This is a genomic window from Streptomyces sp. NPDC029296, from assembly GCF_055569255.1.
Genome location: NZ_JBVHXT010000009.1, coordinates 1 through 93,835, shown reverse-complemented (window position 1 = coordinate 93,835; position 93,835 = coordinate 1). Strand labels below are relative to the sequence as shown.

The window sequence follows — 93,835 nt, the reverse complement described above, 5'->3', positions numbered from 1 at the left end:
TCTCCCCCCTCCCCCCCCCCCCCCCCCCCACCCACCCCCCCCCCCCCCCCCCCCCCCCCCCCCCCCCCCCCGCGGCAGCAGCGCGAGCAACGGCTCCCGGACCAGCAGCCACAGGCCCGCGAGCGCCCAGGCGAGCGGCACATCGACCGTGACGACCCCGGAGAACGCGTGCGTGACCGCGCCGGTCTCCATCCCGCCCGGCAGGACATCGGCCGCGTAGTAGGGCATGTCCGGCGCGCAGGAGCCCGCGACGAGCACCACGGGCACCAGCCGGCCCCGGCCGCTCCCGTCCCGGCGGACCGCGGGCAGCACGGCCGCCGCATGGCTGAGCGTGAACGGCACCAGAAGCCTCCGGGGCGTACGACGGCACCCGCTTCGGACGCCGGGGTGCGGATCCGGCCAGTATGCGGGACGCCGTCCGAGGTCACGCGGGGCGGCGACAGATGGCCGACCGGTGAATTCCGGGCGTCAACGGGTGCCCGCTCACAGCAAGTTGCCGTAGGGTCACCTGGGTCCCCTTGCCGGGCGCACGGTGACACACGCGGCGCTCGGACCTATTCGGGGAACAGGGGCAACCAGAGCACCGGGTCGATCGTCACACCAGAGCGAGGCGGACAGCGACGGAGACGGACGCGCGGGCGTCCACGGGAGGGGTTCACTCTATGGCGGCGCATTTCGGCAGGCGGCTGCGCAAGGGGGCGGCGAGCACCGCCGTGGCCGCGGCGGCGGTCGCGGCTCTCTCCGCGTCCCAGGCTCCGGGAGTGGCCGGCGAGGACAACAGACCCACGACGGCCGGCGCCACGGCCTCCGTACCGGACGGCGGCGCCGACGGCGGCGCCAACGCCACCGGCAACTCGCCGTACTACACGGACCTCCCGCCGCTGAAGAGCCCCGCGCCCAGTCCCTCGGCGCCGGTCGGCACGCCGGTCGCCCGGGGCGACGGGGAGGCGGGCATCCCGGCGACGGTCCTGGACGCCTACAAGAAGGCCGCGGCCGAACTGCGCACCTCCAAGCCCGGCTGCAACATGCCCTGGCAACTGCTGGCCGCCATCGGCAACGTCGAGTCCGGGCATGCCCGCGGCGGGCGGGTCGACGCCGACGGGACCACGCTCCAGCGCATCCTGGGCCCGCAGCTCGACGGCAGGGGCTTCGCGAACATCCCGGACACCGACGGCGGCGCGTACGACGGCAACAGCGCCTACGACCACGCCGTCGGGCCGATGCAGTTCATCCCGTCCACCTGGGCCTGGGCCGGCCGCGACGGCAACGGCGACGGCGAGAAGGACCCGAACAACGTCTACGACGCCGCGCTCGCCGCGGGCCACTACCTGTGCCGCAACGACTGGGACCTGTCCCGCGAGGCGGACCTGCACAGCGCGGTCCTCAGCTACAACAACTCCCAGGACTACCTGAACCTGGTCCTGAACTGGATGGAGTACTACCGCGAGGGCACGCACTCCGTCCCCGACGGCACCGGCGGCGTACCGGACAACCGCAGCGACGGCGGCTCCCCGGACACGGCGTCCCCGCGGCCGACGGACCCACCGACCACCAAGCCCGCCCCGAAGCCCCACGGGCCCGGCGGCGGCCACGGGCACAAGGGCGGGAACGGCGACGGCGGCAAGGAGACGCCCGGCCCCAAGCCCACCGAGCCCGCGCCGAAGCCGCCCGTCCCGCCGACGTCCCCGGGGACGCCCACCGACCTCGTGGACCACCTGACGGGCACGGGCACGGGGAAGCTCACCGCGATGGCCGGCGACACCTTCGCCGAGCGGATCGGCGTGCGCGCCGAGACCAAGGTCGGCAAGTCCGTCGCCAAGGTCAGGGTCAGGTTCACCCTCACCGGTGAGACCGACGCCACCTTCGCCGGCGGCGAGACCGTCGCGACGGTCGCCACCGACGCCAAGGGCGTCGCGATCGCCCCGCCGCTCCAGGCCGGCGAGAAGACCGGCGACTTCAAGGTCACCGCGGCCGTCGTGGGCCGTCAGGTCAAGGGCGTCGACTACACGGCGACCGTCACCGCGCGCGCCGCCGACACCCTGGCCCGCACCAGTGACACCCCGCTGACCTGCACCGCGGGCGGTGAGTTCGCCCAGCAGGTCCAGGTGAAGGCGACGTATCACGGCGCCGTCGCGGACAAGGTCGCGGCCACCGCCACCCTGGTCGGGTCGGCCACCGACGCCACGGCGAACGACAAGGGCCCCTACTTCAAGGACGCCGCGGGCAAGCCCGTGCGCACCCTCGCCGGCCTCCAGACGGACGCCAAGGGCCTGCTCACGCTGCCCAAGCTGTACGCCGACGGCACCACCGGCACCTTCCTGCTCCGCATCACCACCACGGGCGGCGCCACGCTCACCGTGGAGTTGAAGGTCGAGGCCGCCGCCGGCATCCCGGGCATTCCCACGCCGGACCCGGCCGCCACCTCGCACAGCCCCGCCCCGGACCCGGCCGCCACCTCGCACAGCCCCGCCCCGGACCCGACCGCCTCCTCCTGAGACGCGGCGGCACGGCACCCTCCCCGCCCACCGGGGAGGGCGCCCTCGTCCGTGCGCGCGTTGCCGGGTGCCGGACCTGACGAGCCGTCAACAGCCGGGCGCCCGGCCGGGACACCGGCCGTCCGCCGGGAGGTCCCGCATGCGCGCCCCGGTCGCCGCGCCCGGTCCCGCCCGCACCCTCGTGCCGGCGCTCACCTCGTACACCCCGCAGGGCACCCTCGGCCTCGCCCCGCTGTTCCCCGCCCCCCTCCGGCCGGAGGAGGGCGCCCGGCAGCCCCGCCGCCCGGCACCCGCCCGGCCCGGGGAGCCCGCGCCGGTCAGCGCCCGAGCCGGGCGTTGGTGTGCCGGGTGGGCGCGGCGGCCGCCGGGTCCTCGGGCCACGGGTGCTTGGGGTAGCGGCCGCGCAGCTCCGCCCGTACGGCCCGGTAGCCGTCCCGCCAGAAGGAGGCGAGGTCGGCCGTGACGGCGGCGGGCCGTCCGGCGGGGGAGAGCAGGTGCACCAGCAGCGGCACGCCCGCCACGGACGGCGTCTCCCGCAGCCCGAACATCTCCTGGAGCTTCACGGCGAGCACGGGCCGCTCCGGATCCCGGTAGTCGATCCGGATCCTGGACCCGCTCGGCACCGCGATCCGCTCGGGCGCCAGCTCCTCCAGCCGGGCCGCCTCCCCGCTCGCCCAGGGCAGCAGCCGCGCGAGCGCCCGGCCGGCGTCGATCCGGGCGAGGTCGGCCCGCCGCCGGGCCCGGCCCAGCTCCGGCTCCAGCCACTCGTCCACGCGCGCGTGCAGCGCGTCGTCCGACACGTCCGGCCAGGGCTCCCCGAGGCGCGCCCGCAGGAACGCCAGCCGCTGCCGCAGCCCCCGCGCCTCCGGCGACCAGCGCAGCAGCCCGAACCCGTCCTCCCGGAGCCCGTCGAGCAGGGCGGCGCGCACGAGGGCCGGGCCGGCGTCCCTCAGGGGGCGTACGGCCAGCTCGACCGCCCCCAGCCGTTCGACGTGCCGGGCCACGACGTCCCCGCCGGCCCAGCACACCTCGTCCCGCTCGCCGAGCAGCGCCCCGGCGGCGGCCCGCGCCACGTCCTCGTCCACGGCCGCTCCGAGCCGCACGCGCGCGTGCCCCGTCCCGGTCGGCCGGTCGGCGACGGCCACGACGATCCACGGCGCACCGCGCAGCGCCGACCCCTCGGCCGGCTCCGCCCGCGTCCCGGACACCGTCAGGTACGACCCGCCGTCGAGCCTGGCGACCCGTTCGGGAAACGCCAGCGCGGCGACGATCCCGGCGAGCCGGTCGTCGCGGGTGTCCGGCCCGACCCGGACGGCCCCGTCGCGCGCGGGCGGGCGGGCGGAGCCGGCCGAGACCGCGCGCAGCCGCCGTACCTCCGCGGCCCACCGCGCGCCGTACGCGTCACCGCCGGCCCGGGCCCGCCGCAGCGCCCCCGCCAGGTCGTCGCCGTACTCCCGCGGCACCTCCTCGGACAGCAGCGCGACGACCGGGGCACCGTCCCCGCCCGTGTCCAGCAGCGCCCGCCCCAGCCGCGGGTGCACGCCCAGCCGGGCCAGCCGTACGCCGGTCTCCGTGGCCCGCCCGGCCGGTTCCACCGCCCCCACCGCCGCCAGCGCGGAGCGCGCCGCCGCCATCGCCCCGCCCGGCGGCGGATCCAGCAACGCCAGCCCGGAGGCGTCCGGATCGCCCCAGCAGGCCGCCTGGAGGGCGAACGAGGTCAGATCGGCCACCTTGATCTCGGGCGCCGGAAAAGCCGGCAGCCGGCCGTCCTCGGCCTCCGCCCAGCACCGGTACACCGCTCCCGGCGCCTCGCGCCCGGCCCGCCCCGCCCGCTGCCGCCCGGCCGCCCGCGACGCCCGCACGGTGGTCAGCCCGCTCAGCCCGCGCGCGTGATCCACCCGCGGCTCCCGGGCCAGCCCCGAGTCGACCACCACCCGCACCCCGGGCACGGTCAGCGACGACTCGGCCACGGACGTGGCCAGCACCACCCGGCGCCGCTCCCCGGCCGACAGCACCGCGTCCTGCACCGCGGCCGGCGCCCGCCCGTGCACCTGGAGCACCTCGACCCCGCCCAGGTCCCCCAGCAGCCCCGCCACCCGCGCGATCTCGCCCACGCCGGGCAGGAAGCACAGCACGTCCCCGTCCCGCTCCGACAGCGCCCGCCGCACCACCGACGCCACGTGCGCCAGCTGCGCCGGATCCACCCGCATCCCGTGCGGCGGCCGCACCGGACGCGCCGGCGGGGCCCACACCACCTCCACCGGATGCGCCACACCCGCCGCCTCGACCACCGGCGCCCCGCCGAGCAGCCGCGCCCACCCCTCGGCGTCCGTGGTCGCGGACGCGGCCACCAGCCGCAGCTCCGGCCGCAGCGCCTGCCGCACGTCCCACAGGAACGCGGCCACCGTGTCCGCGTCCAGATGCCGCTCATGACACTCGTCCAGCACGACGACGTCCACCCCGGCCAGCTCCTGGTCCCGCTGGAGCCGCTGGAGCAGGACACCGGTCGTCACGACCTCCACGCGCGTGTGCCGCCCCACGGCCCGCTCGCCGCGCACCGTGAAGCCGACGCTCTCGCCGGGCCGCTCGCCCAGCAGCCACGCCATCCGGCGGGCCGCCGCCCGCGCCGCGATCCGCCGCGGCTCGGCCACCACGACCCGCCGCGCCGGACCGTCCCCGACCAGCCCCGCGAGCACGAGCGGCACCAGCGTCGTCTTGCCGGCGCCGGGCGGCGCCACGAGGACGGCGGTCCCCGCGCCCTCCAGGGCGTCGGTCAGGGCGGGCAGGGCGGAGCGCACGGGCAGCGCGTCCAGAGCGTCGTAACGGATCACGCCCCCAGTGTCGTACGACCGGAGACCAAGGCCGTACGACGGGGAGAGGGGGCCGTACGACGGGAAAACGGGCCCTCGTGCGCGCGAGCGTCCGCTCCGGCCCCGGCCGGACCGCGGACGGTTTTCGGACGGTTTCAGTCCCGATCGCACACGAAGATCGCCGTACCCGGGATCAGGTTCCCGCGCAGCGGCGACCAGCCGCCCCACTCCGCGGTGTTCCAGGCCGGCCACTCCGGCTCCACCAGGTCCACCAGCCGGAAGCCGGACGCCGTGATGTCCCGCACCCGGTCGCCGAGCGTCCTGTGGTGCTCCACGTACACCGCGTGACCCCGCTCGTCCTGCTCCACGTAGGGCGTGCGGTCGAAGTAGGACGCCGCCACCGACAGGCCCTCCGGGCCCGGCTCGTCCGGGAACGCCCAGCGGACCGGATGCGTCACCGAGAACACGAACCGCCCGCCCGGCCGCAGCACCCGGCGCACCTCGCGCAGCACCAGCCGCGGGTCGGCCACGAACGGCAGCGCCCCGTACGCGGAGCACGCCAGGTCGAAGGAGCCGTCCGCGAAGGGCAGCGCGCCGGCGTCGGCGCAGACCAGCGGGAAGGCCCCGCCGATCCGCAGCGCGTGCTGGAGCTGGCGGTGCGAGAGGTCCAGGGCCACCGGCCGCGCGCCCTGGGCGGCCAGCCAGCGCGCGCACTGGGCCGCGCCCGCGCCGATCTCCAGGATCTCCTTGCCCTTCAGGTCCGCCGGCGGGCCCAGCAGTCCGGCCTCCGCCTCGTCCAGCCCCTCCGGGCCCCACACGAAGCGGTCGTCGCCGAGGAACGTGCCGTGCTCGCTCTGGTACTCGTCCGCGTTCCGGTCCCACCAGCCCCGGTTCGCCCGGCTGCTCTCCGTGGCGCTCGTGTCACGCCGGGTGGCTTCCGGCTCGAACCCTTCGGACCGCTCGGGGTCGTACGCTTCCGGCTCTTGGATGATCGGCTCCCTCGTCGTACTCTTCCGTCCAACCCGCCGGAGGGGTCCGCGTGGGAGGGGTCCCACGGGGTCCGTGCGGGCTGTGGAGGTATTTCTTCTGCCGGGTTTGCGGCGATCCGCCCGGGGTGTCCGCCGTCGCGCATTGACCCTGTCCGGCTGCCCCCGTATGCTACAAGTTGCGCTGCGGGCCTGCGCACCTCAGACGTAGCAGGCTGCGCTCGCATCTGTTGTATGTCCCCTCGGTTGTCGAGGCGCCATCACCAGTAATGGTGGGGCGCTTCCTTGGCTGTCCGGCTTCTGCAGAGCGAAACGGGCTCCCGGCGTAAGCAGTACCTACGACTTCAATGTCCGTACCGGAGCCCTTTCCCACATGACGAGCAGCACCGAGACCACCGCCACCACCCCGCAGGTAGCGGTCAACGACATCGGTAACGAGGAAGCATTCCTCGCAGCGATCGACGAGACGATCAAGTACTTCAACGACGGCGACATCGTCGACGGCGTCATCGTGAAGGTCGACCGGGACGAGGTCCTGCTCGACATCGGTTACAAGACCGAAGGTGTCATCCCGAGCCGCGAGCTCTCGATCAAGCACGACGTCGACCCGAACGAGGTCGTGGCCGTCGGCGACGAGATCGAGGCCCTGGTCCTCCAGAAGGAGGACAAGGAAGGCCGCCTGATCCTCTCGAAGAAGCGCGCCCAGTACGAGCGTGCCTGGGGCACCATCGAGAAGATCAAGGAAGAGGACGGCATCGTCACCGGTACCGTCATCGAGGTCGTCAAGGGTGGTCTCATCCTCGACATCGGCCTCCGTGGCTTCCTGCCGGCCTCCCTGGTCGAGATGCGCCGTGTCCGCGACCTCCAGCCGTACGTCGGCAAGGAGCTCGAGGCCAAGATCATCGAGCTGGACAAGAACCGCAACAACGTGGTCCTGTCCCGCCGTGCCTGGCTGGAGCAGACCCAGTCCGAGGTCCGCCAGACGTTCCTCACGACCCTCCAGAAGGGTCAGGTCCGCTCCGGTGTGGTCTCCTCGATCGTCAACTTCGGTGCCTTCGTGGACCTGGGTGGCGTCGACGGTCTGGTCCACGTCTCCGAGCTGTCCTGGAAGCACATCGACCACCCCTCCGAGGTCGTCGAGGTCGGCCAGGAGGTCACCGTCGAGGTCCTCGACGTCGACATGGACCGCGAGCGCGTCTCCCTGTCGCTGAAGGCGACCCAGGAAGACCCGTGGCAGCAGTTCGCCCGCACCCACCAGATCGGCCAGGTCGTGCCCGGCAAGGTCACGAAGCTGGTGCCGTTCGGTGCGTTCGTCCGCGTGGACGAGGGCATCGAGGGTCTGGTCCACATCTCCGAGCTGGCCGAGCGCCACGTGGAGATCCCGGAGCAGGTCGTCCAGGTCAACGACGAGATCTTCGTCAAGGTCATCGACATCGACCTCGAGCGTCGCCGCATCAGCCTCTCGCTGAAGCAGGCCAACGAGTCCTTCGGTGCCGACCCGTCGGCGGTCGAGTTCGACCCGACCCTGTACGGCATGGCCGCGTCCTACGACGACCAGGGCAACTACATCTACCCCGAGGGCTTCGACCCCGAGACCAACGACTGGCTCGAGGGCTACGAGAAGCAGCGCGAGGAGTGGGAGCGCCAGTACGCCGAGGCGCAGTCCCGCTTCGAGCAGCACCAGCAGCAGGTCATCAAGTCCCGCGAGGCCGACGCCGCTGCCGCGGCCGAGGGCGGCGAGGCTGCGGCTCCGGCCGCGACCGGCGGTGGCTCGTACTCCTCCGAGGGCGCCGACACCTCCGGTGCGCTGGCCTCGGACGAGGCGCTGGCCGCGCTGCGCGAGAAGCTGGCCGGCGGCCAGAGCTGATCGCTGCCGCTGAGGCTTAGCCGATAGTCGCCACTGAGGGGCCGTACCTTTCGAGGTGCGGTCCCTCAGGGTTTTCCGCCCCTCAGGGCGTCACCGGGACGTTGGTCAGGCCCTTGCCGCCCGTGACCGTGTTGGTGCTGGAGACCGTGGTCACGCAGGCGGCGCCGTAGTTGGTGACGTCGATCGCCAGGCGGGTCGCACCGGTCGCGCCCGTAAGTGTCGACTTGTTTCCTTTGAAGACCGTGCCGCAGCCCCAGCCGGGCTGCTGGGTGTGGGTCTGGTAGCCGTCATTGGTGGTGGCGGTGCCGGTGTTGTCCTGGACGAGCACGTCGTTGCCCTTCACGTCGACCCACGAGTCGTCGTAGTTGGCGCCGGTCAGACCGCTGCCGTCGAAGGTGTTGCCGATGATCCGCGCACCGGTCGTGCCCTCCTTGATGTCGACGTTCTCACCGCCCACGTCCGGGCCGATCGTGTTGTTCAGGATCCGCACGCGGTCGCTCCGGTCGGACAGCGTGTTCGCGGTGCCCACGTACACGCCCTCGCCCATGCCCCGGCCGTCGTTCCCGGTGTCGTAGATCCTCGAGTTCTCGATCACGCCGTCCGTGCTGGAGTCGCGGAAGTGCACGCCCTCCATGTCCACTCCGTGCACCGTGACGCCGTCCACGACGACGTCCCGGGCCGCGTCGATCATGATGCCCTTCTGGCCGCCGGTCACGGTCAGGCCGCTGACCGTCCAGTAGGAGGCGCCGTCCAGGTGCAGCCCGTAGCCGCCGCCGGTGGTGAGCACGGCGTCCCGGGAGCCGGTCAGGGTGACGCGGGCGGCGGCCGTGGCCGGGACGGTCGCCTTGAAGTTGCCGGTGTACGTGCCGTCCGCCAGGTGGATCGTGTCGCCAGGCCGGGCGGCGGCGAGCGCGGCCTTCAGCTGGGCGGCGGTCGTGACCTCGACGGTCGCGGCGGTCGTGACCGCGGCGGTGGCCGAGGCCGGTCCGGTGGCGGTCAGAGCCAGACCGGCGGCGAGGGCGGTGGCGAGCAGAGAGGTGAGCGGCGTGCGTATGCGCATCAACGTGCCTTCCCGTCTTCCCATACATGAACGGCGATCGTCACTGTGAACTCGACGTCCGAGAAGGTACGGACCAGGTGACGGGTCGTCAAGACACCCCGCAAGGGATCGCCGGCGAGCGGCGCGTGGCGGGAATTCCGCTGTTCCGGAGCGCGTTGTCCACGAGGAACACGAGGAGGAGCGGTCACAGTGCTTGATCCGCAGGGTTTGTACGCATGGGAGCCGAAGGGCCTCGCCGTGGTGGACATGGCGCTCGCCCAGGAGTCGGCCGGCCTTGTCATGCTCTACCACTTCGACGGATACATCGACGCGGGCGAGACCGGCGACCAGATCGTCGACCGGTTGCTCGACTCACTGCCCCACCAGGTCGTGGCCCGGTTCGACCACGACCGGCTCGTGGACTACCGGGCCCGCAGGCCCCTGCTGACCTTCAAGCGGGACCGCTGGACCGACTACGAGACCCCGGCCATCGAGGTCCACCTCGTCCAGGACACCACCGGCGCCCCGTTCCTGCTGCTGTCCGGCCCCGAGCCGGACGTGGAGTGGGAGCGGTTCGCGGCGGCGGTGCGGCAGATCGTGGAACGGCTCGGCGTGCGCCTGTCCGTGAACTTCCACGGCATCCCCATGGGCGTCCCGCACACCCGCCCGGTGGGCCTGACCCCGCACGGCAACCGCACCGACCTCGTCCCCGGCCACCGCAGCCCCTTCGACGAGGCACAGGTGCCCGGCAGCGCCGAGTCCCTGGTCGAGTACCGCCTCATGGAGGCCGGTCACGACGTCCTGGGCGTCGCCGCGCACGTCCCGCACTACATCGCCCGCTCCCCGTACCCGGACGCCGCGCTGACCGTCCTGGAGGCCGTCACGGCCGCCACCGGGCTGGTCCTGCCCGGCGTGGCCCACGCGCTGCGCACCGACGCCCATCGCACCCAGACCGAGATCGACCGGCAGATCCGGGAGGGCGACGAGGAACTGACCGCGCTCGTCCAAGGTCTGGAGCACCAGTACGACGCGGCGGCGGGCGCCGAGACCCGGGGCAACATGCTGGCCGAGCCGGTGGACATCCCGTCGGCGGACGAGATCGGGCGGGAGTTCGAGCGGTTCCTGGCGGAGCGGGAGGGCGACACCTGAGGCGGGGGAGCGGGCGCCGCCGGCCCGCACCTGCCGTACCGGCCCCCGGGGGGAGCGTCTAGGCTTCCGCTCATGCTGACAGTGGGCCTGACCGGCGGGATCGGCGCCGGCAAGAGCGAGGTGTCGCGGCTGCTCGTGGAGCACGGGGCCGTCCTGATCGACTCGGACCGCATCGCCCGCGAGGTCGTGGCGCCCGGCACCCCCGGCCTCGCCGCCGTGGCCGACGCCTTCGGCCCGGACGTCCTGGCCGCCGACGGCAGCCTGGACCGGCCCCGGCTCGGCTCCCTCGTCTTCGCCGACCCCGAGAAGCTCGCCGTCCTCAACTCGATCGTGCACCCTCTGGTGCGCGACCGCTCCCGTCAGCTGGAGAGCGCCGTGCCCGAGGACGCCGTGGTGGTCCACGACGTGCCCCTGCTCACCGAGAACGGTCTCGCACCGCTCTACGACGTCGTGATCGTCGTGGACGCGAGCCCCGGGACCCAGCTCGACCGGCTGGTGCGGCTGCGCGGGATGACCGAGGCGGACGCACGCGCGCGCATGGCCGCGCAGGCGACACGCGAGCAGCGCCGGGAGATCGCGGACATCGTCATCGACAACGACGTGCCCCTGGACGCGCTGCGCGATCGGGTCGCCGAGGTGTGGGACGGCCTCGCCCGCCGGGCACGGCGGCGGGCCGCCGGCGCGGAATAGCCGGCCGCTTCGGGGCGTTGAACCGCTGGAGCGAGGGAAGGACTCAGCCGTGCCCGAGACCAGCGGTTCCACCGGACGTACTCCGGAAACGCACGTCATCGACTTCCGCGCCGCCGAGCAGCTGCTCAACGCGCGGGACCCGCGGGGCGCGGTGAAGCTGCTCGACGGAGTCATCGCCGCGCACCCCGAGAACACCGCGGCCCGCCTGCTGCGTGCGCGGGCCTTCTTCGCCGCCGCGCAACTGCGCCCGGCCGAACTCGAGTTCACCATCGTGCTGGAACGCGAACCGGACAACGCGTTCGCGCACTTCGCCCTGGCCCGCACCTATGAGCGCCAGAACCGCCCCGACCAGGCCAAGCGTCACTTCCGGCTGGCGGCAGCGCTGGACCCCAACCCGCAGTACCTGAAGGCGGCGCGCTTCGACGCGTGACGGGGGGCGCCGCGGCGGTCCGGCGAGCGGGGAGGGTGCCGGTGAGCGTCCGGCCGGGGGGACGGTGGCGCCCCGCTCATGGATGGCGGTGCCTGGGCGGTCGTGGGCAGGGCGGTCCGTCCTCCGGCGGCGGGTACGGCGGTATGTCGCGGCCCGGCTGGTAGTGCGGGCCCTGCCGGATGTGCCGCAGGACCACGGCCAGGTCCACGGCGCCCACCAGCCACAGCGCCGCGCACGCCGCCGCCCAGCCCGGCCGCCCGGCCAGCGCGAAGGCGGCCGTGCCGAGGGCGGCCCAGCCCAGTCCCCACACGCACAGCCAGAACCGTGCCCGCAGGGCACTGCGCGCGGTCGCCGGTTCACTGCCCGTACGCATCGGCACATCACTTCCTCCCTGCAACGTACTCTTCGCCGGCGCCGGACGGCAACGCTCCGCGGGCAGGCCCGCGAGGAGCCCCGTGCGGGCCCGCCGGCTCCCTCCCCGGCCGCTGGGCACGGAACATTGCGGGCGCCAAAGTTCCCGTCCTGGCCAAGATGCCTCGAACGAGTGAATCCGAAGAGGAGGGGAACGGGCGTGCGGGCGTGGGCCGTTGTCCGGGCATGAGGATCGAGATGCGTGAGGGTCACGAGGGCACGGGGCCGGGGACGATCACCCCGGACGGCTGCGCGGTCGAGCTGTACGCACGGCTGCCGGTGGGAGACGAGCCGGACGTCATCGCCGCCGCGGTGCCCGCCGGGGCGCACATCCTGGAGCTGGGCAGCGGGGCCGGCCGGGTCACCCACCCCCTGCTGGAACGCGGCTTCACGGTCACGGCCGTGGACGAGTCCCCCGCCATGCTGGCCCGGGTCCGCGGGGCCCGCACGATATGCGGTCCCATCGAAACCCTGGACCTGGGCGAGAGGTTCGACGTGGTGATGCTTGCGTCGTTCCTGGTGCACGCCGGGGACGAGAAGGTGCGCAGGGGCCTGCTGCGCACCTGCGCCCGGCATGTGGCGGAGGACGGCTGCGTACTCGTCCAGCGGGAGGGCGCGGACTACCACACCAACGTCCCCCGGGAGCGGGTCGATCCGAGCGGCTTCACCGTCCGGATCACCTCCGTGGAGCCGGCCGGGGACGGGGTGAACTCGGTCCACGCGGAGTATGTGTTCCCCGACGCCGTGTGGACCCAGACGTTCCTGTCCAGGCCCCTGACGAAGGAGCGGTTCGAGTCGGCGCTGGCGGAGGCGGGACTGGAGGTGGACGCCTATCTGACACCGGACGGGATGTGGGCGCGGGCGGTGCCGGCGGGGTGACGGGCAACCCGGCCCGTCGTTCGTGCCGCGGAGCGATGAGTTCGGGCCCCCTGGCCGGTCTGCCTGGTGAAAGCAATCAGAACCGCTTCCCCAGGAGACCTCCATGTCCCGCGCCACCGCCCCCGCCGGCTCCCGCTCCACGACGTCCACCGCGTCCTTCGCCCGCTCCCGTACGGGCCGTGCGCGCGGGGCCCTGGTCGCCCTGCGGGTCGTGCGAGTGCTGCTGGCCCTGTTCTTCGGCCTCGCGAGCGCCCTGCCCAAGCTCGTGGCGCACCCGACGGCCGTCGAGTCCTTCGACACGATCGGCTGGGGCGACGGGGCCATGTACACCATCGGCGCGCTCGAACTGGCCGGGGCGGTCGCGCTGTTGATCCCGGCACTGCGGTCCCTGGCGGCGATCGCCCTCGGCGCGCTCATGGTGGGAGCGTTCATCGTGCAGCTCACCGCGTTCGACGGCCGGAACGCGGCGACCCCGCTGATCCTGCTCGTCCCCCTCGCCCTGATCGCCTGGACCCACCGCTCCGACACGACGGACCTGCCGCGCCTGCTGAACCTCCGGTGACCCGACCGTGGCCGGGCTGCCACCTAGGCGCACCGGGCGACCGGGGCCGTCGGCCCGCCGGCCGTAACGGGTGGGCGGCCGTCGGCGCGCCGGTCACTGGAGGTGCTCAGTCGCCGCCGGGTCCGGTGCCGGTGCCGCGTTCCGCGCCCCGGCTCCCCGATCCGCCCCTGCCCCTGCGACCGCCCGGTCCTCCGGTACCCCTGCCTCCGCCCGTGCCCGAGCCGCCCGGGTTGCCGAAGCCGGGGGAGGGGCCGGAGCCGGCGAGGCCGGCGTAGCCGCCGGAGCTGCCGAGGGCGAGGCCGCGGAGGCGTTCGAGTTCGCGGCGGTCGCGCTTGGTGGGGCGGCCGGTGCCCCGGTCGCGGAGGCCGGCGGGGGCGACGGCCTGGCGGGGCGGAGGCGGAGGGGAGTTGTCGACGTAACACTGCACGGCCACGGGCGCCCCGACCCGCTTGCGGATCAGGCGCTTGACGATCACGACCCGTTCCCGGCCCTCGTGCCGCAGCCGCACCTCGTCGCCGACGCGCACGGAATACGCGGGCTTCACCCGCTCGCCGTTCACCTGCACATGCCCGCCCCGGCAGGCGGCGGCGCCGAGGGAGCGGGTCTTGATCAGACGGACGGCCCAGATCCAGCTGTCGATGCGGACGGTCTCGCCGCCTGCCGGCCCGGCGGCCTCGGCGGCGGCCACCGCGGCGGCGATCTTCGGGTCGAGCGGCTGTCCGGCGGGGGCGGACCCCGTCACGGCCGGCCCGCCCGTCCCCTCACCGGTCCCACGGTCCACGTTCTCGTCCGCATCCTCGGAAGCCATGCCCCGACCTTAACGCGCCGAGGGCACGGAGCCGGAGGCGTTTTCCCGGCACCCGCCCGGGCACCCGCGCACCCCGGCCCACCCCGTGCCCCCGCCCCCGACTTACGGTGACCGTATGGACAACACCAGTGCCCTCGCCCGGCTGGACGCACGTGTCGCCGGGTGCCGGGCCTGCCCCCGGCTGGTCGAGTGGCGGGAGGAGGTGGCCCGCACGAAACGGGCCGCGTTCGCCGGCTGGACGTACTGGGGGCGCCCGGTGCCCGGGTTCGGTCCCGCCGACGCCCGGCTGGCGATCATCGGGCTGGCCCCCGCCGCGCACGGCGGCAACCGCACCGGCCGGATGTTCACCGGCGACCGCTCCGGAGACGTGCTCTACCAGGCCCTGTACGACGTGGGGCTCGCCTCCCAGCCCACCTCCGTCAGCGCCGACGACGGCCTGGAGCTGTACGGAGTGCGGGTCACCGCGCCCGTGCACTGCGCCCCGCCCGCCAACAAGCCGACCCCCGGGGAGCGGGACACCTGCCGGCCCTGGCTGGTCCAGGAGCTGACGCTGCTGCGGCCGACGCTGAAGGCCGCCGTCGTCCTCGGCGCCTTCGGCTGGCAGGCCGCGCTGCCCGCGTTCGCACAGGCCGGCTGGACGGTGCCGCGACCCCGCCCGGCCTTCGCGCACGGCACCCGGGTCGCGCTGGACGGCCTGGACCTCTTCGGCTGCTTCCATGTCAGCCAGCGCAACACCTTCACCGGGCGGCTCACCGCCGAGATGCTGCGGGAGGTCCTGCGCACGGCGGCGGACGCGGCCCAACTGCCGTAGGGATGCGGCCCGGCCCCGCGCACCCCGCGACGCCGGACCCCGCTGGTCATCCCCTTCAGGGACGCCAGTCGTAACGGACGTCCGGTTCCCGCTCCTCGTTGCGGCTGCCGTCGGTGAAGTCCACGGCCGTGAAGCCGTGCCGTTCGTAGAAGCGGTGGGCCGGCCTGTTCGCCTGGAACGTCCACAGGGTGAGCCCGCCCGGGCTGCGCTCCTTGGCCAGGGCGACGAACCGGTCCCCGATGCCCCGCCCCCGCCAGGCGGGGTCCAGGTACAGCTGGTCCAGCGTCTCCCCGTCCAGCACCATCAGGCCGACCACACCGGTCCCGGCCGCCTCCGCCACCCAGGTCTCCCGCGCCGGCACCACGACCTCCCGGAAGTAGTACCGCACCTCGTCGTCGGTGTGCGGGCGCACGACGTCCGGCAGCGCGGCGCGGAAGGACCGCAGATAGACGTCGGCGACGGCACGGGCGTCGGCCGCCACCGCGCGGCGCAGCACCACCGGGTCCTCCGCCGGCTCCGGCACCACGGCCGTGGCCGTGATCTCCACGAGCTGGCCGGGGTACCCGAGGCAGGACACGCCGAGCAGCGTGGAGGAGTGCGGGCCCGCGCTCAGCCCCGAGGACTCCACGACCCGCCACACCGCGGACAGCGCCGCGGTGTCGCCGACCACGTACACGTCGGTCGCCACGACATGCTCCGGATCGCTGCCGACGGCCCGCAGCTGCTCGCGCAGATTGGCGAGCACCTGCCCGGCCTGGCGCACGGGATCCCCCGGGCCCACCAGCTCCCCGTCGGCGGTCAGCGGCACCGCCCCGGCGAGGAACGCGAGTTTCGTCCCGGCCTCGACGACCGAGGCGTGCGCGTAGGCGGGCGGAGGGAACAGGGCGGGGACGGTCACACGCCGGATCACGGAAGCGGCTCCTACAGGGAGGTGGGCGGCCGGGCTTCCCGATGATCCGGTCCGCCCGGTGCCGCCCGCACCCCAATTACGGGCGCCGAGGAGACCGCCGGGCGTTGCGTTCATAAAGAAAACGGCCGTCGAGACAGGTTTCACACGGGCGAAACGTGAGCGTTCCGTTCGCGAGGGGAACGCGATCTACCCTGGAACCACCTCCACCGGCCACCGTCGTCCGAAGGCCCACCCCTGCCCTCGTATGAACAGGAGCCCCGTGTCCCGGCCCGCAGTGCCCGCCGTACCCCCCTGGCTCGCCCACGCCTTCCGCGCCCAGCGCGAACCCGTTCCCTGGAGCGCGGTGTGCCGGGGCGCCCTCGCCGCCGGGCCCGCGCTGCTCGCCGGGATGCTCCTCGGCCGGACGGCCCTCGGGGTGCTCGCCGCCATCGCCGCGATGCTCGTCGGCATCAACGACCGGCCGGGCAGCCGGCGCGCCTCGGTGCGCCGGCTCGGCGTGCCCGCGCTGGCCGGAGCGGCCGGACTGCTCGTGGGGACGTACGCCGGGCACGGACTGCCCGCCGTACCGCTGACCCTGGTGCTCACCGCGCTGGGCCTGGCCGCCGGCGCGGTCAGCGCCGTCGGACCCGTGGCCTCCGCCGCCGGGACCCAGCTGCTCGTCGCCGCGGCGGTCGGCGCGGGGACGCCGGCGGCCGACCCCGGCTGGCAGGGCGCCCTCGCCTTCCTCGCCGGGGCCGGCTGGCTGCTCGTGCTGCGGCTCGTCCTGCCCACCCCCGGCTCGCTCGCCGGGGACTTCCGCTTCGACGGGGAGCGGGCCGCGGTCGCCGGCGTGTACGACGCGATCGCCGCGCTCGTCGAGGCCGCGGGCGGCGAGCACGCCACCGCCCGGCGGGCCGCGCTGACCGCCGCGCTCGACCACGCCCAGGACGCCCTCGCCGGACCCCGGCTGCGCGGGTACGCGGGCTCCGCGGCCGAACGCCGGCTGCACGCGCGGTTCGCGGCGGCGCTGCCCCTCGCCGAGGCCGCCACCGCCCTGTGCTGGGCCGGGGAGCCGGTACCGGCGCGGGCGGCGCAGGGCCCCCGGCGGCTCGCCGAGGCCGTGCGCCGCGACGGCGGCCCCGGCCCGCTGCCCGCCCCGCACCCGACCCGCGCCCGGCTCCGCGCCGGCGAGGAGGCCCCCGTGCTCCCCGCCCTGCGTGCCCTGGACGACGCCCTGCTGCGCGCCGCCGAAGCCTTCGACCGGGGCGACGGCGCCCACCGCGGGCTGCTCGGGCGGCGCCGCGGCCCTCGGCACGCGCTGCGGGCGGCGCTCGGTGCCGGCGGGCGCGAGTACGGCCTGCGCGTCGCCCTGTGCTTCGGAGCCAGCGTGGGCATCGCCCAGGCCCTGCACCACGCCCGCTGGTACGGGCAGCACGCGCACTGGTACTGGCTCCCCGCCACCGCCGTCTTCCTCGTCAAGCCCGACCTCGGTCCGCTCGCCTCACGGGTGCTGTGCCGGGCCGCCGGGACCGTGTTCGGCGCGCTGGTCTTCGCCGGCCTCGCCGCGCTGCTGCCCCGCCCGGCCGGGCTGATCGCGCTGGTGGCGGTGTGCGGTGCGCTCATACCGGTCGCCACCCGGCACTTCGCGGCGCTGACCGCCGTCGCGACCGTCCTCGTCCTCGCCCTCGTCATGGCCGGCGGCGAACCACAGGCCTCGGCCGGCCGGCTCGGCGAGACCCTGCTGGCCTGCGCGCTCGTCCTGGTCGTGGGGCACCTGCCGATGCCGGGCAAGCGGGGCGGCGGCGTACGCGACCGGCTCGCGACGGCCGGCGGCGCGGCCCACGCCTACCTGCGGCACGTCCTGGGCGGCCCCGGGGACGGGCACGCCGCCGAGCCGGGAGTACGTGCCGAGCGGTGGGCGCTGCCCGGGGAGAGCGGACAGGCGCGGTGGGCGCTGCCGGGGGAGCCCGGGGCCGAGGCCCGGCGGCGCACGCCGTGCGACGAGCCCGGGGACCGCGCCGAGCGGTGGGCGCTGCGCCGGGAGGCCTACCGGGCCCTCGCCGAGGCTCGTACCGCCATCGCGGTCGCCGGCGCCGAACTGCCCGCCCTCGCCCGGCACACCGAGGGCACGGACGCCGTCGCCGAGGCGCTGGAACGGCTGGTGGACACCACCACGGCCTGCGCCGTGCACCTCGACGACACCGGCCGGCTCACCCCCCGGCACATCCGCCGGCTGCGCGAGGCACTGGGGGAGCTGGAGCGGCTGGAGCGGCGGGGTGTACGGCCGCCGCTGCCGGCCGCCGCGTAGCCGTACCAAGCCGCCGCCGCCGTAGCCGCAGCGTGCCGTCGTAGCCGTACCGGAGGACCTCCCGGCGTCGGACGACGGGCCGTACGTTGGTCCCATGAACGACGTGGGCACCGCGGGTGGCTCGCCCGCCGATCTCGTCGTCACCGGGTGTGCCGTCCTGGTGCACGACGACGCGGAACGGATCGGATTTCGCGAGGACGCCGCGATCGTCGTCCGCGGCCGGGTGATCGACGCGGTCACCACGGCCGCCGCCGCGCGGGACGTGCCGGCCGTGACGCGGATCGAGGCGCCCGGACAGGTCGCGCTGCCCGGTCTGATCAACTGCCACACGCACGCCCCGATGGTGGCCCTGCGAGGGCTCGCCGAGGATCTGCCGACGGAGGAGTGGTTCAACGACGTCGTCTGGCCCGTCGAGACCAACCTCACCGAGCGGGACGTGGAACTGGGGGCGCGGCTCGCCTGCGCCGAGATGATCCGGGGCGGGGTGACCTGCTTCGCCGACCACTACTTCCACATGGACACGGTCGCCGACGTCGTCGCCGAGTGCGGGCTGCGCGCCCACCTCGGCCAGGTGTACTTCTCCGGCCAGGGGCCCCGGGGCCGGGAGGCGTCCCTGGAGTTCGCGCTCCGCCGGCGCGGCGCCGCCGACGGACGTATCACCACCGCTCTCGCCCCGCACGCCCCCTACACCGTCACCGATGCCGACCTCGCCGCCACCGCCGGCCTCGCCCGCGCCCACGGCCTGCCCGTCCACATCCACGCCGCCGAGAACCGCGGCCAGACCGACACCAGCCTCGCCCGGTACGGCCGCACCCCCATCGAGGTCCTGGACCGGGCCGGCCTGCTCGGCACCGACCTGCTCATCGCCCATGGCACCGGCATCCTGGAGCGGGACCTGCCGCTGCTGGAACGCACGGGCGGCCGTACGGCGGTGGCCACCGCGCCGCGCGGCTACCTGAAGTTCGCCTGGCCGACCACCACACCGGTACGGGCCCTGCGCGCGGCCGGGGTCCCCGTCGGCCTGGCCACGGACGGCGCCGCCTCCAACAACTCCCTCGACGTGTGGGAGGCCATGGCGCTGACGTCCCTGGTCCAGAAGTCCGCCGAGGGCGACCCGCGCTGGCTGACCGCCCGTCAGGCCCTGCACCACGCCACCGCGCAGAGCGCCCGCGCGGTCGGCCTCGGGGAACGGATCGGCTCCCTCGCACCCGGCCGGCGCGCCGATCTCGTCCTCGTCGATCTCACCGGCCCGCACACCCAGCCGGTCCACGACCTCGCCGCCACCCTGGTGCACAGCGCCCGCGCGGCCGATGTCCGTACGACGATCGTCGACGGCCGCGTCCTGATGCGGGACCGCGTCCTGCTCACCCTCGACGTGGCGGACGCCGTACGCGAGTTGACGGTCCGGCTGCCCGGACTGGCCGCGCGCGGCCACGGACGGCGCATCCAGGAGTACGACACCTGACCCGGACGCCCGCCGGACCGCGGCGGTCATCGGGGGCCGCCGAGACTGGCCGAAAAACTCCCCCTCCGCGGCGATGAGTTCCGTGTCCGCCGACGGTCAGCACCCCGAACGGACCGTCGGACAGGAGGGCTGGGATGTCGTTTCCGGAGATCGTCTCGCGCGAGCGGTGGCGCGCGGCGCGCGAGGAGTTGCGGCGCAAGGAGGACGCGGTCAGGCGGGCGCGCGAGGCCCTGGGCGCCGAGCGCCGGAAGCTGCCCGTGGTCGAGGTCGACCCGGAGTACGTCTTCGAGGGCGGCGACGGCAAGGCCACTCTCCTCGACCTCTTCGAGGGCCGGGCCCAGCTCGTCGTCCACCACTTCATGTTCGCGCCGGAGTGGGAGACCGGCTGCCCGTGCTGCGCGGCCTTCCTGGACCAGGTCGGCCACCTCGCCCATCTGCGCGCCCGGAACACCGCCTTCGCGGCCGTCTCCCGGGCGCCGTTCACCCGGATCCTGCCGTTCAAGGCGCGGATGGGCTGGGCGGTGCCCTGGTACTCCTCGGCGCACAGCGACTTCAACCGCGACTTCCAGGCCACCGTCGAAACGGACGGCGAGCCGGTGGAACGCCCGGGCGTCAGCTGCTTCCTGCGCGACCACGACCGGGTCTTCCACACCTACTCGCTGTACGACGACGGGCTGGACGTGCTGGGCACCACCGCGGCCCTGCTCGACCTCACCGCGCTCGGCCGCGACCCCGCGGGCAGCGACCGGCTGCGGCTGCACGACGAGTACGACTTCTGACGACCGCCGGCGGGCGTACCGGCGCCGGCACGGAGCGTGCGGTTCGTGTCACCAAGTGAACGGATCCTCACGGTCCGCGCCGAACCGGTGTCGGCAAGGTCTCAGTACGGTCACCGACCGGGGCTTTTCCCTCTCCAGGGCGTTCACTCCTTACACGTACGACGCTTTTGGAGGTGCGAGATGGTGAACGGGCGAACCGTGCTCGAACGCTTTCCCGCCGGTGGTCCGCGCGGCTCCTGGCCGGCGGAGGAGTTCGCCCACGCGCGACGGCTGGAAGGCCTGCCCGCCGAGGTCGTCATGGACCTCGCGACGGACACCTTCCTGGTGATCGTGCGCGGCGCCGGGACGATCGGGTGACGCGGCCGGGCCGGGTTACGCCGGTACCGCCCGCGACCAGTCCGGAGCCGTGCCCGTGACCCGGCACAGGGCCAGGTACAGCGGGATCGGCGGGGTGTACGGGACCGTGCCCGCCGGGCGGTGGATCAGCCGGGCGGAGTCGGTGACCAGGGCGCCCGTCGTGTAGCGGGCCGGGGACGGCCAGGGCAGGGCGTAGTCGGAGTCCGACGGCACGATCCACCACCACTGGGAGCCGTCGGTGTACACGCATCCCACCCGCGGCAGCAGGGGCACGACGAGCGGGCCGAGATGGTCGGGTACGGCCACGGCGTCACAGCCGAGCGGCGCGGTCATGCCGTCCGGCAGCGACAGCGGGTGGCCCGGTTCCGGCTCCGGGGCCGGCCGCCGGCGTCGCAGCCGGACGAGCGTGTCCAGGCCGAGGGTGTCCGGGCCGGGGGTCTTCTCCCGGCCGCCTCCGGCGCCGGATCCGGCGGCGCCCGTCACGGCCGCTCCCCGTGACATCGCTGCTCGGGCGCGCGGCGGGGGTGTTGCTCCGGCGCCGCGCGGTGCTGCCGCCCGGGCTGGACGGGGGTGCCGTCGTACCGCTCGGGGAGCGAGGGTTCGCGGTGCCGCCCCGCCCCCCGGTCCGCCGTGGCCCGCTGGTCCTCGCCGGAGTCGTCCGGGCGGCCCGGCTTGGGGCGGGCGCCCCAGCCCAGGTCGGCACGCGGGCCGGCCGGGTCCCCGGCGGCATCGGCGGTGCGGGGCAGTTCGGCCCAGACCAGCAGGCCGGGGCCGTGCTCCTGGGCGCCCCAGGCCCGGCACAGCGCGTCGACGAGAAGCAACCCCCTCCCGTGCTCCTCGTCGGGACGCTGCGGGGACGGGTGGGGCTCGCCAGGAGCACAGCCCTCGTCTCGGACAGCTATGCGCACCATGTCGTCGTGGTCGTCCAGCTCGCACACGACCCGGCTGCTCGCGGTGTGCACGATGGCGTTGGTGACCAGCTCGGACATGACCAGGGCCGCGCTGTCACAGGTGTCCGCGCAGGCCGACCAGCCGGACAGCCGGGCCCGGGTCAGACGTCTCGCCCGGGCGACGGAAGCCGGGTGGGCGGCCAGCTCGAAGCGGAACCTGCGTCCGGCGGCGCCTCCCTGGAGGGATGCCCCCTCCACCAGGCCCGAACCGGCTCGCGCGGGGATACCCCCCTCGGCCCCACGGCCGGCGGCGGCGTCTGTTCCTAAAGGCGCGGACGGAATCACGTCTGCCACTATCGCCCCGGCGTGGACACTTGGCAAGGGTCACTCTGAAAAATGCAGAGTGTTGTGGACTCTGTCAGGGAGCGTGGCACACTGCTCGCAACAGCACCTCGCGCGGCGCCAATTGAAGTCGTCGGAGATCGGGCCCGGTCTTCGAATGCACCTTCGAATGGCGCCGCAGGGCTGTCGGGAAACTTTCGGTGGAGGCTTTCGGTGGAGGTGGGAGCGTGAGCGAGCCGCGGTCCGCGCCGACGGTGGGCCAGGTGGTCCTCGGCCGGCGCCTGCAGGACCTGCGGGAACGCGCCGGGCTGAAGCGCGAGGAGGCCGCCCGGGTCCTCCACGTCGCCCCCGCCACCGTCCGCCGCATGGAGACGGCGGAGGTCGCCCTCAAAATCCCGTACCTGCAACTGCTGCTGAAGGCCTACGGCGTCCCCGACGACGAGGCCGACGTCTTCGTCCGGCTGGCCGAGGAGGCGAACCGGCCCGGCTGGTGGCAGCGGTTCCACGACATCCTGCCGGGCTGGTTCTCCATGTACGTCAGCCTGGAGGGCGCGGCCTCCCTCATCCGTTCCTACGAGCCGCACTTCGTCCCCGGCCTGCTCCAGACCGAGGACTACGCGCGCGGGGTGCTGAGGTCCGGCGCCATCGGCCAGACCAGCCCGGACGACATCGAACGCCATGTCGCCCTGCGCATGCAGCGCCAGGAGCTGCTGGCCCGGCCCGACGCCCCCCGCTTCTGGGCGGTGATGGACGAGACCGCGCTGCGCCGCCCGGTCGGCGGCCCCGAGGTCATGCGCGCACAGATCGACAAGTTGCTTGAGGCCACGGAGTTGGCCCATGTGACGCTCCAGGTCGCCCCGTTCGTCAACGGGCCGCACCCGGGGACGTACGGGCCCTTCGTGCTGTTCCGATTCGCCGTGTCCGAACTGCCGGACATGGTCTACAGCGAGTACCTGACCGGCGCCGTCTATCTGGACGCGCGCACCGAGGTGGCGACCCACCTGGAGGTCATGGACCGCATGGCGGCGCAGGCCGCCACGGCACAACGCACGAAGGAGATCCTCCGGGATCTCCGCAAGGAGCTGTGAATGGACCGCATCACGCCGCGCGGACGCGTCTACAACGGCATGCCCGCGCGGGAGTTGGGCAGCGAGGGGTGGCACAAACCCTGGAGCGGCGGCAACGGCGGGAACTGCCTGGAGGCGATGAAGCTCTCCGACGGCCGGATCGCCGTACGCCAGTCGACCGATCCGGACGGGCCCGCGCTGATCTACACCATGGACGAGATGACGGCGTTCATAGAGGGCGCCAAGGCGGGGGTGGCCGACTTCCTGCTGTCCTGAACGCACCGGCGGCCCGGCCCGGCGCCCCGCCGAAGTCCCCGGGCCCCCGGCGCGACGTGTCCGTCATGGACCCGACTTGTTCGTGGCGCGCGTCCGGCGCCCGCGGAAACGCCGCATCGGCGGAGCGGTCCCCGGGGGCGCCGAGACCGGCACCGGCGCGCCGCGTCCCGCGCGGTACGGGGCTCACCCCGGCGCAAGCACCTCGCACAACGCCTCCAGTGCCGCCCCATAGGCGTGGTCGGCCGGCGCCGCGTACCCCACCACCAGGCCGTCACCGGCCGCCGCCGTGCTGTCCGGATGCCGGAACGCGGCGAGACCGTCGAGGGCGACACCGCGCCGCGCGGCGGCCTCCACCGCCGGACCTTCCGTGCCGGGCGGCAGCCGCAGCACCGCGTGCAGCCCCGCCGCGATGCCCGTCACCTCGATGTGCGGCGCCCGCTCGGCCAGCGCGGCGACGAGCCGGTCACGCCGGCTCCGGTACCGCTGCCGCATCCGGCGCACGTGGCGGTCGTACGACCCGCCGGCCACGAAGTCCGCGAGCGCCAGCTGGTCCGGCACGCTCGCCCACCCCTCCCGCTCGCCCTTCACCGCCAGCACCGGCTCCACGTACCGCTGCGGCAGGACCATCCAGCCCAGCCGCAGCGCCGGCGACAGGCTCTTGCTGACCGACCCGATGTGGATCACCCGCTCCGGATCGAGCCCCTGGAGCGCGCCGACGGGCCGGCGGTCGTAGCGGAACTCGCCGTCGTAGTCGTCCTCCAGCACCACCGCTTCCCGCGCGCGGGCCCAGTCGATCACCGCCGCCCGGCGCTCCGGGCGCAGCGGTCCACCGGTCGGGAACTGGTGCGCGGGCGTCAGCAGCACGGCCCGCTCCCGCCCGAGCGCCGCCACCCGCGCCCCGTGCTCGTCCAGCGGCAGCGGAACGGTGCGCACACCGGCCGCCGCGAGCAGGTCCCGGTGGAAGCCCAGACCGTACGCCTCCACGCCCAGCGGACCGCGCAGCACCCCGGCCCCGGCCGATCCGCCCGGCGTCTCCCGGCCGAAGAGAAGCCGCAGCGCGTGCGCGAAACCCGAGCAGATCACGATCCGGTCCGGCTCGGCCCGCACCCCACGCGCGCGTGCCAGGTACTCCGCCAGCGCCTCCCGCAGCTCCCGGCGCCCGGCGGGATCACCCGGCCCGAACGCCTCGCTCGGCGCCGCCTGGAGGGCCCGGCGGTACGAGGCGGACCACGCCGCGCGCGGGAAGGCCGACGCGTCCGGTCTGCCCTGCCGCAGATCATGCCGCGGGCCACGCGCACGGGACGGCGCGGGCGCCGGCGCACGCACGGCCCGGCGCGGCGCTCGCGCCCGCTCGGCGACCCGGGTACCGGAACCCTGCCGGGCGGTCAGCCAGCCCTCCGCGACCAGTTCCGCGTACGCGTCGGCCACCGTGTTGCGGGCCACGCCCAGGTCCGCGGCGAGCGACCGGTACGGCGGCAGCCGGGTGCCCGGGGCCAGCCGGCCGCCGCGCACCGCATCCCGCAGCGCCCGGGTCAGCGCGGCCCGCCGGCCGCCCGGCCCGGACAGCTCCAGATGCAGGTCGACGCCGATCCGCTCCGCGGAATTGACCCACGATTCCGTCATGGAAATGCACCCTACAACCGGTCTTTCCGGCGCCTACGGTGGAGCACATGACGACGGACACGAACACCACCAGCACCTTCGACCCCGCCGCCGGAATCGCCGCCGCCGAGGCCGCCCGCACCCGCCTGGACTTCGCGAAGGCCGCGCCGGAGGTCAACCGCGCGATCATCCGCCTCGACGCCGCCGCCCGGCAGGGCCTCGACCCGGCCCTGGTCGAACTGATCCAGATCCGCGCCTCCCATCTCAATCACTGCGCCTACTGCCTGCACATGCACACCAACGACGCCCGCAAGGCCGGTGAGAGCGAGGACCGGCTCCACCTGGTCGCCGTCTGGCGCGAGGCCCGGCACTTCTTCACCCCGAGGGAGCAGGCCGCGCTGGCCCTCACCGAGGCGGTGACCCTGATCGCCGACGGCGGCGTGCCCGACGCCGTCTACGCCGAGGCCGCCGCCCACTTCGAGGAACGGGAACTGGCCCGGGTCCTGTCTCTGATCCTCACCATCAACACGTGGAACCGCGTGGCCCTGGCCACGGCGAAGACGGCGGGCACGGACGAACGCACGGCCTGAGACCCCGGGGCGTGCCCCTGCGCCGGTGGAGTCGGTGATGCCCGTCGGCCGGATGCCCGTCGGCCGGATGCCCGTGGGGCAAGGACGTGTCCGGTGCGGCGGCTGTTCAGACGGTCATCGGCCGGTCCGTGGGCACGATCGGGGCCGGGAGCCGGGAACGCCCCGTCAGATAGCGGTCGACGGCCGCCGCGACCGCCCGGCCCTCCGCTATCGCCCACACGATGAGCGACTGCCCGCGTGCCGCGTCGCCCGCGGCGAACACGCCGGGGACGTTGGTCGCGAAGCCGTCGTCCCGGGCGAGCGTGCCGCGCGGCCCCAACGCCAGCCCCAGCTGCTCGATCAGCCCGTCCTCCCGGTCCGGTCCGGAAAAGCCCAGGGCGAGCAGCACCAGGTCGGCCGGGAGTGCCCGCCCGGTGCCCGGCACCGGAAGCCGCCGCTCGTCGACCTCCACCAGGTGCAGTGACCGCACATTCCCCCTCTCGTCTCCCGTGAAGCGGAGCGTGGACGCCGCGAACAGCCGTGCGTCCGCGTCGGCCGCCGGCGCCGTCCGCAGCTCCCGCGCCTCCTCGTGCGCGGCCGACAGCCGGTAGATCTTCGGGTAGGTCGGCCACGGTTCGGTGTCCTCGTCGCGTTCCGCACCCGGCTGGGCGTAGATGTCCAGCTGGGTGACGGACGCGGCGCCCTCGCGCACCGCCGTGCCCAGGCAGTCCGCCCCGGTGTCACCGCCGCCGACGATCACCACGTGCTTGCCGGCGGCCGACAGCGGCGAGACCTCCAGATCCCCCTCGCGCACCCGGTTCGACAGCGGCAGATACTCCATCGCCTGGTGTATCCCGTGCAACTCCCGGCCCGGCACCGGAAGTTCCCGCCACGCCGTGGCACCCGTGGCGATCACCACCGCGTCGTACCGGCTCCGCAGCTCGTCCGCCGGGACGTCCCGGCCGACCGCCGTAGAGGTACGGAACTTCGTCCCCTCGGCCAGCATCTGCCCGATCCGCCGCTCCAGATGCCGCTTCTCCATCTTGAACTCGGGGATGCCGTACCGCATCAGTCCGCCGACCCGGTCGTCCTTCTCGTACACCGCGACCGTGTGCCCGGCCCGGGTCAGCTGCTGCGCCGCGGCCAGCCCGGTGGGCCCGGAGCCGACGACGGCCACCGTCTTCCCGGACAGCCGCTCGGGCGGCCGGGCCGAAGTGAAACCCTCCTCCCACGCCCGGTCGGCGATCGCGCACTCGACGTTCTTGATGGTGACGGCGGGCTGGTTGATCGCCAGCACACACCCCGCCTCGCACGGCGCCGGGCACAACCGGCCGGTGAACTCCGGGAAGTTGTTGGTGGCGTGCAGCCGGTCGCTCGCCGCCCGCCAGTCCTCCCGCGCGACCAGGTCGTTCCACTCGGGGATGAGGTTCCCGAGCGGGCAGGCCTGGTGGCAGAACGGGATGCCGCAGTCCATGCAGCGGTCGGCCTGCTCGCTGATGACGGGCAGCAGCGCTCCGGGGACGTACACCTCGTCCCAGTCCCGCACCCGCTCCTCGACGGGCCGCCGCGGCCACTCCTGGCGTGGCGTGGTCATGAACCCCTTGGGATCGGCCATGGCGTCTTCCTCGCGTACGGGGCACCACAGGCGCCGGGTGTACGAAGGTCCGTGCGTCATCGGGCAGCACTCTTCCGGCCACGATACGTCCCCCGGGTCGCCCGCGCAGAGCGGCGGACAGCGCTTTCTGTACGACCCTGCCGACGAACACGACCAGCAGAACGGGCCACACGACGGCCACGCCGACCACTTCCTTCCCCACGCCACCCTCCTCGTGCGACAGCGCCGCTCCCTCACGGCTCCCTCCTCCGCCCACGTCCTCGCGACCCCGGTCTTCCGTCACCTCCTCCCCGGCCCGCGTCGCCGCCGACCTCGGCCTCCCCGCCGCGGCACGCTCCGGGCGGCCGGCGTGATCCGGTGCCGTGCCTCGTGCCGCGGCACCCCGCGCGTCAGCAGCCGGTCGTACGACGCGTCCGCACGCCGTACGCCCGCCACGCCCGCCGAGTTCACCGCCCCCTCGGTCACCGGCCCCTTCGGCCAATGGCAAGCCGCGCGGACGGTGCCCGGGTCCGGCCCCTCTCGCCGCTCCGCCGGGCCACCCGGCATCATGGGGGCCGTGCGACTCGAAGCGATCACCTGGGACCGGTTGGCCGAGCGGTTGGCCGATCGGCTGGCCGACGCGGCGCCGGCCGGCCCGGGGACCTGGTCGCGCGCCGGCATCGACGGCGCCCCGGCCGCTCGGCCGGGAGACCTCGCCACGCGTGTCGGCGAGGCGCTGCGCGTACGCGGCCGTGCCTCCCTCGTCGTCGGCACCGAGGGGTTCCTGCGCCCGGCCTCGCTGCGCCTGGAGCACGGCCGGCGGGACGCGGAGTCGTACTACAGCGGCTGGTACGACACGGGCGCCCTGTGGCGGGAGGTCTTCGGCCCGCTGGAGCCCGGGGGCAGCGGGCGGATCCTGCCCGACCTGTGGGACCCGGCCACCGACCGGGCCACGCGCAGCCCCTACGTCCACCTCCCGCCCGGCGGGATCCTGCTGCTCCACGGACCCCTCCTGCTGCGTCACTGGTTCCCCTTCGACCTGACCGTGCACCTCCTCCTCTCGCCGGGAGCCCTGCGCCGCCGCACGCCCGAGGCCGACCACTGGACCCTCCCCGCCTTCGAGCGCTACGAGGCCGAAGCCGACCCGGCCGGCACGGCGGACGTCCTGGTCCGCGCCGACGACCCGCGCCACCCCGCCTGGAGCGGCTGATCCGGGCCGCCGTTCCCGGGTCCGCCCGGTGATCCGGCCGGCCCGCACGCACGGGGCCGGGAACCCGCCCGACGCTCAGAGCCAGCCGTTGCGCCGGAAGCCCCGGTACAGCAGCAGGCAGCCTGCCGCCATCACGGCCATGACCAGCGGGTAGCCGAACCGCCACCGCAGCTCCGGCATGTGGTCGAAGTTCATGCCGTACACCCCGCACACCATCGTCGGCACGGCGATCACCGCGGCCCAGGCCGTGATCTTCCGCATGTCCTCGTTCTGCGCGACGGTCACCTGCGCCAGATGCGCCTGGAGGATGGAGTTGAGCAGTTCGTCGAACGCGGCGATCTGATCCCTGGCCCGGATCAGATGGTCGAGCACGTCCCGGAAGTACGCCTGTATCTCCGGGTCGACGACCCGGAGGGGCCGGGTCGCCAGATCCTCCACCGGACGGCCCAGCGGCACCACCGCCCGTTTCAGCTCCAGCAGTTCGCGTTTCATCTGGTAGATGCGGCCGGGGTCGAGCCGCGCGCCGTTCTCCGAGAACACCTCCGTCTCGACCTGGTCGATGTCGCCCTGCACCGCGTCCGTGACGTTCAGGTACTCGTCCACCACATGGTCGGCGATCGCGTGCAGCACCGCCGCCGGCCCTTTGGCGAGCTGCCGCGGATCCGTCTCCAGCTCCTCGCGCAGCGGACCGAGCGAGCCGTGCCGGCCGTGCCGCACCGTGATCACGAAGTCCCTGCCGGCGAACACCATGATCTCGCCGGTGTCCACCACCTCGCTGGTCGCCGTCAGCCGTTCGTGCTCCACATAACAGACGGTCTTGAACACCGCGAAGAGCGTGTCCCCGTAGTGCTCCAGCTTCGGCCGCTGATGCGCCTCGACCGCGTCCTCCACCGCCAGCGGATGCAGGTCGAACAGGTCGGCGACACCGGCGAACTCACGCTCCGTCGGCTCGTGCAGCCCGAGCCAGACGAAACCCTCGCCCGACTTGCGCACCAGCCGCACGGCGTCCACCAGATCGGCGCTCCCGGCGACGCGCACGCCGTCCTGATACGTCACGCAGTTCACCACCGAGGAACCCAGGGGCGATCTGGCGGGATGGCTCAGGTCCACGCGCGGCCGGCGCCGGGCCAGCCGCGCCACCTTGCGCAGGCCGCCGACCCTGTCCAGCCCCGTGACCTTCCGCAGATTCCCTGCCATGGACATCTGGATCTCCTCGCGTGGATCTCCGAGCTCAACGCTTGCCGCGCCCTGCTCCGCAAGTCTGCCAGTCCCGGGCACAGCGTGTGCGGGCCTGTGGGAACGGGGAGTTCCGCTTTGTTCCCGCCTGTGGACAACGGCCGGTCGTGCTCGTCGGCGCGGGCGGCTGGAAGGATCGCAGGCATGACGCCATCCGCCGGTTACCTCCCGGACAACCGGCGGAACGAGGCCCGCCCGCACCGCCCTGGAGGCCGCGACGGTCCGTCAGGTCCGCGGCCGGCTGGTCGCCGCGGGCCTCGCCACCGACGCGGAGATCGACCGGCACCCGGCCGACGTGGAGTCCGGCGCCATGGACCTGGCCACCGCCCCGATGATCTCGGCCCGGGGCTGCAAGGCACAGCTGCCCGTAGCGGGGGAACAACAGGGAAACCGTGCCCGGCGGCATCCGCCCTAGCCTTCGCCGTCCCGGTGCGGTGGTCTGCCGCCGATCCGTCGGACCGCCTCCGCGCCCGCCCGGCAACCCCGTGCCGCCGCCGCTTCCGGGGCCGCCCCCGCCAGGAGCGCGGCGAGGAACGCTCCGGTGAAGGCGTCACCCGCGCCCGTGGTGTCCCGGGGCGCCACCGGCACGGCCGCAACCCGGGTCGGCACGGCGCCGCGCCGGGCCACCAGCGCCCCGTCCGCCCCCGTCTTGAGCACCACCAACGGCACGAGGCGGCACAGTTCGGCCGCCGCGTCCGCCGGATCCGGCAGCCCGGTCAGCACGTACGCCTCGTCCCGGCTGGGCAGCAGCACGTCCAGCCCCTGCGCGAACGCCAGGAAGTGGTCCACCCCCGACTCGGCGAGGAAACCGGCCGACGCCGGGTCCAGGCTGACCGGCACCCCCCGCGCGCGAGCCGCCGCGAGCGCCGTTGCGGCCAGCGCCCGGCTCGACTCCGTGAACAGCAGATAGCCCGACAGATGCAACCGGCCCACCCCGTCGAGCAACGCGTCCGACCAGTCGGCGGGACCCAGCCGCAGGGACGCCCCACTGTCCGTCAGGAACGTCCGCTCGGCCGCCGCTCCGCCGTCGACGAGGCAGATCACCGTCCCGGTCGCCGCCTGCGCGTCCACCACCAGCCGGGGCCGCACCCCGGCCGCGACCAGCTCCCGCTCGTGCCACGCCACGGAGTCCGCGCCGACCCGCCCCAGCAGCCGTACGTCCGCCCCGCCCGTGTACGCCGCCCAGCACGCCACGTTGGCGCCCGCGCCACCCGGCAGCGTCCGGATCACGGCGGCCGTGTCGGTGCCGGACGCGAGCGGCCCGCGGTGCCGGGCGACCACGTCGGTGACCACGTCCCCGACGACCAGCAGTGCTCCGTTCCGCCCCGCGCTCACCCCCTGGCCCATGCCGTGGCGATCCGCGCCGCCAGCCGCACGTTGCCGCGCACCGCCGCCAGGTTGGCGCGCAGCGAGGCACCGTCGGTGTGCCGGACCAGGTAGTCCAGCAGGAACGGTGTCACCGCCTGCCCGGTGACGCCCCGCTCCGCGCAGGCGCGCAGCGCCTCGGCGAGCACGCGCGCGTGCAGAACGGGATCGAGCTGTTCCGCCTCCGGTACGGGATGGGCGACGATCAGCGCCGACTCCGCCGCGCCCAGCGCGTCCTGGGCACGCATGGCGGCGGCGACCTCCTCCGGGGCGTCCAGCGTCCAGTCGACGGGATGTCCCGAGTCGGCCAGGTAGAAGCCGGGGAACCGGTCCGTGCCGTACCCGGCGACGGCCACGCCCAGCGTCTCCAGCCGTTGCAGCGTCGCCGGCACGTCCAGGATCGACTTCACGCCCGCGCACACCACCGTGATCCGGGTCCGCGCCAGCAGCCCCAGATCGGCCGACTCGTCCTGGGTCACCGTCCATTCCCGGTGCACACCGCCCAGCCCGCCGGTGGCGAACACCCGGATGCCCGCCAGCGCGGCCAGCCGCGCCGTCGCCGACACGGTCGTCGCCCCGCTCGCCCCCGCCGCCACGGCGAGCGGCAGGTCGCGGTGGCCCAGCTTGCGTATGTCCTCGTTCGCGACCCGTTCCAGCTCCTCCTGGCCCAGACCGACCCGGGGCCGCCCGTCGAGCACGGCGATCGTCGCGGGCACGGCACCCTCCCGCCGTACCGCCTCCTCCAGTTCGAGCGCCACCCGAAGATTGCGCGGGCGGGGAAGGCCGTGCGCGATGATCGTGGACTCCAGAGCCACCACCGGCCGCCGTGCGCCGATCGCCTCCCGGACCTCTTCCGACACCACCAGCACCATGTGCCCGCCTCCTGTCCGCCGGTCCTTCCTCATCTCTGGCGGGCGCCGGCCACGGCTAAACGCTTGTGGGCCGTGGGGGAGGCCAGCAGCCTGGGTCCTATGACGACAAACAGCACGCGTCTCGACCACGTGGTCCTGTGGGTGGCCGACCCGGTCGCCGCGGCCGCCTTCTACGCGTCGGCCGTCGGCCTGGAACCGGTCGGGGTCGCCGAGTACGCCGAGGGGAAGGTGTCCTTCCCCTCCGTACGCGTCAACGAGGAGACCCTCCTCGACCTCGCCCCGCACAGCCTCGCCGCACGGATGAGGATGCTGCCCGGCTCGGCCGACAGCGCGGGCCACCCGGTCAACCACGTCTGCCTGGCCCTGCCGGCCGACGGCTTCGACGCCCTGCGCGCCCGCTTGGAGGAACACGGCGTCCCCGTGTCCGGCATCGACGCCGGCCTGTCGGGCGCCCGCGGCGACGCCACGCGCAGCTTCTACTTCCGCGACCCCGACGGCAACGTCTTCGAGGCCCGGCACTACGACTAGCCGGGTCCGGGGCGGCGCCGCGCACGCCCCGCAGGGCCGCGCCGCGTGCGGTGCCTACGCCGTGGGCGGTGCGGCCGGTCAGAACAGCGGCTCCGGCAGCACACCCTCCAGGGCGAGCAGCCTCCGCTTGGTCTCCAGCCCGCCCCCGAAGCCGCCGATGCCGCCGTCGCTCTCCACCACCCGGTGGCACGGCACCACCACCGGCAGCGGATTGGACCCCATCGCCACGCCCACCGCCTGAGCCCCGCCGGGCTGCCCGACCCGCCCCGCCAGATCGCCGTACCCGACCACGCTGCCGTACGGCACACCGGCCGCCAGCTCGCGCAGCACCTGCCGGTTGAACCCGGAGATCAGCGACCAGTCCAGCGCGAGGTCGAAGTCGTGCCGCTCGCCCGCGAAATACGCCCGCAGCTGCTCTGTCGCCTCCGCCAGCAGCGGGGAGTCCGGATCCTCCACGGGGCGGCCGCCCAGCCGGGCGGCCAGCCGCTCCAGCGCCCGGTCACGCACCGCGTCCGAGGCGTGGAAGACCACGTTGACCAGGCCGTCCCTGGTCGCCGCCAGCATCAGTGGGCCGATGTCCGTGCCGATCACGGCCCACACGACCCGCTGCTCGTCCTGCCCAAGGCTGTCCATGCGCCCACGGTACGGCCCGCCACCGACAACGCCGGCCCGTTCAGTCCGATTCGAGGGCGGCGCGCACCACGTCCGGCTTGTTCGTGATGATCCCGTCGACCCCGTAACCGGCGACCCGGCGGGCGGTGGCCGCGTCGTCCACCGTCCAGGCGAACACCCCGAGCGGCCGGCCGTGCGGCCCGTCGAAGCCGTGCACCACCGAGACGTACTCGCGGGTGAGCGATCCGTGCGCGGGGTTGACCAGGTCCGTGAAGTTGGCGAGCCGGTCCAGTTCCGTCACGGCCGGCGTGCCCAGACAGGCGGTGGTGACCGCCGGCTTCAGCTCGTGGACGGCCCGCACGCTGCCGGCGCCGAAGCTCTGCACGACCAGCCGGTCCCGGTGCCGGCCGTCCAGCCAGCCCTCGTTGGCGAGGAGCTTCAGTGTCTGCTGCTCGATCCCCGGGTACAGCTCCGGATTCTTGATCTCCAGGAGCAGCTTCTGGTGATTGTGCTCGATCCGGCGCATGTACTGCCCCAGCGTCGGCACGCGCACGCCCGCGTACGCCGGGGAGAACCAGCTGCCCGCGTCCAGCCGGGCGATCTCGGCGGCGGTGAAGTCCCGCACCTTCCACGGGGCCCGGTCCGGGAAGACGTCCTCGACGTCGGTGGTGCGCTGGAGACTGTCGTCGTGGAGGACCACCAGCTCTCCGTCCCTGGTGCGCTGGACGTCGTTCTCGACCCAGGAGAAGCCCAGCTCGGCGGCCTTGTCGATGGCGGCCAGCGTGTTCTCGGGCGCGTAGGCGGAGGCACCCCGGTGAGCGATGACGGAGGGCCTGCCCGTGCCGCCCGCCCGGGCGTCGGAGCCGGGGCCCAGCAGGACCGCCGTCGTTCCCAGGGCCGCGGCGACCGCGCCGGCGACTACGCGCGCGTACATCCGTACTCCTCCCGTCCGGGGGACACCGACAGCACCAGATTGACAGCCGGGCGGCAACGGCGCCCGGACGCACGATGGCCACAAACCGAAGGGAGACGTTCCGACTCCGCACACCGGTGACGCACATCTGCGGCAAGGGCGTGTTTCTTTGCCGGAAAGTCGTTCGACCATTCCGGTGGGAGTCATACTCTCTGCGACACCCTGACCGCCCGCGCGGTCCTGGGACGGGGGCACATTCAGGTATTCCGGGACGCAAGAAGGCGGAAGGGCAGCCGCGGATGCAAGGCACGATCGACGGATTCAGCTACGGAGCCGTCACCCCGTTGGTGGCCTATCTGATGGCCTGCCTCGGTGGTGCCCTCGGCCTGCGCTGCACCACACGGTCCCTGCTGGTCACACACTCCCGGCGCCCCGCCTGGCTGGCCCTCGGCTCGGCGGCGATCGGCTCCGGTATCTGGACCATGCACTTCGTCGCCATGATGGGCTTCTCCATCAAGGAGGCGCCGCTCCACTACGACAAGCCGATCACCTACGCGAGCCTCGGCCTCGCCATCGTCATGGTCGGCGTGGGGATCTTCATCGTCGGCTATTGGGGCGCCACCGGCACCCCGCTGTTCACCGGCGGCACGATCACCGGCCTCGGCGTCGCCTCGATGCACTACCTCGGCATGGCGGGCGTCCGCTTCCACGGGCGGTTCACCTACAACACGCTCACCGTCGCGATCTCCGTCGTCATAGCGGTCGTCGCCGCCACCGCCGCCCTGTGGGCCGCCGGGCAGGTGCGGGGCTTCATGTGGAGCGTGGGCGCCAGCCTCGTCATGGGGCTCGCGGTCAGCGGCATGCACTACACCGGGATGGCGGCCCTCGGCGTCCACCTCGACGGTGCCTCCCACCCCGCGGGGTCCGGGTCCGCGGCGTCCGCGCTCGCACCGATGCTGATCGGCCCGCTCGCCTTCCTGCTCATCGCGGGCGTCGTCGTGGTCTTCGACCCGCTGATGGTCGTGGGCGGCCCCGACTGGACGCCCGTCGAGCACAAACCGGGCGTACCGGCCGCCGCCGTCGCCTCCCACGAGGCCGGCCACCCCGCCCCGCACCAGGCGCACCGCCCGGTCCACCGGACCGGGCACCACCGCACCCGCACCCCGCAGAACCGCTGACCGGGACCGGTTGTCAGTGCGGGGTCGTACGGTGGATGACATGCGGCCCGTTTCCCACATCGAACGCACGGTGGCGCCCTTCGAGGTCGTCAGCCCCTACCAGCCCAACGGCGACCAGCCGACGGCCATCGCCGACCTGGCCCGGCGCATCCGGGCCGGGGAGAAGGACGTCGTCCTGCTGGGCGCGACCGGCACCGGCAAGTCCGCCACCACGGCGTGGATGATCGAGAAGCTCCAGCGCCCCACCCTCGTGATGGCGCCGAACAAGACCCTGGCCGCCCAGCTCGCCAACGAGTTCCGCGAGCTGCTGCCGAACAACGCGGTCGAGTACTTCGTGTCGTACTACGACTACTACCAGCCCGAGGCGTACGTCCCCCAGTCGGACACCTACATCGAGAAGGACTCCTCGATCAACGAGGAGGTCGAGCGGCTGCGCCACTCGGCCACCAACTCGCTGCTCACCCGTCGCGACGTCGTCGTGGTCGCCTCGGTCTCCTGCATCTACGGCCTCGGTACGCCGCAGGAGTACGTGGACCGCATGGTCCCGCTCAGGGTCGGTGACGAGATCGACCGGGACGAGCTGCTGCGCCGCTTCGTGGACATCCAGTACGCGCGCAACGACATGGCGTTCACCCGCGGCACCTTCCGGGTCCGCGGCGACACCATCGAGATCTTCCCGGTCTACGAGGAGCTGGCCGTCCGCATCGAGATGTTCGGTGACGAGATCGAGGCGCTGTCCACGCTCCACCCGATCACCGGCGAGATCATCAGCGACGACCGGCAGCTCTACGTCTTCCCCGCCTCCCACTACGTCGCCGGCCCCGAACGCATGGAGCGGGCCGTCAACGACATCGAGAAGGAGCTGGGGGAGCGCCTCGGCGAGCTGGAGAAGCAGGGCAAGCTCCTGGAGGCCCAGCGGCTGCGCATGCGCACCACGTACGACATCGAGATGCTCCGCCAGATCGGCACCTGCTCCGGCGTGGAGAACTACTCGATGCACTTCGACGGCCGTGCCCCCGGCTCCCCGCCCAACACCCTGCTGGACTACTTCCCGGACGACTTCCTGCTCGTCATCGACGAGTCGCACGTCACCGTCCCGCAGATCGGCGCGATGTACGAGGGCGACGCCTCCCGCAAGCGGACCCTGGTCGACCACGGCTTCCGCCTGCCCTCCGCCCTGGACAACCGCCCCCTGAAGTGGGAGGAGTTCCAGGAGCGCATCGGGCAGACCGTCTACCTGTCGGCCACCCCCGGTGCCTACGAGCTGTCCCGCTCGGACGGCGTCGTGGAGCAGATCATCCGCCCGACCGGCCTGGTCGACCCGGAGGTCGTGGTCAAGCCCACCGAGGGCCAGATCGACGACCTGGTGCACGAGATCCGCAAGCGCACCGAGAAGGACGAGCGGGTCCTCGTCACCACGCTGACCAAGAAGATGGCCGAGGACCTCACCGACTACTTCCTGGAACTCGGCATCCAGGTGCGCTATCTGCACAGTGACGTCGACACCCTGCGCCGCATCGAGCTGCTGCGCGAGCTGCGCGCCGGTGAGTACGACGTGCTGGTCGGCATCAACCTCCTCCGCGAGGGCCTCGACCTGCCCGAGGTGTCGCTGGTGGCGATCCTGGACGCCGACAAAGAGGGCTTCCTGCGCTCCGGCACCTCGCTGATCCAGACCATCGGCCGTGCGGCGCGCAACGTCTCCGGCCAGGTCCACATGTACGCCGACAAGATCACCCCGGCGATGGAGAAGGCCATCGACGAGACCAACCGGCGCCGGGAGAAGCAGGTCGCCTACAACAAGGCCCACGGCATCGATCCGCAGCCGCTGCGCAAGAAGATCAACGACATCGTCGCGCAGATCGCCCGCGAGGAGGTCGACACCGAACAGCTCCTCGGTTCCGGCTACCGCAACACGAAGGACGGCAAGGGCGCGAAGGCCCCGGTTCCGTCGCTCGGCGACAAGGCGGCCAAGGGCGCCAAGGCCGCGAAGGGCGCCAAGGGCAGGGCGGTGCCCACCGACCGCCCGGCGGCCGAGCTGGCCGGGCAGATCGAGGAGATGACCGAGCGGATGCGTGCCGCCGCCGCGGAGCTGCAGTTCGAGGTCGCGGCCCGGCTGCGCGACGAGGTCTCCGAGATGAAGAAGGAGCTGCGGCAGATGCGGGAGGCCGGCCTCGCCTGAGCCCTCACCACCGCCGACCTCGGCATTTGTGTGCCAAGTGTTGCAACACCGACACAAAGCGCGAGCCGGGGTCGGCGCTGCCGGCAGTGCCTGCGTAGGGTTCTGGACAACCGCGTCGCGCGACGGCTCGGCGCGGCAGCAGGGGACTGTCGAGAGGGGATTCAGCCGTGTCGGTCAACTTGTCCAAGGGTCAGGCCATCAGCCTGGAGAAGAACGACGGGGCCTTGCTGAGCGCGGTCCGCATGGGGCTCGGCTGGCAGGCGGCCAAGCGGCGCGGCCTGTTCGGCTCCCGCACCCGCGAGATCGACCTGGACGCCTCGGCGGTCCTCTTCGCCGGCCAGGAGCCGCAGGACGTCGTCTTCTTCCGCCACCTGGTGAGTGACGACGGTTCGGTGCGCCACACCGGTGACAACCTCGTCGGCGGCGCTGGCCAGGGCGGCGACGACGAGGCGATCCTGGTGGACCTCCAGCGTGTCCCGGCCCGCATCGACCAGATCGTCTTCACGGTGAACTCCTTCACCGGCCAGACCTTCCAGGAGGTGCAGAACGCGTTCTGCCGCCTCGTGGACGAGACCAACGGCCAGGAACTCGCCCGCTACACCCTGGCCGGCGGCGGCGACCACACCGCCCAGATCATGGCCAAGGTGCACCGCGCGGGATCCGGCTGGACGATGACCGCCCTCGGTGCCCCGGCCGACGGCCGCACCTTCCAGGACCTGCTGCCGGCGATCCGCACGCACCTCTGAGCACGGCGGCCGGCGAAGCCCGCGAAGCCTGCCCATCGGGACCGATGTCAAGCACTGGTAAAGCCACTCTGACCTGCTTACTTGGAACATATTTTACTTATCCCTTTACTGTTCCTTGGTGATTGGGGTACTGTCTTCCGTACGGAGGGGAGTACTCCCTTGCTGCGGCGTACCCGTCAATACGGACCGGTTCGAGTCCCGGGGCGCCGGCCCTTCGCGGGCGGAAGAGACCTCCGGCAGCGACAACGCTGATGTGTTTGCCGTCACGCAATGCCGGAGGTGCAGTGGAAGTCTCCATGGGCCTGTGGGTCCTCACCATCGTGGGTCTCGCCGCTCTGATCGCGGTCGACTTCTTCATCGGTCGAAAGCCGCATGAGGTGTCGGTCAAGGAAGCGGGTGTCTGGACGGTCGTCTGGATCACCCTGGCCGGCCTCTTCGGTCTCGGCCTCCTCGTCTTCGGCGGCGGACAGCCGGCCGGCGAGTTCTTCGCCGGCTTCATCACCGAGAAGTCGCTGAGCGTCGACAACCTCTTCGTCTTCGTCCTGATCATGGCGAAGTTCTCGGTGCCCGCCCGGTACCAGCAGCGCGTCCTGCTCGTCGGCGTCCTCATAGCCCTGGTCCTGCGGGCCGTCTTCATCGCCGCCGGTGCCGCGATCATCACCAGCTTCTCCTGGGTGTTCTACCTCTTCGGCGCCTTCCTGATCTGGACCGCCTGGAAGCTCATCCAGGAGGCCCGCGCGGAGGAGCACGACGAGGAGTACGAGGAGAACAAGCTCCTGAAGGCCGTGGAGCGCAGGTTCGGCGTGGCCGACCGGTACCACGACACCAAGCTGTGGATCCGGCAGAACGGCAAGCGCGTCATGACGCCGATGCTGGTCGTGATGCTGGCCATCGGCACCACGGACGTGCTGTTCGCCCTGGACTCCATCCCCGCGATCTTCGGCCTGACCCAGGACCCGTACATCGTCTTCACCGCCAACGCCTTCGCCCTGATGGGTCTGCGCCAGCTCTACTTCCTCATCGGCGGACTGCTCAAGAAGCTGGTCCACCTGTCGTACGGGCTGTCGGTCATCCTCGGCTTCATCGGCGTCAAGCTGGTGCTGCACGCCCTGCACGAGTCCGGCGTCCACGTCCCCGAGATCAGCATCCCGGTCTCGCTCGGTGTGATCTGCGTGGTCCTCGCCGTCACCACGGTCACCAGCCTCCTCGCCACCAGGAAGCAGGCGGCGCACACCGACGACGAGGAGTCCCGGAAGGACCGCGTCGACGTGTGACGGCGCCGTCGTCCCCCTGACGGGCCCGGTCCCACCGGCACCGGACCCCGCACCGGAAAGGACGAGAAGGACCGAAAAGGACGGAATGCGAATCCTGTACGCCTCTGCGACCATCGCCGCATGATCACTCGGCTCCGGTCGCTCACCCGTCAATGGACGATCCTCGTGCCGGTGCTCGCGGTCGTCCTGCTGGCCCTCACCTGGGGACGGGGCCTGCCCGGCCCCGTCGTCGCCCTGGTGACCGTGGTCCTCGCCGGTTCCGTCCTGGCGGCGGTGCACCACGCCGAGGTGGTCGCCCACCGGGTCGGCGAGCCCTTCGGCTCCCTGGTGCTCGCCATCGCCGTCACGATCATCGAGGTCGCTCTGATCGTCACCCTCATGGCCGACGGCGGCGACAAGAGTTCGACGCTGGCCCGGGACACCGTCTTCGCCGCGGTGATGATCACCTGCAACGGCATCGTCGGAATCAGTCTGCTCGTCGCCTCCCTGCGACACGGCACGGCGCTCTTCAACCCCGAGGGCACCGGCGCGGCCCTGGCGACCGTGGCGACGCTGGCCACGCTCAGCCTGGTGCTGCCGACCTTCACCACCAGCAAGCCCGGGCCCGAGTTCTCCACCGTCCAGCTGACCTTCGCCGCGCTGTCGTCACTGATCCTCTACGGCCTGTTCGTGACCACCCAGACCGTGCGGCACCGTGACTACTTCCTGCCCGTCACCCGGCAGGGCGTGGCCGTCAGCGGCGACGACCACGCGTCGCCCCCGTCCGCGCGCACCGCCTGGTTCAGCCTGGGCCTGCTCGGCCTGGCCCTGGTGGGCGTGGTCGGCCTGGCCAAGGGCGTCTCGCCCACGATCGAGTCGGGCGTGGCGGCGGCCGGGCTGCCGCACGCGGTGGTCGGCGTGATCATCGCCCTGCTCGTCCTGCTGCCCGAGACGATCGCCGCGCTGCGCGCCGCCCGCCGGGACCGGGTGCAGACCAGCCTCAACCTCGCGCTCGGCTCCGCGATGGCCAGCATCGGCCTGACCATCCCGGCCGTGGCCCTGGCCTCCGTCTGGCTGTCCGGGCCGCTCGTCCTCGGCCTCGGCCCGACCCACATGCTGATGCTCGCCCTGACCGTGGTGGTCAGCTCCCTGACCGTGGTGCCCGGCCGGGCCACCCCGCTCCAGGGCGGCGTCCACCTGGTGCTCTTCGCGGCGTACCTGGAGCTTGCGATCAACCCCTAGCCGGCGGCCCGTGTGCGGCGCGTCCGGTCAGCCCGTCACCGGTTCCACCGCCGCCACGGGCACCGGACGCGTCTCCGGCAGCAGCGCGAAGCACACCAGGCTGATCAGTGCCATCCCCGTCAGATACGCGCCCACGCCCCACGGCACCGGTCCACCCCGCTCCGCGAGCGCCGTGGCCACGATCGGGGTGAGGGCGCCGCCGAGGACCCCGCCGAGGTTGTAGCCCACGGCGGCGCCCGTGCAGCGCACCCGCGGCTCGTACAGCTCCGGCAGATAGGCGGCGATCACCGCGAACGCGGTGACGAAGGAGAGCAGGGCGCCCAGGATGCCGAGGAACATCAGTACCGGCTCGCCGGTCGCCAGCAGCGCGACCATCGGGAGCATCCACAGCGCGGAGGTCGCGCACCCCGTCAGGCACATCGGCCGGCGTCCGAACCGGTCGGCGACCAGTGCTACGAGCGGCACCAGCGCGCCCTGCACGAGCACCGCGCCCATCACGCACGTCAGCATGACCGTACGGCTCACGCCGAGCCGTTCCGTCGCATAGGACAGCGACCAGGTCGTCACCGCGTAGAACACCGCGTAACCCACCGCGAGCGCCCCGGCCGTCAGCAGCACCAGCCGCCCGTGCTGCCGGACGACCTCGAAGAACGGCACGCGCGCGTGATCGTCGATCTCCAGGAAGCGGGGGCTCTCCGCGAGGGACGAGCGCAGCCACAGACCGGCCAGCGCCAGCGCCCCGGCCGCCCAGAACGGCACGCGCCAGCCCCAGCGCGCGAACTCCGCGTCGGACAGCGCCGCCGACAGCGCGAGCACCACTCCGTTGGCCAGCCCGAACCCGAGCGCCGGGCCCACCTGCGGGAAGCTCGACCACAGGGCGCGCCGTCCGGCCGGGGCGTGCTCGGCGGTCAGCAGCACCGCCCCGCCCCACTCCCCGCCGAGCCCGAGCCCCTGCAGGAAGCGCAGCACGAGCAGGAGGACGGGCGCGGCGACGCCGATCGTGCCGTAGGACGGCACACAGCCGACCGCGACCGTGGCGAAGCCGGTCAGCAGCAGCGAGCCGACGAGCACCGGCCGCCGGCCGCGCCGGTCCCCGAGGTGCCCGAACAGCACCGAGCCGAGCGGCCTGGCGACGAACCCCACCCCGAACGTCCCGAAGGCCGCCAGCGTGCCCGCCAGGGGCGAGAACGTCGGGAAGAACAGCGGCCCGAGCACCAGGGCCGCCGCCGTGCCGTAGACGAAGAAGTCGTAGAACTCGATTGCCGTCCCGGCGAGCGAGGCGGCGGCGAGCCGCGGCATGGACGGCCTGTTGACAGCCTGTACATCACGCATGACGGGTCAACTACCCACTGTGATCACGAGTTACGGGGGCGTGCGGAAGTGATCACGGGACCCGTGGTGCGCGCCGTGGAGACCGGCGCGCACGGCCGGCCGCCCGCCCGGACCGGCGTGATAGACCGGTGTGACGAGCAGCGGCCGCAGACGCGCCGCCACCGACGGACCGGAGGAACCGTGCCCCGCACCCTGGCCAACGCCCCGATCATGATCCTCAACGGGCCCAACCTGAACCTGCTCGGCCAGCGCCAGCCCGAGATCTACGGCAAGGAGACACTGGCCGACGTGGAGGCGTTGTGCGCCAAGGCGGCGGCCGCGTACGGCGGCACGGTGGACGTCCGGCAGTCCAACCACGAGGGCCGGCTGGTCGACTGGATCCACGAGGCCCGGCTCGGCCACTGCGGGATCGTCATCAACCCCGGCGCCTACTCGCACACATCGGTCGCCATCCTGGACGCGCTCAGCACCTGCGACGGCATGCCCGTGCTGGAGGTGCACATCTCCAACATCCACCAGCGCGAGCCGTTCCGGCACCACTCCTACGTCTCGCAGCGCGCCGACGGCGTCATCGCCGGCTGCGGGGTGCAGGGCTACGTGTTCGGCGTGGAGCGCGTCGCGGCGCTGCTCGGGGCGGCGCACGCGGACGCGTGACCCGCGCGCGGGACCACAGCCGCCAGTGGCCGCCGAGCGGATCGCCGCCGACGGCGTGACCCCGCGCGCGGGACTACAGCCGGCCCGCCTCCACGATCCGGCGCAAAAAGCGCCGGGTGCGCTCGTGACGCGGCTCGCCGAAGACCTGCTCGGCGCCGCCGCGCTCCAGCACCACCCCGCCGTCCAGGAAGCACACCTGGTCGGCGACGTCCCGCGCGAACCCCATCTCGTGCGTCGCCAGCACCATGGTCATGCCCTGCTCCTTCAGCCCGCGGACGACGTCCAGCACCTCGCCCACCAGTTCCGGGTCGAGCGCGGCCGTGATCTCGTCCAGCAGCAACAGCCGGGGCCGCACCGCGAGGGCCCGCACGATCGCCACCCGCTGCTGCTGGCCGCCGCTGAGCCGGTCCGGGTAGGCATCCGCCTTCCCGGCCAGCCCCAGGCGCTCCAGCAGCTCCCTGGCCCGCTCCTCGGCCTCCGCGCGGGCCACCCCGTGCACCCGGCGCGGCGCGAGGGTGATGTTGTCGAGCACGCTCATGTGCGGAAACAGGTTGTACGCCTGGAAGACGACCCCGATCCGGCGCCGTACCGCGTCCTGGTCCACCCGCGGGTCGGTGATCTCCTCGCCGTCCAGCCAGATCGCGCCGTCGTCGATCTCCTCCAGGAGGTTGGCACAGCGCAGCAGCGTCGACTTGCCCGAGCCGGAGGCGCCGATCAGCGCGGTCACCGTGTGCGGCGCGACCTCGAGATCGATGTCCCGCAGGACGACCGAGCCGCCGAAGGTCTTGCGGACCGACTCCATCCGCAGGACGGGCGCGTCGCCGGCGGACGTGCTCTCCATGCTCACAGCGTTCCTCCCCGGGTGCTCACAGGGACCCTCCCTGCGCACGCCGCCGGTCGGTCCGGGCCGTCACCCAGTCGGTGAACCGGGTCATCGGAATGGTCAGCGCGACGAACGCCAGCCCCGCGACGATGTAGGGCGTGTAGTTCAGACTGCGGCCCACGATGATGTCGGCCGCCCGTACGGCGTCCACCGCGCCGCCGATGGAGACCAGGCCGGTGTCCTTCTGCAGCGAGACCAGGTCGTTGAGCAGCGGCGGCACCTGGCGGCGCACCGCCTGCGGGAGGACGACGTGGCGCAGGGCCTGCCGGTTGGTCAGCCCCAGCGAGCGGGCCGCCGCGCGCTGCGAGGGGTGGACGGACTCGATGCCGGCCCGGAACACCTCCGCCACGTACGCGGAGTAGGTCAGCGTCAGCGCCGTGCCGCCGAGCAGCACCGGGTCGACCGTCACCCCCTGCAGCCGCAGCGCCGGCACGCCCAGGACGACGATCATCAGGTTGATGATCAGCGGCAGGCCGCGGAAGAAGTCGGTGTACGCCGCCGCCAGCACCCGCAGCGGGAAGAACACCGGGCCGCGCAGGGTCCGCGCGATGGCGATCAGCATGCCGAGGACCAGGACGGCGACGCCGCAGACCAGCAGCAGCCGGAGGTTCAGCCACAGCCCTTCGAGGATCTTCGGGAACGCCTCGCGCGCGTAGTGCGCGCTGAAGAACGTCTCCTTGGTGCGCGGCCAGCCGGGGGCGCCGACGACGACCAGGTAGAGCAGCGCGGCCGTGACCAGGGTCGACAGGGCCGCGATCGCCGTGGCGCGGCGGGCCCGCGCTCGTCGGTGGCGTTCCCGCGCCAGGCGCCGTTCGGAGGGCACGTAGCCGTCGTCGTGGGGGCCGCCGGCGGTCCGGTCACCGGCGTCGTCCGTCCCCTCCCGGGCCGGCTCGCCCTTGACGACCGTCACTTGAGCACCGGGGCGTCGACGGCGTCGGAGAGCCACCGCTGCTCGATCCGGGCCAGCGTGCCGTCCTCGCGCAGGGCGTCGACGGCGGCGGTGACGCACGAGGTCAGCGCGCTGCCCTTGTCCAGGACGAGCCCGAACCGCTCGGGCGTGCCGCCCTGGTGCGCGAACTGGCCGACGATCCTCGCGTTCGTGACCTCGGCCGCGGTGATGTAGAACGCCGTCGGCAGGTCGGTCACGATGGCGTCCACCTGACCGTTCTTCAGCGCGGACTTGGCCTGGTCGTTCTTGCCGAAGACGGCCGGCTGCCGAGTCGGTTTCACCAGGTCGGTGATGTAGTCGAGGCTCGTGGTGCCCACCTGGGCGCCCAGCTTGAGCCTCCGCAGGTCGGCGATGCTCGTCGCCCCCGCCGCCTTGCCGCCCTTCAGGGCGATGACGGCCTGCCGCACGTCGTAGTAACCGGAGGAGAAGTCCACGGCCTTCTTGCGCTCGTCGCTGATCGACACCTGGTTGATGTCGAAGTCGAAGCTCTTCACCCCCGGCGCGAACGCCTTGTTGAACGGCACGCTCTGCCACACGACCGCGCTCTTGCCGTAGCCGAGCCGCTCGGCCACGGCATAGGCGACCGCCGACTCGAAACCCTTGCCGCCGGCGGGCTTGCCGTCCTTGAACCAGGGTTCGTACGCCGGTTCGTCCGTCGCGATGGTCAGCTTCCCGGACGTCTTCGTGGCGAGCCCGCCCTTGGCGCAGCTCTTCGCGGCCGGCCCGGACGGGGCGGCGGACGCCTTCTCCTCGGGCTGCGGCGCACAGCCGACAGCGGTGGCGAGCAGGGCAACGGTGGCGGCGACGACCGCGCTGCGCAGGGTACGAGGGGCAGGATGCATGGCGGGAGAGTGGCAGCGAACGCCGCATCTGTCCAGGTCACAGCGGTAGTTGCCCGCATAGTGGGAACGGGTGTTGCGGCTGTGTGAACGGGCGCCCGCGTCCCACGCGCGCGTGGGCGATGCCTGGGCCGCCGGCCGAGGGCGGTGGGTTGGAGACCGGCGGCCCTGCCCCTCAGGCGCTGTCGTCCTGCGCGGGCTGCTACCAGTTGACTGCGCGGAGCCGTTTTCCGGGAGTGCGCACGGGGGCTCGGCACGTGCGAACGCGTCACAGGGGGCGCGTACGGGGGTGGTGCGCGCCGGGAGCGGGCGTGGTGCGAGGTGTGCGCCCGGCGCGTGTACGGCCTGTGCGCCGGAGCGCGGGTGCCTCCGGCGACGTGGTCGTCCGCGGTGCCTGTCAGCGCGCGGGCGGCGCTGGCGCGGCGCCGTGCGGGCCGGCCGCGCGGCGCCCGCCCCCGCTCACCACCCGCGCGCGTGCCACTCCGGCAGATGCGGCCGCTCCGCGCCCAGCGTCGTGTCGTTGCCGTGCCCCGGGTAGACCCACGTCTCGTCCGCCAGCACGTCGAAGAGCTTCGTCTCCACGTCGTGGATCAGGCTGGCGAACGCCTTCGGGTCCTTGTGCGTGTTGCCGACGCCGCCGGGGAAGAGGCAGTCGCCGGTGAAGACGTGCGGGTGGCCGTGCGGGTCGTCGTAGACCAGCGCGATCGAACCGGGCGTGTGCCCGACCAGATGGCGCGCGGTCAGCTCCACCCGGCCCACCGTGATCACGTCGCCGTCGTCGACGAGGACGTCGGTGGGCACGGGGATGCCGGCGGCGTCGTCGCGCCCGGCGTACGTACGCGCGCCCGTGGCCGCGACGACCTCGGCGAGGGCCTGCCAGTGATCACCGTGCCGGTGGGTGGTGACGACGGACGCGATGCCGTCGTCACCGATCATGCCGAGGAGCGTCGGCGCCTCGTTGGCGGCGTCGATCAGGAGCTGCTCGTCGGTGGCCCGGCAGCGCAGCAGGTAGGCGTTGTTGTCCATCGGGCCGACCGCGATCTTGGTGATCATCAGGTCTTTCAGCTCGTGCACATCCGCCGGTCCGCCGACCTTGACCTCTCCGGTGTACGTCATGTCGGCAGCCTATAGCGGGACGGCCCCCGCGCACGCCCGCCCGGGACGGGCCGGCGCACGCCCGCCCGGGACGGGTCCGCGACGGCCGTGGCCCGCGGGCCGGGGCCCGGAGCGGGGCAGCCTTCGGCGGCCCCCCCGCGGACCGGTGCCTAGAGCGGAGGCAGCTTCAGCAGCTCCCCGCCGTCCACCTCCAGCGCCGCGCCGTCGCGCCGGCCGGCGAGCCAGCCCAGCAGGTCCGCCGGCCGGCCGGTGACCGTGATCCCGGGCACGCCGGCCTCGCGTCCGGTGGTCCACGCGCGCGTGCCGTCCGTGAGGCGGGTCGCCGGGACGTCCGGGTTCCCGGAGAACCGGTCCGCGAGGAAGCCGGTCTCCCGCTCCAGGAACTCGGCCGGCAGATCCTCCAGCTCGTACCCGGTCCCGAGGTCCACGTGGTGCAGCTCCACCTCCGCCCACCGGCGCAGCGGCACCCGCGAAGCGGAGTCGGTGACCCCGTTGCGCAGCTCGACCGTGCGCGTCCAGTCCGCGGGCGCGGCCCCGGCGTCCTGGAAGCGGGCCGCGCTCTCCCGGACGTCGGCGACCTGCACGTCCAGCGGTCGCGGGGCGCCCCGCTCGATGTCGGTGTCCCGCGCCTCGGCGCTCGCGTACATGGGACGGCCCTGAAGGACGTTCACGAGCGCGTCCGCGTTCCGGGCGAGGTGGGCGAGGACGTGCCCGCGGCTCCAGCCCGGAAGCCGTGACGGCTCGGCGAGCGCGGCGTTGTCCAGTGCGGCGAGCGCGGTGAGCAGCCGATCGGTCGCCTCACGTACACAGGCCAGGTCATGAGCGTGATCCATCATGGCGCCGACCCTAGCCCGGCCACACGTTCGGGTGAAGGTGACCAACCTCGCCCGCAAATCGAATGTGCGTGCTATATCGTCGGTGGCGGCGTCGGGCATGCTTGATGGCCGGGGATTGTTATGCAACCGGGCAATCCGACCGACGTTGTCAGTGGCTCCCCCTAGTCTGAAGAAGCACGGGGGCCCCGCCCCTGTCACTTCCCCCAAGAAAGGTGCGGACCGGCGTGGCCGACCGTCTCATCGTCCGTGGCGCGCGCGAGCACAATCTCAAGAATGTCTCGCTCGACCTGCCTCGTGACTCGCTCATCGTCTTCACGGGCCTGTCCGGGTCGGGCAAGTCCTCCCTGGCCTTCGACACGATCTTCGCGGAGGGCCAGCGTCGTTACGTGGAGTCGCTCTCCTCGTACGCACGGCAGTTCCTCGGGCAGATGGACAAGCCCGACGTCGACTTCATCGAGGGGCTCTCCCCGGCCGTCTCCATCGACCAGAAGTCCACTTCGCGCAACCCCCGCTCGACGGTCGGCACCATCACCGAGGTCTACGACTATCTGCGTCTGCTCTTCGCGCGCATCGGCAAGCCGCACTGCCCCGAGTGCGGCCGCCCGATCTCCCGCCAGTCGCCGCAGGCCATCGTGGACAAGGTCCTGGAGCTGCCCGAGGGGAGCCGCTTCCAGGTGCTCTCCCCGCTGGTGCGCGAGCGCAAGGGCGAGTTCGTCGACCTCTTCGCCGACCTGCAGACCAAGGGCTACTCCCGGGCGCGGGTGGACGGCCAGACCGTCCAGCTGTCCGAACCGCCGGTCCTGAAGAAGCAGGAGAAGCACACCATCGAGGTGGTCGTGGACCGCCTCACGGTGAAGGACTCCGCCAAGCGGCGCCTCACCGACTCCGTGGAGACGGCCCTCGGCCTGTCCGGCGGCATGGTCGTGCTCGACTTCGTGGACCTCCCCGAGGACGACCCCGAGCGCGAGCGCATGTACTCGGAGCACCTGTACTGCCCGTACGACGACCTGTCCTTCGAGGAACTGGAGCCCCGCTCCTTCTCCTTCAACTCGCCCTTCGGCGCCTGCCCCGAGTGCACCGGCATCGGCACGCGCATGGAGGTCGACCCCGAGCTGATCGTCCCGGACCCGGACAAGTCCCTGGACGAGGGCGCCATCCACCCCTGGTCGCACGGCCACACCAAGGACTACTTCGGCCGTCTGATCGGCGCCCTCGCGGACGCCCTCGGCTTCCGTACGGACATCCCCTTCGCGGGCCTGCCGCAGCGCGCCAAGAAGGCCCTGCTCCACGGCCACAAGACCCAGATCGAGGTGCGCTACCGCAACCGGTACGGCCGGGAGCGGGTCTACACCACCCCGTTCGAGGGCGCGCTGCCCTTCGTCAAGCGCCGGCACAGCGAGGCCGAGAGCGACGCCAGCCGCGAGCGTTTCGAGGGCTACATGCGCGAGGTGCCCTGTCCCTCCTGCGAGGGCACGCGCCTGAAGCCGATCGTCCTCGCGGTCACGATCATGGGCAAGTCGATCGCCGAGGTCTCCGCGATGTCGATCAGCGACTGCGCGGACTTCCTGGGCGAACTGAAGCTGAGCGCCCGCGACAAGAAGATCGCCGAGCGGGTCCTGAAGGAGGTCAACGAGCGGCTGCGCTTCCTGGTCGACGTCGGCCTGGACTACCTCTCGCTCAACCGCGCGGCCGGCACCCTCTCCGGCGGCGAGGCCCAGCGCATCCGCCTGGCCACCCAGATCGGCTCCGGCCTCGTAGGCGTCTTGTACGTCCTGGACGAGCCGTCCATCGGCCTGCACCAGCGGGACAACCACCGGCTGATCGAGACCCTGGTCCGGCTGCGTGACATGGGCAACACGCTCATCGTCGTGGAGCACGACGAGGACACGATCAAGGTCGCCGACTGGATCGTGGACATCGGCCCCGGCGCCGGCGAGCACGGCGGCAAGGTGGTGCACAGCGGCTCCGTGAAGGAACTGCTCGACAACGCCGAGTCGCAGACCGGCGCGTACCTCTCGGGCCGCAAGGCGATCCCGCTCCCGGACGTGCGCCGCCCGCGCGACCTGTCGCGGCAGCTCACCGTGCACGGCGCCCGCGAGAACAACCTGCGGGACATCGACGTGTCCTTCCCGCTGGGCGTGTTCACGGCCGTCACCGGCGTCTCCGGCTCCGGCAAGTCCACGCTGGTCAACGACATCCTGTACACGCACCTGGCCCGCGAGCTGAACGGCGCCCGGACCGTCCCCGGACGGCACACCCGCGTCGACGGCGACGACCTGGTCGACAAGGTGGTGCACGTCGACCAGTCGCCGATCGGCCGGACCCCGCGGTCCAACCCGGCGACGTACACCGGCGTATTCGACCACATCCGCAAGCTGTTCGCCGAGACCACCGAGGCGAAGGTCCGGGGTTACCTGCCCGGCCGCTTCTCCTTCAACGTCAAGGGCGGCCGCTGCGAGAACTGCGCGGGCGACGGCACGATCAAGATCGAGATGAACTTCCTCCCGGACGTCTACGTCCCGTGCGAGGTCTGCCACGGTGCCCGGTACAACCGGGAGACCCTGGAGGTCCACTACAAGGGCAAGTCCATCGCCGAGGTCCTGAACATGCCGATCGAGGAGGCCATGCACTTCTTCGAGGCGGTCCCGGCGATCTCCCGCCACCTGAGGACGCTGAACGACGTCGGTCTCGGCTACGTCCGCCTCGGCCAGTCCGCCACCACCCTCTCCGGTGGCGAGGCGCAGCGCGTCAAGCTCGCCAGCGAACTGCAGAAGCGATCCACCGGGCGCACGGTCTACGTCCTGGACGAGCCGACCACCGGTCTGCACTTCGAGGACATCAGCAAGCTGCTCAAGGTCCTCGGCGGACTGGTCGACAAGGGCAACACGGTCATCGTCATCGAGCACAACCTCGACGTGATCAAGACCGCCGACTGGATCGTGGACATGGGCCCCGAGGGCGGCGCCGGAGGCGGCCTGGTGGTCGCCGAGGGCACGCCGGAGGAGGTCGCCGGGGTCCCGGCGAGCCACACGGGCAAGTTCCTGCGGGAGATCCTCGGAGCCGACCGCGTCAGCGACGCCCAGCAGGTCAAGGCGCAGCGCGGTGGAACGACGCGGAAGACGGCCGCGGCCAAGGCCCCGGCCAGGAAGACGGTGACGGCCAAGGCCGACGGCACCCCCGCCAAGACCAGGGCCAACAGCGCCACGGCCAAGAAGGCCGCGGCCACGAAGAAGGCGACGCCCGCGAAGAAGACCACGCGGACCCGCAGTTCCTGACACGGGCGGCTCCCAGGACGGTCGGCCCGGCCCGGCCGCCCTGACGTCTCGTCACATAATCGGCGCCCCGCGGGAACTTCCCGCGGGGCGCCGCTCGTTCCACCATCACCCGGCCCCGGCCCGGCGATCCGGCTCCCCGTGCACCGCGAGCGCGGTCGTGCCTTCCCGGCAACACGGGGAGCGACAGCCGCTCACAGCGCGGCGGGGTCACCCAGCTCCGCCGCGTACGGCGGCTCGGCCCCGGCCCGCGAGCAGGTGATCGCCGCCGCCCGCGCCGCGAAGCGCAGCAGCCGCGTCCAGCCCTCCGTCCCGAGGGCGGCGAGCGCCTCGGCGGACAGCGCGTCCCGTTCCGCCAGCCCGTGCAGCAAGGCCGCGTTCACCGTGTCACCGGCGCCGATGGTGTCCACGACGTCGACCTTCTCGCCCGGCACGGAAAGCTCCCCGCCGTCCCGGGTGAACACGGTCAGACCGTCGCCGCCCCGCGTGATCACCACGGCCGCCGGTCCCGCGGCCAGCCACTCGCGCGGGGTGCCGCCCAGCCATTCCGCGTCCTCCGCGGACAGCTTCAGCAGCGTCACCGAGGGCAGCCAGCCGCGAAAGCGCTCCCGGTAGGCGTCCGCGTCCGGGATCAGCCCCGCCCGGACATTGGGGTCGAGCGCGGTGAACAGCCCCTGAGCGGCGGCGGCCCGCATCAGCTCCTCGTAGGCGCTCGCGCCCGGTTCCAGGACGAGCGAGCAGGTGCCGAAGGACACCGCGCGCGTACCGGCGGGGAGTGCGGCGGGTGCGGTGAACAGACGGTCGGCGGTGCCGTCGACGTAGAAGGAGTACGCGGCCGAGCCGCCGGCGCCGACCGTGGCCACGGCGAGGGTCGTCGGCTCCGGGCCCCGCTGGACGCGCGACACGTCGACCCCGGCCCGCCGCAGCCCGTCGAGCAGGGCCTCGCCGAAGGCGTCGGACGACGTCCGGGAGCAGAAGGCGGTGGGGGAGCCGAGCCTGCCGAGGGCCACGGCGGTGTTGTACGGACCGCCGCCGAGCGCCGGCTTCAGGTCCGCGAGGGCACCCGGGCCCTGCGGCACCAGGTCGATCAGTGCCTCACCGGCGACGACGATCACGAGGCGGTTCCCTTCTCGGACGGCGGGGACGACGCGGTGCGTCCGGCGGCTTCGGCGCGGCCCGGCTCCTGCGGGCACCGCGGGGGCGTGCGGTGGACGAACCCTCACCGCGCGGGCCCACCGTTCCTCGCCGGTCCGGCCACCCGGCCCTCGGCCGTCTTCCGGCCGGGACGCTATCCCATGACCCGGCCCGGCGTAAACGCTCACCTGGGCGAGCGCGTCCCCGGCCCCCCGCCCCCGGGCCGGTCCCTCTGTCCCGGTATCGTCGCTCCGCACACCCCTTGACCAGTGGAGTCCAGATGCCCGCCCGCTCCTTTGCGAGCCGTCGTACCGTCCTTCGAGGGGCCGCAGCGGCCCCGGTCGCCGGGCTCGGCCTGGCCGCGTGCTCCTCGGACCAAGGCGGTGCGGCCTCGTCCGCCGCCACCGAGTCCGTCGACCTCGGCAAGGAGAGCGAGGTCGCGAAGGGCGGGGCGAAGCTCTACCGGGATCACAACGTGGTGGTCAGCCGCGACAAGGACGGCGGCCTCAAGGCGTACAGCACGATCTGCACACACGCGGGATGCCCCATCAACAAGCTGGAGGGGACGACCCTGATCTGCCCCTGCCATGGCAGCCGGTTCGACGCAGTGACGGGCGAAGTCGTCCAGGCACCGGCCACCCAGCCGCTGAGCGAGCTGGCGGTGAAGGCCGCCGACGGCAGGATCGTCGCAGGCCCGGCGGACTGACCGGAGAACGGCCGGGGCCGGTCGGCGCGGCCCCGGGCCGACACCCCAAGCCTCGCGCGCCTCTCAGGCTCACGCGCCTCCCGCACCCCCCGGCGCCTCCCGCGCCTCCGCACCCCCCGCGCCGGCACGTGCGCCCCGTCGTCGTACGGCGCTCGCCCCGGGCCGGCGGCGCGAGCGGTGGTGAACCACTCACTCCCAGTCCCAGGCGATCCCCAGGATGCCCGGCCGGATCCTCGGCTCGACCAGATGCGCGCTGTGATGGGGACCGCACACGGGCAGCTCCTGCCGGCCGGTGCGCGGGGCCGCCGCCGAGTGCTGGGAGAAGCGGTGGCAGCGCACCGGCAGTGCCGCCGCGTCGAAGCGCACCTGGAGCGCGTACTGGCCGCCGGGGGAGCCGCACCGGTGCAGATACTCACGGCACTCCCCGGCCGTGCCGTCCTCCACGGCGTACCGGAAGAGGAAGGTGTCACCCGGACGCAGCCGGGTGCCGAAGAGCAGCTCGGCCACGAGGACGCCGCTGTCCCGGTCCCAGCGCAGGCGGCCGGTGCGGCAGTTCTCCAGGGCGCGCACGGTGACACGCCGGGGATCGCAGCCCGGGTCGCCGTGATGGACGGCGACGAAGCGGTCGACGCCGTCGCGGTGGGCGCGCACGATGTGGTGGGCCTCGCGGCTCGCCAGTTCGCGCCGGGCGCCGATCCGGACGCATTCGTGGTGGCTCAGGGTGCGCAGTCCGCCGTCCGGGGACCAGCCCAGGCCGGTGGTGAGCCGGTCCAGGACGTCCGAGGCCTCGACCAGGGAGCGGTAGGAGCGGCCCGCCGGGCGGTCGTCGCATCCGTGCCCGCCGGGCTCGGCGAGCAGCCGGATCAGCGACTCGTCCGGCAGCCGGAGGATCTCCTCCAGCGCCCGTACGGCCCGCAGCGACTCCGGGCGCTGCGGGCGCCGGGCACCCTGCTGCCAGTAACTCAGGCTGGTGACGCCCACCTTGACCCCGTGGCGCGACAGATGGTGCTGCACCCGCTGGAGCGGCAGTCCGCGTGCGGCGATCGCGGCGCGCAGCGCCACGTGGAAGGGGCCGCCCCGCAGGACCGTGGCCAGTTCCGCGGCGGGGACGTCCGCGTGCTCTGTGGCATGCCGCATGCCGAGGGGCCTCTCTGTGCGTGTCACTACGGCTGGTCACACCGCCTGCGCGGGTGTGCGGGGCCGCCCTCCGCGGGCGTGGCGGACAACCCGTGGCCGGGCACGCCGCGCCCGCACACACGGGTGCACGGCCCCGATTCCCCCGCATTGAAGCGTGTTGACCATGGCCCGACAACACCTCGACCCGGCCGTTCCGGACGACTGGCCGGACCTCACCCTCGCGCGGAGAGGGGAGCGGACCGGCGGGAGCCGGGAACGTGCCGAGATGAGCCCTCGTCCCGGCCCCCGCGGAGGACGGCGCGGCGGCCGGCGGACGCCGGGACCCCGGCACCCCGCATGGCCGGATCCCGACCGCCGCACACAGGCCCGTGGCCGTGCCACGCCGGCCCGGCGGCCCACCGCCGGCTCGGGACGCACCCGAGGTCCGAGGAAGACCGCCGCAGGGAGGCGAGGGTTATCCACAGGCCCGACGCGGTGTCGGTGCTCGCCAGTAGGGTGTGAGACATGGCCGATCCCTCCAGCTACCGCCCCAGGCCGGGTGAGATCCCGGACTCTCCGGGGGTGTACAGGTTCCGTGACGAGCACCGCCGGGTGATCTACGTCGGAAAGGCGAAGAGCCTGCGCCAGCGCCTGGCGAACTACTTCCAGGACCTGGCGAACCTGCACCCGCGCACCCGGACGATGGTGACCACCGCCGCGTCCGTGGAGTGGACGGTGGTGTCCACGGAGGTCGAGGCCCTTCAGCTGGAGTACTCCTGGATCAAGGAGTACGACCCCCGGTTCAACGTCAAGTACCGCGACGACAAGAGCTACCCGTACCTCGCGGTGACCATGAACGAGCAGTTTCCGCGCGTCCAGGTGATGCGCGGTCACAAGAAGAAGGGCGTCCGGTATTTCGGGCCCTACGGCCACGCGTGGGCCATCCGGGACACCGTCGACCTGCTGCTGCGGGTGTTCCCGGTGCGCACCTGCTCGGCCGGTGTCTTCAAGAACGCCACCCGCACCGGCCGGCCCTGTCTGCTCGGCTACATCGGCAAGTGCTCCGCGCCCTGCGTGGGCCGGATCACCCCCGAGGACCACTGGGACCTGGCCGACGAGTTCTGCGACTTCATGGCCGGCCGCACCGGCACCCACCTCCGCCGCCTGGAGAAGCAGATGACGGAGGCGGCCGAGGAGATGGAGTACGAGCGGGCGGCCCGCCTGCGCGACGACATCGGGGCCCTGAAGAAGGCCATGGAGAAGAACGCGGTCGTCCTCGCCGACGCGACCGACGCCGACCTCATCGCCGTCGCCGAGGACGAGCTGGAGGCGGCCGTGCAGATCTTCCACGTACGCGGCGGCCGGGTCCGCGGACAGCGCGGCTGGGTCACCGACAAGGTCGAGGACGTCACCACCGGCGCCCTGGTCGAGCACGCCCTCCAGCAGCTGTACGGCGAGGAGAGCGGGGACGCCGTCCCCAAGGAGGTGCTGGTCCCGGCCCTGCCCGAGCCGGTCGAGCCGGTACAGGAGTGGCTGACCGTCCGCCGGGGATCGAACGTGTCGCTGCGCATCCCGCAGCGCGGCGACAAGAAGGCGCTCATGGAGACCGTGCAGCGCAACGCCCAGCAGTCCCTCGTGCTGCACAAGACCAAGCGCGCCTCCGACCTGACCACCCGCTCGCGCGCGCTGGAGGAGATCGCCGAGGCCCTCGGCCTGGACAGCGCCCCGCTGCGGATCGAGTGCTACGACATCTCCCACCTCCAGGGCGACGACGTGGTGGCCTCCATGGTCGTCTTCGAGGACGGGCTGCAGCGCAAGAGCGAGTACCGCCGCTTCCAGATCAAGGGCTTCGCCGGCCAGGACGACGTCCGCTCCATGCACGAGGTGATCAGCCGCCGCTTCCGGCGCTACCTCGCCGAGCAGGAGCGGACGGGGGAGTGGGCCGACGGCACCGACGTCCCCGGCACCGACGGCACCGGCGCCGGGACCGGTGACGGCGCGCTCGCCGGCCCCGAGGTGATCACGGACTCCCTGAAGGACGACGACGGCCGGCCCCGGAAGTTCGCCTACCCGCCCCAGCTGGTGGTCGTCGACGGTGGCCGGCCGCAGGTCGCCGCGGCCCAGCGCGCCCTGGACGAGCTGGGCATCGACGACATCGCCGTCTGCGGCCTCGCCAAGCGGCTGGAGGAGGTCTGGGTGCCCGGCGAGGACGACCCGGTGATCCTGCCCCGCACCAGCGAGGGCCTCTACCTGCTCCAGCGGGTGCGCGACGAGGCGCACCGCTTCGCGATCGGCTACCAGCGCGCCAAGCGCGCCAAGCGCTTCCGCGCGGGCCCGCTGGACGACGTCCCCGGCCTGGGAGAAACCCGCAAGCAGGCGCTCATCAAGCATTTCGGCTCGGTGAAGAAGCTGCGGTCCGCCACAATCGAGCAGATCCAGGAAGTACCCGGGATAGGCCGGAAGACGGCGGAGACCATCGCCGTGGCCCTCGCCCAGGCGGCCCCGGCCGCACCCGCCGTGAACACGGCGACCGGAGAGATCATTGAGGACGAGGAGCCCGGTACGACGGGGGACTCCTCGGGGGAGCCCGTGACCGCGGGCGTCCCGGACGAGCGACGGGGGCAGGAGACATGACGGAGCACGACGCACAGCGAGATCGGACGCACGGCGCCACGGGCGACCAGGGCGTCCGGCACGGCACCGGCCAGGGCCCGGCCCGGCCCGACGCCGTCCGGGAGACGGGCCAGGACAACGGAGCACAGGTGAGTACGGGCAGCGAGACAGCCGGGGTCCCCGAGGCGGCCATCCCCGAGCTGGTGATCATCTCCGGCATGTCCGGAGCCGGCCGGTCCACGGCCGCCAAGTGTCTGGAGGACCTCGGCTGGTTCGTCGTGGACAACCTGCCGCCCGCCCTCATCCCCACCATGGTGGAGCTGGGCGCCCGCTCGCAGGGCAACGTGGCGCGGATCGCGGTCGTCGTGGACGTGCGCGGCCGGCGCTTCTTCGACAACCTCCGCGAGTCCCTCGCCGACCTGGACACCCGGGGCGTCACCCGGCGGATCGTCTTCCTGGAGTCCTCCGACGAGGCCCTGGTCCGCCGCTTCGAGTCGGTGCGCCGCCCGCACCCGCTCCAGGGCGACGGACGCATCGTGGACGGCATCGCCGCCGAACGCGAGCTGCTGCGCGAGCTGCGCGGCGACGCCGACCTGGTGATCGACACCTCCAGCCTGAACGTGCACGAGCTGCGCGCCAAGATGGACGCCCAGTTCGCCGGCGAGGAGGAGCCCGAGCTGCGGGCCACGGTGATGTCCTTCGGCTTCAAGTACGGCCTCCCGGTCGACGCCGACCTGGTCGCGGACATGCGGTTCCTGCCCAACCCCCACTGGGTCCCGGAGCTGCGTCCCTACACCGGCCTCAACGAGGAGGTCGCGGCCTACGTCTTCAACCAGCCCGGCGCCAAGGAGTTCCTCGACCGGTACGCCGAACTCCTGCGGCTCATCGCCGCCGGGTACCGGCGCGAGGGCAAGCGGTATGTGACCATCGCCATCGGCTGTACGGGGGGCAAGCACCGCTCGGTCGCGATGTCGGAGAAGCTCGCCGCGCGGCTCGCGGCCGAGGGCGTGGAGACGGTGGTCGTGCACCGGGACATGGGACGGGAATGACGGAACGTACACCGCGGCTGGGCAGGCTGCGCCGGATGGTGCCCGAGGCACGCGCCGGACGCCCGGTCGAGGCCCGCGGGGGCCGGCCCCGCCGGCGCGGCGCCCAGCCCAAGGTGGTCGCGCTCGGCGGCGGCATGGGCCTGTCCGCGTCGCTCGCCGCGCTGCGCCGGATCACCGGCGATCTCACCGCCGTCGTCACCGTGGCCGACGACGGCGGCTCCAGCGGCCGGCTCAGGGACGAGCTGGGCGTGCTGCCGCCCGGCGACCTGCGCAAGGCGCTGGCCGCGCTGTGCGGCGACGACGAGTGGGGCCAGACCTGGGCCAGGGTCATCCAGCACCGCTTCCAGTCCCAGGGCGATCTGCACGAGCACGCGGTCGGCAACCTGCTGATCGTCGCCCTGTGGGAACAGCTCGGCGACCATGTGCAGGCCCTGGACCTGGTCGGCAAGCTGCTCGGCGCGCACGGCCGGGTGCTGCCGATGTCCGCCGTGCCGCTGGAGCTGCAGGCCCTGGTCAAGGGACACGACCCGGAGCGCCCGGACGACGTGGACACGGTGCGCGGGCAGGCGACCGTCGCCCTCACGCCCGGTGAGGTGCAGTCCGTGCACCTCGTGCCCAACGACCCGCCCGCCGTCCCCGAGGCCGTGGCGGCGGTCCTGGACGCGGACTGGGTGGTGCTCGGCCCCGGCTCCTGGTTCTCCTCGGTCATCCCGCACCTGCTGGTGCCCGAGTTGCTGGACGCCCTCACCGAGACCAAGGCGCGCCGTGTGCTCTCCTTGAACCTGGCGCCGCAGCCGGGAGAAACCGAGGGCTTCTCCCCGCAGCGTCATTTGGAGGTTTTGGGGCGACACGCCCCTAAACTCGCCCTGGACGTGGTGCTGGCCGACGAGGCCGCCGTGCCCGACCGCGATTCGCTCACCGAGGCCGCCAAGCGGCTGGGAGCGGCGGTCGAGCTGGCGCCGGTGGCCCGGACCGACGGATCGCCCCGGCACGACCCGGAGCTGTTGGCCGCCGCGTACGACCGTATTTTTCGGATGCATGGAAGGATCGGCCCATGGCGATGACGGCAGCGGTGAAGGACGAGATCTCCCGGCTCCCCGTCACCCGGACCTGCTGCAGGAAGGCGGAGGTCTCCGCCATCCTGCGGTTCGCCGGCGGCCTCCACCTGGTGAGCGGGCGCATCGTGATCGAGGCCGAGCTGGACACCGCGATGGCGGCGCGCCGGCTCAAGCGGGACATCCTGGAGATCTTCGGCCACAGCTCCGAGCTGATCGTGATGGCCCCCGGCGGGCTGCGCCGCGGCTCCCGGTACGTCGTACGGGTCGTCGCCGGCGGTGACCAGCTGGCCCGGCAGACCGGCCTGGTCGACGGGCGGGGCCGGCCGATCCGCGGGCTGCCCCCGCAGGTGGTCTCCGGGGCCACCTGCGATGCCGAGGCGGCCTGGCGGGGGGCCTTCCTGGCGCACGGCTCGCTGACCGAACCCGGCCGCTCCTCCTCCCTGGAGGTGACCTGCCCGGGCCCGGAGGCGGCGCTCGCCCTGGTCGGCGCCGCCCGCCGGCTGTCCATCGCCGCGAAGGCCCGCGAGGTGCGCGGGGTGGACCGGGTGGTCGTCCGCGACGGCGACGCGATCGGCGCCCTGCTCACCCGGCTCGGCGCGCACGAGTCGGTGCTGGCCTGGGAGGAGCGCCGGATGCGCCGCGAGGTGCGGGCCACGGCCAACCGGCTCGCCAACTTCGACGACGCCAACCTGCGCCGCTCGGCCAGGGCCGCCGTGGCCGCCGGCGCCCGGGTCCAGCGCGCCCTGGAGATCCTCGGCGACGAGGTTCCCGAGCACCTCGCCGCCGCCGGCCGGCTGCGCATGGAGCACAAGCAGGCCTCCCTGGAGGAGCTGGGGGCGCTCGCCGACCCGCCGCTGACGAAGGACGCCGTCGCGGGCCGTATCCGCCGGCTGCTGGCGATGGCCGACAAGCGCGCCGCCGACCTCGGCATCCCGGGCACGGAGGCCAACCTCACCGAGGAACTGGCCGACAACCTGGCCGGCTGAACCGGACGGATCGTCAATTCGCCGGTGCCGTCGTCCCCCCGTTCGGGTGGTCGGCACCGGCGTTCGCATGTCCATGAGGCGCCCTTGACTCGATCATCGAGTGCCATGAGCCTGGCAGCCTGTTCGCCGCTGGTGCGGACCACCTGTAGGGGGGTTCATGAGACACAGAGCGAGATCGATCCTCGCTGTCGGCGCGCTGATGATCGGCGGAGCGAGCCTCACACCCACGGCCCAGGCACGGAGCGACGGCCCGGCACCCACGGGGCCCGACGAGATCGGGGTCTACCGCGCGGAGGTCACCCGGCAGCAGGTACCCCTGCTGCTGAAGGCCGGTCAGGACGGCCACGAACTCGGTGAGCCGGCGGCCGCGGGCGGCCGGACCCGGGTCGAGGTCTACCTCACCGGCAAGCAGGCCGCCCGGCTGCGCGAGCAGGGCGTGGCCCTCACCGAACACACCCTCTCCGCCCCGGCCCGGGCCCGGGTGGAGGACGCCGCCCAGGGCGTGTTCCGCCCGTACGGCGGAAAGGGCGGACTCAAGGAGGAGATCCTCCGCACTGCCCGGGCCCACCCCGGCCTCACCAAGGTCGAGTCCATCGGGAAGACCGTCAACGGCCAGGACATCCTGGCGCTCAAACTGACCAGGAACGCGCGGACGTCGCGGGACGGCTCCAGGCCGGCCGTGCTCTACATGTCCAACCAGCACGCGCGCGAGTGGATCACACCGGAGATGACCCGCCGGCTGATGCACCACTACCTGGACCACTACGCGACCGACCGGCGCGTCCGGAGAATCGTCGACTCGACAGAGCTGTGGTTCGTCCTCTCGGCCAACCCCGACGGCTACGACTACACCTTCAAGGACCCCGGCACCCGCCTGTGGCGCAAGAACCTGCGGGACGTCGACGGCGACGGCGCCATCGGCGTGGGCGACGGCGTCGACCTCAACCGCAACTTCGCCTACAAGTGGGGCTACGACAACGAGGGTTCGTCTCCCGACCCCACCAGCCAGACCTACCGCGGCCCGAGTCCCGGCTCCGAACCCGAGACCAGGGCCTTGGACGCCCTGGAGAAGCGGGTCGGCTTCCGCTACGGCATCAACTACCACTCCGCCGCCGAACTCCTGCTCTACGGCGTGGGCTGGCAGGTGGCCACGCCGACGCCCGACGACGTCCTCTACCGGGCACTGGCCGGCACCCCGGACAACTCGGCCGTCCCCGGCTACCGTCCGCAGGTCTCCTCGGAGCTGTACACCACCAACGGCGAGGCGGACGGCCACGCGTCGAACGTCAACGGGATGGCCATGTTCACCCCGGAGATGTCGACCTGTCAGACCGCCTCGGACAGCGACCCGGACGACGCCTGGAACCGCGGCGACTGCCGGTCGTCCTTCACCTTCCCCGACGACGAGACGCTGATCCAGCGGGAGTTCGCGAAGAACGTCCCGTTCGCGCTCTCCGTCGCCGAGACCGCGGCGCACCCCGACCGGCCGGTCTCCACCGTCGGCCTGGACGCCGCCGACTTCACCCCGGCCTCGTTCACCACGTCGTACTCCCGGGGCGCGGACCAGGAGGTCGCGGTCGTCGCCCGCAAGGCGGTCCGGGACAAGGAGCTGAGGTACCGCGTCAACGGCGGCCGCACGCTCGACCAGGCGCTCAGGCCCTGGAAGGGCGGCGAGGTCTACGGCGGCGAGGACAACCTCTACTTCGACGAGTACCGCGCCAAGGTGCGGGACGGCGAGCCGGGCGACCGGGTCGAGGTGTGGTTCACCGGCGAGACCGGGAGCGGAAGGAAGGTCTCCAGCCCCCACTTCACCTACACCGTCGCCCGGCGGCCGGCCGCCGACACCCTGGTGGTCGCCGAGGAGGGCACCGCCGCCGGCCAGGCGCGGGCCTACGCGGACGCGGTCCGGGCCGCCGGACACCGGGCCGTCGTCTGGGACGTGGCCACGCAGGGCGCCCCGGACCCGCTCGGCGTGCTGAAGCACTTCCGGACGGTCGTGCACTACTCCGGCCCGGACGGCCCCGGCAACGCCACCCAGCTGCGGCTGCGCGCCTACCTCAACGAGGGCGGCAGGCTGATCGAGGCCGGCGAGCGGGCCGGCGGCAGCGTCGACCTCGGCGACGGCACCCTCTCCGACGACTTCAGCCAGTACTACCTGGGCGCCTACAGCCGTACGCCGGCCGGAAGGGCCACCGGCTTCACCGGCTCCGGTGCGCTCGCCGGCGCCGGCGGCGCCCTCGGCGACGCGCCCGGCAACCCGCTCGACGCGGCGGGCGCCTACGCCGTCACCTCCGAGGAACTGCCGGTCGCCGCGTTCCCGCAGTTCGACAGCGCGGGCGCGGGGACGTTCAGCGGAACGGTCAATCCCTACGGGCCGTACACGGGTGCCTTCATGGCCGCCGCCGTGCACACCGACAACGCCTACAAGCGGCTCGCCCGCACCGTCGACCTCACCTCGGTCGCCGCCGCCGACAGGCCGGCCCTGAGCACCCGGCTGCTGTGGGACACGGAGCCCGGCTACGACCACGTGGTGGTGGAGGCGCACACCGTGGGCGCCGACGACTGGACCACGCTGCCGGAGGCCTCGGGAGCCACCCGGACGACCGTGCCGGACGAGTGCGGCGCCCTGACCGCGCTGCACCCCTGGCTGAAGCACTATCTGACGCCGTCGGCCGCCGACTGCTCCGCGACCGGCTCCAGCGGTGCCTGGAACAGCCTCTCCGGCGCCTCCGCCGGCTGGCAGCGGGTGGGCTTCGACCTGAGCGCGTACGCAGGGAAGCAGGTCGAGGTCTCGATCGGCTACCTCACCGACACCGGCACCGGCGGCCGGGGCGTCCTCGCCGACGACGCCTCGCTGGTCGTCGGCGGCGCGGCGCGGGAGACCGAGGGCTTCGAGTCGTCCCTGGGCGCCTGGCGGGCGGTCGGACCGCCCGCGGGCAGTGTGCCGGTCCGCAAGGACTGGGCCCGCACCGGGGCCCTGTTCCGGACGTACGCGGCGGTCACCACGGGCGACACCGTGCTGCTCGGCTTCGGGCTGGAACAGATGGTCTCGGCCGCCGGCCGGGCGGCCCTGCTGGGGAAGGCGTTCGCCGCGCTCGACAGGTGAGCGGAGACCCCTCTCAACGGTGCGCGGACGAGCAGTTCATCAAGTGAGCCGACCCGCTCACGAACGAGTGAAAACAACGTCGGAAGCGCCTGGCATTCCGTACTAAATGCGGGTGATTCCGCTGTCGATCCGGGGCGGTCCGTACCTCTACTGGCCGGTACGGACCGCCTGCCCGTGTATGGGTTGTCTCGATGTCACCCAGGGGGCCTCGGAGAGGTAGGGTCGGGGGTGGTCGGGGACATCCCAAACAGAGCTCGCCGGCACCGCATAGCCGGCGTACCAACGAGGAGATCGGTTCGTGACGATCCGCGTAGGCATCAACGGCTTCGGCCGCATCGGTCGTAACTACTTCCGCGCGCTGCTGGAGCAGGGAGCGGACATCGAGGTTGTGGCTGTCAACGACCTGGGTGACACCGCGACCACCGCCCACCTGCTGAAGTACGACACGATCCTGGGCCGCCTCAAGCAGGAGGTCTCCCACACCGCCGACACGATCACCGTCGACGGCCACACCATCAAGGTGCTCTCCGAGCGCAACCCGGCCGACATCCCGTGGGGCGAGCTGGGCGTCGACATCGTCATCGAGTCCACCGGCATCTTCACCAAGCGCGAGGACGCCGCCAAGCACCTCGCGGGCGGCGCCAAGAAGGTCCTCATCTCGGCTCCGGCCAAGGACGAGGACATCACCATCGTCATGGGCGTCAACCAGGACAAGTACGACCCGGCGCAGCACAACGTCATCTCCAACGCCTCCTGCACCACCAACTGTGTGGCGCCGATGGCCAAGGTCCTCGACGAGAACTTCGGCATCGTCAAGGGCCTGATGACGACGGTGCACGCGTACACGAACGACCAGCGCATCCTGGACTTCCCGCACAAGGACCTGCGCCGCGCCCGTGCCGCCGCCGAGAACATCATCCCGACCACCACGGGTGCCGCCAAGGCCACCGCCCTGGTCCTGCCGCACCTCAAGGGCAAGCTGGACGGCATGGCCATGCGCGTCCCGGTCCCGACCGGCTCGGTCACCGACCTGGTCGTGGAGCTGAGCCGCGAGGTCACCAAGGAAGAGGTCAACGCCGCCTTCCAGAAGGCCGCCGAGGGCGAGCTGAAGGGCCTCCTCGACTACACCGAGGACCAGATCGTCTCCTCCGACATCGTCAACGCCCCGGCGTCCTGCACCTTCGACTCCTCCCTGACCATGGTCCAGGAGGGCAAGAACGTGAAGGTCATCGGTTGGTACGACAACGAGTGGGGCTACTCCAACCGCCTCGTGGACCTCACGGTCTTCGTCGGCAACCAGCTCTGATCGCAAACCGCAGGACCCCGAAGTGAGAGCAGGGCTCGGGCAGCGCACCGCCGCGCTGTCCGGGCCCTGTCCCACGTACCGACCCCGCCCTTTTACGATCAGGTGCACACGAGCCCTCCTCAGGAGACCACCCCATGAAGACGATCGACGAACTTCTCGCCGACGGCGTGAGCGGCAAGCGGGTCTTCGTCCGCGCCGACCTCAACGTGCCGCTGGCCGACGGGACCATCACCGACGACGGCCGCATCCGCGCCGTCCTGCCCACCGTCAAGGCCCTGGCGGACGCGGGCGCCAAGGTGGTCGTCGCCTCGCACCTGGGCCGCCCCAAGGGCGCCCCGGACCCCGCCTTCTCGCTGCTGCCCGCGGCCGAGCGCCTCGGCGAACTGCTCGGCGCCCCGGTGGCCTTCGCCGAGGACACCGTCGGCCCCGCCGCCCACGAGGCCGTCGACGGCCTCCAGCCGGGCCAGGTCGCGGTCATCGAGAACCTGCGTTTCAACCCCGGCGAGACGTCCAAGGACGACACGGAGCGAGGGGAGTTCGCCGACCGGCTCGCCGCCCTCGCGGACGTCTACGTGGGCGACGGCTTCGGCGCCGTCCACCGCAAGCACGCCTCCGTCTTCGACCTCCCGGCCCGGCTGCCGCACTACGCCGGCCACCTGATCGCCACCGAGGTCGGCGTCCTGAAGCAGCTCACCGAGGACGTCAAGCGGCCGTACGCGGTCGTGCTCGGCGGTGCCAAGGTGTCCGACAAGCTGGGCGTCATCGACCACCTGCTGGAGAAGGCCGACCGCATCCTCGTCGGCGGCGGCATGGCCTATACCTTCCTCAAGGCCCAGGGCCACGAGGTCGGCATCTCCCTGCTCCAGGAGGACCAGGTCCCGGCGGTCAAGGAGTACATGAAGCGTGCCGAGGAGCGCGGCGTGGAATTCGTCCTCCCCGTCGACGTCCTCGTCTCGACCGAATTCCCGGACCTGAAGACCAAGGCCCCGGCCAACCCCACCACGGTCGCCGCGACCGCCATCCCGGCCGACCAGGAGGGTCTGGACATCGGTCCGGAGACCCGCACGCTGTACGCTTCGAAGCTCGCCGACGCCGCGACCGTCTTCTGGAACGGTCCCATGGGCGTCTTCGAGCACCCCGACTACGCCGAGGGCACCAAGGCGGTCGCCCAGGCCCTCGTCGACTCCGACGGCTTCACCGTCGTCGGCGGCGGTGACTCCGCCGCGGCCGTGCGCACGCTCGGCTTCGACGAGAAGGCATTCGGCCACATCTCGACCGGTGGCGGCGCCTCCCTCGAATACCTCGAGGGCAAGACGCTCCCCGGCCTCGCCGCACTGGAGGACTGACCTCAATGAGCACGCGCACGCCGCTGATGGCGGGCAACTGGAAGATGAACCTCAACCACCTCGAGGCCATCGCCCACGTCCAGAAGCTCGCCTTCGCCCTGGCCGACAAGGACTACGAGGCCGTGGAGGTCGCCGTCCTGCCGCCCTTCACCGACCTGCGCTCCGTGCAGACCCTGGTCGACGGCGACAAGCTCAAGATCAAGTACGGCGCCCAGGACATCTCCCGGCACGACTCCGGTGCCTACACCGGCGAGATCTCCGGCTCCATGCTGGCCAAGCTGAAGTGCACCTACGTGGCGATCGGCCACTCCGAGCGCCGCCAGTACCACCACGAGACCGACGAGCTGGTCAACGCCAAGGTCAAGGCCGCCTACAAGCACGGTCTCACCCCGATCCTGTGCGTCGGCGAGGAGCTGGACGTCCGCGAGGCGGGCAACCACGTCGCCCACACCCTCGCCCAGGTCGAGGGCGGTCTGAAGGACCTCCCGGCCGAGCAGGCCGAGACCGTCGTGATCGCCTACGAGCCCGTGTGGGCCATCGGCACCGGCAAGGTCTGCGGCGCCGAGGACGCCCAGGAGGTCTGCGCCGCGATCCGCGCCAAGATCGCCGAGCTGTACTCCCAGGACGTGGCCGACAAGGTCCGCATCCAGTACGGCGGCTCCGTGAAGTCGGGCAACTGCGCCGAGATCATGGCCCAGCCCGACATCGACGGCGCCCTGGTCGGCGGCGCCTCGCTGGACGCCGACGAGTTCGTCAAGATCGTGCGCTTCCGCGATCAGTGACGCCGGGCCGTGAGTAGGCGGTAGCGGCGATACGTCGTACTCTTGCGGGGGCACAGCCGAGGGCTGTGCCCCCGTCGTCCATCCGAATCCGAGGAAGTTGGTCCAGCCGTGGTTTTGGGGTTCTCGATCGCCCTGATCGTCTTCAGCCTGCTGCTGATGCTGCTGGTGCTGATGCACAAGGGGAAGGGCGGCGGCCTGTCCGACATGTTCGGCGGTGGCATGCAGTCCTCCGTCGGCGGTTCCTCGGTCGCCGAGCGCAACCTCGACCGGATCACCATCGTGATCGGCGTGCTGTGGTTCGCGTGCATCATCGTCCTCGGCCTCGTGATGAAGTCGAACAACTGACACGCGACCGTGAACCGGCCGCAGGCCCGGGTCGCACCACGTATTTCCCACGCAAAGCCCCATGTTGGGTACGCGCCTGTGAGCGCGGCCTATCATGGGGCTTGCGTCTGGGTGTGGGGGCCGGTAACTCCAATCACTGGACGCGCGTTGGGCCTTACGTAGACTGAGGCGCTCGCGGCGAAGCGAAACGCCGACTCGCTTCGCGGCACCATCACGCAGGGAGTTACGACCGTGGCAAGTGGCAACGCGATCCGAGGTAGCCGGGTCGGGGCGGGGCCGATGGGCGAGGCCGAGCGCGGCGAGTCCGCGCCGCGTCTGCGCATCTCCTTCTGGTGCTCCAACGGGCACGAGACGCAGCCCAGCTTCGCCAGCGACGCGCAGGTTCCCGAGACCTGGGACTGTCCCCGCTGCGGCTTCCCGGCCGGCCAGGACCGGGACAACCCGCCGGCCCCGCCGCGCACCGAGCCCTACAAGACGCATCTCGCGTACGTCCGCGAGCGGCGCAGCGACGCGGACGGCGAGGCGATCCTCGCCGAGGCGCTCGCCAAACTGCGCGGCGAGATCTAGGACTTCTCACCGGCCGGGTGCCCACGGGCGCCCGGCCGGAGCCGTCCGTGCCCAGGCGACGCCGGCCGATTGTCAGTGGCGCCCTCTACGGTGTGCGCATCGGCACGTCGTGAGGGGGAAAGCGTGGCCGGGGTCGAGTCGGAGAGCGGGGGAACACCCGCCTGGCGCGGGGGATTCGGGCGGTTGTGGACGGCCGCCGTGGTCTCCCGGTCCGGTGACGCGTTGCGTACCTCCGCGTTGCCGCTGCTCGCCGTGCGCCTCACCGACGATCCCCTCGCCGTCGCCTCCGTCACCGTCTGCGGCTATCTGCCCTGGCTGCTGTTCGGGTTGCTCGGGGGTGCCGTGGCGGACCGGGTCGACCAGCGGCGGGCGATGTGGCTGGTGGACACCGTACGGGGCGTGCTCGTCGCCGGCTTCGCCCTCGCCGTGGGCCTGGGGCACGCCTCCGTCCCGCTGCTGATCGCCCTCGCCTTCTCGCTCACCGCCCTCCAGACGCTCTTCGACAACGCCGCCACGGCCCTGCTGCCCTCCCTGGTGGCACGCGGGGCGCTGGGCAGCGCCAACGCCCGGTTGATGACCGGTCAGCAACTCGCGGGCGGGCTGCTCGCGGCCCCGTTCGTACCGCTGCTGCTGGCGGCCGGCGCGTGCACGCCGTTCGCGGCGGACGCCGGCACCTATCTGGTGGCCGCCGCGCTCGTGGCCTCCCTGCGGACACGGCCGCCGGAACGGGAGCCGCGTGCGGCCGGCAGCACCCTGCGCTCGGAGATCGGCGCGGGCCTGCGCGCCCTGGGCCGGGACCGGGTGCTGCGCGCGGTGTGCCTGGCGACCCTACTGTGCAACATCGGCATGGGCGCCCTGATCGCCACGCTGGCGCTGCACGTCACCCGCTGGCTGGACGCCGGCGACACCGGCTATGTCGCCGCCATGACGGCGTACTCGGCCGGCGGCCTGGCCGGCGGATTCGTCGCCCAGCGGGTGGCCCGCCGTACGGGACGGGTCCGGGCCCTGCTGTTCGGCTGCGCGGTCCAGACGGGCGCGCTGCTGCTCATCGGCTCCGTGCGGCACGTGGCCGCGCTGGTCGCCGGCATGCTGCTGCTCGGCGCGATGACCATGGTGTGGAACGTCAACCAGGTCACACTGATGCAGCAACGCGGCCCCGAGTCGATGAGGGGCCGCATCGCCGCCGCCTTCCGCATCGCCTCCGTCTCCGGCGCCCCGCTCGGCGCGCTCCTCGGCGGCGCCGTGGCCGGGCTGTACGGCCTCAACGGACCCGCCCTGCTCGCGGCCGTCCTGTTCGCCTCGGCCGTCACCGCGCTGATACCGCTGCGCAAGCGGGACATACGTGTGGTGACGCCGGACGACGACTCGCACCGGACGCTGATCAATTAGGTTGGAACCGGCAGCGGTCAAGGTCGCAGGAAAGAAGGCTGAAGTCGGACATGAACGCAGACGGCCGTACCAGGCTCCACGAGACGCCCGAGTGGACCGCCCTCGCCGAGCACCGCGAGGAGCTGGCGGACACCCGGCTGAGGGAACTGTTCGCCGCCGACCCCGGACGCGGCACCGGGTACACGCTCCAGGTCGGCGACCTGTACATCGACTACTCGAAGCACCTGGTCACCGACGACACCCTGCGGCTGCTGCGCGAGCTGGCCGCGGCGACGGACGTCTTCGGCCTGCGGGACGCCATGTTCCGCGGCGAGAAGATCAACGTCACCGAGGACCGGGCGGTGCTGCACACCGCGCTGCGCGCCCCCCGGGACGCCGTGATCGAGGTCGACGGCGAGAACGTGGTGCCCAAGGTGCACGCGGTGCTGGACAGGATGGCCGGCTTCGCCGACCGGGTCCGCTCCGGCGAGTGGACCGGGTACACGGGCAAGCGCATCAGGAACGTGGTCAACGTCGGCATCGGTGGCTCCGACCTCGGCCCCGCGATGGCCTACGAGGTGCTGCGCAGCTTCGCCGACCGGGATCTCACGGTCCGCTTCGTGTCGAACGTGGACGGGGCCGACCTGCACGAGGCGATCCGGGACCTGGACCCGGCTCAGACCCTGTTCATCATCGCCTCCAAGACCTTCACCACCATCGAGACCATCACCAACGCCACCTCCGCGCGCCAGTGGCTGCTGGCCGCGCTCGGTGACGAGAAGGCCGTGGCGAAGCACTTCGTGGCGCTGTCCACGAACGCCGGCAAGGTCGCCGACTTCGGCATCGACACGGACAACATGTTCGAGTTCTGGGACTGGGTCGGCGGGCGGTACTCCTACGACTCCGCGATCGGCCTGTCCCTGATGATCGCGATCGGCCCGGACCGGTTCCGGGAGATGCTCGACGGCTTCCGGCTCGTCGACGACCACTTCCGCACCGCGCCCGCCGAGGCCAACGCGCCGCTGCTGCTGGGCCTGCTGGGCATCTGGTACGGCAACTTCCACGACGCCCAGTCGCACGCGGTGCTGCCGTACTCGCACTACCTGTCGAAGTTCACCGCCTACCTCCAGCAGCTCGACATGGAGTCCAACGGCAAGTACGTCGCCCGTGACGGCGAGCGGGTCGACTGGCAGACCGGGCCGGTGGTCTGGGGCACGCCCGGCACCAACGGGCAGCACGCCTACTACCAGTTGATCCACCAGGGCACCAAGCTGATCCCGGCGGACTTCATCGGCTTCGCCGAGCCGGTCGCCGAGCTGAGCGGGGAACTCAAGGCCCAGCACGACCTGCTGATGGCCAACTTCTTCGCCCAGACCCAGGCGCTCGCCTTCGGCAAGACGGCCGAGGAGGTCCGCGCCGAGGGCGTGCCCGAGGAACTGGTCCCGCACAAGACCTTCCGGGGCGACCGGCCCACCACGACGATCCTGGCCCGGGAGCTGACCCCGTCCGTGCTCGGCCAGCTGATCGCCCTCTACGAACACAAGGTGTTCGTCCAGGGCGCGGTGTGGAACATCGACTCCTTCGACCAGTGGGGCGTGGAGCTGGGCAAGGTCCTCGCCAAGCGCGTCGAGCCCGCGCTCACCGAGGGCGCCGAGGTCCCCGGCCTGGACGCGTCGACGAAGGCGCTGGTGGCCAGGTACCGGGAGCTGCGCGGCCGGAGCTGAGCCGGGCCCCGGGAAAAGCGGACGGCGGGGGCCGGGGCCCCCGCCGTCCGTCGTCGCGGCCGGCGTCTCAGGGCGACGCCGGCGGATACAGCGACCGCGGCAGCTGCGAGGCCGCGGCCGAGTCCAGCAGCCACAGGGTGCGCCGGGTGCCGTACGCGCCCGCTGCCGGGGCCTGGATCTCGCCCGCGCCGGACAGGGCGATGGCCGCGGCCTCCGCCTTGTCCTCGCCGGCCGCGAGCAGCCAGACCTCGCGGGCCGCGCGGATCGCCGGGAGGGTGAGGGTGATCCGGGTCGGCGGGGGCTTGGGCGCGCCGTGCACGCCGACCACCGTGCGCTCGGTCTCCCGCACGGCCGGCAGCTCCGGGAAGAGCGAGGCCACATGGGTGTCCGGGCCGACGCCCAGCATCAGGACGTCGAAGGCGGGCACCGCGCCGTGGTTCTCCGGCCCGGCCGCCTTCGCCAGCTCCGCCGCGTACGCCTCGGCCGCCGCCTCGACGTCCGTGCCGTGGGGGCCGTCGGAGGCGGGCATGGCGTGCACGCGCTCCGGGTCCAGCGGGACGGAGTCGAGCAGGGCCTCACGGGCCTGCGTGACGTTGCGCTCGGGGTCGCCCTCGGGGAGGTAGCGCTCGTCGCCCCACCACAGGTCGAGCCGGCCCCAGTCGACGGCGTCCCGGGCGGGTGCCGCCGCCAGCGCGGCCAGCAGGCCGTTGCCGTTGCGGCCGCCGGTGAGGACCACGGACGCGGTGCCCCGGGAGGCCTGCGCGTCCACGATCTTCGTGATCAGGCGGGCCGCGGCGGCCTGCGCCATCAGCTCCTTGTCGTGGTGGACGACCAGCTGCGGTGTGCTCACTTCGCCGTCGCCTTCCTCGCCGGTGCCTTCTTCGCGGTCTTGGCCGCCGCCTTCTTCGCGGGGGCCTTGGCCGCCTCCTCCACCGGCTCCGGCTCGGCGACCGGCTCGGCCGCCGCCTCCGGATCAGCGGCCCCGGGGGCAGTGGCCGGTTCGGCGGCCGGTTCGGCCGGGGTCTCGCCGGCCTGCCGGGGCACCGTGGTCAGCCGCTCCACGCCGTAACGCAGCGCCGACGCGTAGGTGTCGTCCGGGTCCAGCCGGCGCAGCTCCTCCGCGATCAGCTCGGCGGTGTCCCGCCGCTTCAGCGCGACCGCGCGGGCCGGCTGGCCCTCGATGGCGAGCGTGGCCAGCGAGCCGTCCGCGCGGTCCAGCGTGATCGGGCCCCGGCTGGTGTCCAGACGGACGGCCGTGAGCCCCGGGCCGGGGGACGGGGAGCGCCGGACGGGGACGTCCAGCCGGTCCGCGAGCCACATCGCCAGCAGCTCACAGCTCGGGTTGAACTCCTCGCCCTCCACCTCGACGCCGCGTACCTCGCAGTCGATCTGGTCCAGGGCCGCCGCCAGCATGGAGCGCCACGGCGTGATCCGGGTCCAGGACAGGTCGGTGTCGCCGGGCGTGTAGGCCGCGGCGCGGGCGGACAGCTCCCGCACCGGCTGCTCGGCGGCGTAGCTGTCGGTGACCCGGCGCTGGGCGAGCGCGCCCAGCGGGTCCTTCGCCGGGTCGAGCGGCGCGTTCACCGGCCACCACACGACGACCGGGGCGTCCGGCAGCAGCAGCGGCAGGACCACCGAGTCGGCGTGCTCGACGACCTCGCCGTACAGCCGCAGGACCACCGTCTCGCCGGTGCCCGCGTCCGCGCCCACCCGCACCTCGGCGTCCAGGCGCGAGGCGGTGCGGTCGCGCGGGCCGCGGGAGACCCGCTTGACGACGACGAGGGTGCGCGAGGGGTGCTCGCGCGAGGCGTCGTTGGCGGCCTTCAGGGCGTCGTAGGCGTTCTCCTCGTCGGTGACGATGACGAGGGTGAGGACCATGCCGACGGCTGGTGTGCCGATGGCGCGGCGGCCCCGCACGAGCGCCTTGTTGACGTCTCCGGCGGTGGTGTCGGTCAGATCTATCTTCATGGCCGGCGCCAGCTCCGTCCGTCTCGTGCGAGCATCTCGTCCGCTTCCACCGGACCCCAGGTGCCCGACTTGTACTGCGCGGGCCTGCCGTGCGTGTCCCAGTACTCCTCGACCGGGTCGAGGATCTTCCAGGACAGCTCGACCTCCTCCGTGCGCGGGAAGAGGTTGGCGTCGCCGAGCAGCACGTCCAGGATGAGCCGCTCGTACGCCTCCGGGCTGGACTCCGTGAAGGACTCGCCGTAGGCGAAGTCCATGGACACGTCCCGGATCTCCATCGAGGTGCCCGGGACCTTGGAACCGAAGCGGACCGTGACGCCCTCGTCCGGCTGGACGCGGATCACGATCGCGTTCTGGCCCAGCTCCTCCGTCGCCGTGGTGTCGAACGGGGAGTGCGGAGCCCGCTGGAAGACCACCGCGATCTCGGTGACCCGGCGGCCCAGCCGCTTGCCGGTGCGCAGGTAGAAGGGGACGCCCGCCCAGCGGCGGTTGTCGATCTCCAGCTTGACCGCGGCGTAGGTGTCGGTCTTCGACTTCGGGTCGATGCCCTCCTCTTCGAGGTAGCCGATGACCTTCTCGCCGCCCTGCCAGCCCGCCGCGTACTGTCCGCGCACGGTGTTGGCGCCCAGGTCCTTCGGCAGCCGGACGGCGCCGAGCACCTTCTCCTTCTCCGCGGCCAGCGCGTCCGCGTCGAAGGAGGCGGGCTCCTCCATGGCGGTCAGCGCCAGCAGCTGGAGCAGGTGGTTCTGGATGACGTCACGGGCGGCGCCGATGCCGTCGTAGTACCCGGCCCGGCCGCCGATGCCGATGTCCTCGGCCATCGTGATCTGGACGTGGTCCACGAAGGACCGGTTCCAGATCGGCTCGAACATGGTGTTGGCGAACCGCAGCGCCAGTATGTTCTGGACGGTCTCCTTGCCGAGATAGTGGTCGATCCGGAACACCTGGTCCGGCTCGAACACCTCGTGCACGACCTTGTTGAGTTCCTCGGCGGACTCCAGGTCGTGCCCGAACGGCTTCTCGATGACCGCGCGGCGCCAGGAGCCGCCGGTCTGATCGGCCAGGCCGTGCTTCTTGAGCTGCTGGATGACCACCGGGAAGGAGCGCGGCGGCACGGACAGGTAGAAGGCGAAGTTGCCGCCCGTGCCCTGTGCCTTGTCCAGCTCCTCGATGGTGGCGCGCAGCCGGTCGAAGGCCTCGTCGTCGTCGAAGGTGCCCTGGACGAAGCGCATCCCCTGGATGAGCTGCTGCCAGACCTCCTCGCGGAAGGGGGTGCGCGAGTGCTCCTTGACGGCGTCGTGCACGACCTGGGCGAAGTCCTCGTGCTCCCAGTCGCGGCGGGCGAAGCCCACCAGGGAGAAGCCCGGCGGCAGCAGACCCCGGTTGGCGAGGTCGTACACCGCGGGCATCAGCTTCTTGCGGGACAGGTCGCCCGTGACACCGAAGATGACCAGGCCCGACGGCCCCGCGATGCGCGGGAGCCGTCGGTCGGCCGAGTCACGAAGCGGGTTCGCTCCGGAACCGGAAACGGGTGACAACTCAGCCCTCCGAGGGGGCCAGGCGCTCGAGCTCCGCCTGGGTCGACTTGAGCAGGTCGTTCCAGGACGCCTCGAACTTGTCGACGCCCTCGTCCTCCAGCACCTGCACGACGTCGTCGTACGCGATCCCGAGCCGCTCCAGCGCGTCGAGGTCGGCGCGCGCCTGCTCGTAGGTGCCGGTGATGGTGTCGCCGGTGATCTCGCCGTGGTCGTCGGTGGCCTCCAGGGTGGCCTCCGGCATGGTGTTGACCGTGTTCGGCGCGACCAGCTCGGTGACGTACAGGGTGTCCGGGTACGCCGGGTCCTTCACACCGGTCGACGCCCACAGCGGACGCTGCTTGTTGGCGCCGGCGCTCTCCAGCGCCGTCCAGCGGTCGGAGGAGAAGACCTCCTCGTACGCCTGGTAGGCCAGGCGGGCGTTGGCGAGGGCGGCCTTGCCGCGCAGCCCCTTGGCCTCGTCGGTGCCGATCCCGTCCAGCCGCTTGTCGATCTCGGTGTCCACGCGGGAGACGAAGAAGGACGCCACGGAGTGGATCTTCGACAGGTCGAGGCCCCGCTCCTTGGCCTTCTCCAGGCCGGTGAGGAACGCGTCCATGACGGCCCGGTAGCGCTCCAGCGAGAAGATCAGTGTGACGTTGACGCTGATGCCGAGGCCGATGACCTCGGTGATCGCCGGGATGCCCGCCATGGTGGCCGGGATCTTGATGAGGGTGTTCGGGCGGTCCACCAGCCAGGCCAGCTGCTTGGCCTCGGCGACGGTGGCGTGCTCGTTGTGCGCGAGGCGCGGGTCGACCTCGATGGAGACCCGGCCGTCCTGGCCGCCGGTGGCGTCGAAGACCGGGCGCAGGATGTCGGCGGCGTCGCGGACGTCCGCCGTCGTGATCATGCGGATGGCCTCTTCGACGGTGACCTTGCGGGCGGCGAGGTCGGACAGCTGCTGGTCGTAGCCGTCGCCCTGGGAGATCGCCTTCTGGAAGATCGTCGGATTGGTGGTGACGCCCACGACGTGCTGCTGGTCGATCAGCTCGGCGAGGTTGCCGGACGTGATCCGCTTGCGCGACAGGTCGTCCAGCCAGATCGCGACGCCTTCGTCGGAGAGGCGCTTGAGTGCGTCTGTCATGGAATTACATCTCCTACGTGTCGTATATGAGCGTCAGCGCTGAGCGTCGGCGAGGGATTCCCGCGCCTTGGCGGCCACGTTCTCGGCAGTGAAGCCGAACTCGCGGAAGAGCAGCTTGCCGTCCGCGGAAGCACCGAAGTGCTCCAGGGAAACGATGCGGCCGGCGTCCCCCACGTACTTGTGCCACGTCAGCCCGATGCCCGCCTCCACGGCGACGCGGGCCCGGACGGACGGCGGCAGCACGGAGTCCCGGTACCCCTGGTCCTGCTGCTCGAACCACTCCACGGACGGCATCGAGACGACACGGGTGGGAACGCCGTCGGCCTGGAGCTGCTCACGCGCCTCCACGGCCACGTGCACCTCGGAACCGGTGGCGATCAGGATGACCTGCGGCTCGCCGCCGTCGGCCTCGAACAGGACGTAGCCGCCCTTGGCCGCGTCCTCGTTCGGCTCGTACACCGGCACGCCCTGGCGGGTGAGCGCGAGGCCGTGCGGCTGGCCCTTGCCGAACTCCTTGGTCCAGCGCTTGAGGATCTCCCGCCAGGCGATCGCGGTCTCGTTGGCGTCGGCCGGGCGGACGATGTTCAGGCCCGGGATGGCGCGCAGCGAGGCCAGGTGCTCGACCGGCTGGTGGGTGGGGCCGTCCTCGCCGAGGCCGATGGAGTCGTGCGTCCACACGAACGTCACCGGCAGGTGCATCAGGGCCGACAGGCGCACGGCGTTGCGCATGTAGTCGGAGAAGACGAGGAAGGTGCCGCCGTAGACACGGGTGTTGCCGTGCAGGGCGATGCCGTTCAGCTCGGCGCCCATGGAGTGCTCGCGGATGCCGAAGTGGATGGTGCGGCCGTACGGGTCGGCCTCCGGCAGCGGGTTGCCCGCGGGCAGGAACGAGCTGTCCTTGTCGATGGTGGTGTTGTTCGACCCGGCGAGGTCGGCGGAGCCGCCCCACAGCTCGGGGATCACCGCGCCGAGCGCCTGGAGCACCTTGCCGGACGCGGCACGCGTGGCCACACCCTTGCCGGGCTCGAAGACCGGGAGCTTGTCCTCCCAGCCGGCGGGCAGCTCGCCCGCGCTGATCCGGTCGAACTCGGCGGCCCGCTCCGGGTTGGCCTCGCGCCACACCTGGAGGGACTTCTCCCACTCGGCCTTCGCCTCGGCACCGCGCTCCAGCGCCTTGCGGGTGTGGGCGATGACCTCGTCGGCGACCTCGAAGCTCCGCTCCGGGTCGAAGCCGAGGACGCGCTTGGTGGCCGCGACCTCGTCGTCGCCCAGCGCCGAGCCGTGCGCGGCCTCGGTGTTCTGCGCGTTCGGGGCCGGCCAGGCGATGATCGAGCGCATCGCGATGAAGGACGGCCGGTCGGTGACCCGCTTGGCCTCCTCGATCGCGGCGAAGATCGCCGCCGGGTCCAGGTCGCCGTTCTCCCGGGCCTCCACCCGCTGCACGTGCCAGCCGTAGGCCTCGTACCGCTTGACGGTGTCCTCGGAGACGGCCGTCTCGGTGTCGCCCTCGATGGAGATGTGGTTGTCGTCCCACAGCAGGACCAGGTTGCCCAGCTTCTGGTGGCCGGCCAGCGAGGACGCCTCGGCGGCGATGCCCTCCTGGAGGCAGCCGTCGCCGGCGATGCAGTAGACGAAGTGGTCGAAGGGGGACTCGCCGGCCGGCGCCTCCGGGTCGAACAGACCGCGCTCGTAGCGGGCCGCCATCGCCATGCCCACCGCGTTGGCCACACCCTGCCCCAGCGGGCCGGTGGTGGTCTCCACACCCTTGGTGTGGCCGTACTCCGGGTGGCCCGGGGTCTTCGAACCCCACGTCCTGAAGGCCTTCAGATCGTCCAGCTCCAGGCCGAAGCCGGCCAGGTAGAGCTGGGTGTAGAGGGTCAGGGACGAGTGGCCGGCGGACAGCACGAAGCGGTCGCGCCCGACCCACTCCGGGTCGGCCGGGTCGTGCCGCATCACCTTCTGGAAGAGGGTGTAGGCGGCGGGGGCCAGGCTCATCGCCGTACCGGGATGGCCGTTGCCGACCTTCTGTACGGCGTCTGCGGCCAGGACACGGGCGGTGTCCACGGCCCGCTGGTCCAGCTCGGTCCACTCAAGGTCTGTGGTGGTCGGCTTGGTGCTCACCCTGGGTCAGGGCTCCTCTCCACATGTCGGTCGCCGGTCGTCGGGCATGCGCCCCACCCGGCCGCCGACGGGCTTGTCGCCCGCCGGCCGTTGTCGAGCCTACCCCCGTGAGGACGTGCGTTTTTTCGAGTGTTTCCAGACTGCCGGGAGTCTTCGTAATCCGCCTCCCGACTGGGCGGAACGGCATTCGGCACATGAATGCGGACCCGCTCATCTGACCGCTCAGGAGAGCTTTCCCGCGCACGGAGGATCACGTCCTCGCGGACGCGTCCGAGCGAGTCCGCGCACAGGTGCGCGGAGGGCCTCGCCAACACGACCCCACCCCCGCGAAGGCCGGGGTATGGGCAACGTCTAAAGTGGCGTGGTACGCGTGAGCCTTAACCCGGAGTGTCCGGCGGGACGGCTTGCTGGGATGTCTCTGTCAGGGGTGTGCGTGACGGCCGTCGAATCCCGTCCTGGGGGTCCCTCCCAGGCCCTCAAGGCCCTGGGGGAGGGTGCGCCCGGGGGTGCGCGTCAGGGCTCGGTTCACCGGCCGTTCGGGGCCCGTGTCAAGGCGTTCGTGGCGCTGACCAAGCCGCGGATCATCGAGCTGCTGCTCATCACCACCGTTCCGGTGATGTTCCTGGCGCAGCAGGGTGTGCCGGACCTGAGACTGGTCCTGATCACCTGCCTCGGCGGCTATCTGTCGGCTGGCGGCGCCAACGCGCTCAACATGTACATCGACCGGGACATCGACGCCCTCATGGACCGCACCTCGCAGCGTCCGCTGGTGACGGGCATGGTCAGCCCGCGCGAGTGCATGGCGTTCGGCATCACGCTGGCGGTCGTCTCGACGCTGCTGTTCGGGCTCACCGTCAACTGGCTGAGCGCCTGGCTGTCACTCGGGGCGCTCCTCTTCTACGTCGTCGTCTACACGATGATCCTCAAGCGGCGCACGTCGCAGAACATCGTGTGGGGCGGCATCGCGGGCTGCATGCCGGTGCTGATCGGCTGGTCGTCCGTCACGAACTCCCTGTCGTGGGCGCCGGTCATCCTCTTCCTCGTCATGTTCTTCTGGACCCCGCCGCACTACTGGCCGCTGTCCATGAAGGTCCGGGAGGACTACGCGCGCGTCGGCGTGCCGATGCTGCCGGTCATCGCCTCCAACAAGGTCGTCGCCAAGCAGATCGTCATCTACAGCTGGGTGATGGTCGTCGTCTCCCTGCTGCTGACGCCCCTCGGCTACACCGGCTGGTTCTACACGGCCGTCGCCCTCGCGGCGGGCGGCTGGTGGCTGTGGGAGGCACACGCGCTGCAGAACCGGGCCAAGGCCGAGACCACCGGCACGAAGCTGAAGGAGATGCGGCTCTTCCACTGGTCCATCACCTATGTGTCGCTGCTGTTCGTGGCGGTCGCGGTGGACCCCTTCCTGCGCTGACGGCACCGGGCGTACGTCACAGCGCCCCGCCCTCGCCAGTCGATCTACCGGTGAGTAGCATCCTGGGCATGGCAGACACGCAGCAGGTTGACGCGAGGGCCGAGCGCACGGTGTCCCGGCTCGCCCACCGGATCGGTGCCTTCGCCAAGGCGCACGGCGGCGCGGAGGGCCAGGTGGCCCACATCGGTGAACGCGGCGCCCGCATCGTCCTCGTCGGCGCGGACGGCGGCTGGGGCGACCTGGTGGCCCCCACGTACGCCCTCGCCGAGCAGGCGGTGGCCAAGTCCGGCATCACGGTCCACGAGTCGTTCGACGGCGAGTTCGCGGCGAAGGTGACGACGGGCCCGTACGAGTGGAAGCGGATGGCCGGCATCCAGCTGGGCGGCTGACCGCCGCGGCCACGGCCGTACGGCAGCACCGCGCGGCCCGAGCCGCCCCGGCCGGCCCCCGGCTCGCCGGGCCACGAGCGACTCCGGGAGAGCGCCGGCCCCGAGCGCGCCTCGTACCGGCGCGCCCGAGCAGCCTCGTACCGGCGGCAGCCCTTGGCGCCGCCCCACGCGCACGAGAGCCCCGTGACCCGCGCTACGCGCGTCATGGGGCTCTGTCCGTCCGGGGCGGGCCGGGGCGCACGATCGTGGTCCGCCCGCCGGGGCGCGAGCGGTCCGAGGCGGCCGGCACCTGCCGGGAACCGGCCCGCCTCCCCGACCGCACCGGGCCCGGCGCCCGCGTCGACCGCACCCCCCGTACCGCGCACCGGCTTCGCCCGGCCGCCGCCGGCCTGATCCCGCCGCACGGCCGCCCGTACCACCGTCCCGCCGCCCATCCGGCCGGGTCCTCTTCCCGCGGGTCCACGTCCGGACCGGGCGCCGCGCCGGTGCGGCACCGGGGCCCGGGCGGCCACCGTCCGCGCCGGGACCCGGAGCCGGCCTCCTGCGGCGAGGTCCTCTTCCCCGGCGGCGCCGGACACCCGGCGGCCGGCCCGGCCGATCGCGGGGGACGGCGCGCCGGGTGTACAGGCCCGGGAGGACTGCCGAGACTGGGCGGATGACGACCGCCTCCCTGCTCGACGGGTTCCTGGACGCCCTGCTGCCGCTGCGGCCCCGCGCCGTCTGGGCGCACGGTTCCCTGGCCGGCGGCGACTACCAGGAGGGGCGCAGCGACCTCGACCTCATCGCCGTACTGCCCGGTCCACTCGGTCCGCGGCACGCCTGGCGGATCGCGGCCCTGCACACCCGGCTGCGCGGGCGGCCCCTCGCCACCAGGCTCCATTGCGGCTATCTCACCCCGGCCACCCTGGACGACCCGGACCGTCCGCACCTGACCTGGGCGCACGGCGGGGTGCTGCGCCGTCCGGTCACCCCCGTCACCCGGCGCGAGCTGCACGAGTTCGGGCGGGTGCTGTACGGGGAGCCGCCGGCCGGGCTGCTGCCGCCGGTGCCGGCGGGGCAGCTGAGCCGCTTCGTCGTGCGCGATCAGCGTGACTTCTGGCGCCCGGCGGTGGACAGGGCCCGGCTGTGGCGGCAGGACGTCTGGGTGGACCTGGGTCTGCTGACCTTCGCCCGGGCCACCGTGACCCTGCGCGAGGGCCGGCTGATCTCGAAGCGGGAGGCCCTGGCCGAGCTGCCGGGCCTCGGCGCGCCCGCCGAGGTCGTCGCGGACATCGCCCGCCGGCGGTACGCGAGCCCCGCCCCCGCCCCGGCCGGTTTCGACTGGCTCACCCGGCGGGCCGGGGCGACCCGGGCGTTCCTGGGCCCGGCGATCGACGCCCTGGTCCGGGGCGCGGGCGGGGGATGACTCAGGCCCGCGAGCCGACCGTCACCGCGGCCGGGGGCGCCGGCACGTCCTGCGGGGCCCCGGGGCGTTCCCGCAGCGCCAGCAGCACCCGCAGCACCCAGATCCACATCACGGTGGAGCCGAGCATGTGGGCGGCCACCAGGGCCTCCGGGAGGTGGGTGAAGTACTGGACGTAGCCGATGGCGCCCTGGCACAGCAGGACGACGAACAGCTCCCGGGTGCGCGCCAGCGGTGCCTTCGGCGCGTCGACCGCCTTGAGCACGAACCACAGCGCGAACGTCAGCGTGACCACGATCCAGGCGAGCACCGCGTGCAGCTTGGAGACGTTCTCCCAGTCGATCGGGATGCGCGCGACCTCGCTGGAGTCGCCGGCGTGCGGTCCCGCCCCGGTCACCACCGTGCCGACCGCGATGAGCAGCGCGGACGCGGCCACCAGGAACCACACCAGCTGCGCCACCGCCTTGCCGACCAGCGGCCGCGGTGCCGCGTCGCCCTCCCGGGTGCGCTGCCACATCACCGTGGCGATGGCGATCAGGGCCGTGGAGAGCAGGAAGTGCGCGGCGACCGTGTACGGGTTGAGGCCGACCAGGACGACGATGCCGCCGAGCACCGCGTTGCCCATGACCACCCAGAACTGGGCCCAGCCCAGCCGGGTCAGCCCGCGGCGCCACGGCTTCTCGGAGCGCGCGGCGATGATCGCCCAGCCGACGGCGGCGCACAGCACGTACGTCAGCATGCGGTTGCCGAACTCGATGATCCCGTGGAAGCCCATGGCCCGGGTCGTGGTCAGCGAGTCGTCGGTGCAGGTGGGCCAGGTCGGGCAGCCGAGGCCCGAGCCGGTCAGGCGGACGGCACCGCCGGTGACCACGATGACCACCGACATGACGAGCGCGGCGAGGGCCGCCCGCCGGACGGTCCGGGGGTCCGGGGTCCAGCGGTCGGCGATGAAGGCGAGCGGATTGCGCAGGGCGGCTTCGGCGTCGGCGCGGTTCAGCGTAGGCACGCCCACCATCGTAGGCCGCCGCTTGTGCACGCGTTCACGAGGGTCGCTCCCCCGGGGGTACGCCCGCTCGCGCAAGGGTCACTCCCAGCGGAAGAACCGTCCGGCCGCGGCCAGCCCGACGACCGCCCACACGGCGAGCACGCCCAGGTCGCCCCAGGGCATCCCGGCGCCCTGCCGCAGCACGTCCCGCAGGCCGTCGGAGAGGGCGGAGATGGGCAGCAGGCCGAGGATCCGCTCGCCCGCCGGGCCGAACTTCTCCAGCGGCACGATCACCCCGCCGCCCACGAGCAGCAGCAGGAAGACCAGGTTGGCGGCGGCCAGGGTCGCCTCCGCCTTCAGGGTGCCCGCCATCAGCAGGCCGAGCCCGGAGAAGGCGGCGGTGCCGACGACGAGCAGAGCCACGACGGCGGCCGGGTTGCCGTGCGGGGACCAGCCCAGCGCGAAGGCGATCACGGTCAGCAGGATGACCTGGAGAACCTCCGTGACCAGCACGGACACCGTCTTCGCGGTCATCAGGCCCCAGCGCGGCAGCGGCGAGGAGGCCAGCCGCTTGAGCACGCCGTAGCGGCGCTCGAAGCCCGTGGCGATGGCCTGACCGGTGAACGCCGTCGACATCACGGCCAGGGCCAGCACACCGGGGGCGAGGAAGTCGACCGCCTCGCCCTCGCCGGTGTCCACGATGTCGACCGAGCTGAAGAGCACCAGCAGCAGGGCCGGGATCACGACCGTCAGCAGCAGCTGCTCGCCGTTGCGCAGCAGCATCCTGGTCTCCAGCGCCGCCTGCGCCGCGATCATGCGGGGGAGCGGGGCGGCTCCGGGCCGGGGGGAGTAGGTACCCGGGGTGGTCACGAACGCAGCTCCTTGCCGGTCAGCTCCAGGAAGACGTCTTCCAGGGTGTGCCGCTCCACCGAGATCCGGTCGGGCATCACCCCGTGCTGGGCGCACCAGGAGGTCACGGTGGCCAGCAGCTGGGGGTCGACCTTGCCGGTCACCCGGTAGCTGCCCGGGGTCAGCTCGGCGGCCGCGCAGTCGGCCGGGAGGGCCTTGAGCAGCGAGCCGACGTCCAGGCCGGGGCGGCCGGTGAAGCGCAGGGTGTTCTCGGCGCCGCCCTTGCACAGCTCCTCAGGGGAGCCCTGGGCGATGACCCGGCCCCCGTCGATGATCGCCACGTCGTCGGCGAGCTGCTCGGCCTCGTCCATGTGGTGCGTGGTGAGGATCACCGAGACGCCGTCGGCGCGCAGGTCCCGCACCAGGTCCCAGGTGGCCCGGCGGGCCTGCGGGTCCAGGCCGGCGGTGGGCTCGTCCAGGAACACCAGTTCCGGGCGGCCCACGACGGCCATGGCGAGCGCGAGCCGCTGCTGCTGGCCGCCGGAGAGCCGGCGGTAGCCGGTGCGGCCGCAGGAGCCGAGGCCGAGGCGGTCGATCAGGGCGCCGACGTCGAGCGGGTGCGCGTGCAGCTTCGCCACGTGCCGGAGCATCTCGTCGGCGCGGGCGCCGGAGTACACACCGCCGGACTGGAGCATCACGCCGATGCGGGGCCGCAGCTCGGCGGCCTGCCGGACCGGGTCGAGGCCCAGGACGCGCACCGTGCCGGAATCCGGCTTCCGGTACCCCTCGCAGGTCTCGACCGTGGTCGTCTTCCCGGCCCCGTTCGGGCCGAGCACGGCGGTCACGCCCGGCCGGGCCACCAGGTCCAGGCCGTCGACCGCGGTCTTCGCGCCGTACCGCATCACCAGGGCCGCCACCTCGATGAGCGGGTCCGACGCGAAGCGTTTCCCCGAGGGGTGGTGGTCGGGAGACGGACGGGCGGGCTCACTTCGCATGGGGCCGAGTGTAGGGAGAGCGCACGTGGTTCAGGCGGGCGGGTGCGGGAAGTCCTCCTCCCGCGGCCGGTGCAGCGCCAGCCACCGCTCGGCGTAGGCCACGGCGTCCGCCAGCGGGAACAGCCGGGCGTCCGCGCCGCCGACCCGGCCGCGGACGACGGGCCGGTCCCGTTCGAAGTCGTGCCCCAGCTCGTCGAACCGGTCGGAGGTGATCGACACCTCGACCACCGTCTCCCAGCCGCCGCCGGGAGCGGGCCGGCCGACCCGTACGCGCGGGGAGGGGACGCGGTACTCGGCCAGGTGGAAGGCGGTGCAGGAGTCGTAGCCCGCGCCGAGCAGCAGCACCCGGGCGCCCAGTTTCTCCAGCTTCGCCAGCGGGCTGGCCTCGCCGAGCCGGCAGTCCGGGGCGTGGCCCTCGGTGATCTCCCGCGCGCGGGGGCCGAGCGCGGCGAAGGAGGTCTGGGGGTGGGCGCTGCGCAGGGCGCCGGGCCAGGTCCGCACGGTCTCGGGGATCACGCCGACCCCGAGCGAGGGGGTGACGAGCGGGTCGTACGGGGGCATGGTGGCGCGGATCCGGTCCCACCACTCCTCGGGCACCGGCGGGTTCTGCCATCCCGCCGGGTCGGACTGGTCGCCGGTCTGGGTGGGGACGACGAGCGTGCCGGCGGGGCCGAGCGCGTCCAGGAGGCCCTGGACGACCGCGACCGCGCCTCCGTTCACCCAGCCGAGCGAGCTGAGCGAGGAGTGCACGAGCAGAATCCCGCTGGATTCGACCCCCAGCAGGCGCAGACCTGCGGCGAGGGTGTCCCGGGTGACGAGTGGGCCGGTCGGAGGGGGTGCGGGCATGGTCCGGCAGTCTTCCGGAACGGGTCCCGGCAGGCCAGTGAATTTGGCCGGGGCAACGTTTCGGAAGGACGGCGGAAGATCGTTTGCGCAGGTCAGATTAGGTATGCCTAAGTGACGCAGGGCACCGCGTGATGATCCGGACGTCGCTTGTCAGGCTCCGCGGAATTACGCAACAATGGCGTTGTGAAAAACGTCGGCGAGGCTCGGGAGACCCCCATGGGGGTCCCTCAGGAGGAGCTAGCGACCGGTGAGCGCTCGACGCGCAACCGGGTCGCGCGGTCCATCCTGGACCACGGGCCGTCGACCGTCGCCGAACTCGCCGGCCGGCTGGGACTGACCCAGGCGGCCGTACGGCGCCACCTGGACGCGCTGGTCGCCGACGAGGTCGTCGAGGCCCGCGAACAGCGGGTGTACGGCACGCGCACGCGTGGCCGCCCCGCCAAGGTCTTCGCGCTCACCGACTGCGGCCGGGACGCCTTCGACCAGTCGTACGACAAGCTCGCCGCGGACGCGATCCGCTGGATCGCCGAGCGGGAGGGCGGCGCCGAGGCGGTCGCCGCCTTCGCCCGCGCCCGGGTCGCCGCCCAGGCGAGCGCGTACCGCGAGGCGATCGAGGCCGCGACCCCGGACAAACGCGCCGAAGCGCTGGCCAGGGCCCTGAGTGCGGACGGGTACGCTGCTACGGCGCGCAGCGCACCGGTCGGCGAGCAGCTCTGCCAGCACCACTGCCCGGTCGCCCATGTCGCGGAACAGTTCCCGCAGCTGTGCGAGGCGGAGACGGAGATCTTCGCGGAGCTGCTGGGCACGCACGTCCAGCGACTGGCGACCATCGCGCACGGCGACGGCGTCTGCACGACGTTCATCCCCAAGATTTCCACTGACGCACCTGCAAGCACGGCCGGGAGGAACCCCGCATGACTCTCCCCACGGAGACTGCCCACCCTGAGCTCGAGGGCCTGGGCAAGTACGAATACGGCTGGGCCGACTCGGACGTGGCCGGTGCCTCCGCCAGGCGTGGCCTGAGCGAGGAGGTCGTCCGCGACATCTCCGACAAGAAGTCGGAGCCGGAGTGGATGACCAAGCTGCGCCTGAAGGGCCTGAAGCTCTTCGGCAAGAAGCCGATGCCGAACTGGGGCTCCGACCTCTCGGGCATCGACTTCGACAACATCAAGTACTTCGTGCGCTCCACGGAGAAGCAGGCGGAGTCCTGGGAGGACCTGCCCGAGGACATCAAGAACACCTACGACAAGCTGGGCATCCCGGAGGCCGAGAAGCAGCGCCTCGTCGCCGGTGTCGCCGCCCAGTACGAGTCGGAGGTCGTCTACCACCAGATCCGCGAGGACCTGGAGGAGCAGGGCGTCATCTTCCTCGACACCGACACCGCGCTGAAGGAGCACCCGGAGCTCTTCAAGGAGTACTTCGGCACGGTCATCCCGGCCGGCGACAACAAGTTCGCCGCGCTGAACACCGCCGTGTGGTCCGGCGGCTCCTTCATCTACGTGCCGAAGGGCGTGCACGTGGAGATCCCGCTCCAGGCCTACTTCCGCATCAACACGGAGAACATGGGCCAGTTCGAGCGGACCCTGATCATCGTCGACGAGGGTGCCTACGTGCACTACGTCGAGGGCTGCACGGCGCCGATCTACAAGTCGGACTCGCTGCACTCCGCGGTCGTCGAGATCATCGTCAAGAAGAACGCCCGCTGCCGTTACACGACCATCCAGAACTGGTCGAACAACGTGTACAACCTGGTCACCAAGCGCGCCGTCGCCTACGAGGGCGCGACGATGGAGTGGGTCGACGGCAACATCGGCTCCAAGGTGACGATGAAGTACCCGGCCGTTTACCTGATGGGCGAGCACGCCAAGGGCGAGACCCTGTCCATCGCCTTCGCGGGCGAGGGCCAGCACCAGGACGCGGGCGCCAAGATGGTCCACATGGCGCCGAACACGTCCTCCAACATCGTCTCCAAGTCCGTGGCGCGCGGCGGTGGCCGCACCTCCTACCGCGGTCTGATCGAGATCGGCGAGGGCGCCGCCGGCTCCAAGTCCAACGTGCTGTGCGACGCGCTGCTGGTCGACACCATCTCCCGGTCGGACACGTACCCCTACGTCGACGTCCGCGAGGACGACGTGTCCATGGGCCACGAGGCCACCGTCTCCAAGGTCTCCGAGGACCAGCTCTTCTACCTGATGAGCCGCGGTCTGTCCGAGGACGAGGCGATGGCGATGATCGTGCGCGGCTTCGTCGAGCCGATCGCCAAGGAACTGCCCATGGAGTACGCGCTGGAGCTCAACCGGCTGATCGAGCTGCAGATGGAGGGCGCGGTCGGCTGACCGCCCTCATCGCCGGCAGACGTCTTACCCAGGAAAGAGAGCACTACGACAGCCATGGCTGAGGCCCAGAACTCCCCCACGCTCGGCTCCGCTCGCGCGGGGGGACCCCCACCGGTGGGTTCCACCACCGCCGGCTCCATCGCGGTCGCCGCGGAGTCGACCGTCGTCTCGCGCATGAGCGCGCCCCCGTCCTTCGACGTGGCGGACTTCCCGGTCCCGCACGGCCGTGAGGAGGAATGGCGGTTCACCCCGCTGGAGCGGCTGCGCGGACTGCACGACGGCACCGCGGCCGCCGGAGGCTCGGTCAAGACCGACTTCTCCGCCCCCGACGGCGTCACCCTCGAGACCGTCGGCCGCGACGACGCCCGGCTCGGCAGGGCCGGCAAGCCGGTGGACCGGGTCGCGGCCCAGGCGTACTCCTCCTTCGAGCAGGCCACGATCGTCACCGTGCCGAAGGAGACCGTGCTGACCGAGCCGGTGCGCCTCACCCTGCACGGCGAGGGCGGCGTGACCTACGGGCACACCGTGTTCGAGCTCGGCGCCTTCGCCGAGGCCACGGTCGTCATCGACCACACCGGCGACACCGTCCGCGCCGCGAACGTGGAGTACGTCCTCGGCGACGGTGCCAAGCTGACCGTGGTCACCATCGTGGACTGGGACCACACCGCCGTGCACGTCGCCCAGCAGAGCGCGCTGGTGGGCCGGGACGCGAGCTTCAAGCACGTCCTCGTCACCTTCGGCGGCGACCTGGTGCGCATCCACCCCCGCGTGGAGTACGCCGGCCCCGGCGGCGAGGCCGAGCTGTTCGGCCTGTACTTCACCGACGCCGGCCAGCACCACGAGCACCGCCTGCTGGTCACGCACAACACCCCGCACTGCAAGTCGAACGTCGTCTACAAGGGCGCGCTCCAGGGCGACGCCGCGCACGCGGTCTGGATCGGCGACGTGCTCATCGAGGCCGCGGCCGAGGGCACGGACACCTACGAGATGAACCGCAACCTGGTCCTCACGGACGGTGCGCGCGTCGACTCGGTGCCGAACCTGGAGATCGAGACCGGCGAGATCGTCGGCGCGGGCCACGCCTCCGCCACCGGCCGCTTCGACGACGAGCAGCTCTTCTACCTGATGGCGCGCGGCATCCCGGAGCACGAGGCCCGCCGTCTGGTGGTCCGCGGCTTCTTCGCCGAGCTGGTCCAGCAGATCGGCGTCGCCGACATCGAGGAGCGGCTGCTCGTCAAGATCGAGGAAGAGCTGGAGGCTTCGGTCGCATGACGACCTTCGTACGCGTCTGCGGGCTGGGCGAGCTGGCGGAGGACACCCCGAAGCGGGTGGAGATCGACGGCACGCCGGTCTCGGTCGTGCGGACCGAGGGCGAGGTGTTCGCGATCCACGACATCTGCTCGCACGCGAACGTCTCGCTGTCGGAGGGCGAGGTCGACGACTGTCACCTCGAGTGCTGGCTGCACGGCTCGCGCTTCGACCTGCGGTCCGGCAAGCCCGACAGTCTTCCGGCGACGCGCCCCGTCCCCGTATACCCCGTAAAGATCGAAGGGGACGACGTTCTCGTCTCCCTCACCCAGGAGTCCTGAGGCACCCATGGCAACGCTTGAAATCCGAGACCTGCACGTCACCGTCGAGGCCGACAACGCCACGAAGGAGATCCTCAAGGGCGTCGACCTCACCGTGAAGCAGGGCGAGACGCACGCCATCATGGGCCCCAACGGCTCCGGCAAGTCGACCCTCGCCTACTCCCTCGCGGGTCACCCGAAGTACACGATCACCGGCGGCACCGTCACCCTCGACGGCGAGGACGTCCTGGAGATGTCCGTCGACGAGCGCGCCCGCGCCGGCCTGTTCCTGGCGATGCAGTACCCGGTCGAGGTCCCCGGCGTCTCCGTCTCCAACTTCCTGCGCACCTCCGCCACCGCCATCCGCGGCGAGGCCCCGAAGCTGCGCACCTGGGTGAAGGAGGTCAAGGAGGCCATGCAGCGCCTCAACATGGACCCGTCCTTCGCCGAGCGCAACGTCAACGAGGGCTTCTCCGGCGGTGAGAAGAAGCGCCACGAGATCCTCCAGCTGGAGCTGCTCCGGCCGAAGGTCGCGATCCTGGACGAGACGGACTCCGGCCTGGACGTCGACGCCCTGCGCATCGTCTCCGAGGGCGTCAACCGCGTCCGCGAGACCGGCGAGGTCGGCACCCTGCTGATCACGCACTACACGCGCATCCTGCGCTACATCAAGCCCGACCACGTCCACGTGTTCGCCGGCGGCCGCATCGTGGAGTCCGGCGGCCCCGAGCTGGCGGACAAGCTGGAGAACGAGGGCTACGAGGCATACGTGAAGGGTGGCGCATCCGCGTGACACAGCTGCCGGGCCTCCTCGACACCGAGGCGATCCGCAAGGACTTCCCCGTTCTGGACCGAGTCGTCCACGACGGCAGGAAGCTCGTGTACCTGGACAACGCGGCGACCAGCCAGAAGCCGCGCCAGGTGCTGGACGCCCTGAGCGAGTACTACGAGCGCTACAACGCCAACGTCCACCGCGGTGTGCATGTGCTCGCCGAGGAGGCCACGGCGCTGTACGAGGGAGCGCGCGACAAGGTCGCGGCGTTCGTGAACGCGCCGAGCCGCGACGAGGTGATCTTCACCAAGAACGCCTCCGAGTCGCTCAACCTCGTGGCGAACATGCTCGGCTGGGCCGACGAGCCCTACCGGGTGGACGCCGACACCGAGATCGTCATCACGGAGATGGAGCACCACTCCAACATCGTGCCGTGGCAGCTGCTGGCGCAGCGCACCGGCGCGAAGCTGAAGTGGTTCGGCCTCACGGACGACGGCCGGCTGGACCTGTCGAACATCGACGAGATCATCACGGAGAAGACGAAGATCGTCTCCTTCGTGCTGGTGTCGAACATCCTGGGCACGGTCAACCCGGTCGAGACGATCATCCGGCGCGCCCAGGAGGTCGGCGCGCTGGTGTGCATCGACGCCTCCCAGGCCGCCCCGCACATGCCGCTGGACGTGCAGGCGCTCCAGGCCGACTTCGTGGCCTTCACCGGCCACAAGATGTGCGGCCCGACCGGCATCGGCGTGCTGTGGGGCCGCCAGGAGCTGCTGGAGGACCTGCCCCCGTTCCTCGGCGGCGGCGAGATGATCGAGACCGTCTCGATGCACTCCTCCACCTACGCCCCGGCCCCGCACAAGTTCGAGGCGGGCACGCCCCCGATCGCCCAGGCGGTCGGGCTCGGCGCGGCGATCGACTACCTGAACTCGATCGGCATGGACAGGATCCTCGCCCATGAGCACGCGCTGACCGAGTACGCGGTGCGGCGCCTGGCGGAGGTCCCGGACCTGAGGATCATCGGCCCGACGACGGCCGAGGACCGGGGCGCGGCGATCTCCTTCACGCTCGGCGACATCCATCCGCACGACGTGGGCCAGGTGCTGGACGAGCAGGGCATCGCGGTCCGGGTCGGCCACCACTGTGCCCGTCCGGTCTGCCTCCGCTACGGAATTCCGGCGACCACCCGAGCGTCGTTCTATCTGTACTCCTCGCCGGCCGAGATCGACGCTCTGGTCGACGGCCTGGAGCACGTACGGAACTTCTTCGGCTGAGAGGCGTGCTGACAAGGTGAAGCTGGACTCGATGTACCAGGACGTCATCCTGGACCACTACAAGAACCCGCACGGGCGTGGTCTGAGGGACGGCGACGCCGAGGTGCACCATGTGAACCCGACGTGCGGCGACGAGATCACCCTGCGCGTGAAGTACGACGGCACGAAGATCGAGGACGTGTCGTACGAGGGCCAGGGCTGCTCCATCAGCCAGGCCAGCGCGTCGGTCCTCAACGACCTCCTGGTCGGCAAGGACCTGGCCGAGGCGCAGCGGATCCAGGAGACCTTCCTGGAGCTGATGCAGTCCAAGGGCAGGATCGAGCCCGACGACGCGATGGAGGAGGTCCTGGAGGACGCGGTCGCGTTCGCCGGGGTCTCCAAGTACCCCGCGCGGGTCAAGTGCGCCCTCCTGAGCTGGATGGCGTGGAAGGACGCGACGGCCCAGGCGCTGGGCGGCGCCGACGCCGAAAGGAAGACGGCATGACCGACACCGCTGAGATGAAGCCGGCATCGGAGGAGGAACTCCGCGAGGCCCTGATGGACGTGGTCGACCCCGAGCTGGGCATCGACGTCGTCAACCTCGGCCTGATCTACGGCATCCACGTCGACGACGCCAACATCGCGACCGTCGACATGACCCTCACCTCCGCGGCCTGCCCGCTGACGGACGTGATCGAGGACCAGGCGAAGTCCGCCACCGACGGCCTGGTCAACGAGCTGCGCATCAACTGGGTCTGGATGCCGCCGTGGGGTCCCGACAAGATCACCGACGACGGCCGCGAACAGCTCCGCGCGCTGGGCTTCAACGTCTGACCGCGCCGCGTGCGTGAGGCGGCGGCACCCCTGCGGGTGCCGCCGCTTTCGCGTACCCGCCCGCGGACCCTGTGTACGCTCGTACACATGGGATATCTGCTGCTCGCGGGTGCCATCGCCGCCGAGGTCACCGCCACCACGGCGATGAAGTACAGCGAGGGATTCAGCCGGCCGTGGCCCTCGGTCGTGACCGCGCTGGGGTATGTCGTGTCGTTCGCGCTGCTCGCGCAGACGCTGAAGACCGTGCAGATCGGCACCGCCTACGCCATCTGGTCCGGGGTCGGCACCGCGGCCATCGCCCTCCTCGGGCTGCTGCTGTTCGGGGAGGGGCTGACGCCGGCCAAGGCCGGCGGGATCCTGCTGATCATCGCAGGCGTGGTGGTGCTGAACCTGGGCCCGGCGGCGCACTGATGCCGCGCCGGCACGATCCCGGGCGCCGGCAGCGGATCATCGACGCGGCGATCCGGGTGGCCGGGCGGGACGGCATCGCCGGGCTGAGCCACCGCAGCGTCGCCGCGGAGGCGGACGTGCCGCTCGGCTCCACCACGTACCACTTCGCCACCCTGGAAGAGCTGCTGGTGGCCGCGTTGCGGCAGGCCGGCGAGGGGTTCTCCGGGGTGCTGGCCGAGCTGGTGCCGGAACACGGCGGCCCGGACGGTCTCGCCGCGGACCTGGCCCGGGCCCTCGGGGCGTGGCTGGGCGGCGAGCGCACCGGCGTGGAGCTGGAGTACGAGCTGTACCTGGCCGCGCTGCGCCGTCCGGCGCTGCGCCCCGTCGCCGCCGAGTGGACCGAGCGGGCGGCGGCGCCGCTGGCCCGGCGCACCGACCCGGTCACGGCCCGGGCCCTGCTCGCGCTGATGGACGGCCTGTGCCTCCGGGCGCTGCTGACGGGCGGCGCGTACGACGAGGAGGAGGCGCGGGCCCTGCTGGCTCGGCTGATCCCCTGAACCCGCGCCCGGCACGTGAGACGCGGTTCGCCCTGACCACCCCGCCCGCGTTAGGTTTTCCCCCATGACCGAGTCTGCAACCCGTACCACCGGCGCCGTCGCCGCCGGCCTCGCCACGATCGCCTCCGACGGCACCGTTCTCGACACCTGGTTCCCGGCCCCCGAGCTGGTCGAGGAGCCGGGGCCGGCCGGCACCGAGCGGCTGACCGCCGAGCGGGCGGCGGAGCTGCTGGGCGGCGGCGCGACCGCGGCGACCGGCCCGGACGCCCGCCGGGGCGTCGAGGTCGTCGCGGTCCGCACGGTCATCGCCTCGCTGGACGACAAGCCGGTCGACGCGCACGACGTCTACCTGCGGCTGCACCTGCTCAGCCACCGGCTCGTGAAGCCGCACGGCCTCAGTCTGGAGGGCCAGTTCGGCTTCCTCGCCAACGTCGCCTGGACCTCGCTCGGCCCGGTCGCCGTGGACGACATCGAGAAGGTGCGCCTGAACGCCCGCGCCGAGGGCCTGCACCTCCAGGTGACCTCGGTCGACAAGTTCCCGCGCATGACGGACTACGTCGTCCCCAAGGGCGTGCGCATCGCCGACGCCGACCGGGTCCGCCTCGGCGCCCACCTCGCCGCGGGCACCACGGTCATGCACGAGGGCTTCGTCAACTTCAACGCCGGCACGCTCGGCACCTCCATGGTCGAGGGCCGGATCTCCGCGGGCGTCGTGGTCGGCGACGGTTCGGACATCGGCGGCGGCGCCTCCACCATGGGCACCCTATCCGGCGGCGGCAACGTGGTCATCTCCATCGGCGAGCGCTGCCTGATCGGCGCCGAGGCGGGCATCGGCATCGCCCTCGGCGACGAGTGCGTGGTCGAGGCCGGCCTCTACCTCACCGCCGGCACCCGGGTCACCATGCCCGACGGCCAGATCGTCAAGGCCCGCGAGCTGAACGGCGCCTCCCACATCCTCTTCCGCCGCAACTCGGTCACCGGCGCGGTCGAGGCCCGCCCGAACAACGCGGTGTGGGGCGGGCTCAACGACATCCTGCACAGCCACAACTGATCTCCCGTCACACCCGGCGCGGCGCCCTTCACCACGCGGTGGAGGGCGCCGCGGCATGCGTGCACGGATCCCGGTGTTCGCCGCGCGGTGATCACCCCGCCCGCAGCGCCTCGTACCGGGCCAGCAGCCCGTCGGCCGTCTCCCGGCCGGCGGGCAGCAGCGGGGCACGGACCGGGCCGGCGGGCAGTCCGAGGCGGTCCAGCAGCGCCTTCGCGGTGACCGTGCCGGGCAGGCCCGCGCCCGTCATCGCCTCGGTCAACGGCGTGACGGCGAGCTGGAGCCGCCGCGCCCGCGCGGTGTCGCCGGCGTCGAACGCGGCCGGGATCGCGGCGATGTGCGCCGGTACGGCGTTCGCGACCGTGCTGACGCAGCCCGCCGCGCCGACCGCGTACAGCGCCAGCACGTGTTCGTCGCAGCCCGCGTAGTATGCCAATTCGGTCTCGGCCAGCACCTTCTGGGTGCCGAGGAAGTCGTAGGAGCAGTCCTTGACGGCGACGATCCGGGGGTGCTCGGCGAGCCGGATCAGCGTCTGCGGCTCGATCCGGGTGCCGGTGCGGCCCGGGATGTCGTACAGCATCACCGGCAGCTCGCTCGCGTCGGCGACGGCGCGGAAGTGCGCGGCCACGGCCTCCTGCGGGGGCCGGCTGTAGTACGGCGTCACCACCAGGACGCCGTCCGCGCCCGCCTTGGCGGCGGCCAGGGCCAGCTCCACCGTGTGCCGGGTGTCGGCCGAGCCGACGCCCGCGACCAGTGCCGCCCGGTCGCCGACCGCCTCCCGCACGGCCGCGACCAGCCGGGCCTTCTCCTCGTCGGTGGTGGTGGGCGACTCGCCCGTGGTGCCGTTCAGGACCAGGCCGTCGCAGCCCTCCGCCACCAGGTGTGCCGCCAGCCGGCGGGCGCCGTCCAGGTCGAGCGCGCCCGCGCCGGTGAACGGCGTGATCATCGCGCAGAGGGTGCGGCCGAAGGGCGGGGGCTTGCGGGTGCTCGTCATGGGAGTAGTGTCGGCGGCACGTAAGTGAAGTGCTACTTAATTCTTCTACGAGGTATCGGTTAGCGATACTGAGAGGTGCGGCGTGGCTCCACCGCGCCGGGCGAGGGCGGGCCGGTGGCCGGCGCCGGGGCCGGTGTGCCCCAACTCGGCCTTGGAGAAGCTCTGTTGCCGGCCTGGGGCCACAGGCGGCGGGCAGGGGTGAGGGGCTCCGCTCCGGGTACCCGGACGGCCCGGACGCGATCAGGAAAGGGCACACCGATGAGGCACAGGAACCCGCGTGGCTCGGGCGCCAAGGGCCCCGACGAGCTGCGCCGTCAGATCGAACAGACCCGGGGCCGCTTCGGCGGCACCGTCGGCCGGCTGAGGGGCGGCGCCGATGTGGCCGGCCGGGCCCGGACCCGGGCCGCGGACCTGAGGGACAAGGCCGGTGCCATGACCGTGCAGCTGCGCTCCGGGGCCGCCCAGGCGGGACACGGCGCCCAGGACCGGGCGGCCAGGGCGGGCCACCTCGTGCAGGGCCGGGCCGCCAAGGCGGGCGGCCGGGTGCAGGAAGGCGCGGCCAGGGCCGGGCACCTGATGCAGGACCGGGCCGTACGGGCCGGGCACGGCGCCCAGGAGCGGATGACCAGGGCCGGACATCTGGTACAGGAGCGGGCCGGCCACGGCAGGCACCTGTTGCACGACCGGGCGGTGCACGCCGGGCACACCGCGCGGCACGACCTGCGGCTGCCGCGGCCGGAGCGCCGGACCGTGCGCGCCGCGCTGCGCCATCCCCGCCCGGCGATGCTCGCGGGCGCGGCGGGCGCCGCCCTCCTCGGCGTGGCCGTGGTCTGGCGGCGCGTCGACCGCGGCGGCCGGTGAGCCGCTGACACGGGACGGCGGGACCGGCCGGGCACACCGCCCGGCCGGTACCACCGTCGCTCTCGGGCCGGGCGAGGCGCTCGGCGAGCAGGGCGGCGA

Annotated in this window: 86 protein-coding genes and 3 pseudogenes; 53 read left to right on the top strand and 36 right to left on the bottom strand. The window is 72.6% G+C overall.

The genetic code is table 11. From position 1 onward, the window contains the following. Positions 1-69: 69 nt before the first annotated feature. A pseudogene (locus ACZ4W9_RS10275) lies at positions 70-342 on the bottom strand (DUF4184 family protein); the annotation flags it as partial. 320 nt (positions 343-662) lie between these two features. Here ACZ4W9_RS10275 and ACZ4W9_RS10270 point away from each other — a divergent pair. Further along, positions 663-2,495, top strand: coding sequence for a lytic transglycosylase domain-containing protein (locus ACZ4W9_RS10270; protein ID WP_467934556.1), 1,833 nt, complete (start codon positions 663-665; stop codon positions 2,493-2,495). 317 nt (positions 2,496-2,812) lie between these two features. Here the strand turns inward: ACZ4W9_RS10270 and hrpB are convergent, their stop codons facing one another. Together hrpB and ACZ4W9_RS10260 are read right to left on the bottom strand one after the other, a co-directional pair. Further along, complete coding sequence (hrpB, locus tag ACZ4W9_RS10265; RefSeq protein ID WP_467934554.1) at positions 2,813-5,326, bottom strand: ATP-dependent helicase HrpB; 2,514 nt, start codon at positions 5,324-5,326, stop codon at positions 2,813-2,815. A 134-nt stretch (positions 5,327-5,460) separates the two neighbouring features. Beyond that, positions 5,461-6,360, bottom strand: a complete 900-nt coding sequence (locus tag ACZ4W9_RS10260) for a class I SAM-dependent methyltransferase (protein ID WP_467934553.1) — start codon at positions 6,358-6,360, stop codon at positions 5,461-5,463. Positions 6,361-6,664: 304 nt separating this feature from the next. On the opposite strand from ACZ4W9_RS10260, the gene rpsA reads away from it, so the two are divergent. Continuing rightward, positions 6,665-8,158 (top strand): 30S ribosomal protein S1, encoded by a 1,494-nt coding sequence (gene rpsA, locus ACZ4W9_RS10255; RefSeq protein WP_085564219.1) that lies wholly within the window; start codon positions 6,665-6,667, stop codon positions 8,156-8,158. A gap of 82 nt (positions 8,159-8,240) precedes the next feature. Here the strand turns inward: rpsA and ACZ4W9_RS10250 are convergent, their stop codons facing one another. Next, a complete protein-coding gene (locus tag ACZ4W9_RS10250) occupies positions 8,241-9,218 on the bottom strand; it encodes a right-handed parallel beta-helix repeat-containing protein (RefSeq protein ID WP_467934551.1) in 978 nt (325 codons plus the stop codon). Positions 9,219-9,407: 189 nt separating this feature from the next. On the opposite strand from ACZ4W9_RS10250, the gene ACZ4W9_RS10245 reads away from it, so the two are divergent. From ACZ4W9_RS10245 to ACZ4W9_RS10235, 3 genes are all read left to right on the top strand, one after another. Beyond that, the gene (locus tag ACZ4W9_RS10245; protein ID WP_467934550.1) at positions 9,408-10,346 is read left to right on the top strand and encodes a PAC2 family protein; all 939 of its coding nucleotides are present in this window, start codon (positions 9,408-9,410) and stop codon (positions 10,344-10,346) included. Positions 10,347-10,418: 72 nt separating this feature from the next. Then, the gene (gene coaE, locus ACZ4W9_RS10240; protein ID WP_467934549.1) at positions 10,419-11,036 is read left to right on the top strand and encodes a dephospho-CoA kinase; all 618 of its coding nucleotides are present in this window, start codon (positions 10,419-10,421) and stop codon (positions 11,034-11,036) included. Between the two features lie 49 nt (positions 11,037-11,085). Further along, on the top strand, positions 11,086-11,466 hold the full coding sequence (locus ACZ4W9_RS10235) for a tetratricopeptide repeat protein (protein WP_467934547.1): 381 nt from the start codon (positions 11,086-11,088) through the stop codon (positions 11,464-11,466). A 76-nt stretch (positions 11,467-11,542) separates the two neighbouring features. Here the strand turns inward: ACZ4W9_RS10235 and ACZ4W9_RS10230 are convergent, their stop codons facing one another. Then, positions 11,543-11,839, bottom strand: a complete 297-nt coding sequence (locus ACZ4W9_RS10230) for a DUF6343 family protein (protein WP_467934546.1) — start codon at positions 11,837-11,839, stop codon at positions 11,543-11,545. Between the two features lie 236 nt (positions 11,840-12,075). Here ACZ4W9_RS10230 and ACZ4W9_RS10225 point away from each other — a divergent pair, with 236 nt between their 5' ends. Both ACZ4W9_RS10225 and ACZ4W9_RS10220 read left to right on the top strand, forming a co-directional pair. Beyond that, positions 12,076-12,756: a class I SAM-dependent methyltransferase gene (locus ACZ4W9_RS10225; RefSeq protein WP_467934545.1), complete on the top strand. Its 681-nt coding sequence runs from the start codon at positions 12,076-12,078 to the stop codon at positions 12,754-12,756. 103 nt (positions 12,757-12,859) lie between these two features. After that, positions 12,860-13,318, top strand: coding sequence for a DoxX family protein (locus ACZ4W9_RS10220; protein ID WP_467934544.1), 459 nt, complete (start codon positions 12,860-12,862; stop codon positions 13,316-13,318). 106 nt (positions 13,319-13,424) lie between these two features. On the opposite strand, the gene ACZ4W9_RS10215 is transcribed toward ACZ4W9_RS10220, so the two are convergent. Beyond that, positions 13,425-14,126: an RNA-binding S4 domain-containing protein gene (locus tag ACZ4W9_RS10215; RefSeq protein ID WP_467934543.1), complete on the bottom strand. Its 702-nt coding sequence runs from the start codon at positions 14,124-14,126 to the stop codon at positions 13,425-13,427. Between the two features lie 115 nt (positions 14,127-14,241). On the opposite strand from ACZ4W9_RS10215, the gene ACZ4W9_RS10210 reads away from it, so the two are divergent. Continuing rightward, the gene (locus tag ACZ4W9_RS10210; RefSeq protein ID WP_467934541.1) at positions 14,242-14,937 is read left to right on the top strand and encodes a uracil-DNA glycosylase; all 696 of its coding nucleotides are present in this window, start codon (positions 14,242-14,244) and stop codon (positions 14,935-14,937) included. A gap of 55 nt (positions 14,938-14,992) precedes the next feature. Here ACZ4W9_RS10210 and ACZ4W9_RS10205 read toward each other — a convergent pair whose 3' ends face one another. Both ACZ4W9_RS10205 and ACZ4W9_RS10200 read right to left on the bottom strand, forming a co-directional pair. After that, on the bottom strand, positions 14,993-15,460 hold the full coding sequence (locus ACZ4W9_RS10205; protein WP_467934696.1) for a GNAT family N-acetyltransferase: 468 nt from the start codon (positions 15,458-15,460) through the stop codon (positions 14,993-14,995). Next, positions 15,449-15,847: pseudogene (locus ACZ4W9_RS10200) on the bottom strand (RidA family protein); the annotation flags it as partial. The gene ACZ4W9_RS10205 and the pseudogene ACZ4W9_RS10200, both read right to left, overlap by 12 nt. 259 nt (positions 15,848-16,106) lie before the next feature. On the opposite strand from ACZ4W9_RS10200, the gene ACZ4W9_RS10195 reads away from it, so the two are divergent. From ACZ4W9_RS10195 to ACZ4W9_RS10180, 4 genes are all read left to right on the top strand, one after another. Continuing rightward, a complete protein-coding gene (locus tag ACZ4W9_RS10195) occupies positions 16,107-18,134 on the top strand; it encodes an FUSC family protein (protein ID WP_467934540.1) in 2,028 nt (675 codons plus the stop codon). A gap of 94 nt (positions 18,135-18,228) precedes the next feature. Continuing rightward, entirely contained in the window at positions 18,229-19,599 is a 1,371-nt protein-coding gene (locus ACZ4W9_RS10190; RefSeq protein WP_467934539.1) for an amidohydrolase, read from the top strand. A 134-nt stretch (positions 19,600-19,733) separates the two neighbouring features. Continuing rightward, entirely contained in the window at positions 19,734-20,378 is a 645-nt protein-coding gene (locus ACZ4W9_RS10185) for a DUF899 domain-containing protein (protein ID WP_467934537.1), read from the top strand. A 180-nt stretch (positions 20,379-20,558) separates the two neighbouring features. Further along, entirely contained in the window at positions 20,559-20,735 is a 177-nt protein-coding gene (locus ACZ4W9_RS10180; protein WP_467934536.1) for a hypothetical protein, read from the top strand. Between the two features lie 15 nt (positions 20,736-20,750). Here ACZ4W9_RS10180 and ACZ4W9_RS10175 read toward each other — a convergent pair whose 3' ends face one another. Continuing rightward, on the bottom strand, positions 20,751-21,218 hold the full coding sequence (locus ACZ4W9_RS10175; RefSeq protein ID WP_467934535.1) for a hypothetical protein: 468 nt from the start codon (positions 21,216-21,218) through the stop codon (positions 20,751-20,753). Continuing rightward, positions 21,215-22,006 (bottom strand): ATP-binding protein, encoded by a 792-nt coding sequence (locus ACZ4W9_RS10170; RefSeq protein ID WP_467934533.1) that lies wholly within the window; start codon positions 22,004-22,006, stop codon positions 21,215-21,217. Before ACZ4W9_RS10170 ends, ACZ4W9_RS10175 begins: the two co-directional genes overlap by 4 nt. A 188-nt stretch (positions 22,007-22,194) precedes the next feature. Between ACZ4W9_RS10170 and ACZ4W9_RS10165 the strand changes: the two genes are divergently transcribed. Together ACZ4W9_RS10165 and ACZ4W9_RS10160 are read left to right on the top strand one after the other, a co-directional pair. Further along, a complete protein-coding gene (locus ACZ4W9_RS10165; protein WP_467934532.1) occupies positions 22,195-23,055 on the top strand; it encodes a helix-turn-helix domain-containing protein in 861 nt (286 codons plus the stop codon). Further along, positions 23,056-23,310, top strand: a complete 255-nt coding sequence (locus tag ACZ4W9_RS10160; RefSeq protein WP_467934531.1) for a DUF397 domain-containing protein — start codon at positions 23,056-23,058, stop codon at positions 23,308-23,310. It abuts the gene before it with no gap. Positions 23,311-23,493: 183 nt separating this feature from the next. Here ACZ4W9_RS10160 and pdxR read toward each other — a convergent pair whose 3' ends face one another. Further along, positions 23,494-24,933, bottom strand: coding sequence for a MocR-like pyridoxine biosynthesis transcription factor PdxR (pdxR, locus tag ACZ4W9_RS10155; RefSeq protein ID WP_467934529.1), 1,440 nt, complete (start codon positions 24,931-24,933; stop codon positions 23,494-23,496). Positions 24,934-24,980: 47 nt separating this feature from the next. Between pdxR and ACZ4W9_RS10150 the strand changes: the two genes are divergently transcribed. Next, on the top strand, positions 24,981-25,502 hold the full coding sequence (locus ACZ4W9_RS10150) for a carboxymuconolactone decarboxylase family protein (protein ID WP_467934528.1): 522 nt from the start codon (positions 24,981-24,983) through the stop codon (positions 25,500-25,502). Between the two features lie 106 nt (positions 25,503-25,608). Here ACZ4W9_RS10150 and ACZ4W9_RS10145 read toward each other — a convergent pair whose 3' ends face one another. Beyond that, a complete protein-coding gene (locus tag ACZ4W9_RS10145; protein ID WP_467934527.1) occupies positions 25,609-27,096 on the bottom strand; it encodes a glutamate synthase subunit beta in 1,488 nt (495 codons plus the stop codon). A 279-nt stretch (positions 27,097-27,375) separates the two neighbouring features. Beyond that, positions 27,376-27,642, bottom strand: a complete 267-nt coding sequence (locus tag ACZ4W9_RS10140; protein ID WP_467934695.1) for a DUF2293 domain-containing protein — start codon at positions 27,640-27,642, stop codon at positions 27,376-27,378. A gap of 10 nt (positions 27,643-27,652) precedes the next feature. Here ACZ4W9_RS10140 and ACZ4W9_RS10135 point away from each other — a divergent pair, with 10 nt between their 5' ends. Further along, positions 27,653-28,285 (top strand): nucleoside/nucleotide kinase family protein, encoded by a 633-nt coding sequence (locus ACZ4W9_RS10135; protein ID WP_467934525.1) that lies wholly within the window; start codon positions 27,653-27,655, stop codon positions 28,283-28,285. Between the two features lie 75 nt (positions 28,286-28,360). Here the strand turns inward: ACZ4W9_RS10135 and ACZ4W9_RS10130 are convergent, their stop codons facing one another. Next, positions 28,361-29,488 (bottom strand): magnesium and cobalt transport protein CorA, encoded by a 1,128-nt coding sequence (locus ACZ4W9_RS10130; RefSeq protein WP_467934524.1) that lies wholly within the window; start codon positions 29,486-29,488, stop codon positions 28,361-28,363. A 217-nt stretch (positions 29,489-29,705) separates the two neighbouring features. On the opposite strand from ACZ4W9_RS10130, the pseudogene ACZ4W9_RS10125 reads away from it, so the two are divergent. Continuing rightward, positions 29,706-29,936, top strand: a pseudogene (locus ACZ4W9_RS10125) (hypothetical protein); the annotation flags it as partial. Here ACZ4W9_RS10125 and ACZ4W9_RS10120 read toward each other — a convergent pair. Together ACZ4W9_RS10120 and ACZ4W9_RS10115 are read right to left on the bottom strand one after the other, a co-directional pair. Further along, the gene (locus ACZ4W9_RS10120) at positions 29,933-30,868 is read right to left on the bottom strand and encodes a carbohydrate kinase family protein (RefSeq protein WP_467934523.1); all 936 of its coding nucleotides are present in this window, start codon (positions 30,866-30,868) and stop codon (positions 29,933-29,935) included. The pseudogene ACZ4W9_RS10125 and the gene ACZ4W9_RS10120 overlap by 4 nt on opposite strands. Beyond that, the gene (locus ACZ4W9_RS10115; RefSeq protein ID WP_467934521.1) at positions 30,853-31,758 is read right to left on the bottom strand and encodes a pseudouridine-5'-phosphate glycosidase; all 906 of its coding nucleotides are present in this window, start codon (positions 31,756-31,758) and stop codon (positions 30,853-30,855) included. Before ACZ4W9_RS10115 ends, ACZ4W9_RS10120 begins: the two co-directional genes overlap by 16 nt. A gap of 99 nt (positions 31,759-31,857) precedes the next feature. Here ACZ4W9_RS10115 and ACZ4W9_RS10110 point away from each other — a divergent pair, with 99 nt between their 5' ends. Continuing rightward, complete coding sequence (locus ACZ4W9_RS10110; RefSeq protein WP_467934520.1) at positions 31,858-32,286, top strand: VOC family protein; 429 nt, start codon at positions 31,858-31,860, stop codon at positions 32,284-32,286. Positions 32,287-32,364: 78 nt separating this feature from the next. Here ACZ4W9_RS10110 and ACZ4W9_RS10105 read toward each other — a convergent pair whose 3' ends face one another. Beyond that, positions 32,365-32,919 carry a methylated-DNA--[protein]-cysteine S-methyltransferase gene (locus ACZ4W9_RS10105; RefSeq protein ID WP_467934518.1) on the bottom strand — a complete coding sequence of 185 codons (555 nt, stop codon included), beginning with the start codon at positions 32,917-32,919 and terminating at the stop codon, positions 32,365-32,367. A 40-nt stretch (positions 32,920-32,959) separates the two neighbouring features. Beyond that, positions 32,960-33,832: a glycerophosphodiester phosphodiesterase gene (locus ACZ4W9_RS10100; protein ID WP_467934517.1), complete on the bottom strand. Its 873-nt coding sequence runs from the start codon at positions 33,830-33,832 to the stop codon at positions 32,960-32,962. 278 nt (positions 33,833-34,110) lie between these two features. On the opposite strand from ACZ4W9_RS10100, the gene ACZ4W9_RS10095 reads away from it, so the two are divergent. The 5 genes from ACZ4W9_RS10095 to ACZ4W9_RS10075 all read left to right on the top strand — a co-directional run bounded on the left by ACZ4W9_RS10095 (position 34,111) and on the right by ACZ4W9_RS10075 (position 40,409). Further along, positions 34,111-34,989: an MHYT domain-containing protein gene (locus ACZ4W9_RS10095; protein ID WP_467934516.1), complete on the top strand. Its 879-nt coding sequence runs from the start codon at positions 34,111-34,113 to the stop codon at positions 34,987-34,989. A gap of 40 nt (positions 34,990-35,029) precedes the next feature. Next, positions 35,030-37,168, top strand: coding sequence for an excinuclease ABC subunit UvrB (uvrB, locus tag ACZ4W9_RS10090; protein ID WP_467934514.1), 2,139 nt, complete (start codon positions 35,030-35,032; stop codon positions 37,166-37,168). 167 nt (positions 37,169-37,335) lie between these two features. After that, positions 37,336-37,914, top strand: coding sequence for a TerD family protein (locus ACZ4W9_RS10085; RefSeq protein ID WP_467934513.1), 579 nt, complete (start codon positions 37,336-37,338; stop codon positions 37,912-37,914). A gap of 284 nt (positions 37,915-38,198) precedes the next feature. After that, complete coding sequence (locus tag ACZ4W9_RS10080; protein WP_467934512.1) at positions 38,199-39,188, top strand: TerC family protein; 990 nt, start codon at positions 38,199-38,201, stop codon at positions 39,186-39,188. A gap of 120 nt (positions 39,189-39,308) precedes the next feature. Further along, positions 39,309-40,409 carry a calcium:cation antiporter gene (locus ACZ4W9_RS10075; RefSeq protein ID WP_467934510.1) on the top strand — a complete coding sequence of 367 codons (1,101 nt, stop codon included), beginning with the start codon at positions 39,309-39,311 and terminating at the stop codon, positions 40,407-40,409. A 27-nt stretch (positions 40,410-40,436) separates the two neighbouring features. On the opposite strand, the gene ACZ4W9_RS10070 is transcribed toward ACZ4W9_RS10075, so the two are convergent. Then, complete coding sequence (locus ACZ4W9_RS10070) at positions 40,437-41,708, bottom strand: MFS transporter (RefSeq protein ID WP_467934693.1); 1,272 nt, start codon at positions 41,706-41,708, stop codon at positions 40,437-40,439. Positions 41,709-41,921: 213 nt separating this feature from the next. Here ACZ4W9_RS10070 and aroQ point away from each other — a divergent pair, with 213 nt between their 5' ends. Continuing rightward, a complete protein-coding gene (gene aroQ, locus ACZ4W9_RS10065) occupies positions 41,922-42,395 on the top strand; it encodes a type II 3-dehydroquinate dehydratase (protein ID WP_467934509.1) in 474 nt (157 codons plus the stop codon). 73 nt (positions 42,396-42,468) lie between these two features. Here the strand turns inward: aroQ and ACZ4W9_RS10060 are convergent, their stop codons facing one another. From ACZ4W9_RS10060 to ACZ4W9_RS10040, 5 genes are all read right to left on the bottom strand, one after another. Continuing rightward, a complete protein-coding gene (locus ACZ4W9_RS10060) occupies positions 42,469-43,236 on the bottom strand; it encodes an amino acid ABC transporter ATP-binding protein (RefSeq protein ID WP_467934508.1) in 768 nt (255 codons plus the stop codon). Between the two features lie 25 nt (positions 43,237-43,261). Then, a complete protein-coding gene (locus ACZ4W9_RS10055; protein WP_467934506.1) occupies positions 43,262-44,188 on the bottom strand; it encodes an amino acid ABC transporter permease in 927 nt (308 codons plus the stop codon). After that, a complete protein-coding gene (locus tag ACZ4W9_RS10050) occupies positions 44,185-45,069 on the bottom strand; it encodes an ABC transporter substrate-binding protein (RefSeq protein ID WP_467934505.1) in 885 nt (294 codons plus the stop codon). Before ACZ4W9_RS10050 ends, ACZ4W9_RS10055 begins: the two co-directional genes overlap by 4 nt. A gap of 456 nt (positions 45,070-45,525) precedes the next feature. After that, positions 45,526-46,182, bottom strand: a complete 657-nt coding sequence (locus tag ACZ4W9_RS10045) for an MBL fold metallo-hydrolase (protein WP_467934504.1) — start codon at positions 46,180-46,182, stop codon at positions 45,526-45,528. Between the two features lie 149 nt (positions 46,183-46,331). Further along, positions 46,332-47,018: a maleylpyruvate isomerase family mycothiol-dependent enzyme gene (locus tag ACZ4W9_RS10040; protein ID WP_467934502.1), complete on the bottom strand. Its 687-nt coding sequence runs from the start codon at positions 47,016-47,018 to the stop codon at positions 46,332-46,334. 224 nt (positions 47,019-47,242) lie between these two features. Here ACZ4W9_RS10040 and uvrA point away from each other — a divergent pair, with 224 nt between their 5' ends. Then, positions 47,243-50,293, top strand: a complete 3,051-nt coding sequence (gene uvrA / locus ACZ4W9_RS10035) for an excinuclease ABC subunit UvrA (protein WP_467934501.1) — start codon at positions 47,243-47,245, stop codon at positions 50,291-50,293. Between the two features lie 191 nt (positions 50,294-50,484). Here the strand turns inward: uvrA and ACZ4W9_RS10030 are convergent, their stop codons facing one another. After that, on the bottom strand, positions 50,485-51,405 hold the full coding sequence (locus tag ACZ4W9_RS10030) for a carbohydrate kinase family protein (RefSeq protein WP_467934500.1): 921 nt from the start codon (positions 51,403-51,405) through the stop codon (positions 50,485-50,487). A 299-nt stretch (positions 51,406-51,704) separates the two neighbouring features. Between ACZ4W9_RS10030 and ACZ4W9_RS10025 the strand changes: the two genes are divergently transcribed. Next, a complete protein-coding gene (locus ACZ4W9_RS10025; RefSeq protein WP_467934498.1) occupies positions 51,705-52,130 on the top strand; it encodes a Rieske (2Fe-2S) protein in 426 nt (141 codons plus the stop codon). Positions 52,131-52,319: 189 nt separating this feature from the next. On the opposite strand, the gene ACZ4W9_RS10020 is transcribed toward ACZ4W9_RS10025, so the two are convergent. Next, entirely contained in the window at positions 52,320-53,267 is a 948-nt protein-coding gene (locus tag ACZ4W9_RS10020; protein WP_467934497.1) for a hypothetical protein, read from the bottom strand. A 504-nt stretch (positions 53,268-53,771) separates the two neighbouring features. Here ACZ4W9_RS10020 and uvrC point away from each other — a divergent pair. The 12 genes from uvrC to pgi all read left to right on the top strand — a co-directional run bounded on the left by uvrC (position 53,772) and on the right by pgi (position 69,496). Then, positions 53,772-55,880, top strand: coding sequence for an excinuclease ABC subunit UvrC (gene uvrC / locus ACZ4W9_RS10015; RefSeq protein ID WP_467934496.1), 2,109 nt, complete (start codon positions 53,772-53,774; stop codon positions 55,878-55,880). Further along, complete coding sequence (rapZ, locus tag ACZ4W9_RS10010) at positions 55,877-56,908, top strand: RNase adapter RapZ (RefSeq protein ID WP_467934494.1); 1,032 nt, start codon at positions 55,877-55,879, stop codon at positions 56,906-56,908. Before uvrC ends, rapZ begins: the two co-directional genes overlap by 4 nt. Continuing rightward, positions 56,905-57,972: a gluconeogenesis factor YvcK family protein gene (locus ACZ4W9_RS10005; protein WP_467934493.1), complete on the top strand. Its 1,068-nt coding sequence runs from the start codon at positions 56,905-56,907 to the stop codon at positions 57,970-57,972. The genes rapZ and ACZ4W9_RS10005 overlap by 4 nt, the downstream gene beginning before the upstream one ends. Next, complete coding sequence (whiA, locus tag ACZ4W9_RS10000; RefSeq protein WP_014672011.1) at positions 57,963-58,952, top strand: DNA-binding protein WhiA; 990 nt, start codon at positions 57,963-57,965, stop codon at positions 58,950-58,952. Before ACZ4W9_RS10005 ends, whiA begins: the two co-directional genes overlap by 10 nt. A gap of 157 nt (positions 58,953-59,109) precedes the next feature. Next, positions 59,110-62,058, top strand: a complete 2,949-nt coding sequence (locus ACZ4W9_RS09995; RefSeq protein WP_467934492.1) for a M14 family metallopeptidase — start codon at positions 59,110-59,112, stop codon at positions 62,056-62,058. Positions 62,059-62,356: 298 nt separating this feature from the next. Further along, positions 62,357-63,364, top strand: a complete 1,008-nt coding sequence (gene gap / locus ACZ4W9_RS09990) for a type I glyceraldehyde-3-phosphate dehydrogenase (protein WP_467934490.1) — start codon at positions 62,357-62,359, stop codon at positions 63,362-63,364. A 134-nt stretch (positions 63,365-63,498) separates the two neighbouring features. Then, on the top strand, positions 63,499-64,710 hold the full coding sequence (locus ACZ4W9_RS09985) for a phosphoglycerate kinase (RefSeq protein WP_467934489.1): 1,212 nt from the start codon (positions 63,499-63,501) through the stop codon (positions 64,708-64,710). A gap of 5 nt (positions 64,711-64,715) precedes the next feature. Beyond that, positions 64,716-65,492, top strand: coding sequence for a triose-phosphate isomerase (gene tpiA / locus ACZ4W9_RS09980; protein ID WP_467934487.1), 777 nt, complete (start codon positions 64,716-64,718; stop codon positions 65,490-65,492). A 108-nt stretch (positions 65,493-65,600) separates the two neighbouring features. Continuing rightward, positions 65,601-65,837 carry a preprotein translocase subunit SecG gene (gene secG / locus ACZ4W9_RS09975; protein ID WP_467934486.1) on the top strand — a complete coding sequence of 79 codons (237 nt, stop codon included), beginning with the start codon at positions 65,601-65,603 and terminating at the stop codon, positions 65,835-65,837. Between the two features lie 231 nt (positions 65,838-66,068). After that, positions 66,069-66,404 (top strand): RNA polymerase-binding protein RbpA, encoded by a 336-nt coding sequence (locus tag ACZ4W9_RS09970; RefSeq protein WP_078637775.1) that lies wholly within the window; start codon positions 66,069-66,071, stop codon positions 66,402-66,404. A gap of 123 nt (positions 66,405-66,527) precedes the next feature. Further along, positions 66,528-67,793, top strand: coding sequence for an MFS transporter (locus ACZ4W9_RS09965; RefSeq protein WP_467934485.1), 1,266 nt, complete (start codon positions 66,528-66,530; stop codon positions 67,791-67,793). Between the two features lie 50 nt (positions 67,794-67,843). Beyond that, positions 67,844-69,496 carry a glucose-6-phosphate isomerase gene (gene pgi, locus ACZ4W9_RS09960; protein ID WP_467934483.1) on the top strand — a complete coding sequence of 551 codons (1,653 nt, stop codon included), beginning with the start codon at positions 67,844-67,846 and terminating at the stop codon, positions 69,494-69,496. Positions 69,497-69,563: 67 nt separating this feature from the next. Here the strand turns inward: pgi and pgl are convergent, their stop codons facing one another. From pgl to tkt, 5 genes are read right to left on the bottom strand one after another with little or no spacing between them, the layout of a single operon-like run. Continuing rightward, entirely contained in the window at positions 69,564-70,346 is a 783-nt protein-coding gene (pgl, locus tag ACZ4W9_RS09955) for a 6-phosphogluconolactonase (RefSeq protein ID WP_318204148.1), read from the bottom strand. Then, positions 70,343-71,464 carry a glucose-6-phosphate dehydrogenase assembly protein OpcA gene (gene opcA, locus ACZ4W9_RS09950; protein ID WP_467934482.1) on the bottom strand — a complete coding sequence of 374 codons (1,122 nt, stop codon included), beginning with the start codon at positions 71,462-71,464 and terminating at the stop codon, positions 70,343-70,345. Before opcA ends, pgl begins: the two co-directional genes overlap by 4 nt. Beyond that, a complete protein-coding gene (gene zwf, locus ACZ4W9_RS09945) occupies positions 71,461-72,999 on the bottom strand; it encodes a glucose-6-phosphate dehydrogenase (RefSeq protein ID WP_467934480.1) in 1,539 nt (512 codons plus the stop codon). Before zwf ends, opcA begins: the two co-directional genes overlap by 4 nt. 1 nt (position 73,000) lies before the next feature. Next, positions 73,001-74,119 (bottom strand): transaldolase, encoded by a 1,119-nt coding sequence (tal, locus tag ACZ4W9_RS09940; protein WP_467934479.1) that lies wholly within the window; start codon positions 74,117-74,119, stop codon positions 73,001-73,003. A gap of 33 nt (positions 74,120-74,152) precedes the next feature. Further along, positions 74,153-76,240 carry a transketolase gene (gene tkt, locus ACZ4W9_RS09935; protein WP_467934478.1) on the bottom strand — a complete coding sequence of 696 codons (2,088 nt, stop codon included), beginning with the start codon at positions 76,238-76,240 and terminating at the stop codon, positions 74,153-74,155. A gap of 427 nt (positions 76,241-76,667) precedes the next feature. Here tkt and ACZ4W9_RS09930 point away from each other — a divergent pair, with 427 nt between their 5' ends. The 3 genes from ACZ4W9_RS09930 to ACZ4W9_RS09920 all read left to right on the top strand — a co-directional run bounded on the left by ACZ4W9_RS09930 (position 76,668) and on the right by ACZ4W9_RS09920 (position 79,451). Next, on the top strand, positions 76,668-77,657 hold the full coding sequence (locus ACZ4W9_RS09930) for a heme o synthase (protein WP_467934692.1): 990 nt from the start codon (positions 76,668-76,670) through the stop codon (positions 77,655-77,657). A 68-nt stretch (positions 77,658-77,725) separates the two neighbouring features. Then, positions 77,726-78,046, top strand: a complete 321-nt coding sequence (locus ACZ4W9_RS09925; protein ID WP_467934476.1) for a hypothetical protein — start codon at positions 77,726-77,728, stop codon at positions 78,044-78,046. 655 nt (positions 78,047-78,701) lie between these two features. Then, entirely contained in the window at positions 78,702-79,451 is a 750-nt protein-coding gene (locus tag ACZ4W9_RS09920; RefSeq protein ID WP_467934475.1) for a nucleotidyltransferase domain-containing protein, read from the top strand. Position 79,452: 1 nt separating this feature from the next. Here ACZ4W9_RS09920 and ACZ4W9_RS09915 read toward each other — a convergent pair whose 3' ends face one another. From ACZ4W9_RS09915 to ACZ4W9_RS09900, 4 genes are all read right to left on the bottom strand, one after another. Continuing rightward, complete coding sequence (locus ACZ4W9_RS09915) at positions 79,453-80,463, bottom strand: COX15/CtaA family protein (protein WP_467934473.1); 1,011 nt, start codon at positions 80,461-80,463, stop codon at positions 79,453-79,455. Positions 80,464-80,532: 69 nt separating this feature from the next. Then, positions 80,533-81,249, bottom strand: a complete 717-nt coding sequence (locus ACZ4W9_RS09910; protein ID WP_467934691.1) for an ABC transporter permease — start codon at positions 81,247-81,249, stop codon at positions 80,533-80,535. 50 nt (positions 81,250-81,299) lie between these two features. After that, positions 81,300-82,277, bottom strand: coding sequence for an ABC transporter ATP-binding protein (locus tag ACZ4W9_RS09905; protein WP_467934472.1), 978 nt, complete (start codon positions 82,275-82,277; stop codon positions 81,300-81,302). Positions 82,278-82,307: 30 nt separating this feature from the next. Then, positions 82,308-83,123: an AAC(3) family N-acetyltransferase gene (locus tag ACZ4W9_RS09900; protein ID WP_467934471.1), complete on the bottom strand. Its 816-nt coding sequence runs from the start codon at positions 83,121-83,123 to the stop codon at positions 82,308-82,310. Between the two features lie 183 nt (positions 83,124-83,306). Between ACZ4W9_RS09900 and ACZ4W9_RS09895 the strand changes: the two genes are divergently transcribed. The 11 genes from ACZ4W9_RS09895 (at position 83,307) to dapD (ending at position 91,884) form a co-directional block, all read left to right on the top strand. Then, a complete protein-coding gene (locus ACZ4W9_RS09895) occupies positions 83,307-84,041 on the top strand; it encodes a helix-turn-helix transcriptional regulator (RefSeq protein ID WP_467934469.1) in 735 nt (244 codons plus the stop codon). Then, positions 84,038-85,459 (top strand): Fe-S cluster assembly protein SufB, encoded by a 1,422-nt coding sequence (sufB, locus tag ACZ4W9_RS09890; protein WP_467934467.1) that lies wholly within the window; start codon positions 84,038-84,040, stop codon positions 85,457-85,459. The genes ACZ4W9_RS09895 and sufB overlap by 4 nt, the downstream gene beginning before the upstream one ends. Positions 85,460-85,513: 54 nt before the next feature. Further along, on the top strand, positions 85,514-86,731 hold the full coding sequence (sufD, locus tag ACZ4W9_RS09885; protein ID WP_467934466.1) for a Fe-S cluster assembly protein SufD: 1,218 nt from the start codon (positions 85,514-85,516) through the stop codon (positions 86,729-86,731). Further along, positions 86,728-87,048, top strand: coding sequence for a non-heme iron oxygenase ferredoxin subunit (locus ACZ4W9_RS09880; protein WP_467934465.1), 321 nt, complete (start codon positions 86,728-86,730; stop codon positions 87,046-87,048). Before sufD ends, ACZ4W9_RS09880 begins: the two co-directional genes overlap by 4 nt. 7 nt (positions 87,049-87,055) lie before the next feature. Further along, on the top strand, positions 87,056-87,820 hold the full coding sequence (gene sufC, locus ACZ4W9_RS09875; RefSeq protein WP_318204162.1) for a Fe-S cluster assembly ATPase SufC: 765 nt from the start codon (positions 87,056-87,058) through the stop codon (positions 87,818-87,820). After that, complete coding sequence (locus ACZ4W9_RS09870) at positions 87,817-89,073, top strand: cysteine desulfurase (RefSeq protein ID WP_467934464.1); 1,257 nt, start codon at positions 87,817-87,819, stop codon at positions 89,071-89,073. Before sufC ends, ACZ4W9_RS09870 begins: the two co-directional genes overlap by 4 nt. A gap of 16 nt (positions 89,074-89,089) precedes the next feature. After that, positions 89,090-89,557, top strand: coding sequence for a Fe-S cluster assembly sulfur transfer protein SufU (sufU, locus tag ACZ4W9_RS09865; RefSeq protein WP_318204164.1), 468 nt, complete (start codon positions 89,090-89,092; stop codon positions 89,555-89,557). Further along, positions 89,554-89,886, top strand: a complete 333-nt coding sequence (locus ACZ4W9_RS09860) for a metal-sulfur cluster assembly factor (RefSeq protein ID WP_190018343.1) — start codon at positions 89,554-89,556, stop codon at positions 89,884-89,886. The genes sufU and ACZ4W9_RS09860 overlap by 4 nt, the downstream gene beginning before the upstream one ends. A gap of 87 nt (positions 89,887-89,973) precedes the next feature. Next, positions 89,974-90,297, top strand: a complete 324-nt coding sequence (locus tag ACZ4W9_RS09855) for a DMT family transporter (protein ID WP_467934462.1) — start codon at positions 89,974-89,976, stop codon at positions 90,295-90,297. Further along, positions 90,297-90,833: a TetR/AcrR family transcriptional regulator gene (locus tag ACZ4W9_RS09850; RefSeq protein ID WP_467934461.1), complete on the top strand. Its 537-nt coding sequence runs from the start codon at positions 90,297-90,299 to the stop codon at positions 90,831-90,833. Before ACZ4W9_RS09855 ends, ACZ4W9_RS09850 begins: the two co-directional genes overlap by 1 nt. 64 nt (positions 90,834-90,897) lie before the next feature. Beyond that, positions 90,898-91,884 carry a 2,3,4,5-tetrahydropyridine-2,6-dicarboxylate N-succinyltransferase gene (gene dapD, locus ACZ4W9_RS09845; protein ID WP_467934459.1) on the top strand — a complete coding sequence of 329 codons (987 nt, stop codon included), beginning with the start codon at positions 90,898-90,900 and terminating at the stop codon, positions 91,882-91,884. A 91-nt stretch (positions 91,885-91,975) separates the two neighbouring features. Here dapD and dapA read toward each other — a convergent pair whose 3' ends face one another. Then, a complete protein-coding gene (gene dapA, locus ACZ4W9_RS09840) occupies positions 91,976-92,875 on the bottom strand; it encodes a 4-hydroxy-tetrahydrodipicolinate synthase (protein ID WP_467934458.1) in 900 nt (299 codons plus the stop codon). A gap of 258 nt (positions 92,876-93,133) precedes the next feature. On the opposite strand from dapA, the gene ACZ4W9_RS09835 reads away from it, so the two are divergent. After that, positions 93,134-93,736 (top strand): DUF3618 domain-containing protein, encoded by a 603-nt coding sequence (locus tag ACZ4W9_RS09835; protein WP_467934457.1) that lies wholly within the window; start codon positions 93,134-93,136, stop codon positions 93,734-93,736. The last annotated feature ends 99 nt before the right edge of the window (positions 93,737-93,835 follow it).

What these genes read in the sequence shown, in the direction of transcription:
- ACZ4W9_RS10040 (WP_467934502.1), bottom strand. Translation starts at nt 47,018, where the DNA reads ATGATGGATCACGCTCATGACCTGGCCTGTGTACGTGAGGCGACCGAT.
- sufD (WP_467934466.1), top strand. Translation starts at nt 85,514, where the DNA reads ATGGCTGAGGCCCAGAACTCCCCCACGCTCGGCTCCGCTCGCGCGGGG.
- coaE (WP_467934549.1), top strand. Translation starts at nt 10,419, where the DNA reads ATGCTGACAGTGGGCCTGACCGGCGGGATCGGCGCCGGCAAGAGCGAG.
- ACZ4W9_RS10150 (WP_467934528.1), top strand. Translation starts at nt 24,981, where the DNA reads ATGACGACGGACACGAACACCACCAGCACCTTCGACCCCGCCGCCGGA.
- ACZ4W9_RS10215 (WP_467934543.1), bottom strand. Translation starts at nt 14,126, where the DNA reads ATGGCTTCCGAGGATGCGGACGAGAACGTGGACCGTGGGACCGGTGAG.
- ACZ4W9_RS10210 (WP_467934541.1), top strand. Translation starts at nt 14,242, where the DNA reads ATGGACAACACCAGTGCCCTCGCCCGGCTGGACGCACGTGTCGCCGGG.
- ACZ4W9_RS10225 (WP_467934545.1), top strand. Translation starts at nt 12,076, where the DNA reads ATGCGTGAGGGTCACGAGGGCACGGGGCCGGGGACGATCACCCCGGAC.
- whiA (WP_014672011.1), top strand. Translation starts at nt 57,963, where the DNA reads ATGGCGATGACGGCAGCGGTGAAGGACGAGATCTCCCGGCTCCCCGTC.
- ACZ4W9_RS09900 (WP_467934471.1), bottom strand. Translation starts at nt 83,123, where the DNA reads ATGCCCGCACCCCCTCCGACCGGCCCACTCGTCACCCGGGACACCCTC.
- ACZ4W9_RS10105 (WP_467934518.1), bottom strand. Translation starts at nt 32,919, where the DNA reads ATGGACAGCCTTGGGCAGGACGAGCAGCGGGTCGTGTGGGCCGTGATC.
- ACZ4W9_RS10190 (WP_467934539.1), top strand. Translation starts at nt 18,229, where the DNA reads ATGAACGACGTGGGCACCGCGGGTGGCTCGCCCGCCGATCTCGTCGTC.
- rapZ (WP_467934494.1), top strand. Translation starts at nt 55,877, where the DNA reads ATGACGGAGCACGACGCACAGCGAGATCGGACGCACGGCGCCACGGGC.
- ACZ4W9_RS10060 (WP_467934508.1), bottom strand. Translation starts at nt 43,236, where the DNA reads ATGGAGAGCACGTCCGCCGGCGACGCGCCCGTCCTGCGGATGGAGTCG.
- tal (WP_467934479.1), bottom strand. Translation starts at nt 74,119, where the DNA reads ATGACAGACGCACTCAAGCGCCTCTCCGACGAAGGCGTCGCGATCTGG.
- sufB (WP_467934467.1), top strand. Translation starts at nt 84,038, where the DNA reads ATGACTCTCCCCACGGAGACTGCCCACCCTGAGCTCGAGGGCCTGGGC.
- ACZ4W9_RS09985 (WP_467934489.1), top strand. Translation starts at nt 63,499, where the DNA reads ATGAAGACGATCGACGAACTTCTCGCCGACGGCGTGAGCGGCAAGCGG.
- ACZ4W9_RS10110 (WP_467934520.1), top strand. Translation starts at nt 31,858, where the DNA reads ATGACGACAAACAGCACGCGTCTCGACCACGTGGTCCTGTGGGTGGCC.
- ACZ4W9_RS10095 (WP_467934516.1), top strand. Translation starts at nt 34,111, where the DNA reads ATGCAAGGCACGATCGACGGATTCAGCTACGGAGCCGTCACCCCGTTG.
- pdxR (WP_467934529.1), bottom strand. Translation starts at nt 24,933, where the DNA reads ATGACGGAATCGTGGGTCAATTCCGCGGAGCGGATCGGCGTCGACCTG.
- ACZ4W9_RS10115 (WP_467934521.1), bottom strand. Translation starts at nt 31,758, where the DNA reads ATGGTGCTGGTGGTGTCGGAAGAGGTCCGGGAGGCGATCGGCGCACGG.
- ACZ4W9_RS10185 (WP_467934537.1), top strand. Translation starts at nt 19,734, where the DNA reads ATGTCGTTTCCGGAGATCGTCTCGCGCGAGCGGTGGCGCGCGGCGCGC.
- ACZ4W9_RS10075 (WP_467934510.1), top strand. Translation starts at nt 39,309, where the DNA reads ATGATCACTCGGCTCCGGTCGCTCACCCGTCAATGGACGATCCTCGTG.
- ACZ4W9_RS10270 (WP_467934556.1), top strand. Translation starts at nt 663, where the DNA reads ATGGCGGCGCATTTCGGCAGGCGGCTGCGCAAGGGGGCGGCGAGCACC.
- ACZ4W9_RS09835 (WP_467934457.1), top strand. Translation starts at nt 93,134, where the DNA reads ATGAGGCACAGGAACCCGCGTGGCTCGGGCGCCAAGGGCCCCGACGAG.
- tpiA (WP_467934487.1), top strand. Translation starts at nt 64,716, where the DNA reads ATGAGCACGCGCACGCCGCTGATGGCGGGCAACTGGAAGATGAACCTC.
- sufC (WP_318204162.1), top strand. Translation starts at nt 87,056, where the DNA reads ATGGCAACGCTTGAAATCCGAGACCTGCACGTCACCGTCGAGGCCGAC.
- ACZ4W9_RS10220 (WP_467934544.1), top strand. Translation starts at nt 12,860, where the DNA reads ATGTCCCGCGCCACCGCCCCCGCCGGCTCCCGCTCCACGACGTCCACC.
- ACZ4W9_RS10180 (WP_467934536.1), top strand. Translation starts at nt 20,559, where the DNA reads ATGGTGAACGGGCGAACCGTGCTCGAACGCTTTCCCGCCGGTGGTCCG.
- uvrB (WP_467934514.1), top strand. Translation starts at nt 35,030, where the DNA reads ATGCGGCCCGTTTCCCACATCGAACGCACGGTGGCGCCCTTCGAGGTC.
- ACZ4W9_RS10160 (WP_467934531.1), top strand. Translation starts at nt 23,056, where the DNA reads ATGGACCGCATCACGCCGCGCGGACGCGTCTACAACGGCATGCCCGCG.
- ACZ4W9_RS10025 (WP_467934498.1), top strand. Translation starts at nt 51,705, where the DNA reads ATGCCCGCCCGCTCCTTTGCGAGCCGTCGTACCGTCCTTCGAGGGGCC.
- ACZ4W9_RS09905 (WP_467934472.1), bottom strand. Translation starts at nt 82,277, where the DNA reads ATGCGAAGTGAGCCCGCCCGTCCGTCTCCCGACCACCACCCCTCGGGG.
- ACZ4W9_RS09925 (WP_467934476.1), top strand. Translation starts at nt 77,726, where the DNA reads ATGGCAGACACGCAGCAGGTTGACGCGAGGGCCGAGCGCACGGTGTCC.
- ACZ4W9_RS09920 (WP_467934475.1), top strand. Translation starts at nt 78,702, where the DNA reads ATGACGACCGCCTCCCTGCTCGACGGGTTCCTGGACGCCCTGCTGCCG.
- ACZ4W9_RS10005 (WP_467934493.1), top strand. Translation starts at nt 56,905, where the DNA reads ATGACGGAACGTACACCGCGGCTGGGCAGGCTGCGCCGGATGGTGCCC.
- ACZ4W9_RS10020 (WP_467934497.1), bottom strand. Translation starts at nt 53,267, where the DNA reads ATGCGGCATGCCACAGAGCACGCGGACGTCCCCGCCGCGGAACTGGCC.
- ACZ4W9_RS10130 (WP_467934524.1), bottom strand. Translation starts at nt 29,488, where the DNA reads ATGTCCATGGCAGGGAATCTGCGGAAGGTCACGGGGCTGGACAGGGTC.
- ACZ4W9_RS09880 (WP_467934465.1), top strand. Translation starts at nt 86,728, where the DNA reads ATGACGACCTTCGTACGCGTCTGCGGGCTGGGCGAGCTGGCGGAGGAC.
- ACZ4W9_RS10045 (WP_467934504.1), bottom strand. Translation starts at nt 46,182, where the DNA reads ATGACGTACACCGGAGAGGTCAAGGTCGGCGGACCGGCGGATGTGCAC.
- rpsA (WP_085564219.1), top strand. Translation starts at nt 6,665, where the DNA reads ATGACGAGCAGCACCGAGACCACCGCCACCACCCCGCAGGTAGCGGTC.
- ACZ4W9_RS10050 (WP_467934505.1), bottom strand. Translation starts at nt 45,069, where the DNA reads ATGCATCCTGCCCCTCGTACCCTGCGCAGCGCGGTCGTCGCCGCCACC.
- opcA (WP_467934482.1), bottom strand. Translation starts at nt 71,464, where the DNA reads ATGAAGATAGATCTGACCGACACCACCGCCGGAGACGTCAACAAGGCG.
- ACZ4W9_RS10230 (WP_467934546.1), bottom strand. Translation starts at nt 11,839, where the DNA reads ATGCGTACGGGCAGTGAACCGGCGACCGCGCGCAGTGCCCTGCGGGCA.
- ACZ4W9_RS10145 (WP_467934527.1), bottom strand. Translation starts at nt 27,096, where the DNA reads ATGGCCGATCCCAAGGGGTTCATGACCACGCCACGCCAGGAGTGGCCG.
- ACZ4W9_RS10100 (WP_467934517.1), bottom strand. Translation starts at nt 33,832, where the DNA reads ATGTACGCGCGCGTAGTCGCCGGCGCGGTCGCCGCGGCCCTGGGAACG.
- dapD (WP_467934459.1), top strand. Translation starts at nt 90,898, where the DNA reads ATGACCGAGTCTGCAACCCGTACCACCGGCGCCGTCGCCGCCGGCCTC.
- ACZ4W9_RS09995 (WP_467934492.1), top strand. Translation starts at nt 59,110, where the DNA reads ATGAGACACAGAGCGAGATCGATCCTCGCTGTCGGCGCGCTGATGATC.
- ACZ4W9_RS09910 (WP_467934691.1), bottom strand. Translation starts at nt 81,249, where the DNA reads ATGATCGCGGCGCAGGCGGCGCTGGAGACCAGGATGCTGCTGCGCAAC.
- ACZ4W9_RS10070 (WP_467934693.1), bottom strand. Translation starts at nt 41,708, where the DNA reads ATGCCGCGGCTCGCCGCCGCCTCGCTCGCCGGGACGGCAATCGAGTTC.
- ACZ4W9_RS10120 (WP_467934523.1), bottom strand. Translation starts at nt 30,868, where the DNA reads ATGGGCCAGGGGGTGAGCGCGGGGCGGAACGGAGCACTGCTGGTCGTC.
- ACZ4W9_RS09855 (WP_467934462.1), top strand. Translation starts at nt 89,974, where the DNA reads ATGGGATATCTGCTGCTCGCGGGTGCCATCGCCGCCGAGGTCACCGCC.
- uvrC (WP_467934496.1), top strand. Translation starts at nt 53,772, where the DNA reads ATGGCCGATCCCTCCAGCTACCGCCCCAGGCCGGGTGAGATCCCGGAC.
- pgi (WP_467934483.1), top strand. Translation starts at nt 67,844, where the DNA reads ATGAACGCAGACGGCCGTACCAGGCTCCACGAGACGCCCGAGTGGACC.
- ACZ4W9_RS09915 (WP_467934473.1), bottom strand. Translation starts at nt 80,463, where the DNA reads ATGGTGGGCGTGCCTACGCTGAACCGCGCCGACGCCGAAGCCGCCCTG.
- ACZ4W9_RS09860 (WP_190018343.1), top strand. Translation starts at nt 89,554, where the DNA reads ATGACCGACACCGCTGAGATGAAGCCGGCATCGGAGGAGGAACTCCGC.
- ACZ4W9_RS09850 (WP_467934461.1), top strand. Translation starts at nt 90,297, where the DNA reads ATGCCGCGCCGGCACGATCCCGGGCGCCGGCAGCGGATCATCGACGCG.
- ACZ4W9_RS10140 (WP_467934695.1), bottom strand. Translation starts at nt 27,642, where the DNA reads ATGCCGGGTGGCCCGGCGGAGCGGCGAGAGGGGCCGGACCCGGGCACC.
- ACZ4W9_RS10250 (WP_467934551.1), bottom strand. Translation starts at nt 9,218, where the DNA reads ATGCGCATACGCACGCCGCTCACCTCTCTGCTCGCCACCGCCCTCGCC.
- dapA (WP_467934458.1), bottom strand. Translation starts at nt 92,875, where the DNA reads ATGACGAGCACCCGCAAGCCCCCGCCCTTCGGCCGCACCCTCTGCGCG.